This window comes from Streptomyces sp. NPDC093795 (assembly GCF_044764665.1).
In the GTDB taxonomy this organism is placed as follows: domain Bacteria; phylum Actinomycetota; class Actinomycetes; order Streptomycetales; family Streptomycetaceae; genus Streptomyces.
Map to the genome: position 1 here is coordinate 1 of NZ_JBIWIO010000002.1, position 113,425 is coordinate 113,425.

Here is a 113,425-nt window from a genome sequence, read left to right on the forward strand (position 1 = left end):
CGCCGAGGACTTCTGACGGGTGACGACTTCTGCCGGCCGACGGGGGCGGGGCGGGGGGGGGGGGGGGGGGGGGGCCCCCCCCCCCCCCCCCCCCCCCCCCCCCCCGACGGGGCCTGACCGGGCCTGGCCGCGCCTGACCGGGCCCGTCCGGGGCGGTTACTTCACCGCGCCCGCCATCACCCCGGTTGCGAACTGGCGCTGGAAGGCGAAGAACACCACCAGCGGCACCACCATCGACACGAAGGCCCCCGGCGCGAGCACGTCCACGTTGTTGCCGAACTGCCGTACCTGCTGCTGGAGCGCCACCGTGATCGGCGGCGACTGCGAGTCCGCGAAGATCAGCGCGATCAGCATGTCGTTCCAGACCCACAGGAACTGGAAGATCCCGAGCGAGGCGATTGCGGGACCGCCGAGCGGCAGCACCACGCGGGTGAAGAGGCGGATCTCGCCCGCACCGTCGAGGCGCGCCGCTTCGAGCAGCTCGCGCGGGATCTCCGCGAAGAAGTTCCGCAGCAGGAAGATCGCGAACGGCAGCCCGAAGGCGGTGTGGAAGAGGACCACCCCGAGGGTCGTCTCGAAGAGTCCCACCGCCCCGAACAGCTTCGACACCGGGACCAGGGCGACCTGCACCGGCACGACGAGCAGGGCGACCACGCCCAGGAACCACCAGTCCCGGCCCGGAAACTCCAGCCACGCGAACGCGTACCCGGCGAACGAGCCGATGACCAGCACGAGCAGGGTCGCCGGGACGGTGATCAGGATGGTGGAGCCGAGGGAACCGGTGATCGTGTCGTTCGCGAGGAGATGGGCGTAGTTCTCGGTGGTCAGCTGGGCCGGGGCGGTGAGCACCTCCCACCAGCCGCTCGCCGCGATGTCGGACGGCGAGCGGAGCGAGGAGAGCAGCAGCCCGACCGTCGGCAGCAGCCAGAACAGGCCGGTCAGGACGAGGAAGACGCGTACCGCGCCCCCGGCGGCACGGGCGGCGACCCGCGCGACCAGCGGGCGGGACGACCGGTCGTCGGGGGTACCCACCCGGGACGACCGGACCTCGGGCGAACTCATCGGCGGGCCTCCTGGCGCAGGCGGCGGATGTTGAAGACCATCACCGGGACCACCAGGAGCAGCAGCAGGACGGCGATGGCCGAGCCGACCCCGAGATCGGCGTCCGTACCGAAGGACGAGCGGTACAGCTGGAGCGCGAGCACGTTCGCGTCGTCCTGGGCGGAGCCCGGCGCGATGACGAAGACCAGGTCGAAGACCTTGAGCACGTTGATCATCAGGGTGACGAGGACGACCGCGAGGACCGGGGCGAGCAGCGGCACCGTGATCCTGCGGAACACCTGCCACTCGTTCGCCCCGTCCACCCGCGCCGCTTCGAGCAGCTCGCGCGGCACGGCGGCGAGCCCGGCGCCGATAAGCACCATCGCGAACCCGGCCCACATCCACACGTACGCGCCGATGACCGCCGGGGTGACGAGCGAAGGCCCCAGCCACTCCACGCCGTTGTACTGCTCGCGGAAGTTACTCGCGGGCAGCCGCAGTACGGCTCCGTCGACGCGGTCGGCGGGCAGCGTGAAGGTGCCGTCGGCGCCGGCCGTGGCCCTGGCGACGACCTTCCCGTCCCGTACGGCCTCGATCCGCAGCCCCGCGAGGCCCAGTTCGGCCGGGTCGACGGCGTTCGGCCGCCCGCCGCCGCCCCGGGTGAAGTCCAGCCAGGCCGTACCGGTGACCGTGTCCTCCGTGGGGGCGGGGTCGCGGGCCGGGCGGGCCTCCTCCGGCATCTGCCCCGGCGCCACCCCGACCAGCGGAAGCCGTACGGGCTCCCCGGCGCGCACCGGATCCTTCGTGACGAACGCGCCGCCGCCCGCCGCCTCCAGCGGGTGGACCGGCAGTGGCCGGGCCCGGGGGAAACCGGACGACTCGGCGAAGGTGTCGTGGACCCCGACCCAGACCGCGTTGGCGACCCCCCGGTCCGGATCCTGCTCGTAGACGAGCCGGAAGATGATCCCGGCGGCGAGCATCGAGATCGCCATCGGCATGAAGACGACCAGCTTGAACGCCGTACCCCAGCGCACCCGTTCGGTGAGCACGGCGAAGATCAGACCGAGGGCGGTCGCGACCGCCGGGGCGAGAACCAGCCAGATCAGGTTGTTGCGGACGGCGGTACGGAGCGAGTCGTCGGTGACGAGGGCGATGTAGTTGTCCAGGCCGACGAAGGAGTCGCCCGAGCGGTCGAAGAGCGAGCGCTGGACGGAGTACCCGATCGGGTAGACGACGAGCGCGCCGAGCAGGAGCAGGGCGGGGAGCAGGAAGCCGGCGGCGACGGTCCTGCTCCTGTTGCCGCTCCTGGCGCCGTGGGGGTGTGTCCTCGGCATGCCGGGGCCTCAGCTCTTCGCCGCGGCCCGGTACGCCTTCTCCGCGTCCGCCTCAAGGCGCGCCTGCGTCCCCGCGATGTCCTTCGGGTTCTTCAGGAAGTCCTGGAGCGCCTTCCACTCGCCCTTGCCCGGCGTCCCGCCGAAGGACTGCGGCATCTGGTCCGACATGTCGAAGCGGAAGGTGTCACCGGCGCCGATGAGCGCCTTCGCGATCTCGCGCTGGACGTCGTTCGGGTACGCCGCCGGGTCCAGGTTCTTGTTGGGGGAGAGGAAGCCGCCCTCGGCCGCCCAGATCTTCGCCGCGTCCGGGGAGGCGAGGAAGGCGAGCAGCGCCTTCGCGCCCTTGCTGTCCTTGAGGGCCACGGCCGCGTCGCCGCCCGTCACCACCGGGCTCGATCCCGCGCCGACGGTGGGGAACGGGAAGACCTTCGCGTCCGTACCGATCTTCGCCTTCGTCTGCGCGATGTTGACGGCGGCGAAGTCGCCCTCGAAGACCATCGCCCCCTTGGGCTGGTCCCCGCCGGTGAAGGTCTGGGTGACCGAGACCGGATACTCCGTCTGCAGCGCGCCGCTCGTCCCGCCCGCGAGCAGGGCCGGCTTGCCGAACAGTTCGGCGAGCGTGGTCAGGGCCGCGGTGACCGACGGGTCCGTCCACTTGATCTCGTGCTTCGCCAGCTGGTCGTACTTGGCCGGGCCGGCCTGGGAGAGATAGACGTTCTCGAACCAGTCGGTGAGGGTCCAGCCGTCCGCGCCGCCGACCGAGACCGGGGTGACGCCGGAGGCCGAGATCGTCTCGGCCGTGGTGAGGAACTCCTTCCAGGTCTTCGGCTCGGTGGCGCCCGCGTTCTCGAAGACGGCGGAGTTGTACCAGACCAGGGACTTGTTGGCGGCCTTGAAGTAGACGCCGTACTGGGTGCCGCCGACCGCGCCGAGCTCCTGCCAGCCGCGCGAGTAGTTCGCCGCCAGCTGGGCCTCGGCGTCCGGACCGACCGGTTTGAGCCACTTCTGGGCGGCGGCCTGCTGGATCGCGCCCACCTGCGGGAGCATCGCCACGTCCGGCGGGGCGCCGCCCGCGATCTTCGTACCGAGGAAGTTCACGATCGGGTCCTGGGCCGGCACGAAGGTGACGGTCGCGCCCGTGCGCTTCTCGAACTCCTTCAGAACCTTGGTGAAGTTCTCCTGCTCCGGTCCCGTCCAGACGGCGGCGACCTCGATCTTCTCGCCCTTGAGGGGGAGCGCGCCGCCACTGGGCGCGGAAGTCCCCGGATCCTTGTCGGCGCCGCCGTCGCCACCGCCGCCGCATGCCGCGAGGGCGAGTGCGGCGAGTGCGGTGAACGCCGTCATGCTCACTGCGGCCTTGCGTGGACGAAGAGTTGTACGCATCGCTGCCCCGTCTCTCCCGTGCGCTTCGCTGTCCCGTGCCGACAGGTCTACGCCGGGTGGCGGGGCCCCGCAATACCGCCTTCCGTGTCAAGCGGGGGATCGTGACTGCCTCGTGACGTGACGTCAGCCGTGGGACGCGGGGGTCAGCGGGGGCACGGGAGCCGCCTCGACCGAGCGGGCCGCCCGGTCGAGGGCGCTCGCCAGGAGGGCCAGATCCGTCGGTCCGTTGCCCAGCTCGCGGACCGGGCGGCGGGTCGGCGGATCACCCATCCGCTCCCACTCCAGCGGGACGACCGTCGGGCGGAGCGTCGCCGTCCGGGGGATGCGGCCGGTGACGCGGCCCGCCTGGAAGGGGGTGACCCGGCCGTCCGGATGGCCGAGGCGCCCGCGTCCGGCCGCCGGCACGTCGGGCCCGGCGGTCACCGGGGGCGCGTCGAGCACGATCCGCAGCCGGGCCCCGTGCGCGAGCTCCGTGTCGGAGGTCCGGTCCGGGCGCGCGGAGGTCGCGACGAGGTGCACCCCGAGCCGCTCGCCGTTCCGCGCGACGGCCTCGAGGGCCCGCACGACCGACCCGGCGGCGGGCCGGCCGGACGCGCCGAGCGCGGGGGCGACGAGGGCGTCGAAGTCGTCGACGAGGACGACGAGCCGGGGGAGGTAGGCGGAGCTTCCGCCCCTGAGGGGGGCGGGCTCACCGGTGGCGGGGCGGGGGACGCGTCCGCTGGGGTGGTCGGTGAGGTCGCCGGTGGCGGGGCGGGGGACCCGACCGCCGGCGTCGTCCGCTGCGGGGGCGCGTCTGCTGGGGTGGTCAGTGAGGTCGCCGGTTCCGGGGTGGGGCGTGCGGCCGCTGGGGCGGTCGGGGAGGTCGCCGGCCCCGGCGCGGGGGATGCGGCCGCTGGGGTGACCGCCCAGGTCCTCGGCTCCCGGGCGGGGTACGCGTCCGCTCGGGTGGTCGGTGAGGTCGCCGTCGCCCGTGCGGAGGGTGCGGCTGCTCGGGCGGGCGCCGGGGTCGCCCCCCGGGTACGCGGTCCGGCTGCTCGGACGGCCGCCGAGGTCGTCGCCGCCGGGGTAGGGAGTGCGGCTGCTCGTTCTGTTGTCGGGGTCGCCCGGGTACGGCGTCCGGCTGCTGGGCCGCCCGCGGAGGTCGTCGCCGCCGGGGTAGGGGGTGCGGCTGCTCGTTCGGTTGTCGAGGTCGCCGGGGTAGGGGGTGCGGCTGCTCGTTCGGTTGTCGAGGTCGCCCGGGTACGGCGTCCGGTCACTCGTTCGGCTCTCGCGGTCGCCGGGGTACGGGGTCCGGCCACTGGGGCGCCCGCCGAGGTCGTCGCTGCCGGGGTACGAAGTCCGGCGGCTGCTCCGGCTTTCGATGTCGGCGGGGTACGGCGTACGGCTGCTGGCTCGGCCGTCGATGTCGGTGGGGTACGGGGTCCGGCCGCTGGCTCGGTCTTCGATGTCGGCGGGGTAGGGGGTTCGGCTGCTGGTTCGGCCTTCGATGTCGGTCGGATACGGGGTTCGGCCACTGCCTCGGTCTTCGAGGTCGGCCGGGTACGGCGTGCGGGCGCCGGCTTGCTCGTCCGGGTTGGCCGGGTACGTGGGCCGGCCGTTCGCTCGGCCGTCCGGCGTGCCGTATGTGATCCGGCCGCTGGGGCGGCCGCCGAGGTCGTCCGTGTCGGGGTACGGGTCGCCCGTACGCCCGCTCCGGGAGCTCGGCAGGGCGCCGATCGTGCCGTCGCCCGTGCGCAGGGTGCGGCTGCTCGGGCGGTTCGCGTGGTCGCCGGCGTCCTGGACGCGGACGGTCGCGCGGGCGCCCTGCGGCACGGACTCCGCCGCGCTCGGGGCGCGCTGGCCGATCAGCCGGTCGGCGCCGCGCGTGCCACGCCGGTCGGCGAAGTGGCCGTCGCCGATGAGCTCCGCCCGGCGCTTCAGCTCCGCGCCGAGCGCCTGCGCGAACTCCCGCATCCGCACCGGGTCCGAGGCGACCAGGTGCTCGGTGACGTGCGGCAGCTCCGTACAGGCCGCGAGTCCTTCGCCGCGCTCGCCGCCCGCCCCGTCCACCAGGAGCAGACCGAGCCGGTCGGGGCGCCCGCCCGCCGCGAGCGACGCGGCGATCGAGCGGAGCAGCTCCGTCCGCCCGCTCCCCGCGGGGCCCTCGATCAGCAGGTGCGGGCCCTCCCGGGTGAGGTCCACCGCGAGCGGCCCGCGCGGACCGGCGCCCAGGACGGCCGTGCCGTCACCGGCGGAGGCCCAGCGGGCCATCAGCGACGCGGGCGTGGCCCGGGCGAGCCCGAGCTCGTCGAGGAGCCGGGCCGACGGGGGCAGCGCGGCGGCCCGGGCACCAGGGACCGCCGTCGTGTCCGTACGCAGCGGGGCCAGCGCGCGCCCGAACCGCTCGGCCCAGGCGACGGAGACCGCGTCGACCACGCCGACGGTGCCATGGCCCGCGACCCGGCCGCCGGAGGTCCGCAGCAGCCGCAGCGCCGTCGCCACGTCGCCGCTGAGGAGCACGGCGGCCCCGCACTCGCGGAACGCCAGGGACGAGGCGCAGGCGGTCTCGTACGTGGCGGCCACCGGCGAGACCGGGGAGGCCGAGGGCGCCTCGGCGAGGCACAGGAGATGGATGCCGGCGGCCGCTCCGGCCCCGGCCAGCCGCGCCACCGTCTCGCGGAGCGCAGCCGAACCGGGATCGCCGTCGACGACCACGACGGTCGTCGGCCCCTCGTGGCGCGCCGCGACCTCGGCGATGGACGCGCGGTCGGCGCTGGGCCAGCCGGGGCCGAGCGGGCCGTCGTCGAGCCGCCGGGTCAGCTCCGCCGTACGGGCCTGGGCCTGCTCGCGGTCGTACGCCAGGAGCAGGCGGCAGTCCTGGCCGTGGGCCGGCCGGACGTGCGGGAGCCAGCCGAGCCAGCCCCAGGCACGGCGCCGCTCGTCGAGCGAGCGGTTCCGGTCGGCGCTGATCAGCACGATCTCCAGGTCGGAGGGGGAGTGCAGGGCGGCGAGCTGGGCGACCACCGACCGGGCGAGGCCGGCGAGCCGGTCGGCGGGGCCCGCGAGACCGAGGGAACCGGCCTCGCGCAGCGCCACGGTGACGGGCACGCCGGAGAGTTCCGCGCGGTCCGTCGTACCGAGCCGGACCACCAGGGACTCGGGGTGGTCCTCGCCGCGCTCCCAGAGCCGGGGGCCGGGGCCGAGGGCGGTGAGCAGGAGGGTGGCCGGGTCGGGCCAGGTGTCGGCCGCCGGTCCCGGCGCGGACGCGCCGTCCCGCGCGCTGGTGTCGGGCCGGGGGCCGGCGTGGGTGTCCGGGGCGGTACGGGGGTCGGCGGCGGGTGCCGGGAGGTCCTCGCGGCCGCCCGTCCAACGCCGGGCCCACGCTCCGAGCCCGCGCTTTCCACCCGCGCGCGTGGGCGCGGTCGGGGCCTCGCCCCTGGCCTGACGGGTCCTGCCGCGGGCCGCGCCGCCGCCCTCGGCGCCCGCGGATCCGTCGTGGCGGTCCCCGTGGCCCCCCGCGCGCGCGTGGCCGGGGGAGTCGGCGCCGTACGGACCGTCGTCGTACGGCTCCGAGGTCGCGCCGCCGCCGTCGTACAGGACACCGCGCGCATCGCCGTGGGTGGAGTCGTGGGCGGCGTGGGCGGCGCCCACGGGGGTCCCGGGAACCGCTCCGGGCACGCGCGCGTACTCCGGCCGGTCAGCCCTGTAGGCCTCGTCGGACCGGTCGGCCCTGTAGGTCCGGTCGGACTGGTCGCTTCGGTCGGCCCTGTACGCCTGGTCGGACCCGTCGGACCTGTGCGCCCGGTCGGACCGATCGGACCGGTCGGTCCCGTCGTATCGGTCCGTCCCGCCCCTCCGGTCCGTCCCGCCCCTCCGGTCCGGCCCGTCCGTCCGCTCCGTCCGGTCCGGCCCGTCCGTCCGCCCCGCCCAGTCCCGTCCGTCGTCCGTTCCCCGCGCGACCCGCAGATGGCCCTCGCCGTCCGGGGCCGTCGCCCTCGCGTCCGTACCGCGGAGGTCGTCGCCCGCGCCGGTCAGGCGGAGGGCGGATTCGCCGAGCCGCAGCAGCGCGCCCGCGGGGAACCGCACCGGGCGGTCGCCGACGGGTACGCCGTCGAGGGTCGTGCCGTTCGTCGAGCCGCGGTCGGCGACCGTGACCCGGCCGTCCTCGCCGACGGTCACCACGCAGTGCGCACGGGAGACGTCCGGGTCGTCGAGCGGAACGTCGGCGTCCACGGAACGGCCGATTCTGATCGGTCCGCCGTGCAGCAGATGCACCCCGCCCGCGTCCGGGCCCGCCACCACGTGCAGCCGGGCGGAGGCCTTCTCGCCGACACGGTCGTCCGGTCCCGGGACCTGGAGGGAGAGCACGGCGCCGTCGACCAGCGGGGGCTCGCCGAGGACGCTGCGGCGGGTGTCGAGCCGCTCCGCGCCCGCGTAGAGCACGGTCGTGCCCGAGGCGGAGGTGTCGGGGCCCGTGACGGCCGCCGCGAGGTTCGAGGCCACGGCGGCGAGCGCCGTCCCCGCGGGGGCCGTGACGAGCACGTCGCAGGCGCGCCCGGTGCCATGGCCGGCGTACGGCGCGAGGACGGTCAGCCGGATCTGCATCGCCGTCAGCGGTCCCTTCTGCGCGACATGCCCGGCAGGGGGACCGCCCTGTGACTCCCCCCACCCGGCACGGACACGTCGTCCGGTACAGGTCGGCACGGCGCAGGGGCTCCCGACCCCTCGACGCGACGTGCTGGAGGCATCCTCGCACCTGCCACCGACAACCCGCCCCCGGGTCGGCTGGAAGTGATCTTGAATGGTCGGCTGTGGACGTAAAAGTGCCTGGTTGAGCATGCCTTCGGAAGGTGCCCGGCAACCGTCGCGGCCTCAGGAGCGTCTCCTTCCGGACAGGTGTCCGGTCGTTTCAGGGCCCCGGCCGGGAGCATCCCGGCACTCCGGGCCCGGCCCCCCACCGCGAGGAACCTCCGCCGGCCCCGTCCACAGGCATCGGAATCGGCCTGTGGAGGACCGGCCGGTACCCCGTTCGGCGGCACTAAAGTGGGTCGGACACCCGGACGGGTCACAACAGAGGACAGGGACCCCGGGTACATCACCGGAGCAGCCCCGACCACGGACAGCAGGGAGCGCGTGACGTGCGGCCTATCGGCAGCAAGTACCTGCTCGAGGAGCCGCTCGGCCGCGGCGCCACGGGCACCGTCTGGCGAGCCCGCCAGCGGGAGACGGCGGGCGCCGAGGCGGCCGTGCCCGGCCAGCCCGGCGAGACCGTGGCGATCAAGGTCCTCAAGGAGGAGCTGGCCAACGACGCGGACATCGTGATGCGCTTCCTGCGCGAGCGGTCCGTCCTGCTCCGGCTCACCCACCCGAACATCGTGCGCACCCGCGACCTGGTGGTCGAGGGCGATGTCCTCGCGCTCGTCATGGACCTCGTCGAGGGCCCCGACCTGCACCGGTACATCAGGGACAGCGGCCCGCTCACCCCGGTCGCCGCCGCCCTCCTGACCGCCCAGATCGCCGACGCGCTCGCCGCGAGCCACGCCGACGGCGTCGTCCACCGCGACCTCAAGCCGGCCAACGTCCTGCTCGCCGAGCAGGGCGGCCAGATGCACCCGATGCTCACCGACTTCGGCATCGCGCGCCTCGCGGACTCCCCGGGCCTGACCCGGACCCACGAGTTCGTCGGCACGCCCGCGTACGTGGCGCCCGAGTCCGCCGAGGGACGCCCGCAGACCTCCGCCGTCGACATCTACGGCGCGGGCATCCTGCTCTACGAGCTGGTCACCGGCCGCCCCCCGTTCGCGGGCGGCACCGCCCTCGAAGTCCTCCACCGGCACCTCAGCGAGGAGCCGCGCCGCCCCTCGACCGTGCCCGGCCCGCTGTGGACGGTCATAGAGCGCTGCCTCAGCAAGGACCCGGACCGGCGGCCGAGCGCGGTCAACCTCGCCCGTGGTCTGCGTGCGGTCGCCGCCGGCATCGGCGTCCACTCCACGCCCGCCCAGATCGAGGCGGCGGACGGCGTCGGAGCGCTCCTCGCGCCGGACCCGGCGCCGGCGCCCGTCCCCGAGACGCCGGGGGCCGCGGACCCCACCCAGGTGCTGCCCAGCGGCGCCGGGACGCCGCCGCGGTACGACCCCGCCGGCGCGACCAGCGTCATGCCGACCAGCGGCCCGTCGGGCGCCGCCGACCCGACGGCCGTCATGCCTCCCGTACCGCCGCGGCCGCCGGAGCCCGGGCAGGGCGCGCAGTCCGAGGAGCCGCACCCCTGGCAGAACCAGCTGCGCGCGGCCCGCGACCGCAACGAGCAGACGCAGGTGCAGTACCTGGACCCGAGCCAGGACCCGCTGCGCCGCCGCCCCCAGCGGCAGCCGCAGCAGCCGCAGGACCGGCAGCAGCAGCCCGGCGCGTACGGGCAGCAGCAGTCGCCTCAGCCGTACCAGCAGCAGCAGCGCCCCGCCCCGCAGCGGCCCGCGCCCCAGCAGTACCAGCAGCAGCCGCAGCACCAGCAGCACCAGCCGCAGCAGTACGCGCCGCCGCCCGCCCCGCAGCAGTACGCCCAGCCCCAGCAGCAGTACACCCCGCCGCAGCCGCCGCCCCAGGCCCCGGCGCCGCGCGAGCCGCGCCCGCCGCGTCAGCGCAGCGCCAACCCGGTGCGGATCCCCGGCCTCGGCTGCCTCAAGGGCTGCCTGGTCATGATCGTCCTGTTCGTGGTCGCGGGCTGGCTCGTCTGGGAGCTGACCCCGCTCCAGGACTGGATCGCCGAGGGCAAGAGCTACTGGGAGGCCATCGGCGACGGCATCACGACGGTCACCGACTGGATCTCCACGATCGGCGACTCCACCGGCTCCGGGGGTACTACCGGCGGTACGGGACAGTAATCGCGGGTAATACTGCCGATTTATCGACTTCCCAGGGGTGATTTCCCCTCGGAAGTGACGACCGGCGGCTGCGGACGCGTAACTTTGCTCGCGAACCGCAGCCGCTGAGGGAGCAGTCTTGGCACGGAACATCGGCAGCCGCTACACCACCCACCAGATCCTCGGGCGGGGCAGTGCCGGAACGGTGTGGCTCGGCGAGGGGCCCGAGGGTCCCGTCGCCGTCAAACTGCTGCGCGAGGACCTGGCATCCGACCAGGAGCTCGTCGGCCGCTTCGTCCAGGAGCGCACCGCCCTGCTCGGCCTCGACCACCCCCGCGTGGTCAAGGTCCGCGACCTCGTCGTCGACGGCAACGACCTGGCCCTCGTCATGGACCTGGTACGCGGCACCGACCTGCGCACCCGCCTCGACCGGGAACGGCGGCTCGCCCCCGAGGCCGCCGTCGCGATCACCGCCGACGTCGCCGACGCCCTCGCCGCCGCGCACGCGGCCGGGGTCGTCCACCGGGACGTCAAGCCCGAGAACATCCTGCTCGACATGGAGGGCCCGCTCGGCCCCGGCGGCGCCCACCCCGCCCTCCTCACCGACTTCGGTGTCGCCAAGCTGATCGACACCCCCGGCCGCACCAAGGCCACCCGGATCATCGGCACCCCCGACTACCTCGCCCCCGAGATCGTCGAAGGCCTCCCGCCGCGCGCCGCCGTCGACATCTACGCCCTCGCGACGGTCCTGTACGAGCTGCTCGCCGGGTTCACCCCCTTCGGCGGCGGCCATCCCGGCGCCGTCCTGCGCCGCCACGTCACCGAGACCGTCGTCCCGCTGCCCGGCATCCCCGAGGAGCTGTGGCAGCTGATAGTGCAGTGCCTGGCGAAGGCCCCGGCCTCCCGGCTGCGCGCCTCCGAGCTCGCCGCCCGCCTCAAGGACGTCCTGCCGCTGCTCAAGGGCATCCCGCCGCTCGACGTCGACGAGCTGGACCCGGAAGAGACGGCGTCGACGCCGGAACCGGAACCGGAGGCGTACGCCACGGGTACGGGCGCCGGTGAGCCCGGCCCGCGCCGGGCCGCCGTCCCGCTCGTCCCGGGCGCATCGGCCGACTCCAACCGCGACACCCACACCTCCATGCGGGTCCCCGCCCCCGACGAGCTCTCGGGCGGCCCCCTCGGCACCGCGCGGGCCCCGCGCGCCGCCGGCGCGCGCCGCCCCGGCTCGGCCCGCCACAAGGCGGAGGCGGTCCGCAAGCGCCGGATCACCCTCGCCGTCGCGGCGGTCTTCGTCGCGGGCGCTCTGGGCGCCGGCGGCTATGTGGTGGCGTCGGGGGACGCGGACACCCCGCCCCAGGACTCGAAGCAGTCCTCCCTGCCGTAGGCGTCCCAGCGGCGGCGGTGGCCAAAGGTTCGGCTCCTTGCCCGGAGCCGTTACGCTGGACGCGTGGCAGTCGTCGATGTATCCGAAGAGCTGAAGTCCCTCTCCTCGACCATGGGGTCGATCGAGGCCGTCCTGGACCTCGAGAAGCTGAGGGCCGACATCGCCGTGCTCGAAGAGCAGGCCGCGGCCCCGTCCCTGTGGGACGACCCGGAGGCGGCGCAGAAGATCACGAGCAAGCTTTCGCACCTCCAGGCCGAGGTCCGCAAGGCCGAGACCCTGCGCGGGCGCATCGACGACCTCGGGGTGCTCTTCGAGCTCGCCGAGGAGATGGACGACCCGGACACCCTCGCCGAGGCCGAGACGGAGCTCACCTCCGTCCGCAAGGCCCTCGACGAGATGGAGGTCCGCACCCTCCTCTCCGGCGAGTACGACGAGCGCGAGGCCCTGGTCAACATCCGGGCGGAGGCCGGCGGCGTCGACGCCTCCGACTTCGCCGAGCGGCTCCAGCGCATGTACCTGCGCTGGGCGGAGCGCCACGGCTACTCGACCGAGATCTACGAGACCTCGTACGCGGAGGAGGCCGGCATCAAGTCGACCACCTTCGTGGTGAAGGCGCCGTACGCCTACGGCACGCTCTCCGTCGAGCAGGGCACCCACCGCCTGGTCCGCATCTCGCCCTTCGACAACCAGGGCCGCCGCCAGACCTCCTTCGCCGGCGTCGAGATCCTGCCGGTCGTCGAGTCCTCCGACCACGTCGAGATCGACGAGGGCGAGCTGCGCATCGACGTCTACCGCGCCTCGGGCCCCGGTGGCCAGGGCGTCAACACGACCGACTCGGCCGTGCGCATCACGCACCTCCCGACCGGCATCGTCGTCTCCTGCCAGAACGAGCGCTCGCAGATCCAGAACAAGGCGAGCGCCATGAACGTCCTCCAGGCCAAGCTCCTGGAGCGCCAGCGCCAGGAGGAGCGGGCCAGGATGGACGCCCTGAAGGACAGCGGCAGTTCCTGGGGCAACCAGATGCGCTCGTACGTCCTCCACCCGTACCAGATGGTCAAGGACCTCCGTACGGAGTTCGAGGTCGGCAACCCGCAGGCCGTCCTGGACGGCGAGATCGACGGCTTCCTCGAGGCGGGCATCCGCTGGCGCAAGCAGCAGGACAAGTAGCCCCACGGCAGCACACGTCCGGGCCCCGCACCTTCCGGTGCGGGGCCCGTCGTCGTTCCGCCCGAGGCATGTGTCCGGTCTGCGGATTCGCTGACGCAAGCGGAAAGAGGGTGGGTGGGACGCTTTGTCGACAAGGGAACTGGTGCTGTGGGGCCCGGAGTTCTGGGTTTACGTCACAGTTGCATCGTCGTATGTGGGGCAGAAGATGATCTTTCGGACATCGCACGCGCAACGGCCTTGACGCTTCATCGGAAACTCGGAAGGGTGGCGTACTGGCATGCGCAATTCTGGGGCGCGTGTGAACGGGGGCAGGCCCAGTCGTGACGCCGCCCCTGCTGCGCGGGCCCCGAGCGCTGCCCCATGACGAGATGGACTACTGGGGGTAGCACCTAGATGAGCAGAAAAATGCGAGTGCGCTTCGTGCGTATCGCGGCCGGTGCCATGATCGCCGCCGGCGCTTCGCTGACGGCGGCGGGTGCCGCGCAGGCGTTCGGCGTCACTGACGAGCCGCCCGTGTGCCTTCCCGAGAACGTCGGCTGCGAGGAGCCGCCCGTCGAGCCGCCGGTCGAGCCGCCCGTCGAGCCGCCGGTCGAGCCGCCGGTCGAGCCGCCGGTCGAGCCGCCGGTCGAGCCGCCGGTCGAGCCGCCCGTCGAGCCGCCGGTCGAGCCGCCGGTCGAGCCCCCCGTCGAGCCGCCGGTCGAGCCGCCGGTTGAGCCGCCGGTTGAGCCGCCGGTTGAGCCCCCCGTCGAGCCGCCGGTTGAGCCGCCGGTTGAGCCGCCGGTCACCACCACGCCCGGCACGCCGGACGACGGCGGTGACGACAACGGGAACGGCAACGGCAACGGGAACGGGAACGGGAACGGCAACGGGAACGGCAACGGGAACGGGAACGGCAACGGGAACGAGACCACCGCGCCCACCACGCCCGGCGGCACCGACGACTCCGGTGACGCCGGCACCTGCACCGTCGACCTCGACGGCGCCGAGTGCGTGGACGGTGGCAACAACAACACCGACACCAACAACGCCGGCTCGCAGCCCGTGCAGCAGGGTCAGGCGAAGGAGGAGCTCGCCGAGACCGGTGCGGCCGAGACCTCGTTCCTGATCATCGGTGCAGCGACCATGATCGCCGGTGGCATCGGCTTCCGTATGCTGCCGCGTCTCGTCGCCGGTGGTCGTACCGCCGTCTGACCGATCCGCGAAGAAGAAGGGCCGGGGAGCTTCTCCCCGGCCCTTCCTCGTGCTTTCCGGCTCGTGTGGACGCCCGCGCGGCCCGGCTAGGCCGTACGGACCGCCGCGAGCAGTGCGATGGCGGCCAGCAGAGCGATCGCGAGCGTCAGCAGCATCGCGGGCGACAGACCCTGCGGGGTCAGCCGCTCCCGGTTCGCGCGGCAGACGCGGCAGCGCCCCTCGGCGACAGGGGCCGCGCAGTTGGCGCACACCAGTCGGTCGTAGGTCATGCGCTCTCCTCCTCCCGCACTGGGGGCTACTCATCGGGACAACGTCCGACAGGGCCGGGACGTTCCCCCTACCACTGTGCCAGCTCGGCGGCGTTTCGGCGCGCCCCACCGGACAGCTCCCGGCCCGCCGGGAAGGGCGAAAAGGATAAAGCGCGCAAGCCAGGACCGCGACTGCGCGGGACTACCCCGTTCGCGTAAGGTCACGCACACCTACTCCCGGCCGACCGTGGTGCATCCGTGATCCGATTCGACAACGTCTCCAAGTCCTATCCGAAGCAGAACCGCCCCGCGCTCCGGGATGTCTCCCTGGAGATCGAGAAGGGGGAGTTCGTCTTCCTCGTCGGTTCCTCCGGCTCCGGTAAGTCGACTTTCCTGCGCCTGCTCCTCCGAGAGGAGCGCGCCAGCCAAGGCCAGGTGCACGTCCTCGGCAAGGACCTGGCCCGGCTGTCCAACTGGAAGGTGCCGCACATGCGGCGTCAGCTCGGCACCGTCTTCCAGGACTTCCGCCTGCTGCCCAACAAGACCGTCGCCCAGAACGTGGCCTTCGCCCAGGAGGTCATCGGCAAGCCGCGCGGCGAGATCCGCAAGGCCGTGCCGCAGGTGCTCGACCTGGTCGGGCTCGGCGGCAAGGAGGACCGGATGCCGGGCGAGCTCTCCGGTGGTGAGCAGCAGCGCGTCGCCATCGCCCGTGCCTTCGTCAACCGTCCGATGCTGCTGATCGCCGACGAGCCCACCGGCAACCTCGACCCGCAGACCTCGGTCGGCATCATGAAGCTGCTCGACCGCATCAACAGGACAGGGACCACCGTCGTCATGGCGACCCACGACCAGAACATCGTCGACCAGATGCGCAAGCGCGTCATAGAGCTCGAGAAGGGCCGCCTGGTCCGCGACCAGGCGCGCGGCGTCTACGGATACCAGCACTGAGCCTGTAGCGAGTAGGAGAAAGCAGACCCATGCGCGCTCAGTTCGTGCTCTCCGAGATCGGTGTCGGTCTCCGGCGCAATCTCACGATGACCTTCGCCGTCGTCATCTCCGTGGCCCTCTCGCTCGCCCTCTTCGGCGGCGCGCTGCTCATGCGCGAGCAGGTCAGCACGATGAAGGACTACTGGTACGACAAGGTCAACGTCTCCATCTACCTCTGCACCAAGGGCGACGCGACCGAAGGGACCAAGTGCCCCAAGGGCGCGGTCACGGCCCAGCAGAAGAAGCAGATCGAGGCCGATCTGAGGAAGATGGACGTCGTCGAGACCGTCTACTACGAGTCGGCCGACGAGGCGTTCAAGCACTACAAGGAGAAGTACAGCGACACCGCCATCGCCTCCGTCATCACGCCGGACCAGATGCCGGAGTCGTTCCGGGTCAAGCTCAAGGACCCGGAGAAGTACAAGGTGGTCGCCACCGCCTTCGCGGGCCGTGAGGGCGTCCAGTCGGTGCAGGACCAGCGGGAGATCCTGCAGAACCTGTTCGACCTGATGAACGGTATGAACATCGCCGCCGTCGGCGTCATGGGCCTGATGCTGGTCATCGCGCTGATGCTGATCGTCAACACCGTGCGCGTCTCGGCGTTCAGCCGCCGCCGCGAGACCGGCATCATGCGGCTCGTCGGCGCGTCCAGTTTCTACATCCAGATGCCGTTCATCATGGAGGCGGCGTTCGCCGGGCTCCTCGGCGGCGCGTTCGCCTGCGTGCTGCTGGTCGTCGGCCGGTACTTCCTGATCGACCACGGCATCGCCCTCGCGGACAAGATGCAGCTGGTCAACTTCATCGGCTGGGACGCCGTCTTCTCGGTGCTGCCGCTCGTGATCGCCATCGGGCTCCTCATGCCCGCCATTGCCGCCTTCATCGCGCTGCGCAAGTACCTGAAGGTGTGAGAAGAGACCACTGACGGTGGATGGCGTCGTACGGCCAAAGCCCGTGCGGCGCCATCGTCTTGTCCTACAGTGGGCGGCATGTCGGCCGACACCGAACACCTCTGTACCCGGCCCCGCGGCTTACTCCGTGGGGCCGTTCTGACGTTGGTCTTCGCCGGGGTCCTCGCCACCGCCGCCGCCACCGGCTCCCTGCCCCGGCAGGACGCGGCGGGCGAACCCTCCGGCGCCTCCACGCGCGCGGGGCAGCGGCCCCCGGCCGGCGCGCCCGTCGACAGCGCCGCCCTGAACCGCGCCGCCGCCGCTGCCATGGCCGACGGGAAGTCGGGCAAGCAGGCCGCCGAGGAGTTCGTCAGCCGCAGCGGCGACCGCTGGGGCGCGGTGTACGACAAGAAGGAGTACGCCGAGTTCGAGCAGGCCCTCGACGGCACCTACACGGGCGTCGGACTCTCCGCGGGCCGTGCCGGTGAGAACCGCGTCCGGGTGACCCGGGTGCAGGCCGGCGGCCCCGCCGAGCGGGCCGGGCTCCGGACGGGCGACCGGCTCGTCTCCGTCGACGGACGCCCCGTCGACGGCCTCTCCGTCTCCGAGGTCGTCGCCCTGCTGCGCGGCGACGGCGTGGCCGGCACGGCCGTCGCCCTCCGCGTCGAGCGCGGCCGCACCGCCTGGACGCAGACCCTGCGCCGGGCCCGGCTCGCCACGGACCCGGTCACCGTCCGCCGCCTGGACGACGGGACCCTGTTCATCCGGGTCGCGGCCTTCACCAAGGGCGCGGGCACGCGCGTGCGTGACGCGGTACGGGCCGCCCCGGCCGGCGCCGGTGTCCTGCTGGACCTGCGGGGCAACGCGGGCGGCCTGGTCGCCGAGGCCGCCGTGGCCGCCTCCGCCTTCCTCGACGGCGGTCTGGTCGCCACGTACGACGTGGAGGGCGAGCAGCGGGCCGTGTACGCGGAGGGCGGCGGCGACACCGGCAGGCCCCTGGTCGCGCTGATCGACGGGGGCACCATGAGCGCGGCCGAGCTGCTCACCGGCGCCCTCCAGGACCGGGGCCGGGCGGTCACGGTCGGTTCGCGCACCTTCGGCAAGGGCGCGGTCCAGATGCCGAGCGCGCTGCCGGACGGCTCCGTCGCCGAGCTGACCGTCGGCCACTACCGCACACCGGCCGGGCACGCGGTCGACGGCCGGGGCATCACCCCCGACCTCGCGGCCGGGGAACGGGCCGAGGAACGGGCGAAGACGGTATTGAGTGGCCTCGGAGGGGGCTCGTAGTGCGAAAATGACCGCACTATGGCAAAGGGACTCGTGAACGTGCAGGGCAAGCCTGCGAAGAAGAACCAGGACAAGGCGCCCGAGCGCAAGATCATCGCGCAGAACAAGAAGGCGCACCACGACTACCACATCGTCGACACGTACGAGTGCGGTCTGGTCCTCATGGGCACCGAGGTGAAGTCGCTGCGGATGGGCCGCGCCTCGCTCGTCGACGGCTTCGTGCAGATCGACAACCACGAGGCGTGGCTGCACAACATCCATGTGCCCGAGTACATGCAGGGCAGCTGGACCAACCACTCGGCGAAGCGGAAGCGGAAGCTGCTGCTGCACCGCGAGGAGATCGACAAGCTGGAGTCGAAGTCGCAGGAGACGGGTCACACGATCGTGCCCCTCGCGCTGTACTTCCTGAACGGGCGGGTCAAGGTCGAGATCGCGCTCGCCAAGGGCAAGAAGGAGTTCGACAAGCGGCAGACCCTGCGCGAGAAGCAGGACACCCGCGAGACCAACCGGGCCATCGCGGCGGCCAAGCGCAGGGAGCGCGCGGCCAAGATCGCCTAGCGGCGCGGCCGCGGGTAATACGCTGGCGACAGCGGCCGTCGGTCACGTACGATGGGCTCTGCACACCTCGCAAGGGGCGTGCGCGTTGAAAAATAAACATGGGGATGATCGGTTTCGACAGCGGATACCGATGCAGAGGAAGCGTGTCGAGGAAGCGGCAATGATCTCGTTAACCATATGTCGCAACCAATAATCGCCAACTCCAAGAGCGATAACTCCCGCTTCGCCCTCGCTGCCTAATTTTAGGTAACGACAAGAAGCCTCTGTGAGGAGCGTCAGCCCGGGGATGGTCCCGACCCGGATCCTGGCGTCATTCAGGGATCTAAACCTCTCGGCCCGGTCACGGGGCTGAGGGGGAAATCAAACAGTGACTGAGCCCGTCGGAGACTTGTCCGCGTGATCTCCGGGGCTGAGAAACTCGTAGCGGACTGCACACGGAGAAGCTCTGTTTCCGTACCGTTGGACGCGGGTTCGATTCCCGCCATCTCCACCGAGCGTCCGAGGGGCTTGCCCGCTCGGACACCTCATCCCATGTGGGCGAAGGCCCGGCAGTCGTCAGACTGCCGGGCCTTCGTCATGCTCGGGCCTTCGTCGCGCGCAGGGTCAGGGCCAGCGTCAGGGCGAGGCTCGCTGCCGTGACCGGGATCAGGAAGCCGAAGGCGGGGGAGGGGGCGTGGTCGGCGGCCCAGCCGCCGGTGGCGGAGCCGGCCGCGATGCCGCCGAGGAGGGCCGTCACGGCCAGGGTCATGCCCTCGTTGAGCTGGGACGTCGGCGTCAGGCGCTGGAGCATTCCCATGCCCGTCACCATCGTCGGAGCCGTCGCCATGCCCGCCACCAGGAGCCCGGCGGCGAGGGCGAGCAGCGAGCCGGTCGTGGCGGCGAGCAGGGGCAGCGTCATCAGAACGGCCATCGCGGCCAGGCAGGTGCGCAGCCGGGCGGTACGGCGGGCGCGGCCGAAGAGGAGACCCGCCGCGCACGACCCGGCGGCCTGGAGGGCGAGGACGGGGCCGGCGGCGGGGCCGTCCACGTACGCGAGGGTCACCACCTCCATGGAGCCGAAGACCGCGCCGGTGGCGAGGAAGACCGCGAGGAGGGGGATCATGCCGGGGACCCGCAGCGGGGAGCCGGCGGCGGTGCGCGGCGCGATCGGCGGTTCGGTGGAGCGCTGGGCGGTGAAGACCAGGACCCCGCCGAGGAAGAGCGCCGCGGCGACGAGGGTGCCCGCCTCGGGGAAGAGGGTCGAGCAGACGAGCGCGGCGACGACCGGGCCGAGCATGAAGCAGAGTTCGTCGACGGCCTGCTCGAAGGCGTTGGCGGTGTGCAGGGCGTCCCGGTCGCCCCGGAAGAGGTGGGCCCAGCGGGCCCGGGACATACCACCCGTGTTGGGGCTCGTGGCGGTGAGGGCGGCCGTGGCGAAGAGCGCCCAGACGGGCGCCTTCGCGTGGACGCAGAGCAGCAGGACCAGCTGGCCCAGGACCGCGTAGGCGGTGGCGGGGACCGCGATCCGCGCCTGGCCGTGCCGGTCGACGAGCCGGGCGATCCAGGGGGCGGTGAGGGCCCCGGCGGCCGTGCCGGTGGCGGTGACGGCGCCCGCGAGCGCGTACGAGTCGTAGGCCGCGGCGATCATGATGACGGCGCTGACGCCGAACATGCCCATGGGCAGCCGGGCGATCAGATTGCCCGCCGTGAAGGCGCGGGCGCCGGGGGCGGCGAAGAGGCGGAGGTAGGGGTTGCGGGGGGTGGGGGTGGGGGCGGCGGTGCGCTCGTCGTCGCCGGGGGTGGTGGGGGCGCCGGGGGTGGTGGGGCCGGTGGGGACTGTGGGCGGGCGTTCGCGCGCGCGTGGGCTGGCGGTCGGTTGTTCGCGCGCGCGTGGGGCGGCGGTCGGGGAGAGATCCGGTTGCGGCATGGAGCAAGGCTCCGGGAGCGGGGCGGGCGGGGTCCAACACCTGTTCGGTGGCCATTCACGCGTCTGTGTTGTTAAATGCGGCGGTGCCCGCCACCCCGTCCCCGTACGACACCGACCCCCGCCTTCTCCGCGCCTTCACCGCCGTTGCCGAGGAGCTGCACTTCACCCGCGCCGCCGCCCGCCTCTACGTCGCCCAGCAGGCCCTCAGCCGCGACATCCGGCGCCTGGAGCGCGAGCTGGGCGCCGAGCTGTTCGTACGGACCACCCGGCAGGTCGCCCTCACCCCGGACGGCGAGCGCCTCCTCCCGTACGCGCGCCGGGTGCTGACCGCCCACGACGAGCTGACCGAGGCCTTCCGGGCCGCGCCCCGCCCCCTCCTCGTCGACCTCAACAGTCCCGGCCTCGTCCAGGAGCGCGTCCTGCGCCGGGCCCGTGAACTCGCCCCGGAACAGGAGCTGATGGCCCGCTACGAGAGCGGGCTCACCGGGGCGGTGCGGGACATCCTCGCCGGACGGCTCGACACGTCCTTCGGCCGGTACGGAGGGCTCGAAGCGGGGCTGCGGGCGCGGCTCGACTCCCAGTTCGTGCGGTACGAGCGGATGGCGGTGATCCTCCCCGAGGACCACCCGCTGGCCGGCCTGCCCACGGTGCCGCTCGCCGGTCTCGCCGGGGAACGGATCTACGCGGGCGCGGGGAACGACCGTACGCCCGAGTGGACCGACCTCGCCGCCCGGCTCTTCGCCGGGCGGGGCATCGAGGTCGCCCCGCCCGCGCCGCTCGCGGTCGGCCACGAGGAGTTCCGCCGCATCATGGCCAAGCACCGCAACCCGGTGCTCGCCGTCGTCGACTTCCCGCCCATGCCAGGCTGCGTCCTGCGGCCCCTCACCGACCCCGTACCCCTGTCGCCCGTGAGCCTGGTGTGGCGCAAGGGCCTGCGCCACCCCGGTCTCGACGCCCTGCGGGCCGCCGCGGCGGAGATCGGCGCGGCGGAGGGTTGGCTGGAACGGCCCCCCGGCTCATGGCTGCCGGAGCGGGAGCCGGGGCTGGCCTGAGTGGGGGCGGGAGGGTGCTCCGGAGGGCCGGCGAGGCACGGTCGGGCCCGTGAGCCCGGCTCCAGCGCCCCGGAGGAGAACCGAGCCTGGAAAAATGGGGCCGCTCACAGCCGGTGCTCGTGCCGGGTGAGAGCAAGGTTCCGTTCTCGTCACCTCTCGGCATCGGGCCGAAACGCGACCTCTCTAGCCTCTCTGGCAGGTGGACCGGGGCTGTGGACGCCCCAGGACCCGACACCCGCGGAGGTACGACATGGGCGGCGGCCGGTGGATCGAACAGTGGGAGCCGGAGGACGAGACCTTCTGGCGCGACAAGGGGGAGCGGATCGCCCGGAGGAACCTGATCTTCTCCGTGCTCTCCGAGCACATCGGCTTCTCCATCTGGAGCCTGTGGTCGGTCATGGTGCTCTTCATGGGGCCGCAGTACGGCATCGACCCGGCCGGCAAGTTCTTCCTGATCGCGACCGCGACCTTCGTCGGCGCGCTGATCCGGATCCCGTACACCTTCTCGGTCGCCCGGTTCGGCGGCCGTAACTGGACCGTCGTCAGCGCCCTGCTGCTCCTGCTGCCCACGGGCTTCGCCTTCGTGGTGATGGAGCCCGGCACCTCGTACACCACGTTCGTCCTGGTGGCGGCGCTCACCGGCGTCGGCGGCGGCAACTTCGCCTCCTCGATGACCAACATCAACGCGTTCTTCCCCCTGCGCAAGAAGGGCTGGGCGCTCGGGCTCAACGCGGGCGGCGGCAACATCGGCGTCCCCGTCGTCCAGCTCGTCGGCCTCCTCGTCATCGGCACGGCGGGCGCGATGCACCCCCGGATCGTGCTCGGCGTCTACCTGCCCCTGATCGTGATCGCCGCCGTGTGCGCCGCGCTCTTCATGGACAACCTCGCCCCCGTCAAGAACGACACCGGGGCCGCGAAGGAGGCCGTGCGGGCCCGCCACACCTGGATCATGGCCTTCCTGTACATCGGCTGCTTCGGCTCCTTCATCGGCTACAGCTTCGCCTTCGGCCTCGTGCTCCAGACCCAGTTCGGACGCACTCCGCTCCAGGCCGCCTCCCTCACCTTCATCGGCCCGCTGCTCGGCTCGCTGATCCGGCCCATCGGCGGCTCTCTCGCCGACCGGCACGGCGGCGCCCGCATCACCCTGTGGACCTTCGCCGCGATGGCGGCCGCGACCGGCGTCGTGATCTACGCCTCCGTGATCGAGTCGCTCGCCGTCTTCCTCGTCGGCTTCATCGCCCTCTTCGCGCTCAGCGGCCTCGGCAACGGCTCCACGTTCAAGATGATCCCGGCGATCTTCCTCGCCCAGGGGCACCGCAAGGGGCTCGCGGGCGACGCCGCGGAGGCGTACGGCCGGCGTCTCTCCGGGGCCGCCATGGGCCTCATCGGAGCGGTCGGCGCGCTCGGCGGACTCGGCATCAACCTCGCCTTCCGCCAGTCCTTCCAGACCTCGGGGTCCGGCACCGCGGCCTTCGTCGCCTTCCTGGCCTTCTACGCGGCCTGCATGGTCGTCACCTGGGCGGTATACCTTCGGCGGCCCACCGCCGTCCCCGAGACCGCGGAGGCGGTCACCGAGGCGGAGCCCCGGCCCGGCTACGCGAAGGTGTGATCCCCGGTGCCCGACGCGGACCGTAACGACCAGGAAATACGGGAGAACCGAGTCTGTCACGCGTCCCCGTCAGGCTCGGGCCCTATGGACGAGCAAGAACACGGCCCCCTCGCCGGCTTCACCGTCGGCGTCACCGCGGCGCGACGCGCGGACGAACTCATCGCGCTGCTGCGCCGGCGCGGCGCTGCCGTCGTCCACGGCCCCGCCCTGCGGATCGTGCCCCTCGCGGACGACACCGAGCTCCTCGCCGCCACCAAGGAACTCCTCGGCCACGCCCCGGACGTCGTCGTCGCCACCACGGCGATCGGCTTCCGGGGGTGGGTCGAGGCGGCCGAGGGCTGGGGGTACGGGGAGGAACTCCTCACCGTCCTGCGGGACGTCGAACTCCTCGCCCGGGGGCCCAAGGTCAAGGGCGCGGTACGGGCCGCCGGACTCACCGAGTCCTGGTCGCCCAGCTCCGAATCCATGGCCGAGGTCCTCGACCGGCTCCTCGCCGAGGGCGTCGACGGGCGCCGGATCGCGCTCCAGCTGCACGGGGAGCCGCTGCCCGGCTTCGTGGAGGCGCTCACGGCCGCGGGGGCCGAGGTCGTCGGCGTCCCCGTCTACCGCTGGATGCCCCCGGAGGACACCGGGCCGCTCGACCGGCTCCTCGACGCGGCCCTCGCGGGCGGCCTGGACGCCGTCACCTTCACCAGCGCCCCCGCGGCCGCGTCGCTGCTGTCCCGGGCCGAGGAGAAGGGGGTACGGGACGCGCTCGTCGCCGCGCTGCGGCACGAGGTGCTCGCGGTGTGCGTGGGGCCCGTGACGGCGCTGCCGCTCCAGGCCGAGGGCATCGACACGTACCAGCCGGAGCGGTTCCGGCTCGGGCCGCTCGTCCAGCTCCTCTGCAAGGAACTGCCCGGCCGCTCCCAGGTCCTGCCGGTGGCGGGGCACCGGGTGGAGGTCCGCGGCCACGCCGTCCTCGTCGACGGCGGCCTGCGGCCCGTCCCGCCCGCCGGAATGGCCCTCCTCGGGCTGCTCGCCCGCCGGCCCGGCTGGGTGGTGTCCCGGGCCGACCTGCTGCGGGCGCTGCCCGGGGCCAGGCGGGACGAGCACGCGGTGGAGACGGCGATGGCGCGCCTGCGCGCGTCCCTCGGCACGCCGAAGCTGATCCAGACGGTGGTGAAGCGGGGGTATCGGCTGGCGCTCGATCCTGCGGCGGACGCGAAGTACGACGGGTAGGGGCGGGGCGCTGCGGGGCCGTTCCAGGTGGTCCCGGGGGCCTTGCTTGGACGGCTGCCTGCGGCCGCGACCTCTCGCGCCTGGTCCAGGCCGAGCCTCGTGTCCGGTACGGGACGACCCTTGCCCCCGCGCGGGGGTCCACGCCCCGCCCACCCCCCCCGCCGTGTGGGCAATCGTCCCGCAGGGCGTGGGGGTCCCCCCGGACGGAGTCTGGGGGAGGGTGGGCACACGGGACGGCGCCCTGTGCTGCGCCCCCGCCCCCTGTGCCTGGACCCGCACCAAGTTGTACGGCGCACAAGGGGTGCGGGTCAGGGCGCAGTGAGCCTAGGCCCGGCAAGGGGCGCCGTTCCGTTGCGCCCACCCGTTCCGCCCTGGGGGTCCCCCCGGACGGAGTCTGGGGGAGGAACAGTTGCCCACAACGGGGGTGGGCTTGGGTGGGTGGGGACCGCCCCAGCGGAACAGTTGCCCACAACGCGAGTGCGGCGGTCTGGGCCCGGCTCGGGACTGCCTTCACATCGGCGGTGAATGGCGCGGCCACCACCTCTTCCGGCGGATCCCGCACAACGATCCGCCACCCGGAGTTGATCGCGCCTGACACGGTGCCCCCCAGTGGCGTACGCTCGACGGCTGCCCAGTGCACGTCAGAAGGGGGCCTTAGGTGGCCGCGCAGGAAGCCGTGGACACGGTCAGAGACCGTGAGATCGGTGTCGAGCAGGAACATCTCGATCACGTCTACCGCCGACTGGAGGAGAAGATCCACGAGGCGGAGTTCCTGATGAACGACGCCGCCCAGCGGGGCCAGGTCGGCACGCCCGGCGCGCTCGCCGAGCGCGACGCCCAGGTATTCCGGGCCGGCATCCACCTCAACCGGCTCAACAACGAGTTCGAGGACTTCCTCTTCGGCCGGATCGATCTGCTGTACGGCAAGGACGGGAAGAAGGGTCCCGACGGGGCCTACACGTCCGTCGAGCCCGCCGAGGACGCCGTACGGCCCGACAACACCGCCGATATCGGCGAGACCCTCCACATCGGCCGGATCGGCGTCCTCGACTCCGACTACGCGCCGCTGGTCATCGACTGGCGCGCGCCCGCCGCCGCGCCCTTCTACCGGTCGACCCCGGTCGATCCCGGCCGGGTCGTACGGCGCCGTGTCATCCGCTCCAAGGGCCGCAAGGTCCTCGGCGTCGAGGACGACCTGATGCGCCCCGAGCTCCGGGCCACCCTCGACGGGCGCGAGCTGCCCGTGATCGGCGACGGCGCCCTGATGGCCGCCCTCGGCCAGGCCCGCAGCCACACCATGCGGGACATCGTCTCCTCCATCCAGGCGGAGCAGGACCTCGTCATCCGCGCGCCCGCCGCCTCCGTCACGTACGTGGAGGGCGGGCCGGGGACCGGGAAGACGGCGGTCGCGCTGCACCGGGCCGCCTATCTGCTCTACCAGGACCGGCGGCGGTACGCGGGCGGCATCCTGATCGTCTCCCCGACCCCGCTCCTCGTCTCGTACACCGAGGGCGTCCTGCCCTCCCTCGGCGAGGAGGGCCAGGTCGCCATCCGGGCCGTCGGCTCGCTGGTCGACGGCGCCGAGGCCACCGCGTACGACGATCCGGCCGTCGCCCGGATCAAGGGCTCCTCCCGGATGCTCCACGTGCTGCGGAAGGCGGCCCGTGGTGCTCTGGAGACGCCCGCGCCCAGGGTTCAGCCCGAGTTGGGGGACGACGACGCTCCGGCTCCCGCCGGCACGCCCACGCGCCTGCGTGTCGTCGCCTTCGGCCGCCGTCTGGAGCTGGAGGCGGACGAGCTGCGGCGCATCCGCCACAACGTCCTCGGCGGCACCACCCCCGTCAACCTGCTCCGCCCGCGCGCCCGCCGGCTGCTCCTCGACGCGCTGTACGCCAAGTCCGGCGCCGTCGGCCGGCACAGCGACCCCGAGCTCGCCGCCGAGCTGCGTTCCTCCTTCGACGAGGACGTCTCCACCGAGGACTCCTTCCTCATCTTCCTCGACGCCTGGTGGCCCGAACTCACCCCGCGCCGGGTCCTCGACGCGATGGCCGACGAGCGGCGGCTCGGCCGCTGGGCCCGCCGCATCCTCAACCCGGGCGAGGTGCGGCGGCTCGCCCGCTCGCTGCGCCGCCGGGAGCTCTCCGTCCACGACGTGGCGCTCCTCGACGAGCTGAGCACCCTCATCGGCGCCCCGGCGCGGCCGAAGAAGCGCCGGGAGTACGACCCGCTGGACCAGCTCACGGGCCTCGAGGAGCTGATGCCCGGCCGGGAGGAGACGCAGTGGGAGCGGGCCGAGCGGCTCGCGGCGGAGCGCACCGAGTACGCGCACGTGATCGTCGACGAGGCGCAGGACCTCACGCCCATGCAGTGGCGGATGGTCGGGCGGCGCGGCCGGCACGCCACCTGGACGGTCGTCGGTGACCCGGCGCAGTCCTCCTGGTCGGACCCGGACGAGGCGGCGGAGGCCCGCGACGAGGCCCTCGGCTCCCGGCCGCGGCGCCGCTTCGAGCTGACGGTGAACTACCGGAACCCGGCCGAGATCGCCGAGCTCGCCGCGAAGGTCCTCGCCCTCGCCATGCCGGGCAAGGAGTCGCCGCGCGCCGTCCGCTCCACGGGCGTCGAGCCCCGCTTCGTCGCCGTACCGGAGAAGGCCGCCGACACGGGTCTGGCCGAAACCGTACGGTCCGAGGCGCGGCTGCTCCTGGAGCGGGTGGAGGGCACCGTCGGTGTCGTCGTCGCCATGAAGCGGCGTACGGAGGCGGCCCGCTGGCTCGCCGACCTCGGCGACCGGGTGGTGGCCCTCGGCTCCCTGGAGGCGAAGGGCCTGGAGTACGACGCCACCGTGGTCGTATCGCCGGCGGAGATCGCCGACGAGTCCCCGGCCGGTCTGCGGGTGCTGTACGTGGCCCTCACCCGGGCGACGCAGCAGCTCACGGTGGTCGCGGGGGCGGGCGACATGCCGGACGGGGCGGGGGTCCCGGACCTGCTGAGGGACTGATCCCGCCGGAGCGGGAGACGCCGATTTCAGGTCAACCTGTGGCGCTGGAATCACCAACCAGGGTGGTTTGTTAGCCTTGTGGTGGCACCGGCTCGATCCAAGCCCCCGGGCCCAACCTTCGTCCCTCAGAGGGACCACTTGCCGCGAGGCGAGCATGGCGGGTCGGTGCCACTTAGATGTATGTACGAAGTTGAGGTCCCCGTCACCCCTGGTGACGGGGGCCTCTTCTGTTTCCCCAAGGCTTCTCGTATGGTGGAAACTACTTTCCGAAAACAAAATGACCGCATTACCTGCTACCGGCGGGTAGGTGCGACCATCGGAGGGCGCCGCCGGGCAACCAGCCGGGGCGGCGTAGCAACGAAGCTCAGGAAAAGCAGAGGAACTCGGCCATGGCAACGGCGCCCAGCGTCTCGTACTCGATGACGGTCCGGCTGGAGGTTCCCGCGAGCGGGACCGCGGTCTCGCAGCTCACCACGGCGGTGGAGTCCCACGGCGGGTCCGTCACCGGCCTCGACGTGACCGCCTCAGGCCACGAGAAGCTCCGCATCGACGTCACCATCGCCGCGACCTCCACCGCGCACGCCGACGAGATCGTCGAGCAGCTGCGCACCATCGAGGGCGTCACCCTCGGCAAGGTCTCCGACCGTACGTTCCTGATGCACCTCGGCGGCAAGATCGAGATGGCGTCCAAGCACCCCATCCGGAACCGCGACGACCTCTCCATGATCTACACCCCCGGTGTCGCCCGGGTCTGCATGGCGATCGCCGAGAACCCCGAGGACGCCCGCCGCCTCACCATCAAGCGGAACTCCGTCGCGGTCGTCACCGACGGCTCCGCCGTCCTCGGCCTCGGCAACATCGGCCCGATGGCCGCCCTGCCCGTCATGGAGGGCAAGGCGGCCCTCTTCAAGCGCTTCGCCGGCATCGACGCCTGGCCGATCTGCCTCGACACGCAGGACACCGACGAGATCGTCGCGATCGTCAAGGCCATCGCCCCCGGATTCGCGGGCATCAACCTGGAGGACATCTCCGCGCCCCGCTGCTTCGAGATCGAGGCCCGGCTGCGCGAGGCCCTCGACATCCCCGTCTTCCACGACGACCAGCACGGCACCGCCATCGTCGTCCTCGCCGCCCTCACCAACGCCCTGCGCGTGGTGAACAAGAGCGTCGGTGACGTACGGGTCGTCATGTCCGGGGCCGGCGCGGCCGGTACGGCCATCCTGCAGCTGCTGATCGCGGCGGGTGTCAAGCACGCCGTCGTCGCCGACATCCAGGGTGTCGTGCACGCGGGCCGCGAGGACCTCGTGGACGCCCCGGCGGACTCGCCGCTGCGCTGGATCGCCGACAACACCAACCCCGAGGGCGTCACCGGCACCCTCAAGCAGGCCGTCGTCGGCGCGGACGTGTTCATCGGCGTGTCGGCCCCGAACCTGCTCGGCGCGGAGGACGTCGCCGCCATGGCGGACGGCGCGATCGTGTTCGCGCTCGCGAACCCCGATCCCGAGGTCGACCCGGCCGTCGCCCGGCAGACGGCCGCCGTCGTCGCCACCGGCCGCTCGGACTTCCCGAACCAGATCAACAACGTGCTGGTCTTCCCGGGTGTCTTCCGCGGGCTCCTCGACGCCCAGTCCCGTACGGTCAACACGGAGATGATGCTCGCGGCCGCCACGGCCCTCGCGGACGTCGTCACCGAGGACGAGCTGAACCCGAACTACATCATCCCGTCGGTCTTCAACGACAAGGTCGCCGGCGCGGTCGCCGGAGCGGTGCGCACCGCGGCGAAGGCCGCGGGCGGCGGCTCGGCGGCGACCGGGCGCTGACGGCGCGTCGCGATTCGCGGAGCCGTAAACCCGCCTTTAGGGTGGCTTTTCGGCTCCGCTTCGTTTTCGCGGAGTCGACAGAACGTCACCACCACGGGGCTCTGGCGTTTTTCGTGTGACCCCAGGGGGTGCCGGATTGGCGTTCCCGCCGCTGGTGGGGGCAGGATGCGTGTTTGGGCGCGAGGGTCTGTCATTAGACCCGGGTCCGGGGACTGTCCGAAGGCCCTGGCAGCATCGGCTTCGCTGTACCCAATCACGCGGCTTCCGCCGCGTGGCACGCCTCACAGGCAAGAAGAACACGGGAGTAACAACATGAACCGCAGTGAGCTGGTGGCCGCCCTGGCCGACCGCGCCGAGGTGACCCGCAAGGACGCCGACGCCGTGCTGGCCGCTCTCGCCGAGACCGTCGGTGAGGTCGTCGCCAAGGGCGACGAGAAGGTCACCATCCCCGGCTTCCTGACCTTCGAGCGCACCCACCGTGCCGCTCGCACCGCTCGCAACCCGCAGACCGGCGACCCGATCGACATCCCGGCCGGCTACAGCGTGAAGGTCTCCGCGGGCTCGAAGCTCAAGGAAGCCGCCAAGGGCAAGTAAGGCAGCCTGTAAGCGACGAAAGGGCGGCCAACCCTGTCAGGGGGTGGCCGCCCTTTCGTGTGGGCTCGTACGGGCCCCTGAGGGGCCCGTACGGCGCGTGTCACACCAGCGCGCTGCCCGGGAGCTCGACCTTGGCGCCCAGCTCGACGAGCTTCTCCATGAAGTTCTCGTAGCCGCGGTTGATCAGCTCGATGCCGTGCACCCGGGAGGTGCCCTGCGCCGCGAGCGCCGCGATCAGGTACGAGAAGCCGCCGCGCAGGTCGGGGATGACCAGGTCGGCGCCCTGGAGCCGGGTCGGGCCCGACACGACCGCCGAGTGGAGGAAGTTCCGCTGGCCGAAGCGGCAGTCGGAGCCGCCGAGGCACTCGCGGTACAGCTGGATGTGGGCACCCATCTGGTTCAGCGCGGAGGTGAATCCGAGCCGCGACTCGTACACCGTCTCGTGGATGATGGAGAGGCCCGAGGCCTGCGTCAGGGCCACGACCAGCGGCTGCTGCCAGTCCGTCTGGAAGCCGGGGTGCACGTCCGTCTCCAGGTGGATCGCGTTGAGCGAGCCGCCCGGGTGCCAGAAGCGGATGCCCTCGTCGTCGATCTCGAAGGCGCCGCCGACCTTCCGGTACGTGTTCAGGAAGGTCATCATCGAGCGCTGCTGGGCGCCGCGCACGTAGATGTTGCCCTCGGTGGCGAGCGCCGCCGACGCCCAGGAGGCCGCCTCCAGGCGGTCCGGGAGCGCCCGGTGGGTGTAGCCGTCGAGGCGGTCGACACCGGTGATCCGGATGGTCCGGTCGGTGTCCATGGAGATGATCGCGCCCATTTTCTGCAGGACGCAGATCAGGTCCTCGATCTCGGGCTCCACCGCGGCGTTCGACAGCTCGGTGACGCCCTCGGCGAGCACCGCCGTGAGCAGCACCTGCTCGGTCGAGCCGACCGAGGGGTACGGCAGCCGGATCTTGCAACCGCGAAGGCGCTGCGGGGCCTCCAGGTACTGCCCGTCCGCCCGCTTCTCGATGGTGGCGCCGAACTGGCGCAGCACGTCGAAGTGGAAGTCGATGGGCCGGCCGCCGATGTCGCAGCCGCCGAGGCCCGGGATGAAGGCGTGGCCGAGGCGGTGGAGCAGCGGGCCGCAGAAGAGGATCGGGATGCGCGACGAGCCGGCGTGGGCATCGATGTCGGCGACGTTCGCGGATTCGACGTGCGTCGGGTCGAGGACGAGCTCGCCGGGTTCTTCACCCGGACGGACCGTCACGCCGTGCAGCTGGAGCAGTCCGCGGACGACGCGGACGTCACGGATGTCGGGAACGTTGCGCAGGCGGCTCGGCCCGCTGCCGAGCAGGGCGGCGACCATCGCCTTGGGCACGAGGTTCTTCGCGCCGCGGACGCGGATCTCGCCCTCCAGCGGGGTTCCGCCATGGACGAGCAGTACATCATGGCTGTCTGTGCCGGTCATGAATCTCGCGTTCCGGAGTCGGGTCGGTCGGGTGGCCAGTGAAAAGGGTAAGGGGCCATGAGACCTCTCTTGGGTGCTGCGGGGGGCCTGGCAGATGTAATGAATTCGGCACAACACCCTCTGTTCCCGTGATCTTGCGGAGCGTCACGGTCCGCTTCTGTCGGCGCGGCGCCCCCGGGGCCCCCTCCCGGCCGCGGCGGTCACCGAGCTGAACTGCGACGCTCGCCGACTTCCCGCCATTGCGTCCGTCCGTCACCCCGACAACCCCCGCGAACGCCGAAGATGCGGGATCATGTGTCGCATGACCGAGGTGTCCTCGCTCACAGGACGGCTGCTCGTCGCCACCCCCGCCCTCGCCGACCCCAATTTCGACCGCGCGGTGGTGCTGCTCCTCGACCACGACGACGAGGGCTCGCTCGGCGTGGTCCTGAACCGGCCGACGCCGGTGACCGTCGGCGACATCCTCGCCCCCTGGGCCGGGCTCGCCGGTGAGCCCGGCGTCGTCTTCCAGGGCGGTCCCGTCTCGCTCGACGCGGCCCTCGGTGTCGCCGTGATCCCCGGCGACGAGGGCCCCCTCGGCTGGCGGCGGGTGCACGGCGCGATCGGCCTCGTCGATCTGGAGACCCCGCCTGAGCTGCTCGGACCGGCCCTCGGCTCGCTGCGGATCTTCGCCGGGTACGCGGGCTGGGGCCCCGGCCAGCTGGAGACCGAGCTCGGCGACGGCGCCTGGTACGTGGTCGAGTCCGAGCCCGGGGACGTCTCCTCGCCGCAGCCCGAGACGCTCTGGCGCCAGGTCCTCCGGAGGCAGCGCGGAGAGCTCGCGATGATCGCCACGTACCCCGACGACCCGTCCCTGAACTGAGGCGCCAGGGGCGACGGTCCCTTCCCGCGCGGAGGGGGAACACGGCTGCGGTCGCCTCCTTGCGGAAGTGAAGGCTCCGGAGGTTCGAAGTGACGTACGGCTGTCCGAAGGTGGGCGCCATGCGTACGATAATCCGACTCTCCCGAAGCCCAGGTGGCGCGTCGGCGCGCCCAGACGATCAAGAGATGACCACGTGTCTGTCATAACCGCCACCCGGAACGGCCGGGCCTCGAAGCGGATGCCCGTCGAAAGCGCCGGCGCCGTGCTGCCCACCCGCCTCGACACGCTCACGAGTCTGAGGTTCTTCGCGGCCTTCGCCGTCTTCGCCCACCACTTCACGGGAGTGGGCAACAAGACAGGCTTCGGCTTGGCCCCGTCCATCTTCCCGTACTCGGAGATGGGCGGCCACGGTGTGACGTTCTTCTTCGTGCTCTCGGGATTCCTGCTGACCTGGGTGTACAAGCCGCACGAGCACCCGTTCGCCTTCTACATACGCCGGGTGGCGCGCATCTGGCCGGCGACCCTGGTCGCCGCCGTGCTCGCCTACTACGTCTTCTACGAGCGGGCCAACCTGGCCGTGGAGTGGAAGTCGTTCATCGCCTCGCTCTTCCTCGTGCAGAACTGGCTCCCCGACGCGACCCCGACGCTTCCCGGCAACCCGGTGACCTGGACCCTCAGCGTCGAGATCCTCTTCTACGCCCTCTTCCCGCTGCTCGCCCGCTTCGTCGTCCGGATGCGCACCCCGCTCCTCGTCGGACTGACGGTCGTCGGCCTCGTCTGCATGTGGGCGGTCAACTGGTGGGCGTTCGACAGCCTCGAACCCGCGACGGCCCGCTGGGTCATGCGTCACCCCCTCGTCTACCTGCCGCAGTTCCTCCTCGGCATGACGGTCGCCCTGCTGCTCCGCCGGGGCTTCCGGATCCCGATGCGCCCGATCGTGCCGCTGGCGCTGCTGGGCGCCTACGTCTACGGCTACTTCCAGCTGCGCGCGAGCCTGTCCGCCGCCTACGACGCACAGCTCGAGTACACGCTGCGGCCCACCGTCGCCGTGATCGCCGCACTGATCATCATCGCCTTCGTGCAGCGCGAGATCGCGGGACACCGCGGCCTCCTGAACAAGAAGCCGCTCATCCTGCTCGGGGTGTGGTCGTTCAGCTTCTACCTGCTGCACCACGCGGTCATCCGCTTCGCCACCTACGAGTGGGGACGGGGCCAGGACAGGGACTCGGTGCTCTTCACCATGCTCGGAATGGGCCTCGTCATCGTGGCGATGTCCTGGGCGCTCTACCGCTTCGTCGAGGAGCCCGCCAACCGCTGGCTGGTCCGGCGCATCCCCGCCCGCTGGCGGCCCGCGCCCCCGGCCGCTCCGGCCGCCTCCGGGACCCCGGCCGCCCCGGCCGCCTCCGAGGCCTCCTCCACCCGTTGAACACCGCCCGCGGGGCACGGGTTCCCGCACCCGCATGGGTACCCTTGGGTCACATGAGCACACTCGAGCCCGAGCGCGGGTCAGGTACGGGGACCCTCGTCGAGCCGACGCCGCAGGTGTCCCACGGTGACGGTGACCACGAGCGCTACGCCCATTACGTCCAGAAGGACAAGATCATGGCGAGCGCCCTCGACGGCACGCCCGTCGTGGCGCTCTGCGGAAAGGTCTGGGTACCGGGGCGCGACCCCAAGAAGTACCCGGTCTGTCCGATGTGCAAGGAGATCTACGAATCCATGGGCGCCGGCGGTGGCGACAAGGACAAGGGCGGCAAGGACAAGTAGCGGGCAGCGGACAGCGGTGCCCTGACGTCGGGGACGGCCCCCGTCGTACGTACTTCGGTACGTACGACGGGGGCCGTTTCGCGTCTCGGGGCCGAGGAAGTGGTCGAGACCTCTTGTGGGCTCGCCGGAGGCACGCCTAACCTCACGCGTGTTGTGCAGAACGAAACGCGCATTGCGTATGTTGCAACGCACGCATCCGGAGGGGATCCGCCATGAAGCTTCCTGCCCGAGCCGCCGCCCGCCTCACCGCCCCGGCCACCGCACTCCTGCTCGCCGGCCTCACCGCCACCGCCTGCGCGCCCCAGACCTCCGACGGCAAGGCCACGACGGACGAGAAGACCGGCACCCTGCGCGTCTGGCTCTTCCAGGAGGTGAGCAACAAGCCCAAGGAACAGGCCGTCGACCAGGCCGTCGCAGCCTTCGAGAAGAGCCACCAGGGCGCGAAGGTCGAGGTCGAGTACATCCCCGTCGAGACCCGCGCCCAACGCGTCAAGGCCGCCTTCAACGACCCGGAGTCCGCGCCCGACCTCATCGAGTACGGCAACACCGACACCGCCGGATACGTCAAGGACGGCGGACTCGCCGACATCAGCACCGAGTTCGCGGCCTGGGCCGAGGCCAAGGACACCGACCCCACCGCGAAGCAGTCCGTCACCGTCGGCGGCAAGGTCTACGGCGCCCCCCTCTTCGTCGGCGTCCGCGCCCTCTACTACCGCACCGACGTCTTCGGGGAACTCGGCCTCACCGCCCCCAAGACCCAGGCCGAACTCGTCTCCACCGCCAAGAAGATCCGCAAGGCGAAGCCCGAGCTCTACGGCATCGCCGTCGGCGGCGCCTACACCTACGGCGCCATGCCCTTCGTCTGGGCGGCGGGCGGCGAAATCGCCACCGCGAACGGCGACTCGTACAAGGCCGCCGTCAACAGCGAGGCCGCCCTCAGGGGCATCACCACGTACACCTCGCTCTTCGGCGACGACAACTGCCCGGCCGCCAAGTGCGCCCAGATGGGCGGCAACGCCACCGTCACCGCCTTCGCCTCCGGCAAGGCCGCCATGGCCATCGGCGGCGACTTCAGCCACGCCGCCGTCGAGGCGGGCACCGTCAAGGGCAAGTACGCGGTCGTCCCGCTGCCCGGCACCACCCCCGGCTCCATCGCCCCCGCCTTCGCCGGCGGCAACAACATCGGCGTCCTCAAGAGCACCTCGCACCGCAGCCTCGCCGTCGACCTCCTCAAGTCCCTGACCGGCAAGGAGACCCAGGGCCGCCTCTTCGACGCGATGGGCTTCCTCCCCACGTACACCGACGTACGGGCCGCCGCCGCCCGGCGCCAGCCCTTCGTGAAGCCCTTCATCGACACCCTCGGCGCGGGCACCAAGTTCGTCCCGGCGTCGCCCGGCTGGGGCCGTATCGACGCCTCCCTCGTCCTTCCCACGATGTTCCAGGAGGTCGTCAGCGGCCGTAAGGACGTCAAGGCGGCCGCCGACGACGCCGCGAAGAAGATGGACGCGGCCTTCGCGCCGGCGGGCTGAGCGGACCGATACGCATGACGACCCAGACCCCGCTCGCCCAGAAGCAGGCCGCGGCGGCCCCGCGTCCGGCCCCCCGGACCGCGCGCCGCCCCGGCATCAGGGGCCACCGTCCCTGGACCCCCTGGCTCTACCTCCTGCCCGCCCTCGCCGTCATCGGCGGACTCCTCGTCTACCCCGTCTACCAGCTCGGCCTGATCTCCTTCCTGGAGTACACCCAGGCCCAGGTCAGCGGCGGCGAACCGACCTCCTTCAAGGGCTTCGGCAACTACACGGCCCTCTTCGCCGACCCCCAGTTCCGGCAGGTCCTCCTCGCCACCGTCCTCTTCGCCGCCGCCTGCGTCGTCACCACGCTCGCCGTCGGCTGCGCCCTCGCCGTACTCCTCACGCGCGTGCGTGCCCTGCCCCGGCTCGTCCTGATGCTGGCCGCGCTCGGCGCCTGGGCCACGCCCGCGATCACCGGCTCCACCGTCTGGGTCTTCCTCTTCGACCCCGACTTCGGCCCCGTCAACAAGCTGCTCGGCCTCGGCGACTTCTCCTGGACGTACGGGCGGTACAGCGCCTTCGCCCTCGTCCTCCTCGAAGTCGTCTGGTGTTCCTTCCCGTTCGTGATGGTCACCGTCTACGCGGGCATCAAGGCCATCCCGTCCGAGGTCCTGGAGGCCGCCGCCCTCGACGGCGCCTCGCAGTGGCGGATCTGGCGCACGGTCATGGCGCCGATGCTCCGGCCGATCCTGGTCGTCGTCACGATCCAGTCGATCATCTGGGACTTCAAGGTCTTCACCCAGATCTACGTGATGACGAACGGCGGCGGCATCGCCGGCCAGAACCTCGTCCTCAACGTCTACGCCTACCAGAAGGCCTTCGCCTCCTCCGAGTACAGCCTCGGCTCGGCGATCGGCGTCGTCATGCTGCTGATCCTGCTGGCCGTGACGCTGGTCTACCTGCGCCTGCTGCGACGACAGGGAGAAGAGCTGTGACCACATTCCGCATCAGGCGGCCCGCACGACCGGCACGACCCGGACGCCTCGCCGCCGAGGCCGTCACCCTGCTCGTCGCCGCCGCCGTCGCCCTCCCGCTGTACTGGATGGTCCTCTCGGCCTTCAAACCGGCGGGCGAGATCCAGTCCACGAACCCGCGGCCCTGGACGCTGTCCCCGTCCCTCGACTCCTTCCGGCGCGTCTTCGAACAGCAGGAGTTCGGCCGCTACTTCCTCAACTCGCTGATCGTGGCGGGCACGGTCGTCCTCGCCTCCGCCCTCATCGCCTTCCTCGCGGCGACGGCCGTCACCCGGTTCCGCTTCCGGTTCCGGACGACGCTGCTCATCATGTTCCTGGTGGCCCAGATGGTGCCGGTCGAGGCCCTCACCATCCCGCTGTTCTTCCTCATGCGGGACGCCGGTCAGCTCAACACCCTCGGCTCGCTGATCCTGCCGCACATCGCCTTCTCGCTGCCGTTCGCGATCTGGATGCTGCGCGGCTTCGTCAAGGCGGTGCCGGAGGCGCTGGAGGAGCAGGCCCAGATCGACGGCGCGAGCCGCACCCGGTTCCTGTGGCAGATCCTCTTCCCGCTGGTCTTCCCCGGCCTGGTCGCGACGAGCGTCTTCTCGTTCATCTCGACCTGGAACGACTTCCTCTTCGCGAAGTCGTTCCTCATCAGCGACACCTCGCAGTCGACCCTCCCGATGGCGCTGCTCGTCTTCTTCAAGCCCGACGAGAACGACTGGGGAGGAATCATGGCCGGGTCGACCGTGATGACGGTCCCGGTGCTCGTCTTCTTCGTACTCGTACAGCGCCGTCTGGTCTCCGGGCTGGGCGGGGCGGTGAAGGACTGACGCGATGACCTCCGACCGTGACCTGATCCCGGCACCCTCACGGGTCGAAGGACCGTACCGCCGCGCCTTCCTCCTCGACCGGCGGACCACCCTGAGCGCCGCCCCCGGCACCGAGACCACCGCACGCTGGCTGCGCACCACGCTCGGCGCCGCCTTCGGGCTCCCGCTGCCGGACGCGGCCGACGAGAACGCCACCGACAGCATCCGGCTGCGCGTCGACGACACCCTCGCCCCCGAGGCGTACCGGCTCCACGTCCTGATGAGCCAGGTCGTCGAGATCACGGGCGGCAGTCCTGCGGGTGTCTTCTGGGGTGCCCAGACCCTGCGGCAACTGCTCGGTCCCGAGGCGTACCGCGCGGCGCCCCTGGGAGCGAAGCCGGTCGCGGGCCTGATGGCACAGACGATCGAGGACGCCCCCCGCTTCGGCTGGCGCGGCCTCCTCCTCGACGTCTCCCGGCACTTCCTCCCCAAGGACGACGTCCTGCGCTACCTCGACCTCCTCGCCGCCCACAAGCTCAACGTCTTCCACTTCCACCTCACCGACGACCAGGGCTGGCGGATCGAGATCAAGCGCCACCCCCGGCTCACCGAGGTCGGCTCCTGGCGGGCCCGCAGCAAGTGGGGACACCGGGCCTCGCCGCTCTGGGACGACACCCCGCACGGTGGCTTCTACACCCAGGACGACATCCGCGAGATCGTCGCGTACGCCGCCGAGCGGCACATCACCGTCGTCCCCGAGATCGACCTCCCCGGCCACTCGCAGGCCGCCATCGCCGCGTACCCCGAACTCGGCAACACCGACGTCGTGGACACCACCGCCCTCACCGTCTGGGACACCTGGGGCGTCAACCCGAACATCCTCGCTCCCACCGAGGCCGTCCTGCGCTTCTACGAGGGCGTCTTCGAGGAGGTCCTCGACCTCTTCCCCTCGACCTTCGTCCATGTGGGCGGCGACGAGTGCCCCAAGGACCAGTGGAAGGCCTCCCCGGCCGCGCAGGCCAGGATCCAGGAGCTGGGGGTGGGGGACGAGGAAGGCCTCCAGTCCTGGTTCATCCGCCACTTCGACCGCTGGCTCACCGCCCGCGGCAGGCGCCTCATCGGCTGGGACGAGATCCTGGAGGGCGGCCTCGCCGAGGGCGCGGCCGTCTCCTCCTGGCGGGGGTACGGGGGCGGGATCGCCGCCGCGGAGGCCGGGCACGACGTCGTCATGTGCCCCGAGCAGCAGGTGTACCTGGACCACCGTCAGGCGCCGGGCGAGGACGAGCCGATGCCCATCGGGTACGTCCGCACCCTGGAGGACGTCTACCGCTTCGAGCCCGTTCCGCCGGGCCTCTCGCCCGAGGCCGCCGCCCACATCCTGGGCACCCAGGCCAACGTCTGGACCGAGGTCATGGAGAACCGCGCCCGGATCGACTATCAGGTCTTCCCGCGCCTCGCCGCCTTCGCCGAGGTCGCCTGGTCCGCCCTGCCCGCGCCGGGGGCGCGCGACTACGCCGGTTTCGAGCGCCGTATGGAGACCCACTACCGGCGCCTGGACGCCCTCGGCGTCGACTACCGGCCGCCCGCGGGACCCCAGCCCCGGCAGCGGCGCCCGGGGGTCGCCGGGCGCCCTCTGGAGGGCACGCCCCCGATCGTGTGAGAGACCCGGCGCCGACTCGACCACGACCCGGCGCCGGTCCACCGTCGACCTGACCACGACCCCGCCCCGGCCCGGCGTCCCCCCGTCACCCAAGAGCGGCGAAACGGAAGTTACCGTCGCTCCTCGGGGCGTCCCGGACGGAACCGTCCTTCGCGGACCCTCGCGCCGGACCGCTCGGAAGATGTGCCAGAGTTGCCACGTCCGGCGTGTGAGCACGTACGGTACGCCCACACGCAGGCGCGACCGCCGGGCACAGTCGGGGACCACCGGGACACCGGGAAGGGGCAGCGGGTTGACCACGCACGCACCACAGACGGCGCAGTCCGTGACGCTGCCCGCCTCGCTCGACGAGGCCGTGGCGGCGCTCACGGCCATGCCGGCCGCCGTCCCCGTCGCCGGTGGCACCGACCTCATGGCCGCCGTCAACAAGGGCCAGCTCCGCCCCGCCGGACTCGTCGGCCTCAGCCGCATCAACGAGATCCGCGGCTGGCAGTACCAGGACGGACACGCCCTTCTCGGCGCGGGCCTCACCCACGCCCGGATGGGCCGCCCCGACTTCGCCGCCCTCATCCCGGCCCTCGCCGCCGCCTCCCGCGCCGCGGGACCGCCCCAGATCCGTAACGCGGGCACCCTCGGCGGCAACGTCGTCACCGCCGCGCCCACCGGCGACTCGCTGCCCGTCCTCGCCGCCCTCGAAGCCGACCTGGTCGTCCTCGGGCCGCTCGGCAGCCGCGAGATCCCCGTCTCCCACCTGCTCGCGGGCCGCGACCTCCTCGCCCCCGGCGAGCTCGTCGCCTTCGTCCGCGTCCCGCTGCTCCACGCCCCCCAGGTCTTCGTCAAGGCCACCGGCCGTACCGGCCCCGCCCGCGCCACCGCCTCCGTCGCCGTCGTCCTCGACCCGGGCAGGCGCGGGGTGCGCTGCGCGGTCGGCGCCGTCGCGCCGATGCCCCTGCGCCCGCTGGAAGCCGAGCGCTGGATCGCCTCGCTCGTGGACTGGGACAACGACCGGGGCCTCGCGCCCGAGGCGCTCGCGGCGTTCGGCGAGTACGTCGCCGCCGCCTGCATCCCGGACCCGCCGGGCGACGAGGCGTTGCCCCCGGCCGTACTGCACCTGCGGCGCACCGTCGCCGCACTCGCCCGACGGGCACTGGGGAGGGCACTGTCGTGAGCAGCAACGAACAGCACGAGCACGAGGGCGGGAGCCCGGGCGGCTGGGAGCCGATCCCGCAGAGCGAGGGGTACGACGGGGACGCGACCGCGTTCGTCCAGCTGCCGCCGGACTTCATGCTGGACGGCGTACCCCTGGAGGCCCCCGGCCACGGCTACGTACCGCCGATGATCACCCCGCTCCAGCCCCTCACCCCGTCGCCGGCGACGGACCCGGCGGCGACGGGCACGTGGGCGGTGCACCTGCCGGCGCAGGCGGAGCAGACGCGGTACGCGGAGCAGACGCAGTACTTCGACGGGAACGAGTACGCCGAGCAGGGCCAGGCGCGGTACTTCCCGCAGCAGGGCGCCGAGTACGCGGAGCGGCCCGAGCACTTCGGGCAGGCTCCGGCGGGGCAGGCCGAGCACGTCGAGTACGGCGAGCAGGACCCGCACGCGACGGCCGAGTGGCGTTTCACGGGCGCGATGGCGCCTGCGGGACCCGGCTCCACGGGCCAGTGGGAGATCCCGGCCGTACCGGATACGAGGGACTCCGTGGAGGCGGCTGAGACCGAGGCCCCCGGGCCGGGGGCGCAGGTCGACGCGGGCGAGTTCGCCGCCTCGGCCATCAGGCCGTACGCCGAGGCGCCGGCGACCCTGCCGGGCGGCGCGCCCGCGCCGTGGGCGCTCCCGGAGGAGCCGGCCGCGGAAGTCACGGACCGGCAGGTGGAGGCCGGTGAGCCGGCCGAAGCGGAGGCCGAGGCACCGGCGGAGGCATTCGCAGAGGCCTCGGGAGAGGCATTGGCAGAGGCTCCGACGGACGCTCCGGTCGAGCCGACCGACGACACGACGGACACGCCCGAAGCGACGACGGCCGCCACCCCGGCCGTCCCCGCCCAGGCGGCCGCCCCCGAGGACACGCCCACCGCCGACGAGAGCGCCAACGGGAGCGTGAGCGCCCACGCCTCCACCGACAGCGACGAGCACCCCCACACCTCGTACACGCTCCGGGTGAACGGCGCGGACCGCCCCGTGACCGGCTCCTGGATCGGCGAGTCCCTGCTGTACGTCCTGCGGGAGCGTCTCGGTCTCGCAGGAGCCAAGGACGGCTGCTCGCAGGGCGAGTGCGGCGCGTGCAACGTGCAGGTCGACGGCCGCCTCGTCGCCTCCTGCCTCGTCCCGGCGGCGACCGCCGCCGGAAGCGAGGTGCGGACGGTCGAGGGCCTCGCGGCCGACGGGGAGCCCTCCGACGTGCAGCGGGCCATGGCCAGGTGCGGCACCGTCCAGTGCGGCTTCTGCATCCCCGGCATGTGCATGACCGTGCATGACCTGCTTGAGGGCAACCACGCCCCCACGGAGCTCGAGACCCGCCAGGCGCTGGCCGGAAACCTGTGCCGCTGCTCGGGCTACCGGGGCGTGCTCGAAGCCGTACGGGACGTCGTCGCCGAGCGCGAGGCGAGCGCGGCCGCCACCGCGTCCGAGGGCGCGGGCGAGCCCCGTGTCCCGCACCAGATTCCGCACCCGCACGACGGAGGCATGGCGTGAGCACCGACGCGACCACCGCCGTTCCCACGGCTCTGGACATCCCCGGCCCCCTGGGCCAGGAGCAGGCCGCGCACGGCCTCGGCACCTCGCTCCCGCAGGCCGAGGCACGCGCGAAGACCGAGGGCACCTTCCCGTACGCCTCCGACCTGTGGGCCGAGGGGCTGCTCTGGGCGGCGATCCTGCGTTCCCCGCACCCCCACGCGCGCGTGGTGTCCGTCGACACCAGCGCCGCGGCGGCCATGCCGGGCGTACGGGCCGTGGTGACGGCCGCCGACGTGCCGGGCGCGGCGACGTACGGCCGGCAGGTCGCGGACCGTCCGGTCTTCGCGTCGGACCTGGTCCGGCACCACGGCGAGGCACTCGCGGCGGTCGCCGCCGACCATCCGGACACGGCCCGGCTCGCCGCCGCGGCGATCACCGTCGAGTACGAGGTGCTCGACCCGGTGACGGACCCGGAGAAGGCGTTCGCGGCCGAGGCGCTGCACCCCGACGGGAACCTGATCCGGCACATCCCGCTGCGCTTCGGAGACCCGGACGCGGCGGGCGAGGTCGTCGTCGAGGGCCTGTACCGGATCGGGCGCCAGGACCCGGCGCCGATCGGCGCGGAGGCGGGTCTCGCCGTGCCGCGCCCGGACGGCGGGGTGGAGCTCTACACCGCGTCCACCGACCCGCACACCGACCGGGACCTGGCGGCCGCCTGCTTCGGCCTTCCGCCCGAGCAGGTCAAGCTGGTCGTCACCGGTGTCCCCGGCGCCACGGGCGACCGTGAGGACCCGGGCTTCCAGATCCCGCTGGGCCTGCTGGCGCTGCGTACCGGCTGCCCGGTGAAGCTCACTGCCACGCGCGAGGAGTCGTTCCTCGGCCACGCCCACCGCCACCCGACCCTGCTGCGCTACCGGCACCACGCCGACGCGGAGGGGCGCCTGGTGAAGGTGGAGGCGCAGATCCTGCTCGACGCGGGCGCGTACGCGGACTCCTCGTCGGAGTCCCTCGCGGCGGCGGTGGCCTTCGCCTGCGGCCCGTACGTCGTGCCGCACGCCTTCGTCGAGGGCTGGGCGGTCCGTACGAACAACCCGCCGTCCGGCCATGTGCGGGGCGAGGGCGCGATGCAGGTGTGCGCGGCCTACGAGGCGCAGATGGACAAACTGGCGGCGAAACTGGGCGTGGACCCGGCCGAGCTGCGTATGCGGAACGTCATGGCGACGGGCGACATCCTGCCGACCGGCCAGACGGTGACCTGCCCGGCCCCGGTCGCGGAACTCCTGGCTGCCGTACGTGACTTCCCGCTCCCGCCCCTCCCCAAGGACACCCCGGAGGGCGACTGGCTGCTGCCCGGCGGCCCCGAGGGCGCGGGCGAACCGGGCGCGGTGCGGCGCGGCGTCGGCTACGCGCTCGGCATGGTGCACATGCTGGGCGCGGAGGGCACCGACGAGGTGTCGACGGCGACGGTACGGGTGCAGGACGGGGTGGCGACGGTCATCTGCTCGGCGGTGGACACCGGTTCGGGCTTCTCGACGCTCGCGCGCCAGATCGTGCAGGACACCCTCGGCATCGACGAGGTGCACGTCGCGCCCGTCGACACCGACCAGCCGCCGGCGGGCCCGGCCGCGCACGGCCGCCACACCTGGGTCTCGGGCGGGGCGGTGGAACGGGCCGCGAAGATGGTCCGTACGCAGCTTCTCCAGCCGCTGGCCCACCAGTTCGGCATGTCGACGGAGCTCCTCCAGATCACCGACGGCAAGATCACCTCGTACGACGGGGTCCTCTCGACGACGGTCAGCGAGGCGATGGACGGCAAGGAACTCTGGGCCACGGCCCAGTGCCGCCCGCACCCCACGGAGCCCCTCGACGACTCGGGCCAGGGCGACGCGTTCGTCGGCCTGGCGTTCTGCGCGATCCGCGCGGTGGTCGACGTGGACATCGAACTCGGCGCCGTACGCGTCGTGGAGATGGCCGTCGCCCAGGACGTCGGCCGCATCCTCAACCCGGCCCAGCTCACCACCCGCATCGAGGCGGGCGTCACGCAAGGCGTCGGCGCGGCCCTGACGGAGAACCTCCGCACCGCCCGCGGCCTGGTCCGGCACCCCGACTTCACGGGCTACGCACTCCCGACATCCCTGGACGCCCCGGACATTCGCATCGTGAAACTGGTCGAGGAACGCGACGTGGTGGCCCCCTTCGGCGCCAAGGCCGCAAGCGCGATCCCCGTCGTCACCTCACCCGCCGCAGTGGCCGCAGCGGTACGCGCCGCAACGGGCCGCCCGGTCAACCGCCTCCCGATCCGCCCCCAGGCAGCGGTCGCCGTGCCCAATTCGTAACCATGTGATGTCCGTTGCTTGTGCAACCCCGGGGTGCGCACTGTCGTCGTTCCCAACTACAGTGAACTTCTAGACTTGTGCGGTACACAGCATGGTTGTTCACACGGGGGAGGAGCGCGGGCATGGAAGCCTACGTGGGCGGGGGCGCGTACGGGATGCAGGCGATGAGCGCGGATGCCGTGCGCTACAACTCCGAGTCGATGACGGAGTTCAAGGCCAGTATCGACGGACTGATCGAGATGCTCACTTCGTCCGAGGCCGACACGGGCAAGATGAAGGCCGACCCGGTGACGCGCAATCAGTTCGGCGGCGGAGGCGCGGCCTGGATCGAGGCGCACGGCGTGTACGACTCGTACAACGCCGTCCTCGCGCAACTGACGGATCTGTCCGGCCTGTTGAAGGACTGCCTGGAAGGTCTCGGCATCGCTGTCGTCGCGTCCAAGGACGGCTTCGAGCAGATGGACGAGGACACCAAGCGAAAGATGATCAACATCCACGATCGGACCTGGGACGCCAAGGAGAAGGCGGACAAGGACGCGGGTCGGAGTGCTCCGCCGAGCCAGGGCAGCAGGACCGGCAAGGACCCGGAGAACGACAGCTCCTTCCAGTAGAACGACGCGGACAGAACACAGGGGACACGGGGAAGAGGCAGCAGATGAGTCCTGCAGAGGGCGGCGGCGGCAGCGGCGGAACGAACTTCCGCTCCATGGAACATCAGCAGATGCTGGATTGGCTGGACGAAGCCGAGACGTACCCGGTGAGGAACGCTGCCGATCGCTTGAAGGCGGCGGCCGCGGAACTGGAGCGTATCGCCGACCAGCTGAAGAACCGGACAGGCCGGGTGGACTGGAAGGGCGAGGCGGAGAAGGCGTTCACTGAGTGGGCCGCGGATGTGGTGAGCTCGACGCACTCGCTCAGCAAGTACAGCACTCTGGCCGCCGCCCAGATGGACGCAGCCTCCCAGGCGATGGCCTCCGCGAAGAGCGCGATTCCTCGCTACACCACCCCTGGGGCGGCCAAGGCGAGCCTCGAAGCCGCCAAGAACCACCGCAACGACCCCGACTCAGCGACCATCGCGCGCGACGCCCAGAAGTCGGTGACCGCCGACACGGATCTGGCAGCCATCGATGCCAAGAGGAGGGCGAACCAGCAGGCGGCGGCAGCCGAGATGGAGAAGTTGTCCAGCGCGTACTACTGGTCGAGCTTCCACATGAAGGCTCTCGCGCCGCCGACGTTCCCGCCGCCGCCGGGTGACTTCGTGCCGGCGAACAGTGGGCACCTCAGGGAGGGGACCTCCTCGAACGGCTACCCCTCGTCGCAGGGCGAGAGGTACTCCGGGAACACGGAGACGAGCACGGGGACGCACACCACGCGCGTGCCCTCGCACACTCCGACCACGCCCGACTCGCAGACCTCGGTGCCACCGTCCCAGGACACGAACGGGCCGACGCAAGTCATCCGCCCTGAGGTCCGGCCGGACGTGACGCCCGAAGTCCCCGTGGACCTCGGCATCGACAGCGTGGACACCCTGCCGCACACGCCGACCGGGCCGACGACGCAGACCCCCGGCGGTCCGCCGCCGGTCACCAAGCCGGACGGGGCTACACCGCCGTTCGTCACCACCGGCGTCCCTCCGCTGCAGGTGAAGGGCAACCCGGGGCCCCAGGGCCGCACCATGCCCGTCACCGGCGGCACCGGCAACCCGCGCGGCCCGATCACCGGCGGCCCGCGCGGCCTGCCGGGCGTCCCCGGCCCGCTCGGCGGCACCCGCGAGGGCATCAGCGGCGGCCGTGCGGTGCCCAGCACCACGGGCAGGCCCACGACCGGCATCCCGCGCAGCACCGTCATCGGCACCGAGGCCGGCGGTCGCAACGGCACGGCCATGGGCCGCGGCCCGATGGGCGGCGGTATGGGCGGCGCGATGGGCGGCGGCATGGGCGCCGGACAGAACGGCATCAGCGGCGGCCGCCGCCTCGCCGGCGAGACCGGCGGAGTGGTCGGCGGCAAGGCGCAGCGCGCCGGCGCGGCAGGTGCCGTAGGCGGTGCCGCACGCCCCTTCACGCCCGGTGGCTCCGGCCTCGTCCGCGGAGGCTCCACGCCGGCCGGTCGCGAGCGCGAGGAACAGAACGGCGAGCGTCCCGACTATCTTGTCGAGGACGAGGAGACCTGGCAGCAGGGCAACCGCCGCACGGCGCCGCCCGTCATCGACTGATCAGCGCGAGGAAGCAGATGTCTACCAGCAGTATTCGTCGGAGTCGTTTCCGAGTCACCGCCTCGGCCGCCTTGGGGATGCTGCTGGTGGGCATCGCTTCCGTCCCCGCCCACGCGGAGGGCGTCAAGCAGTGGCAGCTGGACGCCTTCGGCGCCAAGGAGATCTGGCAGCTGAGCACGGGCAAGGGCGTCACCGTCGCGGTCATCGACAGCGGTGTCGACAAGACGCTTCCGGACCTGCGGGGTCAGGTACTCAAGGGCAAGAACCTCGAACCGAACAAAACCGGTGACGAGTTCACCGACTACGCCGGCCACGGCACCGGTATGGCCGCCCTCATCGCGGGCACGGGCAAGGCCAACGGAGGTCAGGGCGCGTACGGGCTGGCTCCTGGAGCCAAAATCCTGCCCGTGCGCGTGCCGGCGGTAGGCGGCAAGATGAGCCAGGCCGCAGCCAACCGTGCGTTCAACAAGTTCATGCCTGAAGCCATCCGCTTCGCCGTCGACTCCGGTGCCAAGGTCGTCAACATCTCGCTGGGCGCCTCGGAGGGGTCACCGCAGCTCACGGAAGCTGTGAAGTACGCCCTGGACAAGGACGCCCTGGTCTTCGCGGCCGTCGGCAACACCGGCGACAAGAGAAACCAGAAGGAGTACCCGGGGGCGACCCCCGGCGTCGTCGGTGTCGGCGCTGTCGACAGCAAGGCGACACACATCCCGATGTCCCAGTCCGGCGCACAGGTCGACCTTGCCGCCCCGGGCAAGGACACGGTCTCCGCCTGTGCCGCCGGTACCTGCACGTCCAGCGGTACCAGTGATGCCAGCGCCCTCACCGCCGCCGCCGCCGCGCTCATCTGGTCGAAGCACCCCGACTGGACCAACAACCAGGTCCTCAAGGTCATGCTCAACACCGTCGCCAAGCCCTCCGGGGGCGAGGAGCGCAGCGACTTCATCGGCTACGGGGTCATCCGCCCGCTTCGTGCGCTGAAGACGCCCGGCGACCCCGGCCCGGCCGGTGTCCGTCCCATCGAGGATCTCGAGGAGACCATCACGGCGGCTCCGTCGGCCTCTGCGTCGGCCTCTGCGTCGGCCCCCCAGGCCTCCGCCGACTCCCCCGCGCCGGCACCGGCACCCGCGCCGCAGGCGGCGAGCGACGAGGGCGGCGACACCGGCCTCTGGATCGGCCTCGGAATCGGCGCGGCCGTGCTGATCGGTGCCGCGGTCGCCGTGACCGTGCTCCGCTCACGCCGCGTGTGAGGTCACGCCCGCATCCCTTATAGGCTGGGCTGTTGACGTACCTCAACTACTGGGGCGTAGGAGAGCGCATGTCGTTTGATCAGGAGTGGGCGTCCGCGCGCTCGCAGGCCGTCGAGACGGTGTCCATGCGGCTCAACACCGTGGACGACGGGAACGGTGGGCGAGGCGGCCCGGGGACCCGCCTGCACGTCGACGCCAAGGTTCTGGACGGCCGAGCCAGAGCAGCGGAGACGATCCTGGAGAACTTCGTCCACGCCGACGACGCCGCGGCCAAAGAGACCTCGCAGGTGGGTGGTTCCCTGAAGGGCTTCAAGTCGGCTGCGGGGTTCAAGGTCTTCCAGACGCGTTGGGACTCCCAGACGGCCTATGTCCGAGGCCTCTTGAGCGACAAGGTCGTCGGGGCCCTGCGGGGTGCCGCATCGGATTTCCGGGATGAGGAGAGGCGCCGCGCCCTCGCCATGAAGGGGATGGACGACGGTAAGAACGGCGAGTCCTCCGAGTCGAATGCCAAGGGGTGAGGTCGAGGCATGCCTGTGACGTACGAGCAGCTGAAGAACGTCGATCTCGGACCCCTCATGGAAGCCGTCACGCAGTGGAAGAGGCTCCCTGGCGCGTTCTCGGAGATCCAACGGTCCTTCGGATCGACCGTGACCCAGAACCTGCGGGATTCGGACTGGACCGGCGAGGCAGCCGAGGCCGCGTACGGGACATTCACCGTCGTTGAACAGGAGATCTTCGCGGCAGCTGAGGAGGCGCGGGACGTCCACGCTCTCCTGAGCAGCGCTCACAGCCGGTTCAGCGCGGCCCAGAAGAGCATCCGCGACGTCGAGTCGGCAGTGGCCGGCGACCGTTACATGAGGATCTCCCCGGAAGGGAGGGTCCATCTCCTCATCTCTCCGGAAGAGGCCGATCAGTCCGGGATCATTCAGAAGTCCTACAGTGACGCCGTTCACAGCTACAACGACGCCATCAAGCGAGCGGTCGCCGATGCCGGTGAGGCCGACGAGGCCCTCCACTACGCACTCTCCCAGGACCACAACGGACGCGAACGGGGTTTCGACGCCGACACGGCCAACAGCGTCGACGCCGCCCTGGCGCAGCGGAAGGCGGCGGAGAAGGACGCCGAGGCGGCGAAGGCGCTCGCGCTCGACGCCATCGCCGGGAAGAACCTGAGCACGGAGCAGCTCGAGAAGCTCAATCAGCTCATGGCGGCTCATGAAGGAGACCCCCACTTCGCGGAGAAGTTCGCCGTGGGTCTCGGACCGCGCGGCACGGTGAACTTCTGGCAGTCCGTCGCCGACAAGCAGGACACCGGCGACAAGGAGACCGCTGCCCTGGCGGACCTGCAGAAGTCCCTCGGGTACACGCTCGCAACGGCCACCCATTCCGACAGCCCGGCCATGCAGGGCTGGAAGAGCGGCATGGTGGACATCGGTCCCGAGCGCATCAAGGAGATCGACTACCGTGCCGGGGCCCAGACGACGGGGCCGTACAGCTTCCAGGTGATGAGCAGTCTCCTGCGGTACGGGCAGTACGACACGGACTTCCTCAAGAAGTACGGCAAGGATCTCCTGGCCTTCGAGCAGGCCAGTGGCGGCAAGGCGAGCGACCTGTGGCGCCCCGACGGAGCGATGTACCGTCTGAACGTCGGTGGCACGGACCGCGGTCAGGATCCGATGGCGGGCTATATGGAGGCCCTCGGTCACAACCCCGAGGCGGCTAAGGCGCTGTTCCAGTCGGAGAACTGGCGCAGTGACGACTCCGGCAACAGCTCGAACACCGAAGAGATGGATCCTGAGTTGAGGTATCTCCTCGAAGAGCGTCAGTGGCCCGACGACGGTGTCCGGGACGAGGACAAGGACGTCGGGGCCGGCTGGGACGAACTGGGACACGCCCTGGAAGCGGCCACGCTGGGGGTCCCCTACGACGCGCAGGACCTCGGCGTTCGCAGGGACGCGGTCTCCGCCAACATCATGGAGCAGGTGGTGACCTCTGTCGCCGACGACACCGACTTCTTGAAGGACAGGGCGGGCATCGGGGAGAGTCTGGGGCGGATGGGCGCCGGATACATCGACGACCTGAACTGGGGGCTGGCGAGCGAGGGTCTCGCCACCGGTTCCTCCGACCCGGACGACGTGTTCCGCCACCACGGACCGGACCACATGTCGGTCAACGAATCGGTCGCGCGTAAATTCCTGCAGATCGCCGCTCAGGAGGACGGAAACTACCAGCTTCTCTCGGCCTCCCAGCAGGCGTTCACCGACAGCGCGATGGTGGCCTACCCCGACGACCTCGAGAAGGCGCGGATGGCTTCCAACGCGGGCGCCTATGCGTTCGGTGCGCTCACCGAGGGGCGGATCAGCGAGATCAACGCCACGTACAAGGACGCCGAGGACAAGGCGAACCTCGAATACGCCAAGAGCGCGGCTTGGAAGCAAGCAGGGCTCAGCCTGGGGCTGAGTGCGGGTGTCGGGGTGGCGGTGACACCCTTCCTGGGTCCGACAGCCGGTGTGGCGGCACAGACCCTCGTGCCGTTGCTCGTCGATGCGGGGAGCTCCGCGCTGGAGACCTACTGGGGCAACGGGTTCAGTGAAGAGGCTCTGGAGAACGAAGCCGACTTCACCAGCAAGGCCGCTCTCGACGCGGAGGGGTTCGGCGAGCTGAGCAAGGAGAGAGCACAGAGCGCGCTGATGAACTACCTGGAACTGCACGACGTGCCGCCTGAGAAGCGGACCACCCTCTTTCAGGAGTCGCTCAACGCGTACGACCGTGGGGCCGGGACCGCCGACAGGATGGACGGCAACAAGTGAACCGGCGACTCAGGTGTGGTGTGGCTGGGGCCGGCGCGATGGTGGTGTTGCTCGCCGGATGCGGGACCGCGGACGAGGAGCCGCCGGGAACCGTGGCCATCGGGGAGACGTGCGGTGGGTTCTCGGAGCCGGCGGCACGGGCACTGGAGAGGCTGGCCCGGACCGGTCGGGCCGTGGCCGAACGCGCACGTGAGCTGTCCTCGTTCGACGATCGCGCGCACTTGTGGTCCAGCAACGGCCAGCCTGTCTGCGTGATCCGGCTGGTCGGCGGCGACAAGGCGGACAGCCTGGTGAGGTTCTCCTTCGCGAGGGTTCCCAAGGCGCCGAACCTCGACAGGACCGGGGGTTCCGCCGAGGCGCTCGTAGGGTTGGAGGGGTACTCGATCGCGGGTGAGGCGAAACTCTGGTTCCGCTGCGGGGACCTGGGTGTCGTCCTGGGGTGGATGACGACCCGGGGCACGTCGGACGACGACCCTGCGGACCGCAATGTCGTCCTCCAGGATCTCGTCCACCGCGCCACCGTGGCGTGGGGCTGTGCGGACGAGGCGAAGGTACCCGGACCGGGGAATGCCTGAGCCCGGGAAGGAGCGGCTGTAGCCGCGTAGGGGCCCCTCACTCGCCGTAGACCGGCATGGCCGCGATCCGGCCGCCGCGTGCGATGAAGACGCGGTGGGCGTCACTCACGAGCTGGTACGGACCCTGGCGCTCCATCGTCGCGGTGAACAGGGTGGCGGTGGCGGTCTTGTTCACCACCCGGACAGTGCTGTCGTCGGGTTCGGGCAGCCAGACCGTCCCGCCCTCCACCGCTGGGGCGGTGCGGGTGCCGGTCGTGCTGCCGATCTCGCCCAGGACCTCCATCCATTCCGTGCTCGCGCGGCCGGAATCCGCGAGGGTGCTGAAGCGGTAGGCCTGGTAACCGTCGACGGCGATCACCGATGTGCCGTCGGTGGCCGGGCTGGCCCAGCCCAGCCGCTCGTCGCCGAAGTTCCGGGACTCCTCCTCCCACAGGAAACTGCCCTCGTCGAGACGCCTGGCCATCAGGGAGGGGCCGCCGAGATACACGGTGTCGCCACCGATCGCGGGGGCTTGACCGTGGGTGCCCTGGCCCTTGATCTTCCATACGGTCTCGCCCGTCGTGGTGTCCACGACGTCGACCTGTCCGTCCCGGCCGTGGACCACGAGCCGCTTCCCGCCGGTGGCCGCCTTCGCGGGGCCGTTCGGGGAGCGCGGGGACGTCATCGGGCGGGTCCAGGCCGTCTTGCACGTCCAGGCGTCGACGGCGCTCAGTTCGTTGTCCTTCGTCACGAGGTAGACGTGGGTGTCGTCGGCCGCGAGAAGGTGCTCGACGTCGGACCGGGTCTGCCAGACGGGCTTGCCGGTGGAGGCGACGAACGCGTTCAGGACGCCGTTTCCGTCGGCGCCGACGACGAGCCGGTCGGCGACGGAGACGAAACCGGCGTCCGCGTCGATGTCCTTGGCCCGCCACCGCTCCTTCCCGTCGGTGACGGACAGGGCGAGCAGGTCGCCCGTCTTCGCCTGCACGATCAGTACATCGCGTACGGGCAGCGGGAGATGGCCGTTCGGAGCGGTGACGTCGAGAGGGCCCCACAGCGCATCCGGGGCCTTGCCCGGCTCGCTGTCGATGAGCGAGACGAAGGCCGCCTCGGGGGTGGCGACGGCCGGGGGCACGGCCGCGGTCGGGGACTTCGCTCCGTCGCGGTTCAGCCACCAGGCCCCGACCCCGCCGCCCGCGCCGAGGACGGCCACGCCCACCGCCGCGCCGGTGAGGAAGCGGCGCCGTGACGGTGACGCGGCGGGTACAGAGGTGTCCGCGGGCGCTGTCAGACGCTTCGTGGCCGTCTCGCGCCGCTTGATGTCGTCGGCGAGCGGGCCCTTGCGCCAGGCGCGGTCGGCGCCCTTCGGCGGGGCGAAGGCCTCGGCGATCCGCGGGGGCGCGGGGCGGTGGACCGGATCCTTCGCCAGGCACGGGCCGATCAGCTCCTGGAGCCCCGGCGGCACCAGGCTCAGGTCCGGGGCGCCGTGCACGACCTCGTACTGGACCGCCGCCACGTGCGCGCCGTCGAAGGTGCGCCGCCCGCTCGCCGCGTACGCGAGGACCGCGCCGAGGGAGAACACGTCCGACGCCGGTCCGACGCGCTGACCGAGGACCTGCTCCGGGGCCCCGTACCCCGGCGTCACCGGGATCTGGCCCGTCGTCGTGAGGGTCAGGCCGTGTTCGGGTCGCGCGATGCCGAAGTCGATGACCCGCGGGCCGGTCGAAGTGAGCACGATGTTCGCGGGCTTGAGGTCACGGTGGACCAGACCGGCCGCGTGGATGTCGTGCAGGGTACGGGCGAGCTGGGCGGCCAGGGCGCGCACGGTGGCCTCGTCCATCGGCCCGTACGCACCGACAGCCTCGTCCAGTGTCGGGCCGGCGAGGAACTCGGCCGCGATCCACGGCCGGCCGCCCTCGGTCTGTGCCCCCAGGACCCGCGCCACGCCCTTGCTGGTGACGGCCCGCGCCATGTCGGCCTCGCGGACGAACCGCTGGGCGAGGTGCTGGTCATGGGCGAGTTCGGGGCGGAGGACCTTGACGGCGGCGGGGACTCCGGCGCCGTCCCTGCCGACGTACACCTTGCCCATGCCGCCCTCACCGAGGACGCCGAGGAGGCGGTACGGGCCGAGCCGGAGCGGGTCGCCGGTGGCGAGGGGCTGCGTGGTCACGAGGCTGCTTTCCAGGACGAGGGGGAAGGGGGCGTGCAGGCCGGTGGGTCACCGATGGGTCAGGCGAACGGGATGGCTACGACGGAGGACGCCCCGGCTCCGATGATCCGCGTCCGTGCCCTGTCGACGACGTACCGGCTCGCGTCCGTCGGGAACACCCACGTCGAACGGCGGGTGGTGCGGTCGATCGCGCTCAGACCGCCCCGGACGGGGGCGTACACGTACTTCGTTCCGACCACGGGGACGTTGAGGAGTTCCGGGGTCAGGCTGCGGCCGGACGGGGCCTCCTGCCAGCGCTTCTCGCCGTTGTCGGCGCTCACGACGACGAGGCCGCGGCCTGCCTCGTTGACGTGGACGAGACCGTCCGAGACGGCCGGCAGCCCGAACGCGGAGCCTACGCCGTACTCCCAGGCGACGCCGCCGTCGGTGAGCCGCAGCGCCCGGAGGCGGTCGCCGCCGAGGTACACGTGCCGGTCGTCGGTCGCGAGCTGCCCGGGGCAGTAGTGCTGGGATTCCTCGAGTGGGATGCTCCGTCCCCACAGCCGGCGTCCGGTGCGCACATCCCGTGCCTGGAGTTCGAAGGACTTGAGGTCGTCGCTGTTCTTGCCGATGACCAGCAGACCGCCGACGACCTGGGACAGCCAGGGGCGGGCGTTGCCCCCCTCGTACGGCTGCCGCCAGACCTCCTTGCCCGTACGCAGGTCGACGGAGATCAGGTGGCGGCCGGTGAACCGGTCACCCACCCGGTCGCCGATGCGTGAGGAGGCGAAGAGGCGCCCGCCGGAGGCGGTGAGGACGTCCGTGCCGGACATGGAGCCCTCGAAGCCCTTGAGTTCGATGATCCGGGCCGTCTCCTTGCCGGTGCGGGGCGCGAGCGTGCGGATGTGTAGGGCGACGGGTTCGTGGCCCAGCCCCCCCTCGGTCGTGTAGAAGTAGGTCCCGTCCGTGGTGATCTGGTTCGGCTCCGGAAGCGAGTCGTCCCACAGCGTGGTGCCCTTCCGCATGTCGAGCGCGCGGAAGGACACGGTCTCCGCGAACCCCACGACATCGCCCGCGATCAGCGGCGTGATGCTCTCCTCCCGGTCCAGGGAAGCCCCCTGCCACAGCGCCGCCGGCGCCCCGTCCGAGGCGGTCTTGGCGGGGATCGCGGTGGGGCCGGCGGCCGCCGGACCGGCATCGCTCGCCCGGGTGGTGTCCCGCGACCCCAGCCACGCCCACACCCCCGCGCCCGCTCCCGCCAGGCCCAGCAGGGAGCCGCCGCCCAGGGTGAGGGCGCGGCGGCGGGAGAGGGGGGTGCTCGGGGTGGTCTCCGTGAGCGCCGATTCCGTCGGCGCCGGGCGGCGGTGTGGTGTGTGCAGCCAGACGTCCGTCGCGCGGCGGGCGATGTCGGTGAGGAGCAGGGGCGGGAGGTGGTCCGCGAACTCGCCGTGGCCGTCGTGGAGGTGGTCGGACAGGGTGCCGGTGGTGGGGCGGGCCGCCGGGTCCTTGGCGAGGCAGGCCGTCAGGAGCGGCAGCAGGGCTTCCGGTACGCCCGTGAGGTCGGGGTCGGCGTAGCGGACGCGGTAGAGGAGGTCGGCGGGGGAGCCCGTACCGAAGGGGCCGTGGCCCGTGGCGGCGAAGACGAGGACGCCGGCGAGGGCGAACACGTCGCCCGCCGGGGGGTGTTCCTGGCCGCTCGCCTGTTCCGGCGACATGAAGGCGGGTGTGCCTGCCGCCGCTCCCGTGCGCGTCAGGTGGTCGTCGCCGGCCGCGCGGGCGATGCCGAAGTCGATGATCTTCGGGCCGTACGCGGTGACGAGGACGTTCGACGGCTTCAGGTCCCGGTGGACCACGTCCGAGGAGTGCAGCTGCGCGAGGGCCCCCGCGAGCGCGGCCCCCAGGGCCCGGACCGTCGGTTCCGGCAGCGGGCCGCCGAGGGCGACGGCGTCGTCGAGCGGCGGGCCGAGGACGTACTCGGTGGCCAGCCACGGCGTCTCCGCCAGCGGATCGGCGTCGACGACGGCCGCGCCGTGCCGGGCGCCGATGATCCGCGCCGCGTCCGTCTCCAGCCGGAACCGGGCCCGGAAGGCGGGGTCGGTGGCGAGGCGGGCGTGCACGGTCTTCAGGGCGACGGTACGGCCGCCGGGGGTGCGCGCCAGGTACACCGTGCCCATGCCGCCGGAGCCGAGGCGGGCGAGGAGACGGTACGAGGCGACGGCGGCCGGGTCGTCGTGGGTCAGGGGCGACAGCATGAGGTCAGGTCCGTCAGATCCAGGGAGGGGCGGGCGGGGAGTGGTTCTGCGAGCTGTGGGGCTTTCAGACCCCGGCCGGCGCCGGGAGTTCGGCGGCGAGGAGTTCGGAGGACTGGCGGGCGAGCGCGGCCACCACCCGGCCCGGCAGCCAGCCGGGGGCGAGGAGGGAGCCGGCCGAGTTCAGGACCGTCTCGTGCGCGGTCGGCGGCGCGAGCGAGGCCATCAGGGCGGCGGCCGTGGGCCGGTCGGCCGGGTCGCGGGCCAGGCAGGAGGCGATCGGCGCGCGGAGCGCGGGCGGGATCTCGTCGCGCTCGGGGACGGTGTGGCCGGTGGCGGCGTACGCGAGGACGGCGCCGAGCGCGAAGACGTCGCCCGGCGGCCGGGGCCGGCCGCCCGTGGCCTGCTCGGGGGCGAGCGCCCCCGGGTCGAGGCCGGGCAGGCCGGTGCGCGGCTCGCCGTCGTCCGAGGCGGCCCGTACCGCTCCGAAGCAGGTCAGCCGGGGGCCGTCCGCGGTGAGCAGGACGGCGGCCGGGGACACCCCGGCGTGCGTGAGGCCCTGGCCGTGCGCGGCGGCCAGCGCCTCGGCGAGGGCGACGCCGACGGCGCGGACGGTGACCTCGGGCAGCGGGCCGCCGTGGACGGCCAGGGCCACGGGGAGGGGGAGCGCCGGGACGTACGGGCTCGCGTACCAGGGGGCCTCGCCGGGTCCCGCCACGCTCGTCACCGGGGCGATCCAGGGCCCGAGGAGGTAGCGGGCGGCCTCGGCCTCGGCGGCGAACCGGGCGGGGTCGGTGCCCGGCAGCGGGGCGTGGAGCAGGACGGTGTGCTCACCGTCCTCGGAGCGCGCCACGAACCGGCGGCAGGGCGGCGGGGGGTGGGGCGGGTCGAGCCGGGTGATCAGCCGGTACGGGCCGATCCGGCGGGCGGAATCCTGCGAGGGCTGCGCGGTCCGCCGGGCGCGGTCCTGCGGCGTCTGCCCGGTCCGTCCCGTGGCTTCCGGCTCGGGCCGCTCGGACTCCTGCTGTGCGCGCGGCTGTTCCACCGGCCCCGCTCCCCGTTGTTCCACCGGCCCTGCCCCCGTCGTCCGTGCGCCCCGTGGTGACGGGGGCGGGTCGAGCCTATCGAGGTGGGGGTGGGGGGCCGTGCCCGGGAGGGGCGCCGGGGCACGGGGTCGCCGTGCGGGCGGCCGGGAAAGTCCGGTCTTTCCGGGTTGCGAAGGTGAAGTGGGCATGCGTACGCCGTGAAGATCTCGGGGATGACGGTGATTCCCAGGGGGCGGCGCTCGAACAGGCGCCCGGGGGTCTACGATCGCCGTGTTTCCGTGGGCACGGAACTTGCTGAGGCGAAGCCGGAACGATCACCGTCACGGGGGAGAGCATGTCGTTCGATCAGGAGTGGGCGTCGGTCCGGTCCACGTCCACGGACAGTGTGGGCATGAGGCTCAACCAGGTCGCCCCCGAGCCCGGCGGCGGGGGCGGCGGGAACGCCGACCTGAGCGTCGACCAGGACAAGCTCGGGGCCATCGGCAGCGCCGCCTACGCGCTGCACGGCCGGCTGGCCAAGGACGGGAACCACGCGCGTACGAACACCACGGAGGCGGCGTCGGGCATGTCCAGCCACGGCTTCCTCACCGGCTCCGCGATGTCGACCGTGCAGGAGACGTGGAGCTCGCAGCTGAACACGCTGCTCGACGCCTGCGCCAACATCTCCAACCACCTCGACTACAGCGCGGCCTCGCACGCCAAGGAAGAAGCGGACATCAAGGCGGCCTTCTCGGCCTCCAAGATCAACGAGTACCTCAAGTAGGCGGGGGACCTGCTGTGCTGACCTTTGACAACGTCTACCAGGCGCCGCTCGACAAGATGAAGGCCTCGGCCGACGACTGGTCGGCGATGAAGGGCAAGCTGGACACGCTCGCGTCCGACGCCCGTACGACGATGGCGGCGAAGGCCAAGGACGACTACTGGCGCGGGGTGAACGCCGAGGTCACGAAGCCGTTCGTGGACAAGACCGCGAAGGAGTTCGACGACGCGGCCAAGGCCGCCGACGGCATCCACAAGGTCCTGGCGGACGGCTACAACGCCTTCAAGAAGGCGAAGGACGACCTCAAGAAGATCGTCGAGACGGAAGCACCCGCGAAGCGCTTCCGGGTGAGGTCCGACGGCACGGTCGAGGCGGTCGAGCCGCTGTCCCGGACCAAGGACCAGGGGATGCGGCACGACCCCGACTTCCAGGACATGGTCCGCAAGGAGAGCGCCGAGATCGCCGAGATGCAGCGGCGGATCGACGCGATCGTCGAGGCATGTGACGACGCGGACGTGGCCTGCTCCAACGCGCTCAAGGCCAACATCACCGGCGACAAGCACAACTTCAGCGCCCCGAAGTACACCAGCCTCGACGCCGAGGAGGCGCAGCGCGCCGTCGACCTGGCGAAGAAGGGCCGGGACATCTCCCACGAGGAGCTGGTGCGCCTCAACGAGCTGCTGAAGGACAACAGCGGCTCGAAGGAGTTCTCCCGGACCTTCTACGACGGCATGGGCCCGAAGGGCGCGCTGGAGTTCTTCGGCCAGCTGTCCACGGACACGTACGACTACTCGAAGGTCGACAAGCAGCGCCTCGCCGACGTCCAGGACCTCCAGCGGAACCTGGGCATGAACCTGGCGACGGCGACGCAGGGCGGCGACGCGTGGACCGACAAGTGGTCCTCGGAGATGCGCAAGCTGGGCACGGAGCGGATCCCGCTCGTCAAGTACGACAACAACCCGGCGTACGGCTACCAGTTGCTCGGCGGCATCATGCGCTACGGCGACTACGACAAGAAGTTCCTGGTCCCCATCGCGGAGCACGTCACCCAGCTCCACGCCAAGGACCCGTACATGTTCGCCGACAGCAAGCCCATGGGCGGCGGCTGGCTGAAGAACCAGTACAACCCGTCGGGCGTCAACGGCTCCGGCTTCGACCCGATGGTCTCGATGCTGGAGGCGCTGGGGCACAGCCCGGAGGCGTCGAAGGAGTTCTTCTCGAAGGATCCGCTGACCTCGTACAACAAGGATGGCAGCGTCGGCGGGGAGCTGGACCTCGGCAAGGACAAGGACGGCAACAAGATCGAGAACTACCTCGACTTCTTCGGCAACGAGAAGTACGAGTTCTTCCCCGACATCGACGGGCACCACCCCGACGACGCCAAGAAGTCGGCCGACTACATGCCCGACGCGCTCGGTCACGCCCTGGAGGCCGCGACCCTCGGCCACGCCTGGGACGACACCACGCCGGAACTCAAGCGCGACGAGACCTCGGCCGGGATCATGCAGCAGGTCGTCGACAAGTACGGTGGCGACCCCGAACTGCTCAAGAAGTGGCAGTCTCCGTTGGCGGACAGCCTCGGCAACATGGGCGCCGGTTACATCGACGACCTCAACTGGGCTCTCAACAAGAACGACTCCCAGAGCGTCTTCGCGCCGACGAAGGATCCGTCGGCCCACCCGGAATTCGGCCGTGACGGCGCCGTGAAGTTCCTCAGCACTCTGGGCCAGCACCCGGACGCGTACGCCACCGTCTCCACGGCCGAGCGTCTCTACACCACCAGCGTGCTCGAGGCGCAGGTCGGCGCGGACGGGAAGATCGACGAGGGCCGGGCCCGCTCCACCGTCTACACCGGCGCCACGCTCCAGGGCCTCCTGGACGAGTCGCGCGCCAACCAGGTCGAGGCCGAAGGCATGAAGAAGCACGAGGAGTACGAGAAGGCGCAGGCGGCGAAGGCCGGCTGGGTGGAGCTCGGCGCCACGGTGGGCATCGCGGCCGGTGTCGCCTTCCTTCCGGCCACCGCCGCGGTCGGCGCGGCCGCCGTCCTCGTACCGCTCGCGGTCGACACGGGGTCGGGAGTCATGGAACAACTCGCCGGCCAGGTCATCGGCGACTGGTCGGACAAGTCGGTCGAGGACCACAAGGACAAGACCGAGGACGAGATCCACGAGGACAAGGCGGCCCTCTACACGGCCGGCCGGTACAGCGCGGAGTCGCCGATGGAGCGTTTCCTCGCCATGCACAGTGACAAGGTGAGCAGCGACTTCAAGCAGGACATGATCGAGTCCGTGGACGGCGGCTACGGACTGGGCAACGATCACGCGAAGCAGACCGGCAACGCCCCCGAGACCGGCTGAACCACCGGCAGCGCCTCGTCCCCCTTCGACTCACCGCCGCGCCGACCCGCGATTCCCGAATTCGACCCTTCCGACCTCCCGAGGAGCCCGATGAGAAGAGCACTCGCATCCGTCTCGACCATGCTCGCTCTCGGGCTGCTCCTCACCGCTTGTGGGAGCGACGAGGAGGAGCCGCCGCGGGTCACCGCCGCGCAGCAGTGCGACGGCACGCTCTCGCCCGCGGCGGCGGGCGCGCTCGAAACGGTGCTGGGCGCGAAGAAGTTCTCGGAGGCCGGGAGCGGTGGGCTGGAGCGGACCGTGAACGAGGTGATCGAGGATCAGGCGGCGAAGGGGAGGCCCCCAGGTCGTCGTGCGATGTGCGAGGTCAAGGCCGACGCCGACTCGAGAGCCGGCGTCGACATCAGCTTCAGGCTCTACGAGGCCGCCGATCTGTACGACGACGGCACCAAGTGGACGGCCCAGGGCCGGTACCTCTACGGGATGGGCCGAGAGGCGAGCACGGACAACAAGGCGGCCTATCTCTTCGTGGGCTGCACCAGCCCTCGACTGCAGGGGTCGGACCAGCACCCGGTTCCCATCGAGAGTGTGCTCAAGTTCGAGAAGCCGGTGAAGGGGGCCTACCCCGACAACACCCCCGCGACCCGCGAGGCGTACCTCACCGTCCTCCATTCCGTCACGCTCGCGGTCGTCAAGAAACTGCAGTGCGAGGACAACGCCGGGCTCGGTGAGAAGCCCGTCCTCGAGGTGAAGAAGTGGCGCGGCGAGCAGGAGGGGTGACGGCGGTCGCCCTGGTCGCGGCACTCTCGGCGGCGGCCTGCGGCGGCGGAGGGGACTCCGCGGCGCCGAAGGGCGCGGGCGCCGTGCCCCAGGCGGCCCTGAAGAACTACGGGCAGGTGTTCGGGGAGCGGAACGTCGAGGCGCTCCGGACCGACCTCGGGGGAGGTTTCCAGCCGCACGACCGCTCGCTCACCGAGATGAAGGAGCGGATGGTCGCGGAGGCGCAGGCCTGGAATCCCGACACGGACAAGCTCTCGCGCACGACCTTCCCCGGTCGGCCGCGCCGAGAAGGTCACCGTGCCGGAGAAGCTGCTGCCCCGCTGACCTCCACTGACCTCCTGGCTCAGTCCGCAGTCCGCAGTCCGCAGTCCGCAGTCCGCAGCCCTCAGTCCTCGGCCGTCGCGGCGGCCGGGGACAGCTGGGACAGGAGCAGGACCGTCGCGCGGGTGATCAGCGCCGCGAGGAGGATCGTCGCGAGGCCCTCGACCCGGAGTTCCGAGATCTTCGGGCCCAGCCAGGACAGCAGCCACCAGATGAGGGCGTCCTGGACGAAGCCGGCCAGGCCGAAGGCGGCCAGGGCGGGGAGCGGGACGCGGCCGGTCGGGCCGATGTGGATCAGTTGGGTGAGGACCACGATCACCAGGGTGGCCATGAGGACGGAGAGGACGACGCCGGTCTCCGTACCCAGGGTGATGCCGGGCAACAGGACCCCGGCGGCGCCCACGCCGACGAGGACGCCCAGCTTGCGTCTTCCTTGATCGCTCATGCGGCGGACTGTCGCACAGGCGGGCGGTGCCTGTGAAGATCCCCGAGAGAGATCCCTTGACGAGATCCCTAGGGGGAGATCGCTCCGAGATCGCTTGGAGACCGTGATCGGAATCGAACCGACGTAACCGGCTTTGCAGGCCGGCCCCTCAACCACTCGGGCACACGGTCGTGTGGTGCAACGAGTACGACGGTAGGCGGCGGCCGCGAGGGGGCTCAAGGGTTCCGGCGGCCGTGCCATGCGACTGCCACAGCGCTGCAACACCCCGTTCACGGACCTACGTCCAAGGACTGAGCGGGGACGGGGCTCCTGACAGGGGTCATCTCGTGCTTCACCTCTTACTCTGGGGGGATGAGCGCCCTCGAACCCCGCGACGCCGACGCCAAGGCCGACGCCGTGCCCGACGCCGTCGTCGCCGGCAGCCCCGGACCCCGTCCCGCCGCCGACGACGACACCAAGGGGTCCGTCCTCGACCCGGCCCACCGGGCGCTCAGCATCGGCATCGTCTCCGTCGTCCTGCTCATCGCCTTCGAGGCGACCGCCGTCGGCACCGCCATGCCCGTCGCCGCCCGCGAGCTGAACGGCGTCTCCCTCTACGCCTTCGCCTTCTCCGCGTACTTCACCACCAGCCTCTTCGGCATGGTCCTCGCCGGTCAGTGGTCCGACCGGCGAGGGCCCCTCGCGCCCCTGACCGCCGGCATCAGCGCCTTCGCCGCCGGACTGCTGCTCTCCGGGACCGCCGGCGCCATGTGGCTGTTCATCCTCGGCCGGGCCGTCCAGGGCCTCGGCGGTGGCCTCGTCATCGTCGCGCTGTACGTGATCGTCGGCCGCGCCTACGCGGAACACCTCAGACCCGCGATCATGGCCGCCTTCGCCGCGAGCTGGATCGTCCCCTCCGTCGTCGGACCGCTCGCCTCCGGAACGGTCACCGAGCACCTCGGCTGGCGCTGGGTCTTCCTCGGCATCCCCGTCCTCGTCGTCTTCCCGCTGGCCCTCGCCCTCCCCGCGATACGCCGCACCGCCTCCGGCCCCGCCGACCCGGACGCGCCCGTCGCCTCCTGGGACCGGCGCCGGATCCGGCTCGCGCTCGGCATCTCGGCCGGGGCGGCGCTCCTCCAGTACGGCGGCCAGGAACTGCGCTGGTTCTCCCTGCTCCCCGCCGTCGTGGGCATCGCGCTCCTCGTGCCCACCGTCCGCGGGCTCCTGCCGAGCGGCACCTGGCGGGCGGCCCGCGGCCTGCCGTCCGTCGTCCTCCTCCGCGGCATCGCCGCCGGCGCGTTCATCGCGGCCGAGTCCTTCGTCCCGCTGATGCTGGTCACCCAGCGGGGCCTCAGCCCCACCCTGGCCGGCCTCTCCCTGGCCCTGGGCGGCCTCACCTGGGCGCTCGGCTCGTACATCCAGGCCCGGCCGTGGACGGAGCCGTACCGGGAGCGGCTCGTCGTCCTCGGCATGGTCCTGGTGGCGCTCGCCATCGCGGTGGCGCCGAGCGTGCTGATCACGGCGGTGCCGGTCTGGGTGCTCGCGGCGGCCTGGGGCGTCGGCTGCCTCGGCATGGGAGCGGTGATCTCCTCGACGAGCGTGCTGCTCATGAAGCTCTCCGCGCCCGAGGAGGTGGGCGCGAACTCGGCCGCCCTGCAGATCTCCGACGGCCTCTCCAACGTCCTCCTCCTCGCCGCGGGCGGAGCGGCCTTCGCGGCCCTCGGCGGCGGCGCGGTCGGCCACGCGGTCACCGCCCACACGACCACGGGCTCCCACCCGGCCGCCTTCGCCGCGGTCTTCCTGCCGATGGCGGGGGTGGCGGCGGTGGGGGCGTGGGTCGCTACGCGGTTGGGGGCGGAGGCGGCCCGGGTCAGGGTCCCGGAAAGTCGCTGACACCACGTGGTACTACGCGGTACCGTGGCGTCATGGCTGCTCTGAACGTCAGATTCACCGAGGAAGAGCTGGACGCGCTGCGCGAGCGGGCCGAGGCGGAGGGACGCAGCATGCAGTCCTTCGCGCACGACGCCGTGATGAGGGCGATAGACGAGCACTCCCGCCTGTTCGACGAGGCGGCCGAGCACGTGCTGAAGGCCAGCGCGGAGCTCAACCGGAGGCTTGCGTGACGCACTTCCTCACGCTCCCCCAGCTCCTGAACCTCGCGGAACGTCTGGGAGCGAGTGAGGTCCGCGACTACGGCCTGCTCGACTCCGCCCTGCTGCGCCCGCAGTCGAGCGTCTTCGGCCAGGACGCCTATCCCGCCGTCTGGGAGAAGGCCGCGGCGCTGATGGAGTCACTGGCCCGCAACCACGGCCTCGTCGACGGCAACAAGCGCATCGCCTGGTACGCGACCTGGGTCTTCCTGCATCTGAACGGGCACCCGCTCGACCCCGCGTTTGACGTCGACGAGGCCGAGGCGTTCGTCCTGGACGTCTGCCAGGGGGCCCTTGACGTCCCGAAGATCGCCGCGTTGCTGCCGAGGTTCGCACGCTGATCCGACGTCTGTGAGACGTGCCGCACTGGGCGGGGTCACGGCCTCGTCCGGTGGGGCTCGGAGGTAGCGCACCGGTAAGGTGGCCCGGTTGTCATATCTGGACGAGCGTCGAACCCGGAGATCGTGACTACTACCGCCACCTCCTCCCATCACCTCTCTCCCGCCTTCCCCGGCCGGGCCCCCTGGGGTACCGCCGGCAAGCTGCGTGCCTGGCAGCAGGGCGCCATGGAGAGGTACCTCCAGGAGCAGCCCCGTGACTTCCTCGCCGTCGCCACCCCCGGCGCCGGCAAGACGACCTTCGCCCTGACCCTCGCGTCCTGGCTGCTGCACCACCACGTCGTGCAGCAGATCACCGTCGTCGCGCCCACCGAGCACCTGAAGAAGCAGTGGGCCGCCGCCGCCGCGCGGATAGGGATCAAGCTGGACCCGGACTACAGCGCCGGGCCGCTCAGCAAGGAGTACGACGGGGTCGCCATCACCTATGCCGGCGTCGGAGTCCGGCCCATGCTCCACCGCAACCGCTGCGAACAGCGCAAGACCCTCGTCATCCTCGACGAGATCCACCACGCCGGAGACTCCAAGTCCTGGGGCGAGGCCTGCCTCGAAGCCTTCGAGCCCGCCACCCGGCGCCTCGCGCTGACCGGTACGCCCTTCCGGTCGGACACCAACCCGATCCCCTTCGTCACGTATGAAGAGGGCAACGACGGCATCCGGCGGTCCTCCGCCGACTACACCTACGGCTACGGCAACGCCCTCGGCGACGGTGTCGTCCGCCCCGTCATCTTCCTCTCCTACAGCGGCAACATGCGCTGGCGCACCAAGGCCGGTGACGAGATCGCCGCCCGCCTCGGCGAGCCGATGACCAAGGACGCCGTCTCCCAGGCCTGGCGCACCGCGCTCGACGCCAAGGGCGACTGGATGCCGAACGTCCTGCGCGCCGCCGACCAACGCCTTACCGAGGTCCGCAAGTCCATCCCGGACGCCGGCGGCCTCGTCATCGCCTCCGACCAGGACTCGGCCCGCTCGTACGCCAAGCTGATCCGCGAGATCACCGGCACCAAGGCCACCGTCGTCCTCTCCGACGACACCGGCGCCTCGAACCGCATCGACGAGTTCAGCGAGAGCACCGACCGCTGGATGGTCGCCGTCCGCATGGTGTCCGAGGGCGTCGACGTACCCCGCCTCTCCGTCGGCGTGTACGCGACGACGATCTCGACGCCGCTGTTCTTCGCGCAGGCCGTCGGCCGTTTCGTACGTTCACGCAGGCGCGGCGAGACCGCGTCCGTGTTCCTTCCGACGATCCCCAGCCTCCTCGGTTTCGCCAACGAGATGGAGGTCGAGCGCGACCACGTCCTCGACAAGCCCAAGAAGGGGGGCGAGGAGGACCCGTACGCCGAATCCGAGAAGGAGATGGCGGAGGCGGAGAGGGAGCAGGACGAGGACACCGGCGAGCAGGACATGCTGCCCTTCGAGGCGCTGGAGTCCGACGCCGTCTTCGACCGCGTGCTGTACAACAGCGCCGAGTTCGGCATGCAGGCCCACCCCGGCAGCGCCGAGGAGCAGGACTACCTCGGCATCCCGGGCCTCCTCGAACCCGACCAGGTCCAGCTGCTGCTCCAGAAGCGCCAGGCCCGGCAGATCGCGCACAGCCGCAAGAAGCCGGACGAGGAGGCGGACCTGTTGGAGCTTCCGGCCGAGCGGCGCCCCATCGTTTCCCACAAGGAACTCCTCGAACTGCGCAAGCAGCTCAACACGATGGTCGGCGCGTACGTCCACCAGACCGGCAAGCCCCACGGCGTGATCCACACCGAGCTGCGGCGGGTGTGCGGCGGGCCGCCGAGCGCGGAGGCGACCGCCGGGCAGATCCGGGAACGGATCAAGAAGGTGCAGGAGTGGGCCACGCGGATGCGGTGACCCGCGGGAGTGGTGTGGCTGAGGCCCGTACGACGGCGTTCGTACGGGCCTCACTCGTCCCGCCGCGGCGGGACCCGCGCCGGAACCGGCACCGGGGACCGGCCCCCACGGTCGGTCTCCGGGCGGCTTCCACGCTACGGGCACGACAAAGCCGATCTTGTCCGCCGAAGTCCCGCGTGTGACCGACGAAGGTCCCGAACCGTCTCTATCCGGTCGTCGGCGCCCGGATTCTGGACGAGGTCTTCCGCTGAGCGGAGCGGGTCGCTACTGTCCCGGCTCAAAGCAATCGCCCCGTGGCAGCGCCGCCGCGGAGCGCAGCCGGTGTACCCCTTCCTGCCGGCGGCCTCTGACGTGCGTCGCCGACGGGACCGGCGTCGTAACCCCCGTGGGAGCCCGCCACCACTCACTTTCGAAGGAGAGGTGTGGGCGTCGTGACCGCGGAGACCTCCCAGACGCTCGACCGGGGACTCAGAGTCCTCAAGCTGCTCGCCGACACCGACCACGGCCTGACGGTCACCGAGTTGTCCAACAAACTCGGTGTCAACCGGACCGTGGTCTACCGGCTGCTCGCCACCCTGGAACAGCACGCCCTCGTCCGCCGCGACCTCGGCGGGCGCGCCCGCGTCGGCCTCGGCGTGCTGCGGCTCGGCCGCCAGGTCCACCCCCTGGTGCGCGAGGCCGCGCTGCCCGCGCTGCGCTCGCTCGCCGAGGACATAGGGGCGACGGCCCATCTGACGCTGGTCGACGGGGCGGAGGCGCTCGCGGTCGCGGTCGTCGAACCGACCTGGACCGACTACCACGTCGCCTACCGGGCCGGCTTCCGCCACCCCCTCGACCGGGGTGCGGCCGGCCGCGCGATCCTCGCCGCCCGGCAGGGCGGCCTGATCGAACCCGGCTTCACCCTCACCCACGGCGAACTGGAAGCGGGCGCGAGCGGCGCCGCGGCCCCGCTGGTCGGCGTCACGGGCGTCGAGGGCAGCGTCGGCGTCGTGATGCTCGCGGACGCGGTACCGGAACGCGTGGGACCGAGGGTGGTGGACGCGGCGAGAGAGGTCGCGGACGCGCTGCGCTAAGGCGCGCGGCAACGGGGCTGCCATGGGCCTCGGCGACCCGCGCGGCTTACGGGCCGACGCCCGTGCGGCTTAGGGCCCGCGCCTGTACGGCCTATGGGCTGGCGCCCGTGCGGCTTAGGGCCCGCGCCTGTACGGCCTATGGGCTGGCGCCCGTGCGGCCTAGGGCCCGCGCCCGTGCCGCCGACGGGCTGGCGCCCGGGCCGCCCCCTGCTGGGTGCCGCTCCCCCCGTTGTGGGCAATCGTCCCGCAGGGCGGGACGGGTGGGCACAACGGACGGCGCCCCTTGCCGGGCCTAGGCTCCCGGGCCTGGACGTGCACCACGGGTGCGGCGCCGTCGTGGGTTGTGCCCACCCGTTCCGCCCTGCGGAACGCCTGCCCACAACCGGGGCGCGGCGCCGTCGTGGGTTGTGCCCACCCGTTCCACCGTTGCGGAACAGTTGCCCACAACCGGGGGGCGGCGGGGGACCCCGCTGAACGGCCCCGTCCGCCCCAGTAGATTGGACGCGTGCTCTCCAGTCTCTCCCGGTCCCGCGCGCTCGCCGTCTGCGCCCTGCCCGTCGCCGCGCTCTTCGCCGTCGTCGGGCTGGCGCCGCTGCCGTACGCGATCGCCCAGCCCGGCTCCACCGCCGACGTGCTCGGCAAGGACAAGGGGCGTGAGGTCATCACCATCACCGGCGCCCCCGTCCGCGCCACCGAGGGCCAGCTGCGGATGACGACGATCGTCGCGACGGGGCCGTCCACGGACGTGGACCTCGCGGACGTGGCCGACGCCTGGTTCCGTACCGACCGGGCCGTCCTGCCCCACGACTCCGTCTACCCCTCGGGGAAGTCCGACGCCGAGATCGAGAAGCACAACCTCGGCCAGATGAAGAAGTCGCAGGACTCGGCCACCCTCGCCGCCCTCGGGTACCTGAAGAAGGACCCGGACGACGTGAAGGTGACCCTGCACCTCGCCGACATCGGCGGGCCCAGCGCCGGACTGCTCTTCTCCCTCGGCATCGTCGACAAGCTCGCGGGCGACGGTGCCGGCGGAGACCTCACCGGCGGCCGCATCGTCGCCGGTACGGGCACGATCGACGCGGCCGGCGCCGTCGGCGCGGTCGGCGGGGTGTCCCTCAAGACCCAGGCCGCCGCCCGGGACGGCGCCACCGTCTTCCTCGTACCGAAGGCCGAGTGCTCGGAGGCCCAGGCCGAGCTGCCGAAGGGCCTGCGGCTCGTCCCCGTCACCGCGCTCACCGACGCGGTGGCGTCCCTCCGGGCACTGGATCAGGGCCAGGAGTCGAAGGTTCCGGCCTGCTGACCGACCCGCCCTCGGGCGTGCCGTCCTGTCGTGGGGCCGGTGGCTCGTCCATGCCCCGCCACGCCGGGAACACCAGCGGCGCGAGCGTGGCGAGGAAGTAGAGCGCGCCGATCCCGAGGAGCGTCGCCGGCAGCCCGACCCGCTCGACCAGGAGGCCGGCCGCGAGGCCCCCGAGCGGCGTCGTGAGCAGGACCCCCGCCGTGCTCGCGCCCATGACCCGACTGCGGAGACCGTCCGGCACCTGCTCGTACATGACCGTGGTCAGGATCGGGTTGAGGACGCCGACGCCGAACCCGGCCGCGGCCGCCGTCACGAGCAGCGGCGCGGTGGTGTCCGTGAGCGCGGCCACCACGTACAGCGGGGCGCCTCCGACGAGGAAGCCCGCCGCGAACACGGCCCGGCGCCCGAACCGCTCCCCGACCGCCCCGTACAGCAGGGCCCCGACGAGGGCGCAACCGCCGAAGACCGAGACGAGCAGGCCCTGCGCGGCCGGACCGCCGAGATGCTCCTGGGCATGGACGGGAAGGAGTACGGCGCTCCAGCTCTGGTTCAGGCCGTTGGTCACCATCACCATGACCGTGATCCCGAGCAACAGCCGGGCGCGGAACAGGAAGGCGTACCCCTCCCGCAGATCGGCCCGGTAGCGGGCCGGGGAGAGACGGGGGCCGTCCCGCACCGGCTCCGCCGACCGCACCCCGCGCAGGCCCGCGCCGACGAGCAGCGCGGAGAGGCCGAAGGTCGCCGCGTCGAGGAGCAGGACCGTGTCGGCGCCCATGAACGCGACGAGCAGCCCGGCCGTCGCCGCGCCCGCCATCCGGGCGCCGCGCGCCACGGCGTCGTACAGACTGGCCGCCCTGGGCAGCGAGGTCCCCGCGCGCTCGGCGAGGTCGGGGACCAGGACGTGCCGGGCCATCTCTCCGGGCGCGTGGCAGAGGCCGTTGAGCGCCATCAGGGCGCACAGCATCCAGAACTCGAGGGCCCCGGCGCGGTGCAGCAGCGGGATCGCGGCGAGGGCGAGCGCGCAGACCAGGTCGGAGGCGATGCTGACCCGCCGGCGGCCGAGCCGGTCGATGACGGGGCCGCCGGCGATCGCGGAGACGAGGACGGGAAGGGCCGCGCAGAAGGCGACGAGGCCGGCCTTGCCGGGGCTGCCCGTGGTGTCGAGCGCGAACCACGGGACGCCGATGAGGGTGAGTGAATTACCGGTGATCGAGACGGCGTTGGCGGCGAGGAGCGTGGCGAGCGGTCGTTTTCGTCCCCCCGGGGCGGTCATGCGGCCAGGGTGACCGGGCGCGCGGGCGGCACGGCCAGCCGCAGGCCCAGCTCGACGAGGGCCCAGCCGACGTGGTTACGGAGGGGGGTGCGGGGGAGGGGGCGGTCCGGAGCGCTCCGGTGCGCGGCGGTGAGTTCGGTGGCGCGCAGGCGGTGGAGTGCGAGGTGGATGTCGGGGTGCATGGCGGTGTAGCCCTTCTGCCGGGGTCTCGTCAGTCCTCGTGCTGGGGGAACGCGTGCAGGTGCATCCGTACGCGGGCGGCGTCGGGCGCGTCGGGATCGGCGCCCTTCTGGTAGCTGTCGATCAGCGAGTGGATCTCGTCCCTGAGTTCCCGCAGGCGCTCGGGCGGCAGCCGCAGCGTGAAGTCGCTCATGTCGGTGGAGGCGGCCCAGTCCCCGTCCCAGTCGTGGCGCGTACCGAGCCAGGTGTTCAGCTCCTGGGTGTGGATGGTCGCGATCTCGTGGAGGTAGACCTCCATCGCGCCGCGGACCTCGGGGTCCGCGTTCAGATGCAGCGACTCGTCGACGGTCGTGCCCTGCTGGGCCGCCTTCCACCACCGCTCCCGGCCCTTGCCCCGGGTCGGGTCGTCCTCGACGAAGCCGTGGGCCGCGAGCTGGCGCAGGTGATAGCTGGTCGCACCGCTGGACTCGTCGAGCCGCTCGGCCAGTTGGGAAGCGGTGGCGGGCCCGTGGTGGCGCAGGGCGCGCAGCAGTCGGATGCGGAGAGGGTGGGCGAGCCCGCGCAGTGAGCGCGGGTCGAGCGTACGGCTGACGCGTTCCTCGGGTGGGTGCATGGGTTGAGCCTAGGCTTGCAAAGAACCCTTTGCAAGGGGTTCTTTGCAACGAGTCCTTGGCGAATACGCCTCCGGGGCTCCTCCGGTACTCCTCCGGAGCTCAGCCGGCGTCCTCCGCCGCCTGCTCCACCAGCGGTATCACCCGCAACGGCACCGGGTTCTCCATCACGATCGCCGTCGACGCCCGAACGATCCCCTCGAAGGCGACCACCTTGTCGATCACCCGCTGGAGGTCGGCGTTCGAGCGGGCGACGAGCCGGCACAGCATGTCGCCGTGGCCCGTCGTCGTGTGCAGTTCCAGCACCTCCGGCACCGTCGCCAGGTGCTCCCGTACGTCCGCGCCCTGGCCCTGCTTGATCTCCAGGGTCGCGAAGGCCGTCACCGGGTAGCCCAGCGCCGCCGGGTCCACCTGTGGGCCGAACCCCCGGATCACCCCGCTCGCCTGGAGCCGGTCGAGCCGCGCCTGCACCGTGCCCCGCGCCACCCCGAGACGCCGGGAGGCCTCCAGGACGCCGATGCGCGGCTCGCGCGCCAGGAGCACGATCAGCCGGCCGTCCAGATGATCGATCGCCACAGCGGCCTCCCCATGGTCAGGATGTACAAGTCGCAGAGCCATACTCGCCCCCTGCTGTGCAGATTGACCAGTAGATCTGCGAACTCTTGCGCACCTTGCCGAACGGCGGGACATTGCTGCCATGACTGAGACCATCGATCACACCCCTTCCACGGCGCGGCAGGCCGATCCCTTCCCCGTGAAGGGCATGGACGCGGTCGTCTTCGCCGTCGGCAACGCCAAGCAGGCCGCCCACTACTACTCCACGGCCTTCGGCATGAAGCTCGTCGCCTACTCCGGACCGGAGAACGGCAGCCGCGAGACCGCCAGTTACGTGCTCACGAACGGCGCCGCCCGTTTCGTGTTCACCTCCGTCATCAAGGTCTCCACCGACCGGGGCCGGTTCCTCGCCGACCACGTCGCCGAGCACGGTGACGGCGTCGTCGACCTGGCGATCGAGGTGCCGGACGCGCGCGCCGCGTACGCCTACGCCGTCGAGCACGGCGCCACCGGCCTCACCGAGCCGTACGAGGTCAAGGACGACCACGGGGTTGTCGTCCTCGCCGCCATCGCGACGTACGGCAAGACCCGCCACACCCTCGTCGAGCGCTCCGGCTACACCGGCCCGTACCTTCCGGGCTTCGTCGCCGCGAACCCGATCGTCGAGCCGCCGGCCAAGCGCACCTTCCAGGCCATCGACCACTGCGTCGGCAACGTCGAACTCGGCAAGATGAACGACTGGGTCGGCTTCTACAACAAGGTCATGGGCTTCACGAACATGAAGGAGTTCGTGGGCGACGACATCGCGACCGAGTACTCGGCGCTGATGTCGAAGGTCGTCGCGGACGGCACCCTGAAGGTGAAGTTCCCGATCAACGAGCCGGCGATCGCGAAGAAGAAGTCGCAGATCGACGAGTACCTGGAGTTCTACGGCGGCGCGGGCGTCCAGCACATCGCCCTCGCCACCAACGACATCGTCGCCACCGTGCGGGCGATGCGGGCCGCGGGCGTCGCCTTCCTCGACACCCCCGACTCGTACTACGACACGCTCGGCGAGTGGGCCGGCGAGACGCGTGTGCCCGTCGAGACCCTGCGCGAGCTGAAGATCCTCGTCGACCGCGACGAGGACGGCTACCTGCTGCAGATCTTCACCAAGCCGGTCCAGGACCGTCCGACCGTCTTCTTCGAGATGATCGAGCGCCATGGGTCGATGGGCTTCGGCAAGGGCAACTTCAAGGCCCTGTTCGAGGCGATCGAGCGCGAGCAGGAAAAGCGCGGCAACCTGTAGCCCGCCGATGCCGCGCCGTCCCGTTGTGGGCGCCGCCCCGCCGTGTGGGCAATCGTCCCGCGGGGCGGGACGGGTGGGCACACGGGACGGCGCCCCCTTGCCGGGCCTAGGCTTCCGCGCCTGGACGTGCACCACTGGTGCGGCGCCGTCGTGGGTTGTGCCCACCCGTTCCGCCCCGCGGAACGCCTGCCCCCAACGGGGCGGAGCAGCCGCCCGCAACCAACGCCTCACGCCCCCGGCGGCGCCGGCGTCCTGGGCGGCGCCGGACGGAGGTCCTTCGGGAGGTCCGCCGGCGGTTCGCCCACCGCCGTCAGCGACTCCACCGCCCCCCGCGCGAGCAGCGGCGAGAAGGACGGGTTGATCCGCAGCGCCTCCGCCAAGTGCCGCCGCGCCGGGCCGTGTTGCTCAAGCGCCCGCTCGATCTCCCCCCGGTGGTACGTGAACAGCGCGCTCCGCAGCCCCTCCTCCGTCGCCCGTTTCGCGTACTCCAGCGCCTCCTTCGGCTGCCCCGCCCGGTACAGCGCCCACCCCAGCGCGTCCGCGACCCGCACCGAGCGGTGCCCCCGCGCCCACTCCGCCCGCATCAGGGCCACCGCCGCCGCCGGATCGCCGTGGTCCGCTTCGAGCAGCGCCAGGGCCACCTCGCCCCGGACCCACGTGCCCGTCCGCAGCCGCTCGTACAGGGCCTGAGCGTCCCCGTCCAGGTCCAGCGACTCGTACAGCTCGCCGGCCTCCAGGACGTACTCCGGCAGCGGCAGCCTGGCCAGCGCGGCCCGCCAGTCGCGCAGCGCCTCGTCGGAGCGGCCGAGCGCCGCGAGCGCCCGCGCCCGGCCCGCGAGCGACGGCCCGTGGTCCCGTACGAGCCTCAGCGCCGACCCGTACCGCGCCAGCGCCTCCTCCGGCTCGCCCCGCTCCCACGCCAGGTCCCCGAGCCGGGCGAGCGCCGCCGCCTTGTCCGGGTCCGTCTCCGCGAGCGCCGCCGCGTCCAGGGCCGCCGCGTCGGCGTCCTCGCGCCAGCCCCGGTCGCGGTAGGTCCCCGACGCCCTGGTCCGCACCACCGCGCCCGCGTGGAGCCCCTCCAGGGTCTCCATCGCCTTCTGCGCCGCCTTGTAGTCCCCGAGGCCGTTGTACGCGTCCATCAGGACCGGGTACACCGGCCAGCGCTTCGGGTCCGCCTTCCGCACCCGCTCGCCCCACTCCTTCGCCGTCCTCCAGTCGCCGCGCGCCCCCGCGAGCGCCCCCAGACCCAGCTGCGCGGCCAGATTGCCGCGCGCGGCGGGCCGTTCGGTGAGGGAGCGCCGCAGCGCCCGCTCGGCCCGCGGATAGTCCCGTACGTCACCGAGCCGCGTCCCCCGCTCCGTGTACGCCGCCCCCAGCTCCGCCCAGGACGCGTCGTCGCCCGGGTGGCCGCGCAGCCACTTCTCCCGGTCGGTGATCAGCGCCGCCAGATCCGGCAGCGCGGCCTGCGCGCCCGCGTGGGCCGCGATCGTCGCCCGCTCCGCCGGATCCGGCGGGGGCGGCGGGCCCTGGCCGACGAACTCGGGGACGTACAGCAGCGCCGTCGCCGCGAGCACCGCGCCCACCCCGGCCGCCAGGACCGTCCTCGACACGTTCTGCGTCTTCATGGCGCTCACTGTGCGCCCGCGTCCACCTGTACGAAGAGCACACGAAGCGCCCGCCCCGGCGGGTTCACACCGTTGGCCCCGGGTGCCAGGCTGGAACCATGGACGATCTTCTGACGCGGCTGCGCGCCGGGCTACCCGCCGAGGCGCTGCTCACCGACCCGGACGTGACCGCCTCCTACGCGAACGACATGGCGAGCTTCTGCGAGTCCGGCGCCCCGGCGGTCGTCGTGCTCCCGCGCACCGTCGAGCAGGTGCAGCACGTCATGCGCACCGCGACCGAACTCCGCGTCCCCGTCGTCCCCCAGGGAGCCCGCACCGGCCTCTCCGGAGGCGCCAACGCCTCCGAGGGCTGCATCGTGCTCTCCCTGGTCAGGATGGACCGGATCCTGGAGATCAACCCGGTCGACCGGATCGCCGTCGTCGAACCGGGTGTCGTCAACGCGGTGCTTTCACGGGCCGTCGCCGAACACGGCCTCTCCTACCCGCCGGACCCGTCCAGCTGGGAGACCTGCACCATCGGCGGGAACATCGGCACGGCCTCCGGCGGCCTGTGCTGTGTGAAGTACGGGGTGACCGCCGAGTACGTCCTCGGGCTCGACGTCGTCCTCGCCGACGGCCGTCTCCTCACCACCGGCCGCCGCACCGCCAAGGGCGTCGCCGGGTATGACCTGACCAGGCTCTTCGTCGGTTCGGAGGGCAGTCTCGGCATCGTCGTCAAGGCGGTGCTCGCCCTCAGGCCGCAGCCCCCGGCGCAGCTCGCGCTCGCCGCCGAGTTCCCCTCCGCGGCCGCCGCCTGCGCGGCCGTCTGCGCGATCATGGAGGCCGGACACACCCCGGCGCTCCTCGAACTCATGGACCGCACCACCGTCCAGGCCGTCAACAAGCTGGCGCGCATGGGTCTGCCCGACACCACGGAGGCGCTGCTCCTGTGCGCCTTCGACACCCCGGACCCGGCCGCCGACCTGGCCGCCGTCGGGGAGCTGTGCGCGGCGGCGGGCGCCACCGAGGTCGTCCCGGCCGCGGACGCCGCCGAGTCCGCACTCCTCCTCCAGGCGCGCCGGCTCTCCCTCACGGCCCTGGAGACCATCAAGTCCGCGACGATGATCGACGACGTGTGCGTGCCGAGGACGCGGCTCGCCGAGATGATCGACGGCACGGCGGCCGTCGCGGAGAAGTACGGGCTCACCATCGGCGTCTGCGCGCACGCGGGGGACGGCAACACCCATCCCGTCGTCTGCTTCGACCACACCGACGAGGACGAGTCGCGGCGCGCGCGGGAGTCCTTCGACGAGATCATGGCGCTCGGGCTCGCGCTCGGCGGCACCATCACCGGCGAGCACGGCGTGGGCGTCCTCAAGAAGGAGTGGCTGGCACGGGAGCTGGGGCCGGTCGGCCTCGAACTCCAGCGCGGGATCAAGGCCACGTTCGACCCGCTGGGACTGCTCAACCCCGGAAAGCTGTTCTGACGGCACCTGTACGGGGATCTCGGCGCCGGGAATCACAGCTCGCCGTCCTGCGTCTCGTCCGACGGCCACGGGTCGCGCAGCCACAGCTCGTCGGTGAGCACGGTGGTCGCCAGGAGCTCGGCGAGGCCGTCGTCGATGCCGAGGCGCTCGGACTCGGTGCCCGGCGGCACCGCGTGCAGGGTCCGCTCCAGCCAGGCGGACACCTGCGCGGACGGCGCTTCGAGCAGGGCGTCGCCGTCGGGGGAGGAGAGCGCCATCAGGACGACACCGCGGCCGTCGACCTTCGTGGGCCAGATCCGTACGTCCCCGTGCCCGCATGCCCGGAAGACGCCCTCGACGAGCAGTTCGCGCGCGAACGTCCAGTTGACGGGGTGGTCCGTGCCGATGTGGAAGGTGATGTGGACGGCGTACGGGTCGTCCGTGCGGTAGGCGAGCCGCGCGGGGACGGGGACAGCCCGCTCGGGCGAGAGCACCAGCTTCAGCTCCAGCTCGCGCTCGACCGTGGTGTTGTCGGTGTTCTGCATGGCCGTACTTCCTCTCGCGGACCGGCCCCGTGCGGGCCTTCACCCGAAGAGAGCGCGGTGCCCACGGCTCATTACGCGACTTCGGGAAGGTTTTTTCCGGGAAGTTCTCCGGCACGTCCTCCCGGGCGGGAGGCATCGGCCCGAACATCACCATGAGTGATCGATTCCGGTACGTGTCGCCCGAAGGCGGGGCTTTCTCGCGGGCTCCTTGTCCCCTCGGGGACGTTCTTCGTTACTGTCCTCCTTGGGCGCGGCACGCCCGGCACGCGGCCGCGCGGGTCAAAGGCGTTGTGACTGAACGGAGTCGGGGCAGTGGCTACTCCTCCTGGAGGCGGCGGAGAGGTACCGCAGGCGGGGTACTACCCGGACCCGTCCATTCCCGGGTACATCCGGTACTGGAACGGCGGCGCCTGGGTTCCCGGTACGAGTCGGCCCGCCCCCTCGGAGGGCGAGGTTCCACCGCACCCGCCCGCCGCGACGATCCCGGCCGGCCCGATCCTGGCCTCGGGCCCGGCGCCCGCGCCGGTCCGGACCCGGCCCGCGCCTGCCCAGCCGGAGCCCGAATGGGCAGAGCCCGAGCCCGTACGGGAGACCCGGCCCGAGCCGTCGGTCCAGGCGCAGGCGCAGGCGCACGTACCCGCCCAGGTCCACGCGCCCGCGCCCACTCCGGCGCCCGTGCCCGCCCCCGTACCCGCGGTGGAGGAGACCGGGCCCGTCTTCTTCGACGAGGAGCCGGCCGCCCAGGAGCCCGCCGCCGCGTGGCAGGCGGACACCTCACGCCAGACCGGCTTCGGCGGCGACCGCGACCAGAAGGTCTCCTGGGGCGCGCCCCGGACTCCCGATCCGCGTACCCCGGCCGAGTGGCCGGTCGCCGGTGCGGGTGAACCCGCTGAACCCGCTGAACCCGCTGAGACGTCGGCCCCCGGGCGGGCGGCCGACCACCGGACGGCCGGGGGAGCCGCGCGACTCGGCGGGATGCCGGTCACGCCGATGCCCACGCCCGCCCCGGCGCCGGAGCCCCGACCGCAGCCGCAGCCGCAGCCCCAGCCCCAGCGCCGGTCCCAGCCCCAGCCGGCTCCCGAGCCCATGGCGACGGCCCAGGCCCCGGCCCCCGCGCCCACCCCCGTACAGCAGCGGCCCGCGCCCGCCCCCGTACAGCACGCGCCCGCCCCGGCCCCCGCCACGCCCTCCTGGGCCCAGCAGCCCCAACAGCCCCAACAGCCCCAGCAGGCGGCCCAGCCGCAGTCTCAGGAGCAGCAGCCCGTCGTCCCCTGGAAGCCGCCCGTCGACGACCTGTTCGTCCAGGCGGCCCGTGCGCAGGCCTCCGCGCGCCCCGCAGGTCTCGGCAGGCGACTGCTGGCCCGGCTGATCGACACGGTGGTCCTCGGCGCGCTCGTGGGCGGCGCCTCGTTCCCGTTCGTGACCGCCGCCCTCGACCACATCGACGGCAAGATCGAGGCGGCCAAGCAGTCCGGTGTCACCGTCCAGGTGTGGCTGCTCGACGGGACGACATCGGTCCAGTTCGGCATCGCACTGGCCGCGCTGTTCGTCATCGGTGTCCTGTACGAGGCGCTGCCCACCGCCCGGTGGGGCCGCACGCTCGGCAAGAAGCTGTGCGGGATCGAGGTGCGGGACATCGAGGCGCACCAGCCGCCGAGGTTCGGCGCGTCCCTGCGCCGCTGGCTCGTCTACAGCGTCCTGGGGCTCCTGGTCATCGGCGTGTTCAACGTCCTGTGGTGCCTGTTCGACCGTCCCTGGCGCCAGTGCTGGCACGACAAGGCGGCCCGCACCTTCGTGGCCCGCTGACCCGCCGGGGGACCGCCGCATCCCCCGAACGGGCGGTGATTCCTTGCGGGGGCGCCGTGCCCGGGATGCACTGCCCCCATGAGCACCGACCAGCCGCCGCCCGGCCAGCCGCCCGAGGAGGACCCGTTCCTCAAGAGGCCCCAGGAGCCCCCGCCGCCCTCCGCCGGCCAGCCCCCGCCCTCGTCCGGCGGTGACCAGCCGCCCCCGGGAGGCACCCCGCCCGGGAGCCCCTACGGCCCTTCGGGCGGCAGCCCGTACGGCCCTTCGGGTGGCTCCCCGTACGACAACGGCATGCCGCCGCCCCCGCCTCCGTACGGCGGCGGCGGGGGCGGCGGCTACGGCGCCGGTTACGGCGGGACGGATCCGCTCTCCGGGATGCCGCCGCTCGCCGAGTCCGGCCGCCGCATCCTCGCCCGCATCATCGACTGGCTGATCATCGCGATCCCGCTGGCGATCATCGGCATCCCGTTCGACATCTACACGCGGGCGACGGAGAACGGCAACGACTTCGGCGACACGGTCAACAGCCTGAACGGCGGCAGCCAGCTGGTCTTCCAGCTCATCACGATCGTCGCGTACGTCGCCTACGACACGGTGATGACGGCCAGGAACGGCCAGACCATCGGCAAGAAGCTGATGAAGCTGCGGGTCGCGATGCTCAACGACGGCTCGACGCCCCCGATGAGCCAGTCGCTGCTGCGCGCCGTCGTCCTGTGGCTGCCCGCGCTGATCTGCTGCGCCTGTCTGTGGCCGCTGCTCATCCTCATCCTGATCCTGGTCGACAAGCCCTACAAGCAGGGTCTGCACGACAAGGCGGCGAAGACGGTGGTGGTCTCCGTCCCGCGGTGAGCGCGGACGGATGAGGGATCAGGTCACGAACCGGTCCGGGTATCGGCTCCCGCGCCCACGCGCGCGGCCGGTGTCCGGACCTCTTCGTTCCGCGGGGGCGCCGGAACTCTTCCCGTGACCTTGACGGATGTCGTCCGCACCGGCATCGTCACCGCCACGAGCAGTCCGAGCAGCAGGCCGGCGAGGCTGACCGCCGTGATGCCGGGGGTGCTCGTCGTACGGGTGAGCAGCAGGAGGGCGACGGTCGCGAGGACGACGGTGGCCGAACCGTAGGCGAGCTGCGCGGCGTTCGGACGCTGCATGACGGGTACCGTCCCTCCGGACATCGGGTCGACTCTACGACGCTCGATGCCCAGGGCGGATGCCGGGTAAGCGTGACCTTACCCACGGTGCCGTTGCGCGGGGGGCGCACGGGGGCACGAAAGCCCCGACTTTCCCCCGGTGTGCGCCCTCCATCTGTCCGATAATCGGAATTCACCGCCCGCATAGTGCAGTTGGTATGTGCAAGTCAAGATCTGTCTTTTCTTGTCTCTCTCCGGTCGAATGTCGTCACTTGTGACGCGCGACCCCGCCGGACGGACACCCCACCTTCGGTCCGCGAGCGTGGGCGCCGGGGAGGACTACATCAAGTGACCAACAGACGACGGGCGATCAGAACGTCCGCAGTCGTCGTGGCGCTCGCGGCTACCGCCGCCACCGCCTCGACCTTCACCACCGCCTGGGCCGACAACGACGGCGTGACGTCGGCCGACGTCCGCCACGACCCGGCGCCCGGCGCCGAGGTCGACGGGCACGGCCACGGCGTCGACAAGACGGCCGTCGACCACGACCTCGAAGGCCCGTTCAGCAAGCAGCAGGAGCAGCAGCGCAAGGCTGCCCTGGAGCAGGTGCTGAGCGGCGAGGCCAAGGTCGAGCGCCGCGGCGGCTCGCAGGTCGTCAAGCTCGACAGCAAGAAGTACGTCGAGCTCGGCCGCGAGAAGACCGACAAGATCTTCACGATCCTGGTCGAGTTCGGCGACAAGGTGGACACCACCACCCTGGTGAACCGCGCCGACGACGACACGGACGAGCTGAAGCCGAAGTTCGGCGGCACGCCCGGCCCGCTGCACAACCAGATAGAAGAGCCGGACCGTGCGAAGGACAACTCCACGGCTTGGCAGGCGGACTACGACCAGCAGCACTTCCAGGACCTGTACTTCGGCACCGGCAAGGACGCCGAGGGACAGCCCAAGCAGTCGCTGAAGACGTACATGGAGAAGACCTCCTCCGGCCGTTACTCGGTCGAGGGCGGCGTCTCCGACTGGGTCAAGGTCGAGTACAACGAGGCCCGTTACGGCTCGAACTACTGCGGCAGCAGCAACTGCTCCAACGTCTGGGACACGGTCCGCGACGGCGTCACCGCCTTCGTCGCCGACCAGAAGGCCAAGGGCCGCACCGACGCCCAGATCAAGGCCGACATGGCCCAGTACGACCTCTGGGACCGGTACGACTTCGACGCCGACGGCAACTTCAACGAGCCCGACGGCTACATCGACCACTTCCAGATCGTCCACGCGGGCGAGGACGAGTCGGCCGGTGGCGGCGCCCAGGGCGGCGACGCCCTGTGGGCCCACCGCTGGTACGCGTACGGCACCAACGCCGGCAAGACCGGCCCGGCCCACAACAAGGCCGGTGGCACGCAGATCGGCGACTCCGGCATCTGGGTCGGCGACTACACGATGCAGCCCGAGAACGGCGGCCTCGGCGTCTTCGCGCACGAGTACGGCCACGACCTCGGCCTGCCGGACCTGTACGACACCTCCGGCCGCCCCGGCGCCGAGAACTCGACCGGCTTCTGGTCGCTCATGTCGTCCGGTTCCTGGCTCGGCCGCGGCAAGGACTCCATCGGCGACCTGCCCGGCGACATGAACGCCTGGGACAAGCTGCAGCTCGGCTGGCTCAACTACACCAAGGTGGCCGACGAGGCCCGTGCGTGGAACTCCACGCACAAGCTGGGTGTGGCCGAGTACAACACCAAGAACCCGCAGGCGCTCGTCGTCGAGCTGCCGAAGAAGCCGGTCACCACCGATGTCGTCGTGCCCGCCGAGGGCACCACGCAGTGGTGGAGCAACATGGGTGACGACCTCAAGAACACCCTGACCCGCTCCGTCGACCTGACGGGCAAGACGTCCGCCTCCCTGGAGCTCCAGGGCTGGTACGACATCGAGCTCGACTACGACTACCTCTACACCGAGGCGTCGACCGACGGCGGTGCCACCTGGACCGCCCTCGACGGCACCGCCGACGGTGTGGCCCTCCCGCGTGACGCGAGCGGCGCCCCGGCGCTGACCGACGTCTCCGGCACCCACAAGAAGCTCGTCTACGGCCTCGACGCCTACGCGGGCAAGAAGTTCGACCTCCGCTTCCGCTACCAGACGGACGGCGGCGCGGGCGGCAAGGGCTTCACCGCCGACGCCATCACGCTGACCGCCGACGGTGCCACCGTCTTCTCGGACAACGCCGAGAACGGTGACAACGGCTGGACCGCGAAGGGCTTCTCGCGGGTCGGCAAGGGCTTCACCAAGGAGTACGAGCAGTACTACATCGCGGAGAACCGCCAGTACGTCTCGTACGACGCCACCCTCAAGGTCGGCCCGTACAACTTCGGGTTCGCGGGTGAGAAGTCCAGCTGGGTCGAGCACTACCCGTACCAGAACGGTCTGCTCATCTGGAAGTGGGACCTCTCCCAGAAGGACAACAACACCGCGGTCCACCCGGGCCAGGGTCTGATCCTTCCGGTCGACTCCCACCCGACCCCGCTGAAGTGGAAGGACGGCACCCTGATGCGCAACCGCGTCCAGGCGTACGACTCCACCTTCGGCACCTACCGCACGGACTCCCTCCTGCTCCACAAGGCGGACGTCCCGACGTGGGTGAACTCGCAGCGCGGCAACCCGGTCTTCGACGACCGCAAGGGCACCTACTGGTACCCGGAGACCGAGCGAGCCGGTGTCCAGGTAACTGACACCAACACCAAGATCGAGGTCGTCAAGGAGCCGTCGAACGGCCAGACGATCACGGTCCGCGTGGGTCCCTCCACCAAGTAATCGATAAAACCGCAGGTCAAAGCATGATCGGCCGTCGCCCCACTAGCGGGCGACGGCCGATCGTGTTTAGGTGCGTCTGACGCTTCAGACCGATGTTCTTATTGACAGTCGATCCACGGGGGAGTGGTTCCGCATGCCCAACGGAGGGTTCTGCAAGTTGCCCGGAGGCAGTGTGGTCGTCGCGATAGGGCTCCCCAGCCCGGCCCGCGACGGCGTCACCGTCCGCTTCCTGGTGCACGCCGCGAACCGCGCCCGCGCCCTGACCCGGCTGCGGAACCTGGGCCTGCGGGCGGTCTACCTCCGCGGCAACTCCGAGCCCCCCACCCCCGACGAGGTCACGGCCGTCCTGCACCACCCGGATGGGCTGCTGTGGCGATCGAACCCGGGCGCGGCCCAGGAGCTCTGGCACCCCGTACGGTCCCTCCCCAGGGAGCCGGCGGTGTAGCGGACGTCCTACGGGACGACCGGCTTGCCCGTCAGCTCCACGCCCGCCGTCCGCAGCTCCTCCAGGGCCCGGTCCGTCGTCTCCTTCGCGACGCCCGCCGTCAGGTCGAGCAGCACATGGGTGCGGAAGCCCTCACGGGCCGAGTCCAGGGCCGTCGCCCGGACGCAGTGGTCGGTGGCGATGCCCACCACGTCCACCTCGGTGACCTCACGCTCGCGCAGCCACTCCGCGAGCGTGAGACCGTTCTCGTCGCGCCCCTCGAAGCCGCTGTACGCCGCGTCGTACGCGCCCTTGTCGAAGACGGCGTCGATCGCCCCGCTGGCGACGGCGGGCGCGAAGTTCGGATGGAAGCCGATGCCCTCCGTACCGGCCACGCAGTGCACCGGCCAGGACGTGACGTAGTCCGGCTCCTCGCCGGCCGGGGCGAAGTGCGCGCCCGGGTCGACATGGTGGTCACGGGTGGCGACCACGTGCCGGTAGGAGCTGCCCGCCGTCTGGCCGACCAGGTCGGTGATGGCGGCGGCGACGTCCGCGCCGCCGGTCACCGCGAGGCTGCCGCCCTCGCAGAAGTCGTTCTGAACGTCCACAACGATCAATGCGCGGTGCATGGCGGGTGTCCTTAGCGGGTCGGGGAGGGGTGGTTCGAGCCTAGAGACTTCCCCCTCCCACCGGGAGGGGGCGTCCCGATCCTCCGTTCGGGGCCTCTACACGTACTCCGTCGGCGTCACGCGTTCGCCCTCGGGGGCTCTACACGTACTCCGTCGGCCTTACGCGTGCCCCCTCGGCATCACACGTACTCCGTCGGCAGCACCGGCTCGCCCCGGGAGAGCTGCGTCGCCGACATCGGCAGCCCGGCGCGCGCCTCGATGTGCCGCGACCTGGCGGCCTCGAGAGGCTCCCTGGCCACCACGTCACCGCCCTTGACCAGCTCGACCAGGAGCTGGCGGTCCGCGAGCTCCGGCGGCACCGGTCCGGTGCCCACGACCTCCGCCTCGGCGATCCCGTACGCGTCCGGCCGCCGCGCCGCCCACTTGCGGCCGCCGACCGAGGCCTTGCCGCCCAGGGACTTCTTCGCGACCGGCACGAGAGGCGCCTTGAGATCGGCCGATGCCGCCCGCGCCACCAGCTTGTAGACCATGGAGCAGGTCGGGTGACCGCTGCCGGTGACCAGCTGCGTCCCCACCCCGTACGCGTCGACGGGAGCTGCCGCGAGCGAGGCGATGGCGTACTCGTCGAGGTCCGATGTGACGACGATCTTCGTGTCCCGCGCGCCCAGCTCGTCGAGCTGCGCCCGCACCCGGTGGGCGACGAGCAGCAGGTCGCCCGAGTCGATGCGGACGGCCCCGAGCTCGGGCCCCGCCACCTCCACCGCGGTCCGGACGGCCTCGGTGACGTCGTAGGTGTCGACGAGCAGGGTCGTACCGCGCCCGAGGGTGTCGACCTGCGCCCGGAAGGCGTCCCGCTCGCTGTCGTGGAGCAGGGTGAAGGCGTGGGCGGAGGTGCCGACGGTCGGGATGCCGTAGCGGAAGCCGGCCGCGAGGTCCGATGTGGCCTCGAAGCCGCCGACGTACGCGGCGCGGGAGGCGGCGACGGCCGCCAGTTCGTGGGTGCGCCGGGCGCCCATCTCGATCAGGCGGCGCCCGCCGGCGGCGGCCGACATACGGGAGGCCGCGGCGGCGATGGCCGAGTCGTGGTTGAGGATCGAGAGGATCACGGTCTCCAGGAGCACGCACTCCGCGAAGGAGCCCTCGACGCGCAGTACGGGCGAGCCGGGGAAGTACACCTCGCCCTCGGGGTAGCCCCAGATGTCGCCGGAGAAGCGGTAGCGGGCCAGCCACGCGAGGGTCGGCTCGTCGACGATGCCGTGCTCGCGCAGGAAGCCGAGGACGGCGGGGTCGAAGCGGAAGTTCTCGACGGCGTCCAGGACCCGGCCGACGCCCGCGAGGACGCCGTAGCGCCGCCCCTCGGGCAGCCGCCGGGTGAAGACCTCGAAGACGGAGCGCCGGTCGGCGGTGCCGGCGGCGAGGGCCGCCTGGAGCATGGTCAGCTCGTACTGATCGGTGAAGAGCGCGGTCGACGGCACGTCCACCGGCAGCCCAAGGTCCGCAGCGTTCATGTCAGCGATGCTAGCGCAGAAATCGTCAGTTTGACGAATAGTGCGGCGAGTGGGTGACCCGTTTGTGCGACGGGCCCCCCGGGGTGGCAGCATGGGGTGAGTGAGCGTCGCGCCTATTGAGATCGAACGTACGGAATCGGCCGAGGAGGTCTCCGCCGTCGTCGAGCCGGACGTGCCCTGGGTGACCCTCGTGCACAACGACCCGGTCAACCTGATGAGCTACGTGACCTACGTCTTCCAGTCGTACTTCGGTTACTCCAAGGACAAGGCGCACAAGCTGATGCTCGACGTGCACCACAAGGGCCGCGCGGTGGTCTCCAGCGGCACCCGCGAGGAGATGGAGCGCGACGTGCAGGCGATGCACGGCTACGGCCTCTGGGCGACGCTCTCCCAGGACCGCTTCTGATGGCCGGCCACTTCGAGACTTTGCCCGGCGGCGGCGCCGCCGTCGCCCTCGACGACGTCGAGATCTCCATCCTCCGCTCCCTCGCCGTCCAGCTCATGGAGCTGATCGGACCGGGCGACGAGCCCGCCAAGGACGAGGACCCGCTGGCCGCGCTCTTCGCCGAGGGCCCGAGCAAGCCGCCGTCCGACCCCGCGCTCAAGCGCCTCTTCCCCGACGCGTACGGGGACGGCAGCGAGGAGCTGCGGGCGGCCGCCTCCGACTTCCGCCGCTACACCGAGAACGACCTGCGGGCCCGCAAGCGCGAGGACGCCCTCGTCGTGGTGCGCGCCCTCGACGCGCTCTCCGCCGACGCCGCCGGCGAGGGCGGGGCGGTCCTGAAACTGAGCGCGGACGAGGCCAGGGCGTGGCTCGGCGCGCTCAACGACCTCCGGCTGACCATCGGGACCCGTCTTGAGGTCACCGACGACGAGGAGAGCGAGCAGCTGTACCGGCTGCCGGACTCCGACCCGCGCAAGCCGATGGTGATGGCGTACCTCTGGCTGGGAGCGCTCCAGGAGTCCCTCATCGAGACCCTGATGTCGTAGGGACACCTGCATCCCCCCTGTTGTTCGCTCAGCGGACGCTCAAATCCGGATAACGAATGCGTTATCAGAGCGTCCGCTTCGCCGTCTTGTGTCCTTTTTGCCTGCCGGTTTCCGTGACGTGCGCCACCCTCAACTCCCTCGATCACGTCCCGCCCCGTGATAAATCTTCACGACCGCTCGGGGACGCCACCCCTGTTCCCGAGGGCGCTTGGACCGGCTGACCGCCGGTAGCACTCCATCCACATCCGGGGGGATCAGGATCTGATCCGCGACAGACGCACTCGCAGTCGCGCGGATCAGCATGGAGAAAGGCGCACCACCATGACCTCTGTGCAGGTCGACAAGCAGCACGACGGCACCGACGGGGCCGTGGACGGCGGCGAGGGCTACCAGCGAGGCCTCGGCGCCCGGCAGATCCAGATGATCGCGATCGGCGGTGCCATCGGCACCGGCCTGTTCCTCGGCGCCGGCAAGGCCATCGCCAAGGCAGGCCCCAGCCTGATCCTCGCGTACGCCATCGCGGGCCTGGTCATCTTCTTCATCATGCGGGCCCTGGGCGAGCTGCTCATGTACCGCCCCGTGTCCGGCTCCTTCGCGGAGTACGCACGCGAGTTCGTCGGCCCCTTCTGGGGCTTCGTGACCGGCTGGACGTACTGGCTCTTCTGGGTCGTCACCGGCATCACCGAGGTCACCGCAGCGGCCACCTATATGACGTACTGGTGGGACATCCCGCAGTGGATCTCCGCGCTGGTCTTCACGGTCATCCTCTTCGGCGCCAACCTGATCTCCGTGAAGCTCTTCGGTGAGCTGGAGTTCTGGTTCTCCATGGTCAAGGTCACCGCCATCATCGGCATGATCCTGATCTGCGCCGGCATCCTCACCATCGGCTTCTCCGACGCCGGCGACACCGCCACCGTCGCGCACCTGTGGAACCAGGGCGGCTTCTTCCCGAACGGCATCGGCAGCACGCTGATGACCCTGCAGATCGTGATGTTCGCCTTCCTCGCCGTCGAGCTCGTCGGCGTCACCGCGGGCGAGTCCAAGGACCCGAAGACCGTCCTGCCCAAGGCCATCAACACCGTGCCGTGGCGCATCGCCGTCTTCTACGTCGGCGCGCTGATCATGATCCTGTCGGTCGTCCCGTGGACCGAGTTCCAGCCGGGCGTCTCCCCGTTCGTCGCCGCCTTCGAGAAGATGGGCCTCGGCGTCGGCGCCGCCATCGTCAACTTCGTGGTGATGACCGCGGCCCTGTCCTCCTGCAACTCGGGCATGTACTCCACCGGCCGCATGCTGCGCGACCTCGCGCTCAACGGCCAGGGCCCGAAGGTCTTCACCCGCCTCACCAAGAACGGCACCCCGCTCCTCGGCCTGACGTTCTCGGCGTCCCTGATGCTCGTCGGCGTCTGGATCAACTACGTCGCCCCCGGCAAGGCCTTCGAGTACGTCGTCTCCTTCGCCACGATCTCCGGCATGTGGGCCTGGATCATGATCCTGGTCTGCCAGATCCGCTACCGGGCCAAGGCGAACCGCGGCGAGCTCCCCGAGTCCACCTTCAAGGCCCCGGGAGCCCCGTACACCAGCTGGTTCGCGCTCCTCTTCATCGGCATGGTCATCGTGATGATGGGCGTCGACGAGGGTGCCCGTACCGCCCTCTACGCGGCGCCGGTCTGGGGCCTCATCCTGGGCGTCTCCTACCTGGTCCTGAAGTCCCGCAACCCCGAGGGCGCGGCCTTCGCCAAGCGCTCCTGACCTCCTGACCTGACACGTCTCGGCATCCGGGCCGTCCCGTACCACTCCTCGGTACGGGACGGCTCGTCTGCTTATCCTGTCGGCATGCTGACCATCACCCGGGCCCTGTACGACCAGATCGTGGAACACTCCCGCGCGGACCACCCCGACGAGGCCTGTGGCGTCGTCGCGGGCCCGGCCGGCAGCGGACGCCCCGAGCGGTTCATCCCCATGCTGAACGCGGCCCGCTCGCCCACGTTCTACGAGTTCGACTCCGCGGACCTGCTCAAGCTCTACCGCGAGATGGACGACCGGGACGAGGAACCCGTCATCATCTACCACTCGCACACCGCGACCGAGGCCTACCCGTCCCGCACGGACATCTCGTACGCCAACGAGCCCCACGCCCACTACGTCCTGGTCTCCACCGCCGACCGCGACGCCGCGGGCCCCTTCCAGTTCCGCTCCTTCACCATCGTCGAGGGCGTCGTGACGGAGGAGGACGTCAAGGTCGTCGAGGAGTACGCGTAGGGACCTGGGCGTAGGGACCTACGCCCAGGACGCCCCCGCCGTCGTCCGGAAGCGGGCCAGGTACGCGGAAGGCGTGACCCCGAAGTGCCGGGCGAACGCCCTCCGCAGGCTCTCGTCGCTCCCGAGCCCGCTCCGCGCCGCCGCCCCCGTCACGCTCGCCCCGCCCTCCAGGAGCATCCGGGCCGCCTCCACCCGCACCCGCTCCACACAGGCCGCGGGCGTCACCCCGACCTGCTCCCGGAACAGCCGGGCCAGGTGCCGGGCACTCACCCCCGCCCGCCGCGCGAGCGCCTGCGCGCTGTGGTCCGCCGCCGGGTCCGCCACCACCGCGTCCAGGAGCGGCCGGACCACCGGATGCCCGGTCGGGGGAGTCCGCGAGGCCGCCGAGAACTGCGACTGGCCACCCGGCCGCTGGAGGAACACCACCAGGTCCCGGGCCACCGCGCGCGCCGCCGCGGGCCCCCGGTCCTCCTCCACCAGGGCCAGACACAGGTCGATCCCGGCCGTCACTCCCGCCGAGGTCCACACCCGCCCGTCCCGTACGTGGATCGCGTCCGCCGTCACCTCGACCCCCGGATACCGGCGGCCCAGCTCCGCCGCGTGCTCCCAGTGCGTCGTCGCCCGCCGCCCGTCGAGCAGCCCCGCCGCCGCCAGCGCGAACGCCCCCGTGCACACGGACGCCACCCGCCCCGAGCGCGCCGCGAGCTCCGCGACCGCCGGCGCCGCCGCCACGCACCGCGCCACGTCCACCGCCCCCGGCACGACAAGCGTGTCCACGGCCGTCACCGCGTCCGCCGCGCAGTCGGCCCCGATCCGCAGCCCGGTCGAGGTGCGGACGTCCCGCCCGTCGGGCGTGCACACCCGTACCTCGTAGGCCGCCCCCGCCGTCGCTGCCGTCGCGAACACCTCCAGCGGGGCGGACACGTCGAGCAGCCGGACACCGTCGAAGGCGAACACCGTCACCGCGTGCACTGTCATGTGTCCGATTCTGTGGGATGCCTGTCCGCAGGGACATGGCGGGGCCACGACCCCGACAGCGAGCCTTGACCCATGAACGCACCCATGAACGCACCCGCGAACGCCCTCTCCCCGAACGCCCTCGCACTGATCCCCGACAGCCGGCTCGCCACCGCCGCCACCGAACTCGTCCGCGACACGACGAGCGACCTGATCTACGACCACTCCCGCCGCGTCTACCTCTTCGGCGCCCTCCAGGGCCGCGCCCGGGGCCTCGCCTTCGACCCCGAACTCCTCTACGTCGGCGCCATGTTCCACGACCTCGGCCTGGGGGAGGAGCACCACGGCAGCGGCCGCCGCTTCGAGGTCGACGGAGCCGATGAGGCCGCCGCCTTCCTCCGCGCCCAGGGCGCCGACGAGGACGCCGTCCGCCGCGTCTGGACCGCCGTCGCCCTCCACACCACCCCCGGCATCCCCGCGTTCATGGAGCCCGAGGTCGCGCTCGTCACCGCGGGCGTCGAGTACGACGTCCTCGGCATCGGCTACGACGACCCCACCGCCGTGAGCCCCGAGGACCGGGCCGCGATCGTCGCCGCCCACCCCCGCCCCGACTTCAAGAAGCGCATCCTCGCCGCCTTCACCGAGGGCATCGCCCCCAAGCCCGACACCGCCTTCGGCAACGTGAAGGCCGACGTCCTGCGCCACTACGTCCCCGGCTTCGCTCCCGGCGACTTCGTGACGACCATCGAGAACTCCGGCTGGCCCGAATGAGACACTGACCCGGACCAACGGGCGGCAGGACCCAGGAAGCCGGTGTGAATCCGGCACGGTCCCGCCACTGTGACCAGCGCCCCCGGGCGCTGGGAGCCAGGAACTGACCTGCCGCCTCTCACCACCGACTGGGGACGTGGAAATCCCCGGAGGAGGCATTCCGTCATGACCTGGCCCCGCCGTGCCCTGCTGCCCGCCGCCGCCCTCGTCTCCCTGCTCGCCGGCTGCGCGGCCCCCACGGAACAGACCCCCGCGGCGAAAGCCGCGCCGGGATTCCCGTACACCGTCACCAACTGCGGTGTGAAGACGACGTACCAGGCGCCGCCGAAGCGCGCCGTCACCATGAACCAGCACGTCACCGAGGTCATGCTCGCCCTCGGTCTCGAGAAGTCGCTGGTCGGCACCGCCTACCTCGACGACGCGATCCTCCCCGCGTACAAGAAGGCGTACGACACGGTGCCGGTCCTCGCGAAGGAGTACCCCTCGAAGGAGGCCGTGCTCGCCGCGAACCCCGACTTCGTGTACGGCGGTTACTCCACCGCCTTCTCCGCCAAGGACGGCCGCGGTCGCGACGACCTGAAGCGCGCGGGCATCGACACGCGCCTCAACACCGAGTACTGCCCGACCGGTTCGCCCTCAGTCGACGACCTCTACCGCGAAGTCCGCGAGATCGGCCGCACCTTCGGCGTCCCCGACCGGGCCGAGACGTGGATCAAGCAGGCGCGGGGCACGGTCAGCGCCACGCAGAAGCGCCTGAGCGGCGTCGAACCCGTCTCCGTCTTCGTGTACGACAGCGGCGACAAGACCGCGTTCACCGCGGGCGGCAAGGGCATCGGCAACGAGCTCATCACCCGCGCCGGCGGCCGGAACGTCTTCGCCGACCTCGACAAGGCCTTCGGCGACGCCACCTGGGAACAGGTCGTCGCCCGGAAGCCCGAGGTCGTCGTCATCTACGACTACGGCTCCACCACCGTCGAACAGAAGAAGCAGCGGCTCCTCGACGACCCCGCCCTCAAGGACGTCCCCGCGATCAAGAACCGCCGCTTCGCCGTCCTTCCCCTCTCCGACACCGTCCTGGGCGTCCGAGTCCCCGCAGCCGTCAACAAGCTGGCGACCCAGCTCCACCCGACGCGATGACCACGACGCCCCGCACCCCGGGCACACCGGGAGAGCCGCCCACCCCACCGCGGATGCCGCCGCGCCCCGAACCGCCGGGCGACCCCGGCGCCGGGGACGCGGAGGGCGCCGGGTCCGCCGGGTCCGCCGGGTCCACCCGGCCCGGGCGGGCGGCCCGGTCCGCCCAGCCCGCCCAGCCTGGCCAGCCCGCCCAGCCTGGCCAGCCCGCCCAGCCTGGCCAGCCCGCCCAGCCTGGCCAGCCCGCCCAGCCCGCCCAGCCCGCCCAGCCCGCCCAGCCTGGCCAGCCCGCCCAGCCCGCCCAGCCCGCCCAGCCCGCCCAGCCCGCCCAACCTGGCCAGTCCGAGCTACCCGCCCAAGCCGCGCGGCCCAGCGCCAGGCGCCCAAGCCCTCCCGCCCGGACGCGCGGCGGGCCCCTGCGGTACGCGGCCGTCGTCGCCGGGCTGGTCCTCGCCCTGGCCGTCGCCGCGACCGCCTCGCTCGCCCTCGGCTCCGTCCGGGTCCCGCCAGGACAGGTGCTCGACGCGCTCACCGGGCGGGCCGGCCCCTCCCCGTACCGGACGATCGTCCTCGACGTCCGGCTGCCCCGGGTCCTGCTCGGCGTCGTCGTCGGCGCCGGGCTCGCCGTCGTCGGCGCCGTTCTCCAGGCCCTCGTCCGCAACCGGCTCGCCGACCCCTTCCTCCTCGGGATCTCCTCCGGCGCCTCCGCCGGAGCCGTCCTCGTGCTCACCGCCGGCGGCGGCATCGGCCTCCTCGGCGGCGTCACCACCACGATCGCCCTGCCCGCCGGCGCCTTCGCCGGCGCCCTCCTCGCCCTCGTCCTCGTCTACGGGCTCGCCCGCCGCGGCGGCACCATGACCGGGGCCCGGCTCGTCCTCGCCGGCGTCGCCGTCTCCTACATCCTCTCCGCCCTCGCCACCCTCCTCCTGGTCGTCGCCGGCCGCCCCGAACAGTTCCAGGAGGCCATGTACTGGTCCCTCGGCGGCCTCGGCAGCGCCCGCTGGGACACCCTCGCCCTGCCCACCGCCGTCCTCGTCCTCGGCACCGCCGCCCTCCTCACCCTCGCCCGCCCCCTCGACCTCCTCCTCGCCGGAGAGGAGGGCGCCACCGTCCTCGGCCTGGACACCGCCCGCTTCCGCGCCGCCGTCTTCGTCCTCGCCTCCCTCGTCACCGCCGTCATGGTCGCGGCCAGCGGCGCCGTCGGCTTCGTCGGCCTCATGGCCCCGCACGCCGCCCGGCTCGCCGTCGGCGCACCCCACCGCCGGCTCCTCCCCGTCGCCGCGCTCGGCGGGGCACTCGCCCTGGTCCTCGCCGACCTCGCCGCCAGGACCGTCGCCGCTCCCCAGGACATCCCCGTCGGCGTCCTGACCGCGCTCACCGGCGGCCCGTTCTTCCTCTGGTTGCTGCGCCGACGTCCCGAAGGAGCCTCCCTGTGACCGAACTGCGCCTCCACGGACTCTCGTACGGGGAACGCCTCCACGCCGTCGACCTCACCGTCCGCCCCGGCGAGACCGTCGGTCTCATCGGCCCCAACGGCAGCGGCAAGACCACCCTCCTGCGCTGCGTCTACGGCACCCTCACCCCCACCGCGGGACACGCCACCCTCGACGGCGACGACCTCCACGCCCTCGGCCCCAAGGCCCGCGCCCGCCGCGTCGCCACCGTCCCCCAGGACAGCGCCACCGAGTTCGAGCTCACCGTCCGCGAGCTGGTCACCCTCGGCCGCTCCCCGCACAAACGGTTCTGGGAGGGCGACACGGCCGCCGACCGGGGCCGCGCCGGCGCCGCCCTCGCCCGCGTCGGCCTCACGGACCTCGCCGACCGCCCGTACCCCACCCTCTCCGGCGGCGAACGCCAACGCGCACTCGTCGCCCGCGCCCTGGTCCAGGACCCCGCGCTCCTCGTCCTCGACGAGCCCACCAACCACCTGGACATCCGCCACCAGCTCGACGTCCTCGCCCTCGTCCGCACCCTGGGCACCACCAACCTGCTCGCCCTCCACGACCTCAGCCTCGCGGGGGCGTACTGCGACCGTCTCTACGTCCTCGAGCGCGGCCGCGTCGTCACCGGCGGCACCCCCACCGAGGTCCTCACACCGGCCCTCCTCGCCGCCGTCTACGGGGTGGACGCCGAGGTCATCCCCCATCCCAGGACCGGCAGTCCGACCGTCGTCTACCTGCACGGTCCGGCAGGCGGGCAGAAAGCATCCACCATGTGAGATCACATTCCGAAACCCGGACCGGGAATCGATACGATGAGCCCATGGTTTCCCACGACGTGAGCGAAGAGACTCCGAGCACAGTCATGCTCGTAGGCCGCCTGCACGTCGACCTGTGCCGCCTCGCCAGCGCGATCTGTACCTTCCGCGCTGCGCTCTGAGCGACCGGCCGAGCGCACTTCCGCACGACCCCCCTCCGCGCGGGGGCCCCAGCAGCGCGCCCATCACGTCACTTCCGACAGGAGCCCACGCCATGGCCATCGAGGTCCGCATCCCGACCATCCTCCGCACCTACACCGACGGCCAGAAGGCCGTCGAAGGCAGCGGCGCGACCCTCGCCGAGCTCTTCGCCGACCTGGAGTCCCGCCACACCGGGATCGAGGCCCGCATCGTCGACGAAGGCAAGCTCCGCCGCTTCGTCAACGTCTACCTCAACGACGAGGACGTCCGCTTCCTCGACGGCATCGACACCAAGCTCACCGACGGCGACAACGTCACGATCCTGCCGGCCGTCGCCGGTGGCATGGTCTGATCCACATGCGCTACGACTCCTCGCTGGCCGCCGTCGGCAACACGCCGCTGGTCCGCCTCCCCCGGCTCTCGCCCTCGGACGACGTCCGCATCTGGGCGAAGCTGGAGGACCGCAACCCGACCGGCTCGGTCAAGGACCGCCCCGCGCTCCACATGATCGAGCAGGCCGAGAAGGACGGCCGCCTCACCCCCGGCTGCACCATCCTGGAGCCGACCAGCGGCAACACCGGCATCTCCCTCGCCATGGCCGCCAAGCTCAAGGGCTACCGCATCGTCTGCGTCATGCCCGAGAACACCAGCGAGGAGCGCCGCCAGCTGCTCGCCATGTGGGGCGCCGAGATCATCTCGTCCCCCGCGGCGGGCGGCTCCAACACGGCGGTACGCGTCGCCAAGGAAATCGCCGCGGAGAACCCGTCCTGGGTGATGCTCTACCAGTACGGAAACCCGCACAACGCGGGCGCCCACTACGCCACCACCGGCCCCGAGATCCTCGCCGACCTCCCCTCGATCACCCACTTCGTCGCCGGCCTCGGCACGACGGGAACGCTGATGGGCGTCGGCCGCTACCTGCGCGAACAGAAGCCCGACGTCAAGATCGTCGCCGCCGAACCGCGCTACGACGACCTCGTCTACGGCCTCCGGAACCTCGACGAGGGCTTCGTACCGGAGCTGTACGACGCCTCCGTCCTCACCACCCGCTTCTCCGTCGGCTCCGCCGACGCGGTCACCCGCACCCGCGAACTCCTCAAGGAGGAGGGCATCTTCGCGGGCGTCTCCACGGGCGCGGCCCTCCACGCCGCGATCGGCGTCGGCAACAAGGCCCTCAAGGCCGGCGAGAGCGCGGACATCGCGTTCGTCGTGGCCGACGGCGGCTGGAAGTACCTGTCGACGGGCCTCTACACGGCAGCGACAACAGAAGAAGCAATCGAAACGGTCCAGGGCCAACTCTGGGCATAACGCCCGCACGGCAGCGCCGCGCCGCCCCCCGTTGTGGGCATTCGTTCCGCCCCCGCCCACCCCCGTGTGGGCAATCGTCCCGCAGGGCGGGACGGGTGGGCACACGGGACGGCGCCCCTGCCGGGCCTAGGCCTCCCGCGCCTGAACCCGCACCCGCGGGAACCCGCACCCACAGGCACCCGCACCGCAAAGAGCTACTGCGCCAAATGGCGGACCTGGTCCCACACGACCGGGTCCGCCACCCCCGCCCTCCGCCGAAACCCCGCCACCGGCACCTCCCGCAGCTCATCCGTCTCCAGGAAGCTCGGCCGCCCCTGCGCATCCCCCACCGCCCCCGGCGGCAGCGCGATCACCCCGGGCCGCTCGTCGTGGTACTTGCTGGTGATCTTCGCGACGAGCGCGCAGTCCCCCCGTACCGACAGCACCAGACAGGGCCGGTCCTTCGACCCGGGCCCGTCCTCGAACGGCACGTCCGCCCACCAGATCTCCGCCGCCCGCGGCACCCGCGACGGAGCCTGCCGCGGCCCGGTGGGCCGACCGGGCGGCCGGGTCGGCGGCCGGGTCCGTCCCGAGGGCGAGGGCCGCCGCCCCCGCTGCGGGCGCGACGACCGCCCCCACCCGTCGGCGACCGCCACCACCAGCGCGATCACCACGACCGCGACCAGCGCGGGCCACCACGACGTGTCCATACCTCAAGACGGTACCGGCGCACCGCTCACTCCGCCGCGACGCCCCGCCATCCATCCGAACCGGTGACAGAGCCCGTGAGTTCGCCCACAACGGGCCACCACGAAGGAGCGACAGGCCCGGGTGCGCCTTACGCTCGACAGACCGCACAGCCACCCCCTCCTCGTCGCGCTTCCCGCATCCGTCCACGGAGGTCCCCGCTCCATGAAGCTCACCGTCGTCGGCTGCTCCGGGTCGTTCCCGTCCGCGGATTCGGCCTGTTCGAGCTACCTCGTCGAGGCCGACGGCTTCCGGCTGCTCCTCGACATGGGCAACGGCGCCCTGGGCGAGCTGCAGCGACACATCGGTCTGTACGACCTCGACGCGATCTTCCTCAGCCATCTGCACGCGGACCACTGCATCGACATGTGCGGGTACTTCGTCGCCCGCTACTACCGGCACGAGGGCGGACGCTGCGACGCGCTCCCCGTCTACGCCCCGGCGGGCGCCGAGCAGCGCCTGACCACGGCGTACGCGGACACCCCGTCCCCCACCTCGATGAGCGAGGTCTTCGACTTCCGCACCCTGACGTCGGGCACCTTCGAGATCGGCCCGTTCTCCGTCCGTACGGAGAAGGTGTGCCATCCGGTCGAGGCGTACGCCATCCGGGTCGAGCACGGCGGCCGTTCGCTCACGTACTCCGGCGACACCGGCGTCTGCGAGTCGCTCCACGACCTCGCCCGGGGCACCGACCTGTTCCTCTGCGAGGCCTCCTTCACCCACGGCAAGGAGGACATCCCGGAGCTCCACCTCAACGGCCGGGAGGCGGGCGCGGAGGCGGCCCGCTCGTCGGTGGGCCGGCTGGTCCTCACCCACATCCCGCCGTGGACCGACGGCGAACAGAACCTGGCGGACGCGCGCGCGGTGTACGGGGGGCCTGCGGAGCTGGCGAGAGCGGGCGCGGTCTACGAGATCTGAGCGCGGGAACGGCCGAAGCCCCCGCCCTTCGTGAAGAAGGGCGGGGGCTTCGGTGCGTCTGCCGTACGGCTTACTTCGCCTCGGCCTTCTGCAGCTCGGCGAGCTCCTCGTCGGACTCGCGGCCCGGCGTCGGAAGGTTGAACTTGGTGATCGCGAAGCGGAAGACCACGTAGTAGACGGCCGCGAAGCAGAGGCCGACCAGGGCCAGGCCCCACGGGTTGGTCGCGATGCCCAGGTTCAGGAAGAAGTCCACCGCACCGGCGGAGAAGCCGAAGCCGTCCTTCATGCCGAGCGCCCAGGTCAGCGCCATCGAGACACCGGTCAGGACGGCGTGGATCGCGTAGAGCACCGGCGCGATGAACATGAAGGTGAACTCGATCGGCTCGGTCACGCCCGTCACGAAGGAGGTGGCCGCGAGGGAGAACATCATGCCGCCGACGACCTTGCGGCGCTCGGGGCGGGCGCAGTGCACGATCGCGAGGCAGGCCGCCGGAAGGGCGAACATCATGATCGGGAAGAAGCCGGTCATGAACTGTCCGGCGGTCGGGTCGCCGGCGAGGAAGCGGGCGATGTCGCCGCTCTTGCCGTCGAACTCACCGGCCTGGAACCACGGGAACGAGTTCAGCAGGTGGTGCATGCCGACGGGGATCAGCGCGCGGTTGGCGACACCGAAGATGCCCGCGCCGACGGCGCCGGAGTTGACCAGGCTCTCACCGAACCAGTGCAGTCCCGAGCCCAGCCACGGCCAGATCAGACCGAACACGATGCCGGTGATGAGGCCCGCGAAGGCGGAGAGGATCGGGACGAGACGGCGGCCGCCGAAGAAGCCCGCCCAGTCCGGCAGCTTGGTGCGGTAGAAGCGCTGGTAGAGCAGGGCGACGATGATGCCCATCACGACGCCGCCGAGGACCTTGGCGTCGACGGCCTGCTCCACCATGACGATCTTGCCGTCGACTATGGCTTCCTTCTTGGGGAGGCTGCTGTCCGTGAAGGTGGCGAGCACCTTCTGGAAGACCAGGTAGCCGGTCACGGCCGCGAGCGCGGTGGAGCCGTCCGACTTCTTGGCGAAGCCGATCGCGATACCGACGGCGAACAGCAGGGCCATGTTCTCGAGGATGGCCCCGCCACCGGCCGCCATGTAGCCGGCGATCTTGTTGATGACGGTCGGGTACGACTCCTTGCCGAGCATGTCGGGCTGGCCGAACCGGACCAGGAGCGCGGCGGCGGGCAGCACCGCGACCGGCAGCATGAGGCTGCGGCCGATGCGCTGCATGACAGCCATCGCGCCGGAGCCCTTCTTCTTCTGGGCCGCGGGAGCGGCGCTAGCCGTGGACACAACTTCCTCCATTAGGCAAGGCGCCGCCAGGGGACAGATGTCACGGGGGGACGGCGGCGTCTCGTGGAACGCGGTGGTCTGGACCGCGTGGTCTACACCAATGAGTGGTGTAGACCAGTTTTAGCACGTGAGACTTAGATAAGGAACCTGCGAATTCTCCGTGCTCGGCCATGGCCGGAAAGTGACGACGAAGGGCCCCCGGACGGTGAGGTCCGGGGGCCCTTGAGCTCCCACGATCAGGGCGAAAGCCCCGAAACGGTCAGGTCACTTGACGTTGTCCCGCTCCATCTCCTCCTCGACCTCCTCCGGCTCGCGGCCCGGGGTCGGAAGGTTGAACTTGGTGATCGCGAACCTGAAGATCGCGTAGTACACGACCGCGAATCCGAGACCGATCGGAATGATCAGCCACGGCTTCGTCGCGAGGTTCCAGTTGATCACGTAGTCGATCAGACCGGCCGAGAAGCTGAACCCGTCCCTCACCCCGAGCGCCCACGTCACCGCCATCGAGACACCCGTCAGGACCGCGTGGATCGCGTAAAGGACCGGCGCGATGAAGAGGAACGAGTACTCCAGCGGCTCAGTGATGCCGGTGACGAACGACGTCAGGGCCACCGAGAGCATCAGACCGCCGACCTCCTTGCGCCGGTGCGGCTTCGCGCAGTGGGTGATCGCCAGCGCCGCCGCCGGAAGCGCGAACATCATGATCGGGAAGAAGCCCGTCAGGAACTGACCGGCGTTCGGGTCGCCCGCCAGGAACATGGGGATGTCGCCGTGGACCACCGAGCCGTCCGGCTTCTCGTACGTGCCGAACTGGAACCAGATGGGCACGTTCAGGAACTGGTGCAGGCCGATGACGAGCAGCGCGCGGTTCGCGACGCCGAAGATGCCCGAACCCCAGGCGCCGAGCCCGACCAGCCAGTCGCTGAAGCTCTCCAGGGCGTCACCGATCGGCGGCCAGATCCACAGGCAGATCGCCGCGAACGCGATCGCCACGAACGTCATGATGATCGGGACGAGCCGGCGGCCGTTGAAGAAGCCGAGCCAGTCGACGAGCTTCGTCCGGTGGTACCGCTGCCACAGGTACGCGGTGAGCAGGCCCATGATGATGCCGCCGAAGACACCGGGGTTCTGGTACGTGTATCCCGCGAAGCTGTCGTCGACGCCCAGGCAGCCCCCGCTGATGTCCTTCGTACCCGAGGGGCAGTCCTTCGGGAACTGGCGTAGCACCGTGTAGTAGACGAGGAAGCCGACGACCGCGGCGAGCGCCGTCGAACCGTCCGACTTCTTCGCCATGCCGATCGCGACACCGATGCAGAACAGCAGCGGCAGACCGAGACTGCCGTCGAGCAGCGCCCCGCCCGCGCCGGCCATCACCTTGGCGACGTTGTCCCAGCCGAGCCCGTCCGCGCCGAAGACGTCCGGCTGCCCGAGCCGGTTGATGATGCCGGCGGCCGGAAGGACGGCGATCGGGAGCTGGAGGCTGCGGCCCATCTTCTGGAGCCCCTGGAAGAGCACGCTCCCCCGGGACTTCTTCCTCGGCGCCGCCGCGGCGCTGTCGGTGGTCATCGGCGTCCTCCCTGCCCGGAACAAGCCGGGTCCGCGTCTCGTTGCACACTGGTGTAGACCACTTGCGGTAGGCTCCCGGGAGCCTGCTGAGGACAGGCCGCCGGTGATCGTCATCATTCGGCAGAACGGCGGCACTCGCTCGCGAAGTTGGGCCAACCGTGGGTTACCGTGACAAAGCGGACCACAGGTGCGCCGAGATTCGCGTTCGCGCGAACGGAACGGACAGGGAGAGACACATGGCCAGCAAGGCTGAGAAGATCGTCGCCGGGCTCGGCGGCATCGACAACATCGAAGAGGTCGAGGGCTGCATCACCCGCCTGCGCACCGAGGTCGTGGACCCCGGCCTGGTCGACGAAGCCGCGCTCAAGGCCGCCGGCGCCCACGGCGTCGTGAAGATGGGCACCGCGATCCAGGTCGTCATCGGCACCGACGCCGACCCGATCGCCGCCGACATCGAGGACATGATGTGAGCAGCTGACCCACGTCAGCACCCAGGCACCGACGAGGGCCCGTCCCGGCAGGGGGAACGGGCCCTCCGTCATGTCCCGCTACGCTCGACCCATGTCTCGTATCGACGGCCGTACCGCCGAACAGCTCCGCCCCGTCACCATCGACCGCGGCTGGAGCAAGCACGCCGAGGGCTCCGTCCTCATCTCCTTCGGCGACACCAAGGTCTTCTGCACCGCCTCCGTCACCGAAGGCGTCCCGCGCTGGCGCAAGGGCAGCGGAGAAGGCTGGGTCACCGGCGAGTACTCCATGCTCCCCCGCGCCACCAACACCCGCGGCGACCGCGAATCCGTCCGCGGCAAGATCGGCGGCCGCACCCACGAGATCTCCCGCCTCATCGGCCGCTCCCTGCGCGCCGTCATCGACTACAAGGCCCTCGGCGAGAACACCATCGTCCTCGACTGCGACGTCCTCCAGGCCGACGGCGGCACCCGCACCGCCGCCATCACCGGCGCGTACGTCGCCCTCGCCGACGCCGTCGCCTGGGCCCAGACCAAGAAGCTCGTCAAGGCCGGCCGCAAGCCCCTCACCGGCACCGTCGCCGCCGTCTCCGTCGGCATCGTCGACGGCACCCCCCTCCTCGACCTCTGCTACGAGGAGGACGTCCGCGCCGACACCGACATGAACGTCGTCTGCACCGGCGACGGCCGCTTCGTCGAGGTCCAGGGCACCGCCGAGGCCGAGCCCTTCGACCGCAAGGAGCTCAACGCCCTCCTCGACCTCGCGTCCGGCGGCTGCGCCGAACTCGCCGAGATCCAGCGCAAGGCCCTCGAAGGCACGCTCTAGGACACACCGGGCGCCGGGTCGCAACCCCGCGCCCCCCTTACGCGTCCTGACGGACACACGGGCGCACGGATACGATCCGTGCGCCCGCATGAACGTCATGCACAGGGGGAGGACCCACCTTGAAGCGCCGACTCGCACTCGCCGTGGCCACGGCCGCCGCACTCACCACCGTCCTGAGCGGCTGTGGAGCCCTCGACACCGCCATGGACTGCGTCAAGACCGCCGACGCGATAGCCACGTCCGTCGACAAGCTCCAGCAGGCCGTTTCCAACGCGTCGAACGACGTGACGCAGATCGAGGAGTCCCTCAACTCGATCTCCACGGAGCTCGGCAACCTCAAGAACACGACGGACAACGCCGACCTGGCGAAGGCGGTCGACGACCTCACGAAGGGCGTGGACAGCGTCCGTACGGCAGTCAAGAACGGCGACACGACCCCGGACATCCAGCCGATCACGGACGCGGCGGGCGAGGTGGCGAAGGTCTGCACGCCGGGCTGACCCACCGACCCCGGATAATCGACGGCATGACCCGTCTGATCCTCGCCACCCGCAACGCGGGCAAGATCACCGAACTCCACGCGATCCTCGCCGACGCGGGCCTCTCGTACGACCTCGTCGGCGCGGACGCGTACCCGGAGATCCCCGACGTCAAGGAAACCGGCGTCACCTTCGCCGAGAACGCCCTCCTCAAGGCCCACGCCCTGGCCCAGGCGACCGGCCTGCCGGCCATCGCCGACGACTCGGGCCTCTGCGTCGACGTCCTCAACGGCGCCCCCGGCATCTTCTCCGCCCGCTGGTCCGGCACCCACGGCGACGACCGCGCCAACCTGAACCTGCTCCTGGCCCAGCTCTCGGACATCGCGGACGAACACCGAGCGGCCCACTTCGCCTGCGCGGCGGCCCTCGCCCTCCCGGACGGCACGGAACGCGTAGTGGAAGGCCGCATGGAGGGCACCCTCCGCCACACCCCGAAGGGCACGAACGGCTTCGGCTACGACCCGATCCTCCAGCCGGCGGGCCACGACGTGACGTGCGCGGAACTGACCCCGCAGCAGAAGAACGCGATCAGCCACAGGGGCAAGGCGTTCAGGGCACTGGTACCGGTGGTGAGGGAACTGCTGGGCTGAGCCCGCCCCGCCCGCCCCGCCCGCCCCGTCCGCCCGCCCCGCCCGGCCACTCGCCCGCCCGGGACACGGACACCCGCATGCCGAAGGGCCGCACCGGAATGGTGCGGCCCTTCGTGACGCGTGCGGCCGGAGGGACTCGAACCCTCACGGGTGTTACCCCACTGGGACCTAAACCCAGCGTGACTGCCAGTTCCACCACGGCCGCCTGCGCGCCCATCGTAGTGGTCGGCGACCGGGCCGGGGCACGGGCGTCAGAACTTCGGCTCCGGCGTCTGGGCCAGGACCATTTCCGCTGCCTCCTCCGGGGTCTCCACCGCCGGGGGCGAGCCCTCCAGGGGCTGTTGGGCCGTTTCCTTCATGCAGGCCACCGCGATCACGCCCACCAGCGCCGCGCCCATCGCGTAGTACGCCGGCATCAGGTTGCTGCCGGTCCAGCCGATCAGGGCCGTGATGACCAGCGGGGTCGTACCGCCGAAGAGCGACGTCGACAGGTTGTAGCCCACCGACAGCGAGCCGTACCGCACGTCCGTCGGGAAGAGGGCCGGGAGCGCCGCCGACATCGTGCCCAGCATGCAGACCAGCGACAGGCCGAGCATCAGCATGCCCGTCGTGATCGCCGGAATCCCGCCCTGGCCGATCAGCAGGAACGCCGGCAGCGACAGGAAGAGGAAGCCCAGCATGCCCGTCATCAGGACCGGCTTGCGTCCGAAGCGGTCGTTGAGGCGGCCGACCTGGGTGATGATCGCCATCAGGAGGACCATCACGAGCACCAGGATCAGCAGTCCGTGCGTCTCGCTGTAGCCGAGCTCGTCGGAGAGGTACGTCGGCATGTACGACAGCAGCATGTAGTCGGTGATGTTGTACGCCCCGACCAGCGCGATGCAGAGGACCAGCGCCGGCCACTGCTGCCGGAAGATCTTCGCCAGGTCGCCCTTGGTCGTCGTCTCGACCCGGTCCGCGGCGTCGGAGACGTTCGCCGCGTCCGACTCCAGCTTCTGGAACGCGGGCGTCTCGTCGAGCCGCATCCGCAGGTAGAGGCCGACCAGGCCAAGCGGCCCCGCCACCAGGAACGGCACGCGCCAGCCCCACGCCTCCATCGCGTCGGAGCCGAGCCACGCGGTGAGCGCCGTGACGAGGCTCGCCGCGCCGACGTAGCCCGCGAGGGTGCCGAACTCCAGGAAGCTGCCGAAGTAGCCGCGGCGGCGGTCGGGCGCGTACTCGGCGATGAACGTCGAGGCGCCGCCGTACTCGCCGCCGGTCGAGAAGCCCTGGAGCATCCGGAAGAACACCAGGAGCACCGGCGCCCAGAAGCCGATCGAGGCGTACGACGGGATGAGGCCGATCGCGAAGGTGCCGATCGCCATGAGGATCATGGTGAGCGCGAGGACCTTCTTACGGCCCAGCCGGTCACCCATCGGGCCGAACACCATGCCGCCGAGCGGACGGATCAGGAAGGCCACGGCGAACGTCGCGAACGACGACAGGAGCTGGACCGTGTCGTTGCCGGAGGGGAAGAAGACGTGGCCGAGGGTGACGGCGAGGTAGGCGTAGATGCCGAAGTCGAACCACTCCATGGCGTTGCCCAGGGAGGCGGCCCGTACGGCCCGCTTGACCGCCGCCTCGTCCGTCACCGTGATGTCGGTGCGGCGCAGCTTGGGCCGGCGGCTGCGGGTGACGGCCCTGAACAGGCGCGGGTGGCGTCTCTGCGCCTCGGGATCGGCCGCGGGATCGCGGTCTGTGGCCGACATGACCGTACGTCCTCTCTGGGGAAGAAATTCCAGTGGGGACTTCTGCGCGGTCATGCCGTTCACAAACGGAATCCGGCCATGATTGGGACGTGCGTCACATCGTCCGAAGGTCTTACGACCCGATGGACAGGTCCCTGAGGATCTTGGCGACGTGGCCGGTGGCCTTCACGTTGTAGAAGGCGTGTTCCACCTTGCCGTCCGCGTCGACGACGACGGTCGAGCGGATCACGCCGGTCACCGTCTTCCCGTAGAGCTTCTTCTCGCCGAAGGCGCCGTACGCCTCCAGGGTGGTCTTCTCGGGGTCGCCGACCAGCGTGACCTTGAGGTTCTCCTTCTCGCGGAACTTCGCGAGCTTCTCCGGCTTGTCGGGGGAGACGCCGATGACGTCGTAGCCCGCGGCGGCGAGCACGTCCAGGTTGTCCGTGAAGTCGCAGGCCTGCTTGGTGCAGCCGGGGGTGAGGGCGGCGGGGTAGAAGTAGACGATGACCTTGCGGCCCTTGTGGTCCGCGAGGGAGACCTCGTTGCCGTCCGCGTCGGGAAGGGTGAAGGCGGGGGCGGTGTCGCCGGGCTGCAGTCGCTCGCTCATGGCTCTCCTCGGGATGGTTCGCGTACGGATGAGAGCCTAATGGGGGGCGTCCGGCGGGGGTCGGGGACGGCCCATCGGCGGCGGAGCTGACAGACTGTCCGTCAACGACCGGAATACGACTACGGAGGCAGCGCGGTGTCGGAGTCCAGGACCCCTGCGCAGATCGAGGCGGACATCGTCCGCCGGCGCGAGCAGCTCGCCGTCACTCTCGACGAGATCGGCATTCGGATGCATCCGAAGACGATCATCGGGGACGCGAAGGCCAAGGTCGCCTCGACGGTCGACCAGACCGCCGGGCGGGCCTTCGTCGCCGTGAACCGGACCGTCTCGGATGTGAAGGCACGTTTCACCCATGAGGACGGCGCGCCCCGCCTGGAGCGGGTGGTGCCGGTGGCGCTGGTGGCCGTGGCGGTCATCGGGCTGATCGCCGTGTCCTCCCGCAAGGGCAGGCGATGACCGGGAAGGTCACCTCCCCGCCCCGGGTGTCCCGCCCGGGCAGGTAGGTTCACCCCGTGAGCGAGAACACGCACGACAAGCTGCCCATCCGGATGCTCCACGACCGGGTCCTGGTCCGCACCGACTCCCCGGAGGGGGAGCGGCGCTCCGGCGGCGGCATCCTGATTCCGGCGACCGCCGCGGTGGGCCGTCGCCTGGCCTGGGCCGAGGTGGTCGCGGTCGGTCAGAACGTCCGTACGGTCGAGATCGGTGACCGGGTGCTGTACGACCCCGAGGACCGTGCCGAGGTCGAGGTGCGGGGTGTCGCGTACGTTCTGATGCGGGAGCGGGATCTGCACGCGGTGGCGGCGGACCGGTTCGAGGGCACGAAGGACTCGACCGGGCTGTACCTGTAGGAGAAGTGGAGAGGGGCCCCGGTGACGACCGTCACCGGGGCCTTTGTCCGTCCTTTGCTAGCCTGGGGACACCCCGACGAGACGCGCCGTACCGGGTTCTTCGACAAGACGACGCACTCCTGTTGTTCCGTCTCGCGGAGGTGTCGTCGTCATGGCCTGGGTTCTTCTTGTCGTCGCGGGTCTGCTGGAAGTCGGCTGGTCGATCGGTATGAAGTACACCGACGGTTTCACGCGGCTCTGGCCCAGTGTGTTCACCGGCGCGGGGATCGTCGCCTCGATGCTGTTGCTCTCGCATGCCGCGAAGACGCTGCCGATCGGTACGGCGTACGGCGTGTGGGTGGGGATCGGCGCGGCCGGTGCGGCGGTGCTCGGCATGGTGGTGCTCGGTGAGCCGGCGACCGCCGCCCGGATCTTCTTCGTGTGTCTGCTGCTGGTCGCGGTGGTGGGTCTGAAGGCGACCTCGGGTCACTGACGAGGGCCGCCGGTACGAGGGGGCTGGGGGCTGCGGGAGACCACAGAGCCCGGCCCGGCCTCACCCGTCGGTGGATCTTCCTCCGGGTCCTCGGTGTCGCCCCATTCGCCTTCGTCCGGCATCGGCGGTTCCGGCGGCATCTCCTCCGTCCCCGGCATCAGTCGGAGGTCGAAGTCCCGTGGCGGTGTGGCGGCCAGTGCCTCCCGGGTGAACTGGCCCCAGATCTCGGCGGGTGCTCCGCCCCCGTTGATCCGGGGCAGTCCGAGGGCCCCGTACAGCGGTTCCTGGCGGGCCGATTCGGGGTCCTGGCCCATCATCGCGACGACCGTGGCGAGTTCCGGGGTGTAGCCCGCGAACCAGGCGGCCTTGTCGTCCTCCGCCGTGCCCGTCTTGCCCGCCGCGGGGCGGCCGGCGGCCTGCGCGGCCGTTCCCGTGCCGGTCTCGACGACGCTCCGCAGGATCGCGGTGGTCGTGTCGGCGGCCTCCCGGCTCACCGCCTGCCGGGCGGGGGTGGCGGGCGGGGTCAGTTCGTGGCCGTCCCTGGTGATCCGTTCGACGAGGGTGTACCCGCCGTGCCGGCCGTGCGCGGCGAGGGTGGCGTACGCCGTCGCCATGTCGAGGACGCTGGCGGTGGCGGGTCCGAGCGCGATGGAGGGGGAGGCGGTGAGGTCGGGGGTGGAGCCGGGGAGGCCGAGGGCGACGGCGGTGCGTCGTACGTGGCCGGGGCCGACGTCGACGGCCATCTGGGCGTACACGGTGTTCACGGAGAGGTCGGTGGCGGTGCCGACGGGGATCTCGCCGTAGCTCTCGTCGTCCTCGTTGGCGGGCTCGTACGGGCTGCCGTTCCAGCCTTCCACCGGGCGCCGGTTGGTGCCGTCGTAGAGGGTGTACGGGGTGATGGGTTCGCCGTACTGGGTCTGTGCCCCGTTCTGTACGGCGGCGGTGAAGACGAAGGGTTTGAAGGTGGAGCCGACCTGGTAGTCGCGGCGGGTGGCGTTGTTGACGTACTGCTGGGTGTAGTCGACGCCGCCGTACATGGCGAGGACTCTGCCGGTCGCGGGGTCGACGGCCGCGGCCCCGACGCGTACGTACCGGTCGGCGGGGGCGCTCGCCGGGTCGAGGCGGGAGGTGACGCGGTCCTCGACGGCCTGGACGAGGGCTTCCTGCTTGGCGGGTTCGAGGGTGGTGGTGATGCGGAAGCCGCCGCCGGCGAGGGTCTTCTCGTCGACGATCCCGCGGTCGGTCAGGTACTCCTCGACGGCCTGGACGAGGTAGCCGCGCTGTCCGGAGAGGCCGGTGGCGGGGCGGGCGGTCTGGGGGACGGGGAAGCGGGCGGTGGCCCGGTCGGCGGGGGTGAGCCAGCCCTTGGTGACCATGCCGTCGAGTACGTAGTGCCAGCGGGCGACGGCCTTGGCGTGGTTCTCGGGGTGGGTGGTGACGTCGTAGGCGCTGGGGGCCTTGAGGAGGGAGGCGAGGTAGGCGCCCTCGGCGGTGTCGAGGTGCTCGACGTCCTTGCCGTAGTAGGCGCGGGCGGCGGCCTGGAGGCCGTACGCGTTCCGTCCGAAGTAGCTGGTGTTCAGGTAGCCCTGGAGGATCTCCTCCTTGCTCTTCTCGCGGCCGAGCCTGATGGCGATGAAGAACTCCTTGGCCTTGCGGGTGAGGGTCTGTTCCTGGCCGAGGTAGTAGTTCTTGACGTACTGCTGGGTGATGGTGGAGCCGGACTGGCGGCCCTTGCCGGTGACGGTGTTCCAGGCGGCGCGGACCATGGCCTTGGGGTCGACGGCGCGGGAGGTGTGGAAGTCGCGGTCCTCGGCGGCGAGGACGGCCTGCCGGACGGCGAGGGGGACGCGGTCGAGGGGTACGTTCTCGCGGTTGACCTCGCCGTCGCGGGCGAGGGGGGTGCCGTCCCGGTAGAGGTAGACGTTGGACTGGGCGACGGCGGCGCTGTTGGCGGGCGGGATCTCCACCAGGAGATAGCCGGCGACGAAGGCGCCCGCGAGCAGCAGGACGCCGAGGAGGAGCAGTCCGGCGAGGGTGCGCAGGACGCGGCGGGGGCGGGAGCGTCTCGCGCGGCGGGACGGTGGCTTCCGTGCGGGGAGGGTGGGGTCCCTCGGCTCCCAGCTTCGCTCCGGGGCCGGGCGGGGTGGCCGGGGGGAGTCGGAGTCGCTCATGCCGAAGGAAAGGGACATGCCACCACATATTGCACGGAAGGTACGGAAACTTCCGAACGCGACCCGAATCTGTCGGAATCTGATCTGACGGAAAATCCGGTCGCGGCGGTGAGCCGCCGCCCACTAGGGTCGGGCGCTTCGCTGTGATTCGTACGGGTCGTGCCGGTGTGTCGGAAAGGGAGCATCCATGCTGCGGCTGTACGCGACGGTGGCCGCGGGCGGGTTCCGGCGCCACGCCACGTACCGGGTGGCGACGGCGGCGGGGGTGTTCACCAACAGCGTCTTCGGCTTCATCCTGTCGTACACCTACATCGCCCTCTGGGACGAACGCCCGCACCTCGGCGGCTACTCGATGGACGACGCCCTCGCCTATGTGTGGATCGGACAGGCGCTCATCGCCGTCTGCGGGCTGATGGGCGGCGGCTTCGAGGACGAGCTGATCGAGCGGATCAGGACCGGGGACATCGCCGTCGACCTGTACCGCCCGGCCGACCTCCAGGCCTGGTACTTCTCGGCCAACGCGGGCCGGTGCGCCTTCCAGCTGCTCGGCCGCGGGGTCGCCCCGATGGCCGTCGGCGCGCTCGCGTTCCAGTTCACGCTGCCGTCGGGACCGGGGGCGTGGCTGGCGTTCCTGGGGGCCGTGGCGCTGGGTTCGACGGTGAGCTTCGCGATCTGGTACCTGGCGGCGATGAGCGCGTTCTGGCTGCTCGACGGGCAGGGAGTGGTGCAGGTGGTCTGGCTGAGCGGCCTGTTCTTCTCGGGGATGCTGCTCCCGCTGAACGTGTTCCCCGGCGCGCTGGGCGAGATCGCGCGGATGCTGCCCTGGGCGTCCCTGCTCCAGGTGCCGGCGGACGTGTACCTCGGGAAGTACGAGGGGGCCGCGGACCTGGCGGGGGCGTACGCCTTCCAGGGCTGCTGGGCGCTCGTGCTCCTTGGGGCGGGGCGGCTCGTACAGGCGGCGGCGACACGGAAGGTGGTGGTGCAGGGTGGCTGAGACGGTTCGTACCGGCGTGGTGGACGACACCGGTCCGGCCCGGGACTCCCGGCGTACGTACGGGGGCGAGCCGGGCGAGGCCCGCCTTTGGGCGGACTCCTGGCGCACGTACCGGCTGGTCGCGGGCATGTGGATCCGCTCCACCATGACGTACCGCTCCTCCTTCGCGCTCACGCTCGTCACCAGCTTCTGCGTCACCTTCTTCGACTTCGTCGTCATCCTCCTGATGTTCGGTCAGGTGAAGGGCCTCGGTGGCTTCACCTTCGCGGAGGTCGCCCTGCTGTACGGGACGGCGGGCACGTCGTTCGGGATCGCGGACCTGACGATGGGCTCGATGCAACGGATGGGGAGGCGGGTGCGGGACGGCTCGCTCGACACCTTCCTGATGCGCCCGGCGCCGCTCCTCGCCCAGGTCGCGGCGGACAAGTTCGCGCTGCGGCGGCTCGGCCGGGTCACGCAGGGCCTGTTCGTCCTGGTCTGGGGACTGGTCCTGCTCGACGTGGACTGGACGCCGGTGAAGGTGCTGCTGCTGCCGGTGACGGTGGTCTGCGGGGCGGTGATCTTCGCGGCGCTGATGGTCCTGGGGGCGTCGGCGCTGTTCTGGATGCAGGACGCGGCGGAGGTGACGAGCTCGTTCACGTACGGCGGGAACACCCTCCTCGGCTACCCGCCGACGATCTTCGCGCAGGAGCTGGTGCGGGGTGTCGTGTACGTCGTACCGCTGGCGTTCGTGAACTGGCTGCCCGCGCTGTACGTACTGGACCGGCCGGCCCCGGCGGGCGTACCGGGATGGTTGGTGTTCGCGTCGCCGCTGGTGGCGGCGGTGTGCTGCGGGGTGGCGGGGCTCGCGTGGAGGGCGGGAATCCGCTCGTACAGATCGACGGGAAGCTGAGGGAGTGGAGATCCGTGCCGTTCATCGAACTGGAGTCACTGGAGAAGACCTTCACGGTCCGCCGGAAGGCAGGCGGCCGCCTGTTCCGTCGCGAGAAGACGGAGGTCCGGGCGGTCGACGGCATCAGCTTCGGCGTCGAGCGGGGCGAGATGGTCGGCTACATCGGCCCGAACGGCGCCGGGAAGTCGACCACGATCAAGATGCTGACCGGCATCCTCACCCCCAGCGGCGGCCGGCTGCGGGTCGCGGGCATCGACCCGGCGCGCGAGCGGACCCGGCTCGCCCAGCGGATAGGGGTGGTGTTCGGGCAGCGGACGACGCTCTGGTGGGACCTGCCGCTGAAGGACTCGTACCGGCTGATGCACCGCATGTACCGCATCCCCGACGCCCGCTACCGGGAGAACCTCGACCGCTGCGTGGAACTCCTGGAGCTGGGTGAGCTGCTCGACGTACCGGTCCGGCAGCTCTCCCTCGGGCAGCGGATGCGCGGGGACATCGCGGCGGCCCTCCTCCACGACCCGGAGGTGCTGTACCTGGACGAGCCGACGATCGGCCTGGACGTCGTCTCGAAGGGCCGGGTACGGGAGTTCCTCCGCGACCTGAACGCCACGCACGGCACGACGGTCCTGCTCACCACCCACGACCTCACGGACATCGAGCAGCTCTGCTCGCGGGTCATGGTCATCGACCACGGACGCCTGATGTACGACGGCGAACTGGCCGGACTGCACGCCGTCGGCGAGAGCGAACGGCTCCTGGTCGTGGACCTGGAGCGCGAGCTGCCCCCGATCGAGGTGCCGGGAGCCCGCTTCGTACGGTCGGAAGGCCCCCGCCAGTGGCTCGCCTTCCCGGCCACGGCCTCGGCGGCACCGCTGGTGGCGACGGTGGCCGCGAAATACCCGCTCCTGGACCTCTCGGTGCGGGAGCCGGACATCGAGGCCGTGATCGCGAAGATGTACGGGGGAACTCGGGAGGGTCGCCGGGAGTCCCTGAGGTAGGAGGTCGACTGATGGTGAGTTTCTCGTACACGGCGGCGGACGAGGAGAAGAGCAGGGGCGTGCGGCGTATGAAGACGCTGGCGACGTCCATGCTCGGGGTGGTCGCCGTGATCTACGCCCTGGCCACCTGGGCGGAGAACGCGGGATGGGGGTCCTGGACGGGCTATGTCGCGGCGGCGGCCGAGGCCGGCATGGTCGGCGCGCTCGCGGACTGGTTCGCGGTCACGGCCCTCTTCCGGCACCCGCTGGGCGTACCGATCCCGCACACGGCGATCATCCCGAAGAAGAAGGACCAGCTGGGGGCTTCGCTGGGCCTGTTCGTCGGGGAGAACTTCCTCTCGGCCGACGTCGTACGGGGCAGGCTGCACGCCTTCGGCATCGGAGGCCGCCTGGGCGCGTGGCTGGCGGACCCGGCGCACGCGGACCGCGTCACGGCGGAGGCGTCGACGGCGCTGCGGGGCGCGCTGACGGTCCTGCGGGACTCGGACGTCCAGGCGGTGGTCGGGGAGGCGATCACCCGGCGGGCGGAGGCCGTGGAGATCGGGCCGGGCCTCGGCAAGACCCTGGAGAAGATCGTCAGCGACGGCGCCCATCACCGGGCGGTCGACCTGGTGTGCACCCGGGCCCACGACTGGCTGGTGACGCACGGCGAGTCGGTGATGGACGCGGTGCAGGGCGGGGCGCCGGGCTGGACCCCGCGCTTCGTGGACAAGCGCGTCGGCGAACGCGTCTACAAGGAACTCCTCCGCTTCGTGACCGAGATGCGGGACATGCCGGCCCACCCGGCGCGCGGCGCGATCGACCGCTTCCTCACCGACTTCGCGGCCGACCTCCAGGCCGACACGGACACCCGCGCCCGCGTGGAACGCCTCAAGTCGGACCTCCTGGCCCGCCCGGAGATCCAGGACATCATCGCCTCGGCCTGGTCCTCGGTCCGCAACCTGATCATCTCGGCGGCCGAGGACGACCGCAGCCAACTCCGCCTCCGCGCCCGCGCGTCCCTGATCTCCCTGGGCAACCGCCTGTCGACGGACGCCCGCCTCCAGCAAAAGGTGGAGGGCTGGGCGGAGGACGCGGCGGCGTACGTGGTCACGACGTACCGCCACGAGATCACGTCCCTGATCACGGACACGGTGGCGGGCTGGGACGCGACCCAGACCTCGAAGAAGATCGAGGCGAACATCGGCCGGGACCTGCAGTTCATCCGGATCAACGGGACGGTGGTGGGGGCGCTGGCGGGGCTGCTGATCTACACGGTGAGCCATGGGGTGGGGGGCTGAGGGGGGCCGGCTGCTTCCGGCGGGTGGCGGCGGGGGAGGGGACACGGTCTGGGAGGCCTACGAGGGAGTACGTACGAGGGGGACGCAGGCGGGGCAGAGGGTCTCGTCGGCGAGGGGCCGGAAGAGCATGGGCTGGGTGTGGCGGCCGGAGCATTCGATAGCGCCTTGGAGCCGGGGGGAGAGCCGGTCGACGGAGGCGGGCGGCGGGGACGGGGGCTGGGGCGTAGCCAGTTCGCGGGGTGGCACGTCACGGAGCAGGTACCGCAGGAGCCCACCGGGCCGGTGTACGGGTTTTCCGGCGCCGGGCAGGCCGCGAAGGATGTGCTCGTGGATGTCGGTGGGGGAGTGCCCGGCGTCGAGCCAGCGGGTGGCGAGGCGGGCGAGCTCGTCGCGCATGCCGGGCGGGATGTGACGGAGGGCGGGGGAGAGAAGGGGGAGGGTGCCGACGAGGGCGCGGGCGCTGTCGAGGTGGGGGGTGTGGGCGCCGCTGTCGGTCTCGGGTGCCTCGCCGGTCTCGCCCGTCCCGGCCGTCCCGGCCGGAAGGTTGGAGGTGTCTCCCTCAGGATCTTTATCTGGATGACGGTCGGTGGGCGGGGTCACCGGCGCACCGGCGGCCGGTTTCGGGGGACTCGGCGCGACCTGCGGGTTTACGGGCTTGGTGCAGGTGGGGAGGGGGGACCGGGCGAGAAGCTTGGCGGCTTCGTCGGCGGTCAACGGGGTACTGGAGACGAGCTGTTGGGTGACCCAGTGCCCACCGGCCCCTTGGACCCGCCGCTCGTGCACGAAGCCCTCTTCCTTGAGCTGCCGCTTGGCGCGGGTGAAGGCGCTTGCCCCGATCCGGGCACGTTCGGCGGTCCGGGAGAGTGACTCGCGCGCGCCCTGGGGGAGGGAGAGCTGCCAGGTCAGGAGACGTACGGCGTCGGAACTGAGCCGAGGGTGCCGGATGATCTCGTGCGAGAACTGACTGAAGGCACGCAGGGGCGCGTTAAAGTGCCGGTAGATCACGGTGGGCTGCTTCCACTAGTGGTTCAGGCCCCCGCGATGATTGCGAGTCATCAGCGGGGGCCGTTTTGCGCGACCGTAACGCACCCCGGGCACCTAAGTGACCACGCTGAGTAAAGAACGCCCGTGTGGGTGACGGGTGGTGGGCGGCCTGAGAACGACCGGCGGCCCACCTGAGCGGACTCACGGGCTTCTTGGAGGACCTGGCTGCTCTGGCGGAAAGGGCGCTCGGTCGCGACCACCGGTTGTACTGCTGGATGGCTGTGTGGCGAACGGGACTTGAACATGTTCAAACTCCGTGCCAGGGTACGGCGTGGGTTCCTTGAGTCCACCGGTCGCGCACGCGGCCTGCGGAACCCACGAGGGGTGGAGTGTGTTTCGTTACCGTCGTACGACGCTGATCTTGCCCGCCCTGGCCCTGGCCCTGGCCCTCGCCCTGACGGCCTGCGGCAGGTTGACCGTCATGCCGCCGCCCGACGGCGACCCGGTCGTGCTGAAACCAGCCGAACTCGCGACCACGTGGACCGATGCCGACGGCGGCACCCTCACGCTGAAGCAGGATGGGACGTTCATCGCCGACAAGGTCTGCGTCGCGGTGGGCTGGTACGACAGTTTGGCCTGGTCCGGAACAGGCACGTGGGAGCAAGGCGCCAACAAGGAGCAAAGCTTCCTCGGTGTGACCTTCGACGCTGCTCACCCCGAAACGGGTGAGCGGGAGCCCGACTCCTACGCAGCCTTGAGGCAAGGCAAGGTCCTGAAGCTCTGGGCCGCCATCGGCGATCCGGACAACGACTACCCGAACTGCGTCCTGACCAGCCCGGCGAGCTGACCCGGCTGCGCAGCGCACCGCCGCGACCGAGGCCGCAATCGCGGCGGTCGCCGGAGGCGTCGGAGCGTACGACCCCGCCGCCCGCGAAGGTCCAGGGGAGCGGACGGCCGCGCGCTGCTACGGTCGGGCGCCATGAGCTGGCTTCCCGATGACTTCGTCCACCCCGTCCTGGTACCGCTGCCGGGCGGTGGTCACCACCTGCGGCCGATCCGGGAGGCGGACACCCCGCTCGACTACCCGGCTGTGATGGGTTCGCGCGAGCGGCTGTGGACCATTTTCGGCCCGGCCTGGGGCTGGCCCGCGGACACCATGACCTACGAGGCCGACCAGGCCGACCTTTTGCGGCACGAGAAGGAGATCGCCGCGCACCAGTCCTTCAACTACGCGCTGTTCGACGCGGCGGAGACAGTTCTGCTCGGCTGTGTCTACATCGACCCGCCGGAGAGGGCCGGCGCGGACGGCGAGATCTCCTGGTGGGTGGTGGACGAGCTGGTGGGCAGCAAGGTCGAGCAGGCCCTCGACGAGCTGGTGCCGCAGTGGATCGCCGCCGACTGGCCGTTCGAGCAGCCGCGCTTCCTCGGCCGTGAGATCTCCTGGTCGGACTGGCTCGCCCTGCCGCAGCATCCCGCCACGTAAGTGGTTGAAGCAGCGCGGGCCCAGCCCTGCGAGCGGGGCAAGATCATTCCAGCGCCGACAGGCGAGAGACAGCGTGCTCGCACGATAGAAATCAGGCGATGAAGCCCCAGGCACGCGCGCGAGGATGTCCACATGAGCGAAGACCTGGTGCAGTTCGTGAAGGCGCGGCTGGACGAAGAGGCCGCCTTGGCCCGACGCTGCGACGGTGACGGATGCGGGCGGTGGTCTGCCCACGGGCACACGGTCGACTTCTGTCAGGTAGAGCTCGCGGGTTTCCACCCCACGATTGCCTTGCATGTGGCTCTGCACGACCCGGCCCGCGTTCTGCGTGAGGTCGAGGCCAAGCGACGCATCCTGGCCCGCCACGCCCTCAGTCCGGCCGTAGGCGACCCGGAACTACCGTGGGACGACCGCGATGACTGCCAGTTCGACGGAGACCTCTGGCCATGCGACGACCTGCTCGACCTCGCGTCGCCGTACAGCGACCATCCTGACTTCCCCCGAAGTGCCTGAAGCGGCGCAACTATGGAACTGCCAGGACAGCTGCCCCTCACTGACCCTGCGACGCACCATGAGCACACGCCCCTCACTCACGACGACGGCCGCGGCGATGCCCGGTCGCCCCTCCGTGTTCTGCTGCGTCACGTCTGCTTCCTCGGGGGGCCAGGGTGGGTGGGAAGACCGTATCCGCGCGAAGTAAAGCCGCTCGCTCGCTTCAGCGTTCGGAAGCGTCTCGCCAGTAGTCCTCAAGCATTTCGCCAGGCCACGTCGGCTGAGTGACAGGACCGCGGGGGAGCATCTCTTGGAAGACCGCAACAAGATCCACGATCTGAGTGCCGGCGTCAGCGTCGAGGTCCGTGACGTGCAGGTCGCGGCCTTCGACCTTGAGCAGCCTTGGAAAAGACGTGGCGAGGCGAGCCGGGCGGCGGTGGTTGTGGTGGACGAAGGTGCCCGTCGCCGGCCAGGCGGGATTGTCGCGGGGGCTGCGCGCGTGAAGCGCGACATCGTCGGGGGAGCCGAAGTTGAAGAACCAGGTGACCTGGAGGTGGGAGAACTGCTCGATGCCTTGCAGGGTCTCCACGG

The 113,425-nt window shown here is 71.5% G+C and carries 100 protein-coding genes, 2 tRNA genes, 1 other RNA gene, 1 pseudogene and 2 riboswitches (1 of these 106 cut by a window edge); of the genes and pseudogenes, 72 read left to right on the top strand and 32 right to left on the bottom strand.

From position 1 onward, the window contains the following. Window positions 1–156: 156 nt before the first annotated feature. The 4 genes from ACIRB7_RS05055 to ACIRB7_RS05070 form a co-directional block, all read right to left on the bottom strand. The gene (locus ACIRB7_RS05055; protein ID WP_403592532.1) at window positions 157–1,062 is read right to left on the bottom strand and encodes a carbohydrate ABC transporter permease; all 906 of its coding nucleotides are present in this window, start codon (window positions 1,060–1,062) and stop codon (window positions 157–159) included. Beyond that, window positions 1,059–2,375, bottom strand: coding sequence for a carbohydrate ABC transporter permease (locus tag ACIRB7_RS05060; protein WP_403592535.1), 1,317 nt, complete (start codon window positions 2,373–2,375; stop codon window positions 1,059–1,061). Before ACIRB7_RS05060 ends, ACIRB7_RS05055 begins: the two co-directional genes overlap by 4 nt. 9 nt (window positions 2,376–2,384) lie before the next feature. Next, window positions 2,385–3,758 carry an ABC transporter substrate-binding protein gene (locus ACIRB7_RS05065; protein WP_403592538.1) on the bottom strand — a complete coding sequence of 458 codons (1,374 nt, stop codon included), beginning with the start codon at window positions 3,756–3,758 and terminating at the stop codon, window positions 2,385–2,387. A 123-nt stretch (window positions 3,759–3,881) separates the two neighbouring features. Further along, on the bottom strand, window positions 3,882–8,342 hold the full coding sequence (locus ACIRB7_RS05070) for an FtsK/SpoIIIE domain-containing protein (RefSeq protein WP_403592541.1): 4,461 nt from the start codon (window positions 8,340–8,342) through the stop codon (window positions 3,882–3,884). Between the two features lie 533 nt (window positions 8,343–8,875). Here ACIRB7_RS05070 and ACIRB7_RS05075 point away from each other — a divergent pair. The 4 genes from ACIRB7_RS05075 (at window position 8,876) to ACIRB7_RS05090 (ending at window position 14,336) form a co-directional block, all read left to right on the top strand. After that, the gene (locus ACIRB7_RS05075) at window positions 8,876–10,615 is read left to right on the top strand and encodes a serine/threonine-protein kinase (RefSeq protein WP_403592544.1); all 1,740 of its coding nucleotides are present in this window, start codon (window positions 8,876–8,878) and stop codon (window positions 10,613–10,615) included. A gap of 118 nt (window positions 10,616–10,733) precedes the next feature. Beyond that, complete coding sequence (locus tag ACIRB7_RS05080) at window positions 10,734–11,978, top strand: serine/threonine-protein kinase (RefSeq protein ID WP_403592547.1); 1,245 nt, start codon at window positions 10,734–10,736, stop codon at window positions 11,976–11,978. Between the two features lie 63 nt (window positions 11,979–12,041). After that, entirely contained in the window at window positions 12,042–13,145 is a 1,104-nt protein-coding gene (gene prfB / locus ACIRB7_RS05085; RefSeq protein WP_403592550.1) for a peptide chain release factor 2, read from the top strand. 405 nt (window positions 13,146–13,550) lie between these two features. After that, window positions 13,551–14,336, top strand: a complete 786-nt coding sequence (locus ACIRB7_RS05090; protein WP_403592553.1) for an LPXTG cell wall anchor domain-containing protein — start codon at window positions 13,551–13,553, stop codon at window positions 14,334–14,336. Window positions 14,337–14,422: 86 nt separating this feature from the next. Here the strand turns inward: ACIRB7_RS05090 and ACIRB7_RS05095 are convergent, their stop codons facing one another. Then, a complete protein-coding gene (locus ACIRB7_RS05095) occupies window positions 14,423–14,605 on the bottom strand; it encodes a hypothetical protein (protein WP_389679450.1) in 183 nt (60 codons plus the stop codon). A gap of 237 nt (window positions 14,606–14,842) precedes the next feature. Here ACIRB7_RS05095 and ftsE point away from each other — a divergent pair, with 237 nt between their 5' ends. The 5 genes from ftsE (at window position 14,843) to ssrA (ending at window position 18,796) form a co-directional block, all read left to right on the top strand. Beyond that, window positions 14,843–15,532 (top strand): cell division ATP-binding protein FtsE, encoded by a 690-nt coding sequence (gene ftsE, locus ACIRB7_RS05100; protein WP_053648390.1) that lies wholly within the window; start codon window positions 14,843–14,845, stop codon window positions 15,530–15,532. A gap of 29 nt (window positions 15,533–15,561) precedes the next feature. Beyond that, window positions 15,562–16,479, top strand: coding sequence for a permease-like cell division protein FtsX (gene ftsX / locus ACIRB7_RS05105; protein ID WP_403592556.1), 918 nt, complete (start codon window positions 15,562–15,564; stop codon window positions 16,477–16,479). Window positions 16,480–16,557: 78 nt separating this feature from the next. Next, window positions 16,558–17,745 (top strand): S41 family peptidase, encoded by a 1,188-nt coding sequence (locus ACIRB7_RS05110; RefSeq protein ID WP_403592559.1) that lies wholly within the window; start codon window positions 16,558–16,560, stop codon window positions 17,743–17,745. Between the two features lie 18 nt (window positions 17,746–17,763). Next, entirely contained in the window at window positions 17,764–18,303 is a 540-nt protein-coding gene (gene smpB / locus ACIRB7_RS05115) for an SsrA-binding protein SmpB (protein ID WP_351219182.1), read from the top strand. Window positions 18,304–18,403: 100 nt separating this feature from the next. Then, window positions 18,404–18,796: a transfer-messenger RNA gene (gene ssrA / locus ACIRB7_RS05120) on the top strand. 81 nt (window positions 18,797–18,877) lie between these two features. On the opposite strand, the gene ACIRB7_RS05125 is transcribed toward ssrA, so the two are convergent. Next, window positions 18,878–20,209, bottom strand: a complete 1,332-nt coding sequence (locus ACIRB7_RS05125; RefSeq protein ID WP_403592562.1) for an MFS transporter — start codon at window positions 20,207–20,209, stop codon at window positions 18,878–18,880. An 83-nt stretch (window positions 20,210–20,292) separates the two neighbouring features. On the opposite strand from ACIRB7_RS05125, the gene ACIRB7_RS05130 reads away from it, so the two are divergent. The 6 genes from ACIRB7_RS05130 to ACIRB7_RS05155 all read left to right on the top strand — a co-directional run bounded on the left by ACIRB7_RS05130 (window position 20,293) and on the right by ACIRB7_RS05155 (window position 29,503). Further along, window positions 20,293–21,261 (top strand): LysR family transcriptional regulator, encoded by a 969-nt coding sequence (locus tag ACIRB7_RS05130; protein ID WP_403592565.1) that lies wholly within the window; start codon window positions 20,293–20,295, stop codon window positions 21,259–21,261. Between the two features lie 250 nt (window positions 21,262–21,511). Then, window positions 21,512–22,870, top strand: coding sequence for a nitrate/nitrite transporter (locus tag ACIRB7_RS05135; RefSeq protein ID WP_403592568.1), 1,359 nt, complete (start codon window positions 21,512–21,514; stop codon window positions 22,868–22,870). Between the two features lie 84 nt (window positions 22,871–22,954). Continuing rightward, entirely contained in the window at window positions 22,955–24,091 is a 1,137-nt protein-coding gene (locus tag ACIRB7_RS05140) for a uroporphyrinogen-III synthase (RefSeq protein ID WP_403592571.1), read from the top strand. A gap of 658 nt (window positions 24,092–24,749) precedes the next feature. Next, window positions 24,750–27,089, top strand: coding sequence for a HelD family protein (locus tag ACIRB7_RS05145; protein WP_403592573.1), 2,340 nt, complete (start codon window positions 24,750–24,752; stop codon window positions 27,087–27,089). Between the two features lie 389 nt (window positions 27,090–27,478). Beyond that, window positions 27,479–28,909 carry an NAD-dependent malic enzyme gene (locus ACIRB7_RS05150; protein WP_403592576.1) on the top strand — a complete coding sequence of 477 codons (1,431 nt, stop codon included), beginning with the start codon at window positions 27,479–27,481 and terminating at the stop codon, window positions 28,907–28,909. A 312-nt stretch (window positions 28,910–29,221) separates the two neighbouring features. Further along, entirely contained in the window at window positions 29,222–29,503 is a 282-nt protein-coding gene (locus tag ACIRB7_RS05155) for an HU family DNA-binding protein (protein ID WP_015033921.1), read from the top strand. A 100-nt stretch (window positions 29,504–29,603) separates the two neighbouring features. On the opposite strand, the gene murA is transcribed toward ACIRB7_RS05155, so the two are convergent. Further along, window positions 29,604–30,950, bottom strand: coding sequence for a UDP-N-acetylglucosamine 1-carboxyvinyltransferase (gene murA / locus ACIRB7_RS05160; protein WP_403592580.1), 1,347 nt, complete (start codon window positions 30,948–30,950; stop codon window positions 29,604–29,606). A gap of 301 nt (window positions 30,951–31,251) precedes the next feature. On the opposite strand from murA, the gene ACIRB7_RS05165 reads away from it, so the two are divergent. The 16 genes from ACIRB7_RS05165 to ACIRB7_RS05240 all read left to right on the top strand — a co-directional run bounded on the left by ACIRB7_RS05165 (window position 31,252) and on the right by ACIRB7_RS05240 (window position 50,434). Continuing rightward, window positions 31,252–31,812: a YqgE/AlgH family protein gene (locus ACIRB7_RS05165; protein WP_351219198.1), complete on the top strand. Its 561-nt coding sequence runs from the start codon at window positions 31,252–31,254 to the stop codon at window positions 31,810–31,812. Window positions 31,813–32,005: 193 nt separating this feature from the next. After that, window positions 32,006–33,238, top strand: coding sequence for an acyltransferase family protein (locus tag ACIRB7_RS05170; RefSeq protein WP_403592584.1), 1,233 nt, complete (start codon window positions 32,006–32,008; stop codon window positions 33,236–33,238). A 53-nt stretch (window positions 33,239–33,291) separates the two neighbouring features. Next, window positions 33,292–33,579: a DUF3039 domain-containing protein gene (locus ACIRB7_RS05175; protein ID WP_351219202.1), complete on the top strand. Its 288-nt coding sequence runs from the start codon at window positions 33,292–33,294 to the stop codon at window positions 33,577–33,579. A gap of 212 nt (window positions 33,580–33,791) precedes the next feature. Then, window positions 33,792–35,108 (top strand): extracellular solute-binding protein, encoded by a 1,317-nt coding sequence (locus ACIRB7_RS05180; protein WP_403592587.1) that lies wholly within the window; start codon window positions 33,792–33,794, stop codon window positions 35,106–35,108. Between the two features lie 14 nt (window positions 35,109–35,122). Next, on the top strand, window positions 35,123–36,085 hold the full coding sequence (locus ACIRB7_RS05185) for a carbohydrate ABC transporter permease (protein WP_403592590.1): 963 nt from the start codon (window positions 35,123–35,125) through the stop codon (window positions 36,083–36,085). After that, window positions 36,082–36,939, top strand: coding sequence for a carbohydrate ABC transporter permease (locus tag ACIRB7_RS05190; protein WP_403592593.1), 858 nt, complete (start codon window positions 36,082–36,084; stop codon window positions 36,937–36,939). Before ACIRB7_RS05185 ends, ACIRB7_RS05190 begins: the two co-directional genes overlap by 4 nt. 4 nt (window positions 36,940–36,943) lie before the next feature. Then, entirely contained in the window at window positions 36,944–38,578 is a 1,635-nt protein-coding gene (locus ACIRB7_RS05195) for a beta-N-acetylhexosaminidase (RefSeq protein WP_403592596.1), read from the top strand. A 292-nt stretch (window positions 38,579–38,870) separates the two neighbouring features. Then, the gene (locus ACIRB7_RS05200) at window positions 38,871–39,746 is read left to right on the top strand and encodes an FAD binding domain-containing protein (protein WP_403592598.1); all 876 of its coding nucleotides are present in this window, start codon (window positions 38,871–38,873) and stop codon (window positions 39,744–39,746) included. After that, window positions 39,743–41,269 carry a 2Fe-2S iron-sulfur cluster-binding protein gene (locus tag ACIRB7_RS05205; RefSeq protein WP_403592600.1) on the top strand — a complete coding sequence of 509 codons (1,527 nt, stop codon included), beginning with the start codon at window positions 39,743–39,745 and terminating at the stop codon, window positions 41,267–41,269. The genes ACIRB7_RS05200 and ACIRB7_RS05205 overlap by 4 nt, the downstream gene beginning before the upstream one ends. Then, window positions 41,266–43,587, top strand: a complete 2,322-nt coding sequence (locus tag ACIRB7_RS05210) for a xanthine dehydrogenase family protein molybdopterin-binding subunit (RefSeq protein WP_403592603.1) — start codon at window positions 41,266–41,268, stop codon at window positions 43,585–43,587. The genes ACIRB7_RS05205 and ACIRB7_RS05210 overlap by 4 nt, the downstream gene beginning before the upstream one ends. 122 nt (window positions 43,588–43,709) lie before the next feature. Next, on the top strand, window positions 43,710–44,198 hold the full coding sequence (locus ACIRB7_RS05215; RefSeq protein WP_403592606.1) for a hypothetical protein: 489 nt from the start codon (window positions 43,710–43,712) through the stop codon (window positions 44,196–44,198). Between the two features lie 44 nt (window positions 44,199–44,242). Beyond that, a complete protein-coding gene (locus ACIRB7_RS05220) occupies window positions 44,243–45,799 on the top strand; it encodes a hypothetical protein (protein WP_403592609.1) in 1,557 nt (518 codons plus the stop codon). A gap of 77 nt (window positions 45,800–45,876) precedes the next feature. Further along, a complete protein-coding gene (mycP, locus tag ACIRB7_RS05225) occupies window positions 45,877–47,049 on the top strand; it encodes a type VII secretion-associated serine protease mycosin (RefSeq protein WP_403594324.1) in 1,173 nt (390 codons plus the stop codon). A gap of 32 nt (window positions 47,050–47,081) precedes the next feature. After that, on the top strand, window positions 47,082–47,567 hold the full coding sequence (locus ACIRB7_RS05230; RefSeq protein WP_403592612.1) for a hypothetical protein: 486 nt from the start codon (window positions 47,082–47,084) through the stop codon (window positions 47,565–47,567). A gap of 9 nt (window positions 47,568–47,576) precedes the next feature. After that, window positions 47,577–49,859: a hypothetical protein gene (locus tag ACIRB7_RS05235; RefSeq protein ID WP_403592615.1), complete on the top strand. Its 2,283-nt coding sequence runs from the start codon at window positions 47,577–47,579 to the stop codon at window positions 49,857–49,859. Between the two features lie 38 nt (window positions 49,860–49,897). Continuing rightward, window positions 49,898–50,434 carry a hypothetical protein gene (locus tag ACIRB7_RS05240; protein ID WP_403592618.1) on the top strand — a complete coding sequence of 179 codons (537 nt, stop codon included), beginning with the start codon at window positions 49,898–49,900 and terminating at the stop codon, window positions 50,432–50,434. A gap of 37 nt (window positions 50,435–50,471) precedes the next feature. On the opposite strand, the gene ACIRB7_RS05245 is transcribed toward ACIRB7_RS05240, so the two are convergent. The 3 genes from ACIRB7_RS05245 to ACIRB7_RS05255 all read right to left on the bottom strand — a co-directional run bounded on the left by ACIRB7_RS05245 (window position 50,472) and on the right by ACIRB7_RS05255 (window position 55,730). Next, window positions 50,472–52,583, bottom strand: a complete 2,112-nt coding sequence (locus ACIRB7_RS05245; RefSeq protein ID WP_403592620.1) for a serine/threonine-protein kinase — start codon at window positions 52,581–52,583, stop codon at window positions 50,472–50,474. A 59-nt stretch (window positions 52,584–52,642) separates the two neighbouring features. Continuing rightward, a complete protein-coding gene (locus ACIRB7_RS05250) occupies window positions 52,643–54,814 on the bottom strand; it encodes a PQQ-binding-like beta-propeller repeat protein (protein WP_403592623.1) in 2,172 nt (723 codons plus the stop codon). 64 nt (window positions 54,815–54,878) lie between these two features. Continuing rightward, on the bottom strand, window positions 54,879–55,730 hold the full coding sequence (locus ACIRB7_RS05255; RefSeq protein WP_403594327.1) for a serine/threonine protein kinase: 852 nt from the start codon (window positions 55,728–55,730) through the stop codon (window positions 54,879–54,881). A 461-nt stretch (window positions 55,731–56,191) separates the two neighbouring features. Between ACIRB7_RS05255 and ACIRB7_RS05260 the strand changes: the two genes are divergently transcribed. From ACIRB7_RS05260 to ACIRB7_RS05270, 3 genes are all read left to right on the top strand, one after another. Next, window positions 56,192–56,620, top strand: coding sequence for a hypothetical protein (locus ACIRB7_RS05260; protein WP_403592626.1), 429 nt, complete (start codon window positions 56,192–56,194; stop codon window positions 56,618–56,620). A gap of 14 nt (window positions 56,621–56,634) precedes the next feature. Beyond that, on the top strand, window positions 56,635–58,974 hold the full coding sequence (locus tag ACIRB7_RS05265) for a hypothetical protein (RefSeq protein WP_403592629.1): 2,340 nt from the start codon (window positions 56,635–56,637) through the stop codon (window positions 58,972–58,974). A gap of 90 nt (window positions 58,975–59,064) precedes the next feature. Further along, entirely contained in the window at window positions 59,065–59,751 is a 687-nt protein-coding gene (locus ACIRB7_RS05270) for a hypothetical protein (RefSeq protein ID WP_403592631.1), read from the top strand. Between the two features lie 385 nt (window positions 59,752–60,136). On the opposite strand, the gene ACIRB7_RS05275 is transcribed toward ACIRB7_RS05270, so the two are convergent. Together ACIRB7_RS05275 and ACIRB7_RS05280 are read right to left on the bottom strand one after the other, a co-directional pair. Next, window positions 60,137–60,517, bottom strand: a complete 381-nt coding sequence (locus tag ACIRB7_RS05275) for a hypothetical protein (RefSeq protein ID WP_403592634.1) — start codon at window positions 60,515–60,517, stop codon at window positions 60,137–60,139. 95 nt (window positions 60,518–60,612) lie between these two features. Further along, a tRNA-Cys gene (locus ACIRB7_RS05280) sits at window positions 60,613–60,687 on the bottom strand. 181 nt (window positions 60,688–60,868) lie between these two features. Here ACIRB7_RS05280 and ACIRB7_RS05285 point away from each other — a divergent pair. The 6 genes from ACIRB7_RS05285 to ACIRB7_RS05310 all read left to right on the top strand — a co-directional run bounded on the left by ACIRB7_RS05285 (window position 60,869) and on the right by ACIRB7_RS05310 (window position 67,274). Then, a complete protein-coding gene (locus ACIRB7_RS05285) occupies window positions 60,869–62,389 on the top strand; it encodes an MFS transporter (protein ID WP_403592637.1) in 1,521 nt (506 codons plus the stop codon). A gap of 32 nt (window positions 62,390–62,421) precedes the next feature. Further along, on the top strand, window positions 62,422–62,619 hold the full coding sequence (locus ACIRB7_RS05290; protein WP_403592640.1) for a plasmid mobilization protein: 198 nt from the start codon (window positions 62,422–62,424) through the stop codon (window positions 62,617–62,619). After that, window positions 62,616–62,987, top strand: coding sequence for a type II toxin-antitoxin system death-on-curing family toxin (locus ACIRB7_RS05295; protein ID WP_403592643.1), 372 nt, complete (start codon window positions 62,616–62,618; stop codon window positions 62,985–62,987). The genes ACIRB7_RS05290 and ACIRB7_RS05295 overlap by 4 nt, the downstream gene beginning before the upstream one ends. A gap of 123 nt (window positions 62,988–63,110) precedes the next feature. Next, a complete protein-coding gene (locus ACIRB7_RS05300; protein WP_403592646.1) occupies window positions 63,111–64,901 on the top strand; it encodes a DEAD/DEAH box helicase in 1,791 nt (596 codons plus the stop codon). A gap of 431 nt (window positions 64,902–65,332) precedes the next feature. Beyond that, a complete protein-coding gene (locus ACIRB7_RS05305; protein ID WP_015033894.1) occupies window positions 65,333–65,974 on the top strand; it encodes an IclR family transcriptional regulator in 642 nt (213 codons plus the stop codon). Window positions 65,975–66,479: 505 nt separating this feature from the next. Beyond that, window positions 66,480–67,274, top strand: a complete 795-nt coding sequence (locus tag ACIRB7_RS05310) for a S16 family serine protease (RefSeq protein WP_403592649.1) — start codon at window positions 66,480–66,482, stop codon at window positions 67,272–67,274. Here the strand turns inward: ACIRB7_RS05310 and ACIRB7_RS05315 are convergent. From ACIRB7_RS05315 to ACIRB7_RS05330, 4 genes are all read right to left on the bottom strand, one after another. After that, window positions 67,207–68,547: an MFS transporter gene (locus tag ACIRB7_RS05315; protein ID WP_403592652.1), complete on the bottom strand. Its 1,341-nt coding sequence runs from the start codon at window positions 68,545–68,547 to the stop codon at window positions 67,207–67,209. The genes ACIRB7_RS05310 and ACIRB7_RS05315 overlap by 68 nt on opposite strands. Next, window positions 68,544–68,729, bottom strand: a complete 186-nt coding sequence (locus tag ACIRB7_RS05320) for a hypothetical protein (RefSeq protein WP_403592655.1) — start codon at window positions 68,727–68,729, stop codon at window positions 68,544–68,546. Before ACIRB7_RS05320 ends, ACIRB7_RS05315 begins: the two co-directional genes overlap by 4 nt. Before the next feature lie 29 nt (window positions 68,730–68,758). After that, window positions 68,759–69,340 carry a helix-turn-helix domain-containing protein gene (locus ACIRB7_RS05325; protein ID WP_403592658.1) on the bottom strand — a complete coding sequence of 194 codons (582 nt, stop codon included), beginning with the start codon at window positions 69,338–69,340 and terminating at the stop codon, window positions 68,759–68,761. A 100-nt stretch (window positions 69,341–69,440) separates the two neighbouring features. Next, window positions 69,441–69,914, bottom strand: coding sequence for an Lrp/AsnC family transcriptional regulator (locus ACIRB7_RS05330; protein WP_351219256.1), 474 nt, complete (start codon window positions 69,912–69,914; stop codon window positions 69,441–69,443). Window positions 69,915–70,035: 121 nt separating this feature from the next. On the opposite strand from ACIRB7_RS05330, the gene hppD reads away from it, so the two are divergent. Continuing rightward, entirely contained in the window at window positions 70,036–71,181 is a 1,146-nt protein-coding gene (gene hppD / locus ACIRB7_RS05335) for a 4-hydroxyphenylpyruvate dioxygenase (RefSeq protein ID WP_351219258.1), read from the top strand. 227 nt (window positions 71,182–71,408) lie between these two features. On the opposite strand, the gene ACIRB7_RS05340 is transcribed toward hppD, so the two are convergent. Next, window positions 71,409–72,806 (bottom strand): tetratricopeptide repeat protein, encoded by a 1,398-nt coding sequence (locus ACIRB7_RS05340; protein ID WP_403592662.1) that lies wholly within the window; start codon window positions 72,804–72,806, stop codon window positions 71,409–71,411. 98 nt (window positions 72,807–72,904) lie between these two features. On the opposite strand from ACIRB7_RS05340, the gene ACIRB7_RS05345 reads away from it, so the two are divergent. Beyond that, complete coding sequence (locus ACIRB7_RS05345) at window positions 72,905–74,272, top strand: FAD-binding oxidoreductase (protein ID WP_403592665.1); 1,368 nt, start codon at window positions 72,905–72,907, stop codon at window positions 74,270–74,272. Between the two features lie 32 nt (window positions 74,273–74,304). On the opposite strand, the gene ACIRB7_RS05350 is transcribed toward ACIRB7_RS05345, so the two are convergent. Next, complete coding sequence (locus ACIRB7_RS05350; protein ID WP_403592668.1) at window positions 74,305–74,796, bottom strand: SsgA family sporulation/cell division regulator; 492 nt, start codon at window positions 74,794–74,796, stop codon at window positions 74,305–74,307. 312 nt (window positions 74,797–75,108) lie between these two features. Between ACIRB7_RS05350 and ACIRB7_RS05355 the strand changes: the two genes are divergently transcribed. Beyond that, window positions 75,109–76,602 carry an RDD family protein gene (locus ACIRB7_RS05355; RefSeq protein ID WP_403592671.1) on the top strand — a complete coding sequence of 498 codons (1,494 nt, stop codon included), beginning with the start codon at window positions 75,109–75,111 and terminating at the stop codon, window positions 76,600–76,602. A gap of 78 nt (window positions 76,603–76,680) precedes the next feature. Further along, the gene (locus tag ACIRB7_RS05360) at window positions 76,681–77,451 is read left to right on the top strand and encodes an RDD family protein (RefSeq protein WP_403592674.1); all 771 of its coding nucleotides are present in this window, start codon (window positions 76,681–76,683) and stop codon (window positions 77,449–77,451) included. Between the two features lie 23 nt (window positions 77,452–77,474). On the opposite strand, the gene ACIRB7_RS05365 is transcribed toward ACIRB7_RS05360, so the two are convergent. Next, on the bottom strand, window positions 77,475–77,753 hold the full coding sequence (locus ACIRB7_RS05365; RefSeq protein WP_403592677.1) for a hypothetical protein: 279 nt from the start codon (window positions 77,751–77,753) through the stop codon (window positions 77,475–77,477). 327 nt (window positions 77,754–78,080) lie between these two features. Between ACIRB7_RS05365 and ACIRB7_RS05370 the strand changes: the two genes are divergently transcribed. After that, a complete protein-coding gene (locus ACIRB7_RS05370) occupies window positions 78,081–80,537 on the top strand; it encodes an immune inhibitor A domain-containing protein (RefSeq protein WP_403592679.1) in 2,457 nt (818 codons plus the stop codon). Between the two features lie 133 nt (window positions 80,538–80,670). Further along, window positions 80,671–80,982 (top strand): hypothetical protein, encoded by a 312-nt coding sequence (locus ACIRB7_RS05375; RefSeq protein WP_403592682.1) that lies wholly within the window; start codon window positions 80,671–80,673, stop codon window positions 80,980–80,982. 8 nt (window positions 80,983–80,990) lie between these two features. Here ACIRB7_RS05375 and ACIRB7_RS05380 read toward each other — a convergent pair whose 3' ends face one another. Both ACIRB7_RS05380 and ACIRB7_RS05385 read right to left on the bottom strand, forming a co-directional pair. Then, window positions 80,991–81,590: a nicotinamidase gene (locus tag ACIRB7_RS05380; protein WP_403592685.1), complete on the bottom strand. Its 600-nt coding sequence runs from the start codon at window positions 81,588–81,590 to the stop codon at window positions 80,991–80,993. A 179-nt stretch (window positions 81,591–81,769) separates the two neighbouring features. Further along, a complete protein-coding gene (locus ACIRB7_RS05385; RefSeq protein ID WP_403592688.1) occupies window positions 81,770–83,098 on the bottom strand; it encodes a nicotinate phosphoribosyltransferase in 1,329 nt (442 codons plus the stop codon). A gap of 100 nt (window positions 83,099–83,198) precedes the next feature. On the opposite strand from ACIRB7_RS05385, the gene clpS reads away from it, so the two are divergent. From clpS to ACIRB7_RS05405, 4 genes are all read left to right on the top strand, one after another. Then, entirely contained in the window at window positions 83,199–83,504 is a 306-nt protein-coding gene (gene clpS / locus ACIRB7_RS05390) for an ATP-dependent Clp protease adapter ClpS (protein WP_073807902.1), read from the top strand. Continuing rightward, complete coding sequence (locus ACIRB7_RS05395; protein ID WP_403592691.1) at window positions 83,504–84,088, top strand: DUF2017 domain-containing protein; 585 nt, start codon at window positions 83,504–83,506, stop codon at window positions 84,086–84,088. Before clpS ends, ACIRB7_RS05395 begins: the two co-directional genes overlap by 1 nt. A gap of 321 nt (window positions 84,089–84,409) precedes the next feature. After that, the gene (locus tag ACIRB7_RS05400; RefSeq protein WP_403592694.1) at window positions 84,410–85,837 is read left to right on the top strand and encodes an amino acid permease; all 1,428 of its coding nucleotides are present in this window, start codon (window positions 84,410–84,412) and stop codon (window positions 85,835–85,837) included. An 84-nt stretch (window positions 85,838–85,921) separates the two neighbouring features. Then, the gene (locus tag ACIRB7_RS05405) at window positions 85,922–86,347 is read left to right on the top strand and encodes a Mov34/MPN/PAD-1 family protein (RefSeq protein WP_403592697.1); all 426 of its coding nucleotides are present in this window, start codon (window positions 85,922–85,924) and stop codon (window positions 86,345–86,347) included. Between the two features lie 18 nt (window positions 86,348–86,365). On the opposite strand, the gene ACIRB7_RS05410 is transcribed toward ACIRB7_RS05405, so the two are convergent. Continuing rightward, complete coding sequence (locus ACIRB7_RS05410) at window positions 86,366–87,325, bottom strand: GlxA family transcriptional regulator (RefSeq protein ID WP_403592700.1); 960 nt, start codon at window positions 87,323–87,325, stop codon at window positions 86,366–86,368. A 72-nt stretch (window positions 87,326–87,397) separates the two neighbouring features. Between ACIRB7_RS05410 and ACIRB7_RS05415 the strand changes: the two genes are divergently transcribed. From ACIRB7_RS05415 to ACIRB7_RS05445, 7 genes are all read left to right on the top strand, one after another. Further along, complete coding sequence (locus tag ACIRB7_RS05415) at window positions 87,398–88,075, top strand: HD domain-containing protein (RefSeq protein ID WP_403592703.1); 678 nt, start codon at window positions 87,398–87,400, stop codon at window positions 88,073–88,075. Window positions 88,076–88,107: 32 nt separating this feature from the next. Further along, window positions 88,108–88,181: riboswitch (cobalamin riboswitch) on the top strand. Between the two features lie 59 nt (window positions 88,182–88,240). Beyond that, complete coding sequence (locus tag ACIRB7_RS05420; protein WP_403592705.1) at window positions 88,241–89,212, top strand: ABC transporter substrate-binding protein; 972 nt, start codon at window positions 88,241–88,243, stop codon at window positions 89,210–89,212. A gap of 413 nt (window positions 89,213–89,625) precedes the next feature. Beyond that, entirely contained in the window at window positions 89,626–90,645 is a 1,020-nt protein-coding gene (locus ACIRB7_RS05425; RefSeq protein WP_403594330.1) for a FecCD family ABC transporter permease, read from the top strand. Then, the gene (locus ACIRB7_RS05430) at window positions 90,642–91,427 is read left to right on the top strand and encodes an ABC transporter ATP-binding protein (RefSeq protein WP_403592708.1); all 786 of its coding nucleotides are present in this window, start codon (window positions 90,642–90,644) and stop codon (window positions 91,425–91,427) included. Before ACIRB7_RS05425 ends, ACIRB7_RS05430 begins: the two co-directional genes overlap by 4 nt. Before the next feature lie 44 nt (window positions 91,428–91,471). Then, on the top strand, window positions 91,472–91,588 hold the full coding sequence (locus ACIRB7_RS05435) for a putative leader peptide (protein WP_403592711.1): 117 nt from the start codon (window positions 91,472–91,474) through the stop codon (window positions 91,586–91,588). Between the two features lie 92 nt (window positions 91,589–91,680). After that, window positions 91,681–91,959, top strand: a complete 279-nt coding sequence (locus ACIRB7_RS05440; RefSeq protein WP_351209551.1) for a MoaD/ThiS family protein — start codon at window positions 91,681–91,683, stop codon at window positions 91,957–91,959. Between the two features lie 5 nt (window positions 91,960–91,964). After that, the gene (locus tag ACIRB7_RS05445) at window positions 91,965–92,915 is read left to right on the top strand and encodes a PLP-dependent cysteine synthase family protein (protein WP_403592714.1); all 951 of its coding nucleotides are present in this window, start codon (window positions 91,965–91,967) and stop codon (window positions 92,913–92,915) included. A gap of 194 nt (window positions 92,916–93,109) precedes the next feature. Here ACIRB7_RS05445 and ACIRB7_RS05450 read toward each other — a convergent pair whose 3' ends face one another. After that, window positions 93,110–93,604 (bottom strand): type II toxin-antitoxin system PemK/MazF family toxin, encoded by a 495-nt coding sequence (locus ACIRB7_RS05450; protein WP_403592717.1) that lies wholly within the window; start codon window positions 93,602–93,604, stop codon window positions 93,110–93,112. Window positions 93,605–93,806: 202 nt separating this feature from the next. Between ACIRB7_RS05450 and ACIRB7_RS05455 the strand changes: the two genes are divergently transcribed. Then, the gene (locus ACIRB7_RS05455) at window positions 93,807–94,559 is read left to right on the top strand and encodes an MBL fold metallo-hydrolase (RefSeq protein WP_403592719.1); all 753 of its coding nucleotides are present in this window, start codon (window positions 93,807–93,809) and stop codon (window positions 94,557–94,559) included. A 70-nt stretch (window positions 94,560–94,629) separates the two neighbouring features. On the opposite strand, the gene ACIRB7_RS05460 is transcribed toward ACIRB7_RS05455, so the two are convergent. Further along, entirely contained in the window at window positions 94,630–95,895 is a 1,266-nt protein-coding gene (locus tag ACIRB7_RS05460; RefSeq protein ID WP_403592722.1) for a PTS transporter subunit EIIC, read from the bottom strand. A 264-nt stretch (window positions 95,896–96,159) separates the two neighbouring features. Further along, window positions 96,160–97,461: a PTS transporter subunit EIIC gene (locus tag ACIRB7_RS05465; protein WP_403592725.1), complete on the bottom strand. Its 1,302-nt coding sequence runs from the start codon at window positions 97,459–97,461 to the stop codon at window positions 96,160–96,162. 236 nt (window positions 97,462–97,697) lie between these two features. Here ACIRB7_RS05465 and ACIRB7_RS05470 point away from each other — a divergent pair, with 236 nt between their 5' ends. The 4 genes from ACIRB7_RS05470 to rdgB all read left to right on the top strand — a co-directional run bounded on the left by ACIRB7_RS05470 (window position 97,698) and on the right by rdgB (window position 99,883). Continuing rightward, window positions 97,698–97,931: a glucose PTS transporter subunit EIIB gene (locus tag ACIRB7_RS05470; RefSeq protein WP_073807872.1), complete on the top strand. Its 234-nt coding sequence runs from the start codon at window positions 97,698–97,700 to the stop codon at window positions 97,929–97,931. 91 nt (window positions 97,932–98,022) lie between these two features. Further along, on the top strand, window positions 98,023–98,754 hold the full coding sequence (gene rph, locus ACIRB7_RS05475; protein ID WP_403592728.1) for a ribonuclease PH: 732 nt from the start codon (window positions 98,023–98,025) through the stop codon (window positions 98,752–98,754). A gap of 119 nt (window positions 98,755–98,873) precedes the next feature. Continuing rightward, window positions 98,874–99,254, top strand: a complete 381-nt coding sequence (locus tag ACIRB7_RS05480; protein WP_403592730.1) for a hypothetical protein — start codon at window positions 98,874–98,876, stop codon at window positions 99,252–99,254. A gap of 26 nt (window positions 99,255–99,280) precedes the next feature. Continuing rightward, complete coding sequence (rdgB, locus tag ACIRB7_RS05485) at window positions 99,281–99,883, top strand: RdgB/HAM1 family non-canonical purine NTP pyrophosphatase (RefSeq protein WP_403592733.1); 603 nt, start codon at window positions 99,281–99,283, stop codon at window positions 99,881–99,883. A gap of 121 nt (window positions 99,884–100,004) precedes the next feature. Here rdgB and ACIRB7_RS05490 read toward each other — a convergent pair. The 3 genes from ACIRB7_RS05490 to bcp form a co-directional block, all read right to left on the bottom strand. Then, window positions 100,005–100,088: transfer RNA gene (locus tag ACIRB7_RS05490), tRNA-Leu, on the bottom strand. 46 nt (window positions 100,089–100,134) lie between these two features. After that, window positions 100,135–101,631, bottom strand: a complete 1,497-nt coding sequence (gene proP, locus ACIRB7_RS05495) for a glycine betaine/L-proline transporter ProP (RefSeq protein ID WP_403592736.1) — start codon at window positions 101,629–101,631, stop codon at window positions 100,135–100,137. Between the two features lie 112 nt (window positions 101,632–101,743). Then, window positions 101,744–102,217, bottom strand: a complete 474-nt coding sequence (gene bcp / locus ACIRB7_RS05500; RefSeq protein ID WP_403592739.1) for a thioredoxin-dependent thiol peroxidase — start codon at window positions 102,215–102,217, stop codon at window positions 101,744–101,746. 135 nt (window positions 102,218–102,352) lie between these two features. Between bcp and ACIRB7_RS05505 the strand changes: the two genes are divergently transcribed. The 3 genes from ACIRB7_RS05505 (at window position 102,353) to ACIRB7_RS05515 (ending at window position 103,540) form a co-directional block, all read left to right on the top strand. Next, complete coding sequence (locus ACIRB7_RS05505; protein WP_403592742.1) at window positions 102,353–102,673, top strand: DUF3618 domain-containing protein; 321 nt, start codon at window positions 102,353–102,355, stop codon at window positions 102,671–102,673. A 56-nt stretch (window positions 102,674–102,729) separates the two neighbouring features. Next, entirely contained in the window at window positions 102,730–103,068 is a 339-nt protein-coding gene (locus tag ACIRB7_RS05510; protein ID WP_403592745.1) for a GroES family chaperonin, read from the top strand. Window positions 103,069–103,112: 44 nt separating this feature from the next. Beyond that, a riboswitch (guanidine-III (ykkC-III) riboswitch) is annotated at window positions 103,113–103,186 on the top strand. A gap of 33 nt (window positions 103,187–103,219) precedes the next feature. Beyond that, window positions 103,220–103,540 carry a multidrug efflux SMR transporter gene (locus ACIRB7_RS05515; protein ID WP_028811654.1) on the top strand — a complete coding sequence of 107 codons (321 nt, stop codon included), beginning with the start codon at window positions 103,220–103,222 and terminating at the stop codon, window positions 103,538–103,540. Here the strand turns inward: ACIRB7_RS05515 and ACIRB7_RS05520 are convergent. Next, the gene (locus ACIRB7_RS05520) at window positions 103,534–105,729 is read right to left on the bottom strand and encodes a transglycosylase domain-containing protein (protein ID WP_403592749.1); all 2,196 of its coding nucleotides are present in this window, start codon (window positions 105,727–105,729) and stop codon (window positions 103,534–103,536) included. The genes ACIRB7_RS05515 and ACIRB7_RS05520 overlap by 7 nt on opposite strands. A 172-nt stretch (window positions 105,730–105,901) precedes the next feature. Here ACIRB7_RS05520 and ACIRB7_RS05525 point away from each other — a divergent pair, with 172 nt between their 5' ends. Genes ACIRB7_RS05525 through ACIRB7_RS05540 form a run of 4 tightly spaced genes read left to right on the top strand, consistent with a single transcriptional unit; the run spans window position 105,902 to window position 109,875 of the window. Then, on the top strand, window positions 105,902–106,705 hold the full coding sequence (locus tag ACIRB7_RS05525; protein WP_403594333.1) for an ABC transporter permease: 804 nt from the start codon (window positions 105,902–105,904) through the stop codon (window positions 106,703–106,705). Next, window positions 106,698–107,597: an ABC transporter permease gene (locus ACIRB7_RS05530; protein WP_403592752.1), complete on the top strand. Its 900-nt coding sequence runs from the start codon at window positions 106,698–106,700 to the stop codon at window positions 107,595–107,597. Before ACIRB7_RS05525 ends, ACIRB7_RS05530 begins: the two co-directional genes overlap by 8 nt. A 14-nt stretch (window positions 107,598–107,611) precedes the next feature. After that, window positions 107,612–108,595: an ATP-binding cassette domain-containing protein gene (locus ACIRB7_RS05535; protein ID WP_403592755.1), complete on the top strand. Its 984-nt coding sequence runs from the start codon at window positions 107,612–107,614 to the stop codon at window positions 108,593–108,595. 11 nt (window positions 108,596–108,606) lie between these two features. Further along, the gene (locus ACIRB7_RS05540) at window positions 108,607–109,875 is read left to right on the top strand and encodes a DUF445 domain-containing protein (protein ID WP_403592758.1); all 1,269 of its coding nucleotides are present in this window, start codon (window positions 108,607–108,609) and stop codon (window positions 109,873–109,875) included. A gap of 57 nt (window positions 109,876–109,932) precedes the next feature. Here ACIRB7_RS05540 and ACIRB7_RS05545 read toward each other — a convergent pair whose 3' ends face one another. Continuing rightward, window positions 109,933–110,880, bottom strand: coding sequence for a hypothetical protein (locus ACIRB7_RS05545; protein ID WP_403592761.1), 948 nt, complete (start codon window positions 110,878–110,880; stop codon window positions 109,933–109,935). A gap of 370 nt (window positions 110,881–111,250) precedes the next feature. Between ACIRB7_RS05545 and ACIRB7_RS05550 the strand changes: the two genes are divergently transcribed. From ACIRB7_RS05550 to ACIRB7_RS05560, 3 genes are all read left to right on the top strand, one after another. Further along, the gene (locus ACIRB7_RS05550; protein ID WP_403592763.1) at window positions 111,251–111,706 is read left to right on the top strand and encodes a hypothetical protein; all 456 of its coding nucleotides are present in this window, start codon (window positions 111,251–111,253) and stop codon (window positions 111,704–111,706) included. Window positions 111,707–111,838: 132 nt separating this feature from the next. Next, window positions 111,839–112,342 carry an N-acetyltransferase gene (locus ACIRB7_RS05555; protein WP_403592766.1) on the top strand — a complete coding sequence of 168 codons (504 nt, stop codon included), beginning with the start codon at window positions 111,839–111,841 and terminating at the stop codon, window positions 112,340–112,342. A 132-nt stretch (window positions 112,343–112,474) separates the two neighbouring features. Next, window positions 112,475–112,855, top strand: a complete 381-nt coding sequence (locus ACIRB7_RS05560) for a DUF6221 family protein (RefSeq protein WP_403592768.1) — start codon at window positions 112,475–112,477, stop codon at window positions 112,853–112,855. Here ACIRB7_RS05560 and ACIRB7_RS05565 read toward each other — a convergent pair. Together ACIRB7_RS05565 and ACIRB7_RS05570 are read right to left on the bottom strand one after the other, a co-directional pair. Further along, window positions 112,799–112,987, bottom strand: a pseudogene (locus ACIRB7_RS05565) (NUDIX hydrolase); the annotation flags it as partial. The gene ACIRB7_RS05560 and the pseudogene ACIRB7_RS05565 sit on opposite strands and share 57 nt — an antisense overlap. Window positions 112,988–113,057: 70 nt before the next feature. Continuing rightward, window positions 113,058–113,425 carry the 3' portion of a TrmO family methyltransferase gene (locus ACIRB7_RS05570; RefSeq protein ID WP_403592771.1) on the bottom strand. The gene runs 118 nt beyond the window's last position, so only the last 368 of its 486 coding nucleotides appear in the window; the start codon falls outside the window, past its right edge; its stop codon occupies window positions 113,058–113,060.

Coding starts and splice junctions, on each gene's coding strand:
- ACIRB7_RS05055 (WP_403592532.1), bottom strand. CDS start 1,062: ATGAGTTCGCCCGAGGTCCGGTCGTCCCGGGTGGGTACCCCCGACGAC.
- ACIRB7_RS05060 (WP_403592535.1), bottom strand. CDS start 2,375: ATGCCGAGGACACACCCCCACGGCGCCAGGAGCGGCAACAGGAGCAGG.
- ACIRB7_RS05065 (WP_403592538.1), bottom strand. CDS start 3,758: ATGCGTACAACTCTTCGTCCACGCAAGGCCGCAGTGAGCATGACGGCG.
- ACIRB7_RS05070 (WP_403592541.1), bottom strand. CDS start 8,342: ATGCAGATCCGGCTGACCGTCCTCGCGCCGTACGCCGGCCATGGCACC.
- ACIRB7_RS05090 (WP_403592553.1), top strand. CDS start 13,551: ATGCGAGTGCGCTTCGTGCGTATCGCGGCCGGTGCCATGATCGCCGCC.
- ACIRB7_RS05095 (WP_389679450.1), bottom strand. CDS start 14,605: ATGACCTACGACCGACTGGTGTGCGCCAACTGCGCGGCCCCTGTCGCC.
- ftsX (WP_403592556.1), top strand. CDS start 15,562: ATGCGCGCTCAGTTCGTGCTCTCCGAGATCGGTGTCGGTCTCCGGCGC.
- ACIRB7_RS05110 (WP_403592559.1), top strand. CDS start 16,558: ATGTCGGCCGACACCGAACACCTCTGTACCCGGCCCCGCGGCTTACTC.
- smpB (WP_351219182.1), top strand. CDS start 17,764: ATGGCAAAGGGACTCGTGAACGTGCAGGGCAAGCCTGCGAAGAAGAAC.
- ACIRB7_RS05125 (WP_403592562.1), bottom strand. CDS start 20,209: ATGCCGCAACCGGATCTCTCCCCGACCGCCGCCCCACGCGCGCGCGAA.
- ACIRB7_RS05135 (WP_403592568.1), top strand. CDS start 21,512: ATGGGCGGCGGCCGGTGGATCGAACAGTGGGAGCCGGAGGACGAGACC.
- ACIRB7_RS05140 (WP_403592571.1), top strand. CDS start 22,955: ATGGACGAGCAAGAACACGGCCCCCTCGCCGGCTTCACCGTCGGCGTC.
- ACIRB7_RS05150 (WP_403592576.1), top strand. CDS start 27,479: ATGGCAACGGCGCCCAGCGTCTCGTACTCGATGACGGTCCGGCTGGAG.
- ACIRB7_RS05155 (WP_015033921.1), top strand. CDS start 29,222: ATGAACCGCAGTGAGCTGGTGGCCGCCCTGGCCGACCGCGCCGAGGTG.
- murA (WP_403592580.1), bottom strand. CDS start 30,950: ATGACCGGCACAGACAGCCATGATGTACTGCTCGTCCATGGCGGAACC.
- ACIRB7_RS05165 (WP_351219198.1), top strand. CDS start 31,252: ATGACCGAGGTGTCCTCGCTCACAGGACGGCTGCTCGTCGCCACCCCC.
- ACIRB7_RS05175 (WP_351219202.1), top strand. CDS start 33,292: ATGAGCACACTCGAGCCCGAGCGCGGGTCAGGTACGGGGACCCTCGTC.
- ACIRB7_RS05180 (WP_403592587.1), top strand. CDS start 33,792: ATGAAGCTTCCTGCCCGAGCCGCCGCCCGCCTCACCGCCCCGGCCACC.
- ACIRB7_RS05185 (WP_403592590.1), top strand. CDS start 35,123: ATGACGACCCAGACCCCGCTCGCCCAGAAGCAGGCCGCGGCGGCCCCG.
- ACIRB7_RS05195 (WP_403592596.1), top strand. CDS start 36,944: ATGACCTCCGACCGTGACCTGATCCCGGCACCCTCACGGGTCGAAGGA.
- ACIRB7_RS05215 (WP_403592606.1), top strand. CDS start 43,710: ATGGAAGCCTACGTGGGCGGGGGCGCGTACGGGATGCAGGCGATGAGC.
- ACIRB7_RS05220 (WP_403592609.1), top strand. CDS start 44,243: ATGAGTCCTGCAGAGGGCGGCGGCGGCAGCGGCGGAACGAACTTCCGC.
- mycP (WP_403594324.1), top strand. CDS start 45,877: ATGCTGCTGGTGGGCATCGCTTCCGTCCCCGCCCACGCGGAGGGCGTC.
- ACIRB7_RS05235 (WP_403592615.1), top strand. CDS start 47,577: ATGCCTGTGACGTACGAGCAGCTGAAGAACGTCGATCTCGGACCCCTC.
- ACIRB7_RS05240 (WP_403592618.1), top strand. CDS start 49,898: ATGGTGGTGTTGCTCGCCGGATGCGGGACCGCGGACGAGGAGCCGCCG.
- ACIRB7_RS05250 (WP_403592623.1), bottom strand. CDS start 54,814: ATGCTGTCGCCCCTGACCCACGACGACCCGGCCGCCGTCGCCTCGTAC.
- ACIRB7_RS05260 (WP_403592626.1), top strand. CDS start 56,192: ATGTCGTTCGATCAGGAGTGGGCGTCGGTCCGGTCCACGTCCACGGAC.
- ACIRB7_RS05270 (WP_403592631.1), top strand. CDS start 59,065: ATGAGAAGAGCACTCGCATCCGTCTCGACCATGCTCGCTCTCGGGCTG.
- ACIRB7_RS05275 (WP_403592634.1), bottom strand. CDS start 60,517: ATGAGCGATCAAGGAAGACGCAAGCTGGGCGTCCTCGTCGGCGTGGGC.
- ACIRB7_RS05285 (WP_403592637.1), top strand. CDS start 60,869: ATGAGCGCCCTCGAACCCCGCGACGCCGACGCCAAGGCCGACGCCGTG.
- ACIRB7_RS05290 (WP_403592640.1), top strand. CDS start 62,422: ATGGCTGCTCTGAACGTCAGATTCACCGAGGAAGAGCTGGACGCGCTG.
- ACIRB7_RS05315 (WP_403592652.1), bottom strand. CDS start 68,547: ATGACCGCCCCGGGGGGACGAAAACGACCGCTCGCCACGCTCCTCGCC.
- ACIRB7_RS05320 (WP_403592655.1), bottom strand. CDS start 68,729: ATGCACCCCGACATCCACCTCGCACTCCACCGCCTGCGCGCCACCGAA.
- ACIRB7_RS05325 (WP_403592658.1), bottom strand. CDS start 69,340: ATGCACCCACCCGAGGAACGCGTCAGCCGTACGCTCGACCCGCGCTCA.
- hppD (WP_351219258.1), top strand. CDS start 70,036: ATGACTGAGACCATCGATCACACCCCTTCCACGGCGCGGCAGGCCGAT.
- ACIRB7_RS05340 (WP_403592662.1), bottom strand. CDS start 72,806: ATGAAGACGCAGAACGTGTCGAGGACGGTCCTGGCGGCCGGGGTGGGC.
- ACIRB7_RS05345 (WP_403592665.1), top strand. CDS start 72,905: ATGGACGATCTTCTGACGCGGCTGCGCGCCGGGCTACCCGCCGAGGCG.
- ACIRB7_RS05350 (WP_403592668.1), bottom strand. CDS start 74,796: ATGCAGAACACCGACAACACCACGGTCGAGCGCGAGCTGGAGCTGAAG.
- ACIRB7_RS05360 (WP_403592674.1), top strand. CDS start 76,681: ATGAGCACCGACCAGCCGCCGCCCGGCCAGCCGCCCGAGGAGGACCCG.
- ACIRB7_RS05365 (WP_403592677.1), bottom strand. CDS start 77,753: ATGCAGCGTCCGAACGCCGCGCAGCTCGCCTACGGTTCGGCCACCGTC.
- ACIRB7_RS05375 (WP_403592682.1), top strand. CDS start 80,671: ATGCCCAACGGAGGGTTCTGCAAGTTGCCCGGAGGCAGTGTGGTCGTC.
- ACIRB7_RS05380 (WP_403592685.1), bottom strand. CDS start 81,590: ATGCACCGCGCATTGATCGTTGTGGACGTTCAGAACGACTTCTGCGAG.
- ACIRB7_RS05385 (WP_403592688.1), bottom strand. CDS start 83,098: ATGAACGCTGCGGACCTTGGGCTGCCGGTGGACGTGCCGTCGACCGCG.
- ACIRB7_RS05395 (WP_403592691.1), top strand. CDS start 83,504: ATGGCCGGCCACTTCGAGACTTTGCCCGGCGGCGGCGCCGCCGTCGCC.
- ACIRB7_RS05400 (WP_403592694.1), top strand. CDS start 84,410: ATGACCTCTGTGCAGGTCGACAAGCAGCACGACGGCACCGACGGGGCC.
- ACIRB7_RS05405 (WP_403592697.1), top strand. CDS start 85,922: ATGCTGACCATCACCCGGGCCCTGTACGACCAGATCGTGGAACACTCC.
- ACIRB7_RS05410 (WP_403592700.1), bottom strand. CDS start 87,325: ATGACAGTGCACGCGGTGACGGTGTTCGCCTTCGACGGTGTCCGGCTG.
- ACIRB7_RS05415 (WP_403592703.1), top strand. CDS start 87,398: ATGAACGCACCCATGAACGCACCCGCGAACGCCCTCTCCCCGAACGCC.
- ACIRB7_RS05420 (WP_403592705.1), top strand. CDS start 88,241: ATGACCTGGCCCCGCCGTGCCCTGCTGCCCGCCGCCGCCCTCGTCTCC.
- ACIRB7_RS05435 (WP_403592711.1), top strand. CDS start 91,472: ATGGTTTCCCACGACGTGAGCGAAGAGACTCCGAGCACAGTCATGCTC.
- ACIRB7_RS05440 (WP_351209551.1), top strand. CDS start 91,681: ATGGCCATCGAGGTCCGCATCCCGACCATCCTCCGCACCTACACCGAC.
- ACIRB7_RS05445 (WP_403592714.1), top strand. CDS start 91,965: ATGCGCTACGACTCCTCGCTGGCCGCCGTCGGCAACACGCCGCTGGTC.
- ACIRB7_RS05450 (WP_403592717.1), bottom strand. CDS start 93,604: ATGGACACGTCGTGGTGGCCCGCGCTGGTCGCGGTCGTGGTGATCGCG.
- ACIRB7_RS05455 (WP_403592719.1), top strand. CDS start 93,807: ATGAAGCTCACCGTCGTCGGCTGCTCCGGGTCGTTCCCGTCCGCGGAT.
- ACIRB7_RS05465 (WP_403592725.1), bottom strand. CDS start 97,461: ATGACCACCGACAGCGCCGCGGCGGCGCCGAGGAAGAAGTCCCGGGGG.
- ACIRB7_RS05470 (WP_073807872.1), top strand. CDS start 97,698: ATGGCCAGCAAGGCTGAGAAGATCGTCGCCGGGCTCGGCGGCATCGAC.
- rph (WP_403592728.1), top strand. CDS start 98,023: ATGTCTCGTATCGACGGCCGTACCGCCGAACAGCTCCGCCCCGTCACC.
- rdgB (WP_403592733.1), top strand. CDS start 99,281: ATGACCCGTCTGATCCTCGCCACCCGCAACGCGGGCAAGATCACCGAA.
- proP (WP_403592736.1), bottom strand. CDS start 101,631: ATGTCGGCCACAGACCGCGATCCCGCGGCCGATCCCGAGGCGCAGAGA.
- bcp (WP_403592739.1), bottom strand. CDS start 102,217: ATGAGCGAGCGACTGCAGCCCGGCGACACCGCCCCCGCCTTCACCCTT.
- ACIRB7_RS05515 (WP_028811654.1), top strand. CDS start 103,220: ATGGCCTGGGTTCTTCTTGTCGTCGCGGGTCTGCTGGAAGTCGGCTGG.
- ACIRB7_RS05520 (WP_403592749.1), bottom strand. CDS start 105,729: ATGTCCCTTTCCTTCGGCATGAGCGACTCCGACTCCCCCCGGCCACCC.
- ACIRB7_RS05540 (WP_403592758.1), top strand. CDS start 108,607: ATGGTGAGTTTCTCGTACACGGCGGCGGACGAGGAGAAGAGCAGGGGC.
- ACIRB7_RS05555 (WP_403592766.1), top strand. CDS start 111,839: ATGAGCTGGCTTCCCGATGACTTCGTCCACCCCGTCCTGGTACCGCTG.
- ACIRB7_RS05560 (WP_403592768.1), top strand. CDS start 112,475: ATGAGCGAAGACCTGGTGCAGTTCGTGAAGGCGCGGCTGGACGAAGAG.